Origin of the sequence: Shewanella sp. MEBiC00475, from assembly GCF_005234075.1 — a bacterium.
Taxonomy (GTDB): Bacteria; Pseudomonadota; Gammaproteobacteria; order Enterobacterales; family Shewanellaceae; genus Shewanella; species Shewanella polaris.
Genome location: NZ_CP039928.1, coordinates 2,768,227 through 2,883,569, shown reverse-complemented (window position 1 = coordinate 2,883,569; position 115,343 = coordinate 2,768,227). Strand labels below are relative to the sequence as shown.

Sequence of the window (115,343 nt, the reverse complement as noted above, 5' to 3'; positions counted from 1 at the left end):
GGCGAAACCTTTTTCAACCGCTTCGCGGCCAGTTAGCCATGTTTCAGCCGCCAAAAGCGTATGTAGCTCATCTTCTGGCAAACCTGTTTTTTGTTGATAAGCACCAACTAAGTTACCTTCGACTTTATCGAGTAAGTCGGCATATTTGCGCATATCCTCTGCGTCACCCAATGTGCCGCCCCATGGTTTATGCACCATCATCATGGCGTTTTCTGGCATGATGACTTCATCAAAAGCCATGGCAATCACACTGGCCATTGATGCGGCTAGTCCGTCGATATGACAAACCTTGTGCGCTGGATGGCCTTTAATCATGTTGTAAATAGCCATGCCTTCAAACACATCACCACCTGGTGAATGAATCCGCGCCGTTAAGGTGCCGATTTTTCCTAATGCTTGTAAGTCACTGGCGAACTGACGGGCACTAATGCCCCAGCCCCCAATTTCGTCATAAATCATTAATTCGGCATTACCGTTTTGCGCCTTTAAGCTATACCAGCTTTTATCGGGCTTATTGGTCGGCGTCAGGGTCAGGCTTGCTTGTGGTGCGAACAACATTGCTGCGGCCACGGCCGCCTGATGCATTAGCGTCTTTTTCACTTGGGGTTACTCCGTTTTGTGGCTCTGGGTCGTTACCCGTGACCATGTCGTTTTCGCGGTTAAACTTCACCTCACGTTGACGTTGTCGTTTAACTTCGCTTGGGTTACGGCCACGAGCTCGCGCCCAGTCAGCCTCGGTTGCGGCATTACCGGCTATCATCATTTCCCAACCTTGGGATTCTTTGCGGGGGTCAATCCATGGCATTGTTGGACCGTAATACACCGCATCAAACAAGGTGCGGGTGTCTAGGTCTGGCGGCAGGGTTATAGGGTCTTGCTTGTTCATTAACTCCATTTCCAACCAGTTACGAAACGCAGGTCGTGCCCAACCGGCACAAAACCATTGCTGCATAATGCGGTTCGACTCGTCTTGCTCAACCAGCTCTTGGCGTTGGCTTGAGTAGCTGCCTTGATAATCACGGGCAATACTTGAGTAACTGCCACGGGTACCCGCGGCACAGGCTTTTAACTGGCCATTACGAAAATCAACTAAATGCACGTTAGGGCGGTTTGACTCAATCATGCCGACATCTTCACCGACAGCGAGATCATCAAAGGTCATGCCTGGTGCAATGTTTATTTCGCGGTCAGCTTTGGCATCACCATCTAGGCCAAACATACTGGCGTCACCGCGTTTGATATAAAACGCTAACGCTGCAGCAATACGGGCTGCGACTCGTTCGGATTCTTCATAGTCTTTAATGTCGCCAAGGCGGGTTAAAATGCCGTGAAAAATACTGATACCGCGCAGCTGATGCAAACGCTTAAACATGCCAAGGTGCAGCATGTTACTTGCGGGTACCATTTTAGTTTTGTAGCGAAAGCCTATTTGGTCAGACGGGTGATCAAACAAAACATGGTAATTAACCACCTGCCCCCAACCATTAACCTCTAATCCTTGACGAACGCGGGTTGATACATCGTTAAGTTCAAACGGAATGAAATCAGGTTCTAACGCTTCAATGCTGTATTGGGTACCTTGCGGGTTGGGATGACCAAACTTAGCAACCTTGCCACGCACTTGCTGGCCGAATACTTCACCGTCACGCAATGCGGTACGTAACACTAAGCGTTCAAGCTCTGGCCGTGTGTAGCGCCCTGTTACGTCTGGCTTTAATGACCATGCTGCAAAACGTCGCTGAATGTCGTTGGCGAGTTCGTCGAGGATTTCACCACTGATACTGCGGGGTTGTGGCTCAACCACAATACCTTGGGCACCAATTACCCGTTCTTCCATGCGGTCTAAAATGCCAATGCTGAGGTCGTGATTTTCGTCTAACCAACGCGCTTGTTCACGCAGGCTTTTACCTGCTGCAAATACCGCTTGATTGGCACCTCGCCCCTCTTTGTTGGCTTTATGAGTTCGGCTTGGGCTGGCAGCTTCGTAACCTTTAAGGTTGCGATAACTCATTGCCGCCGCCTGTCGTTTTAGCGCCCATCCGGGGGATAAATACGATAGTGCATCGTTAATAATGCTCATATTGAGCCTCTTTTAAAATGAGTCAGGGCGAGCTATTGAATGTGTAACCCAATGGCAACCTGTTTGAAGGTTCGTCTTTGCAATCGTTACAGCACGTTTATCAGTATCGGAATCAGCCTCAAGCTTATTGATAAAAGCCCGCATCTCTTCAGCCAACTTTTTACCTTCATTCATCAAATCAATTTCTTGCTGACTTAAATCACGATAGCCTTTGATTTTTTTATGTTGGTTATCCATATTGATTCCTAATTAAATCGGGCGAGTGTGGTGCCCCGCGGGCGGGTGTACATGCTTAGGGTGCGCTGCCATTCAATGCGGCCTTTGCGAATTTGTTCTAGGTCTTCTGTACTCATCATTTTGCCGTTGATGCTAACGGACTTACCCGCTAGTACATCTTTTTCGGCTTCGATATACAGCGCGACCATGTCTGCCGCTTGTTGCTTTGACATTACAGCCAGCCTCCTGATTTAGCCGAACCACCATTTAACCAGTTATTGGCTTGGCTCTTTTTCGGTTTTTTGGGTTGTGGGGATGTTTCGGTTGATGCTTCGTTTTGGGTGTCGGTTGTTATCACTTCACTGAGTGATTCGAGATTAATTCCGAATCTATCAATGGCGATATACAGTGCAGCCAAGGCATACACAAAACAGTCGAGTGCTTCGTTACGTCTACCCCCTGCGTCCCATCGGTGAACAATGCGGCCGTCACGCCTTGTGGGCATTTTGCGTTCAGACGTTAACTGTTGCAGTTCGGTGTCATCACACACGTTGTCGTTCATAGGCAAATGAATTGCCCCAGCGGTGCGAGTATCAACACTGGGTTGAGTACGCATCATGGACATGATCAACTCTTTGGCGTTGTCGGTACCCACTTCTGTTAAATACACGCCTTTGTTGGTCCGCTTACGGGGGAAATTAGCGATTGGCTTGCCATACGTATTGGCACCTTTAACAGGTACCACGCGGAACAAACCAAGCTTTTTACTCATTGAGTAAACCGTATCTGTGTAATGGCCGCCCGAGTCCCATCCTGTGGTACCAATGCTCAACACAATGCCGTCGTTACGGGGGTAACTTTGGTTTAAGCGCAGCGCGACTTTATCGAGCAGCACTTGGCTGGCTGGGTCGCCATACACAATAAACCTATCGATTAAGGCGCACTCTTTACCTGCCCCCCATCCCCAAACGCGGCCTTCGTAGCGGTCGTCTTGGGTATCAACACCCGCGGTGACATACACAACCCAATCGGGCATTTTGCCGTTGGGGTACATTTCACGCCTGCGGCCTAAGTCTTCCCACTCAATGCGTTCGCCGTTGTCGTTGTCCCATGGCTGGCCCAATTTGGTGTTAACAAAGGTTTGTAACTTTTCTTTGTCGCCTTTGGCTTTGTAAAATTCGGTAACTAACTTGGCCCAACTGTTAAGGGTGTTATAGGCCGACCAGATGTAAATCGAGATATTTTCGGGTGTTAAAAAGTCGTCGCCGTCTTTGTCGAAAAACGAAATAAAGTCTGAGGTGTACACGCCCGTTTTATCGCATATCCATAAAGCGCTTGGGTGTTCTTCCATGTCGTGCAGTTGATTGTTTTCAATGCAGCAACCGCAGTGCTCGCACACGTAATAAGCTGTTTTTGGGTCGCTGCCTTGCCACTTAATACCAAAGGGTTCAGTTTTACCGCCCCACTTTAAATGCTGCCGTTCGTCGCAATGTGGGCATGGCAAGTTAAATCTAAATTGGTACTGGCTTTCGCTACAGGCCTTTTCAATTTGGCAGGTACCTAATACTTTAGGCGTTGAACCCCGTATCGATTTAGGAAACAACGACAGTTCAACACGGGTGTCACCTAACGATGTGGCATTACCTTCGTGTTCGATTGACTCATCAAAACCGGCTAACTCATCGTAAATAACATCATCGGTTGATATTTCACGGTAGTTAGCCGCGGCAGTACCACCCCGCACCATTAAGGTTTTACCATTGGTAAAAATTTTATCTTCTAAGGTACTGTCTTTATGTTTGCGACCAATCCACGGCGCTAAGGCTTTCCAAATCGGCATGTCACGTATTGCCGTTTCAACGTGTTTTTTCATAAACGTTTTGGCGGCACCGTCACGCGGCTGGTATATCAACACGTTACGTTTTTTGTGTTCTATCTTGTAACCCGCATTGGCCATCAGCATTTTGGTGTAACCCACACGCGCAGACTTCATAATGTTCAGCGTGGTGATTTGGTCGTTACCCATGGCATTTAATATACCGATTTGAAACGGTAGGCTTTCCCATTTACCTTCGGTGTACGATGATTCCGACGACATATAAAAATGTGTATCGGCGTATTCACTACAGGTTAATACAGGTGGGCGATAAAACGATTTAAGACCAGCAGATACAGCGGCTTTCAGATTATTAATCTGTGCTGCTGATATACTCATCTAATAAATCCTCAATGCCGTTGGCCAGTTCAGCGGCGGTGTTTTGGCTTTTAATTACTTCTGCACGAATAGCGTCTATGGTTCGTTCTGGCATGTCGGGGAATTTACGTTTTACACGAATGTGTATTTGGTCCAGCACTGGCGATATTTGCGCAGCTATGCGACTAAGTACGAACGAACAAAACATGACCTCGACCACTTCTTTGCGGTCTTTTTCGTTTTTAAGCTCTTGGCCGTCGGCTTGCGCTTTGGTCAAGCGGTAACGTTCAAAGTCGATGTTTGGTTTGTCGTTATCATCAGGCGTTGGATTGCTTACATGTTTTTTGCGCTCGTTGGCTACGCGATTGCCCACCACGTCGGCCATGGTGTATAAGCACTCACGGCCTTTTTTGCTGGTGATCGGCACATCCCACTTGTCGAACGCTTGGGTACTAATGCCCAAACTTTTACAAAGATCAGTTTTGTTCAGTAGCACTGGCTCGGCTTCGGGTGTAGGAATACGTGCCATTAGCTAGTCCTGTTGCATATCATCCAGCACATGGCTGCAGCGTTCTTCTTCAATGTGTTGCAATTGTTTGGTGAGCAATTGTGCTTGCAACGTTTGTATGTGGTTTTCACGCTGGCTCTTACGGGCCTGATAAAACCAGTTAACCAGTGCGGTAGCAATGGCACACAATACTCCAACTAAAACACCAATATCCATATCGTTCACATAACTGCCAGCTGCGGTGAAAAACGAGGCGATGTAAGACAATAACGATGTAAGTTTTGCACTTAGGTCAGTCGTTATGCTCATATTGCTGCCGCCATTTTTGTAGGCGCAGCATGTTTGCATTACAAGTTGCTAGCGCATTAGTTTGAGTAAGTGAGTGTTTAAGTAAATCAATATTGGTGGTACCAACAAAATCAGGGGTACTGCATTGCACTAACCAATCAGGGGATGGCAACACATACACCGTTTGGGTTTGGGTCACCACTTTGACAATCGGTTTGCTTGAGCAGCTGCAAAGCATCAGTAGGCAACAAAGCGTTAGCCCAATCTTTTGTCGGTCCATCTGGTGAGTCCTTAATGAGATTGGCTTGAGTGATTCGGCTTTCATGTGTTGCTTGCAAGTCTATAACCTGTTTTCGATGCGCGGCATTAAGCTCGGTAATTACTCGGTAATCACGTTCAAGCGTTTTGATGCGTGCAGCTTGGTTGTCGTGGCTGCTTAATAGTGCTTCGACACTCACTTGCGATTGCAGTAAGTCATGCGTTAACGATGCGTTCTTGGCTTTAAGTGAGTTCATACCCAATGCGCCAAAACCAATTAACGTGGCTAAAATGATGACAATGCATAACAGCACTGTGGTTTTTAAGTCGTTAAACATTACAAGTCCTTTAAACAATAACGCCGCTTTTATTGCGGCGTTCCAAGTGAGTTAACGCATTGCCTGTGCCGGTCTTGCGCTCGGGTCCACACGCCGTAACAACGTTTATTATTGGGTGTTGAGCAGTCATAACCCGCAACCGTTCGATATTGCAGCAATAACAACGCATCACACGCTTGGCGATATTCGCCATCGAGCAAGTGAGTTCGCATTGGTGACTTGAGCCATCGACCTATGCCATATTGATACAGCCAATCGATATATAAATCATATTCAGCTTGCGACAACTCAGCACCCGCTAAACTTTTACGAAATCGGGTTTCATCTTTAGAGATATGCGCTTTAGCAATTTTAAGGGCATTAACGGGAGTAACCGACTCGCCCAACGTGACGGGGCTACCATTGGCATGATAAGTAGAACCAAAACCGACTGTTGGCCGATCACCTTTTACGGGAATGGTAGCGGTTGGCGCAAAACCTTCGGAAATAACTAAACCGATAAAGGCTGCAGCTGAAAGGCTAAGCCCTGCCACTGTCATTCTTTTAGCCATAGTGATCTCCAAATATAAATGTATTGATAGCTATTGGTGCATTAACGGGGCGCAAACCCGAACTACGTCATGCCGTTATCACTTACGTGAAAGCGCGGCAACTTTTCGCTGACTATGTTGCAAAGCGAACTGCTCAAAATGATTAAGCGTGCGAGCATTCACGATGACGGCTAAAAGTGTTCTTCACCCGTCAAACCAATTAATGCTATTTCATGATCAATGCCCTGCTGGTAAACAATGTGTAATCCAAGCTTGTGCGCTAATGCATGTTCAGCCCTAGCCCCGTGAGATTGTTCCCAACCATCGAGCATGTAAATCATGTCGGCACACATCAACATGGTTAACCCAATCTGCATGTATTCTGGTTCAGACAAACCCGCTGGCAAAGTGGCTGGGTTAAGCACAATGTGCGTTAACGACTTTTGCACTTGTGCAGCCAAGTTAAATGCGTGCCGATTACAATCTGGCAAACCAGACATTGGCCCAGCGATATACACCTTTTTACGGATCATGTGTTCACCAAATAACATGCAAAAAAAATGGGCTCCAATACAGGAGCCCAACGGCGAGGATGTAAGCAAAGAGAAACGAGAGAGGAAGCAAAGCCAGTTACGCAGTGGTATCAAGCTTATATAAATATACCCCGTTTCAAGGACCACAAACACGCCATATGTGTCGTGTTTTACGCCACATATGGCGTTGGGCGAATTGAATTTGTGTGGTATGTAAAACCGATAATTTCTAGATTTAATTTAAAAGTTATCGGTTTAATGAGTTTCCGCATATAAGAGTTGGTGCAATAATCTACAGCCAACTTACTTATAGGCAAAAAGGGTTAGCCACTAGGCTTTAACACTCTGAAATCATATTGTGTTAACTATAGTGAATGAGATTAACACCTAAATCAGGTGCGCCGTAGGGCGTCACCTGGATTTTATTGCAAGCTCAAATTAGGATCCTTAATCAATGCAGAGGTTTCTTTCCTTGTGCCTCATTCCACTTAAAATCTTGGTGCATAGTGCTAAAAAAAACATAGCATTTTTGCTGAAATGATTGTTCTGCAACAGCTCGAATAATGCTTAAGAACTTTGAAACTGCACTCACTGGCACTAGGCCATCGTTAGGGAAATTAGATAAACAAATTCGTCCTCCTTTCCCCTCATCAAAAAACCATTTTTCAGCAAATTTAAATTCTTCTTGAGGAGATAAACCTTTTGGAAAATCAATGCCAATGACAATATCGACAGACCTAAGATTGAAGTTAGGTACTAAATCTAAGAATTCATTATATGAGTTTTTTTCATTTTCCTTATCAACAGCCTTGAATATGAGAGATGCATAATCTTGAATGTGTGGTTCAATTTCTTCACAGAAGATTTTGATGCATTTGTTTGAAGAAAGGTTATTCTTTAATTCAAATCTATGTGTTATTTCATATTCTTCTACGTTGACAACAGTCATATTATGCTTCTTATTCTGTTGTTCAGTAGCATCCAGAATTAACTCTCCGGAAAAGCAACCCATTCCATCAAAAGGATTATCTGATACTACATGGATATTTTTCTTATATTTTTCGAAGAATTCGTGATAACTATTATATCCAAAAGACTGTGCAACAATATTTTGTCTTGCTTGAAGTGAACCTAGGCTAGGATCAAGGCTTTTGGACTCTTTTTTAATCTTTTGGAGAGTAGTTTTTGTTGGTGAGTGTTTAATTGCAGTCATGTTTAATTTCCTTCAATCTGAATATTTTGTATTGCCTCGCTCAAAACAAATCAGTCTAAAGAAAAATTAGTCATTATTTACTTTTTAGCAGAATGATTTCGAAAAACCTTATCCATTGCGAGGGGAAGACTCTTCTGCAAAGTCTTCAGCAATTATGCATCTATAGTAAAAGATGTCAAGCATGTTAGATCGGAGAGAGAGGTAATACCTCGCTAATAGACAACCAATTATAGGCTAAAATAAGCGACGAAGAAGCATTGTTGTCCTTGTTTAATTTCTTGATAGGTGACTACAGAAACGTACATACACCAGTGATAACCTCACCAAAAGCACCTTTGTATAAAAATGGTTTTTGGGTGGATTCGTTGTAAGTGTTGATCTCGAGATAATCGACAGTATATTGGTAAATGGTTATTGCTTTGTAACTATTTTCCTTAGGTAATACATCATAAACTTTTGGCATAACCCCAGACATTGTATTTGTAATTTTTTTTCCTGTTATTTGCCCAGATTGTCGATTAACAATAAAGTTACTACCTACATCAGGAGTAACAAAGCCTGCTTTTGTTATCAGTTTTCCAGAGTCATCTAATTTATAGATCTCCTTAACTGTGCAATGAAAGTCATTAATTGCATAAGAAGCACTAGAAAAAATTGTAATAACCATTATGAGTAGAAACTTATACATAACTTTCCTTGTCACCTAACGTTTTAGTATTTATGCGTTGCGCAGTTTGCAAGGCATAAATCGCTTGTTGGACTTGGCCGATGCCTAGTTCAAATTAATTGGCATGCTTCATGCTGTAGGAATTTGCTTTTTTTGATGCTGGCTATGGGCTACAGAGCAGTTTTGAGTCAATTGGTATTGAGTAGTGGGTAAGTTTTTCATTGAAATTCCTTTTCATCGTATCTTTCTATCATACATCTTTAAGCTTTGCTGATTCAATAAGGGTTATAAACTCAATTGAAGCATCTGTTGGCTCCGCGCAGCGGCTTAGTTCAACGCCGCGTTAAGCGGACTAAAATTGTGGGTTAAAATGTGTAGCGAATCAAAACGTAACCCACTGTTTTAATTTCGTTTAAATGCTTTGTCAGTTTGACTTTTTAGACACTTTTTCATAAATAATGGATATCATTTCACACCAATCTAGCAATGCTTTTTCAAATATTACTAATGCCCTATGATTGAATTTTAAAATGTGTTTTTCTGCATCATAGTAAACAACTTTAGATCCTCTTATATTATGCCAACCGGATATACTTAGGTTCAACCTTATCTTATCGAGTGGTTGTTTGTAATTCACAGTAACTTTAAATGATTTTCCAGTGCTTTCTCCTACGAATCGTAATCCTTTTTTATTTATCTTTGTACATTCAGTAATTTCAGGGGTTTTTAGTTCGATATTTCTAAGATTATAAAATAAACCCGTCTTAATGTTTTCAAAAACATGTTTTTCAGCGATTGATTTATCATTATCTGATAAAGGAGTTTCTCCCATATCGCCGTTAAAACACCACTGCATCTCTGGTAACCAAATAGTATAAATCGAACCATTTATGTAAACTCTTAAGAATTCATGATCTCTATTTTCAGCACGATATTGATTCGTAAATAACGTAACTTCATCACAATTAAATACTTTATCAATATTTGCCATATTACAATCAGTGTTTGATTGAGCATGTTGCTTAATAACTGGTACAAAAGGTGTAAATTGAGGATGTATATTTTTAAATACACTTTCATTCTCACTGATTGCAAGTGTTATATGCGGGCACATCCACGAAAGCCATGCAACCGGTTGATTAGAGTAGGTAATGTCACAATAAGAACAACTTAGTGTTTTTAAATTAATACTAAACTCAGAAATACCTTTTACAACTTGGACAAGCATAATCTTCCTTGGCAAACTAACGAGGGTGTAGAATAACTCCAACAGCCAAATTCAATTAAATAACGAGCTCCTGTAATTAACTCTAAGCATTTTTAAAGCATTAGATAATGCATTTGGAACCCATAAAACAGGCTATTTTTCTTAAAAAAGAGTAATTCTACAGCCTCAACGCCGCACTAAGCGGACTAAAATAGTGGGTTAAAATGTGTAGCAAAGCGAAACGTAACCTACTGTTTTAGTTCCGTTTAAGTGCCTTTTTATACAAAATTAACGCTACTCTTCCAATAACGTATCCATTTTCTTTTTCAAGAAATGATTTAATAGCTTTTGACCGCCATCAAATATAGATTTAAAAGGCATGTCCTTAAACTCAGATTTAAGTTTCTCAAAAACTTCTTTATTATTAAGAGTTACTGCGAAATCATGCCCTTTTTGGCTGAGCCTCATAGGAACATCTATGATGTATCGATTATTTTTATTACTGCCAATACCAAGAGATTCGAGGTTATAACATTCTTGTTTTTCATTTGTTATAAGGTCATTATCAATACATAGTTGCATATGAAAAATAAACTTTTCAGTCAGATTATCCTCAACACCGACTTCCACACCTGATTCAATGAGATCTTCATATGTAATATGTGCACTTTCTGAATCCAGAAATGCCGAAAAAAGCGATTTGTAAAATTCAAGGTCAATCTTCATCGAAACTCTCCATGTTTGTATAACGCCCTAATAACAGGCAAAAAATTGTTTGCTAAAATGTTGAGGAACGAAAACAGCAAACTGTTTTTTGTCCTTGTTTATTAGCTTGTTAGTTACCATTTGCACGATACTCTAAGATTCTTTGTTTTGCTAGTTCAAGTGAATTACCTTCCCAGATGTCAACTTTACTACCTTCGGCAGTATAATTATCAAGAAAATTTTGAGCATAATGCCAAGGATGATATTCCCAGCCGTTATTTTCTGCATTAATAGAGTTACGAACCCAGAGATCCCAGATTGCTACTTCAATTGTATTTGATAAATGAAGCTGCTTTTTAACATAAGATTTCCAGTCACCATTAGTTGATTCAAAAAAGCTGGGATGTTTATCATTGAACTCTTTAAGTGCCACTTCCGATTTTTTAGGTAATTTATTCAGAGTGCTAATAACGTAGAGTTCAAAAAAGTAATCTAATGGGCGTTCTTCTTGGTAATAAGGTGCTAATGTCTTCATGACATCACCATATGATTCTGGATATTCAGGCATAATCGGGGGAATGTATTGTTCTTGATTCAATTGGTTTCCCTTATCTAAGGCTTCAGCACTAAAGCCTATAAATGCAAAGACTAAAAATAAAACTCGCAGATTTAGCATATGCTTCCTTTGGTAACTAACAGCTTATTCAACGGCTCGACCGATAAAGCCGCCCGTTTAAGTTATTGATTAATATCATCCTACGTTTTCTATGTCTTTGAAGTAAAGCAATTTAATGGCTATTACACTCAAATAAAAAAATTAAATTGCACGTTAAAAGTGTCAACATCAAATGTAAAAAAATAAACCAAATAATATCAATATATTAGAGCAGCCCTATTTTCTCAACATAATCCTTTAGACTGCTTTTTGTTCACATATTCTTATTATTCCCTCAAAACTCATTATAACTGTACATAAATACAGTGCAGGTCACGTAAAGGGGGAAGTAATGACTGACACAAAATATTTAGCAGCAAACTAAAGCTATGGACACAAAGATTTAAGCGATCAAAAGTTGCGGTTTGAGACGATCAAAAGTTGAGTGAAATTGTGCATCATCAAATGTAGGGTAAAACACCATTAATTCATTAACTTAATAGGTTTATTTTTTAGGTGAAATTGAATAGCAGTGATCAAGACTATAAAACAACAACACAACCCCCTAAATTTTTCATATGTAGTGAAGCACTGCGCTTGTCCCCCCCCGCAGTGCACCGAGCCAGAAGGACCCATAAAAAAGCACAAAGGAGAGCATATGCTCTCCTTTGTGCTATATCACATACTACGACAACTACAGTTGAAGGGTTAGCCGCTGCCTAACCTGCCAAATACTCGTTCTTTACAAACCGACCTTTAGCATGGGTGCCGACGCGGGTTTCGTCTGGATTTATAGAGCGGGGAAACTCAAGCACACTCTTAATTAACAAATCCATTATGACAATACCGTCAATAATGTCAACTGTTTTCAGTTATGAACACTATCTCTTAGCTTTACCGAAAGAACCAATAAGGCAGATCCCTTTGACGAGTTCAGGCCTGTTATTTCCCACAAGTAGATCTCTAGCACACTTTAGTGTAGTTCCTGTTGCGAGTAGATCATCAACTAACAAAACTTTCTTATCAGTGAACTTTCCTGCCATAGCTTTATCATAAACCAAAGGAGGAAATGCCTGTCTATATTTGGTTGGAATTGATTTCATTGGCAATGATCCAAAAAAACCAACCTCTTCCTTTGCCTTTTTTAATCGATACGAGAGACTCTTTTCATCTTCAACAGATAAATCGGCCCGATCTAATAGTTTATATGCATCTTCTATTGTAATTTTTTTAAAGTAATCATTACAAATTGGAGCTTTAAAAATTTTTGCTAGTCTAGTTGCGATAATTGTACTTAAGGGTGAAGATGATGGCATTGGGACAATGAAGTCATATTCGGTATGATAGAGTTTAGTAATATCCATAGTTATACTATTGAAGCTATTACTCAAAAGCTTAATGCTAGTGTAATTAGTTATTAACCCATCTTTCCCTTTCAATGCATAAATAATAGGACAATTATCACCTCGTATACTTTTGGTTTTACGCTTAAGCCTCCTGCTTTTTGCATCAGGAAGTGTTCTTTTAAACACAACGTGAACATTCAGTCCATCAAAGTTTTCTAAAGTGGGATTACCAACAACATCAGTCAACATCCAATCTACAATAGAATGATCGACTGTAACTAAATTACCAGTTATGACTAATCCCAATGTGAACATCCATATGTATGATTCAATAGATTATTATAACTACATTAACGGGATTAGGTCATTAAAATTAATCGATTAGTACAACATAACTATCTCAGACCTTCTCAACCAATAGACATAAGACTTCTTGCTATCGAATCCCATCAAGGCCCACTGCCCTTTGCAGATATAGTGGGCCCTAATGGCCCGTATACATTGTGGTGATAACCGCTCAATCATCACATCGAACTGCCTTACTTCACGTGGGGGCGTTATCTCAACCATTGCCGAACGGCCGTAAACAATCACCTCACCTAACTTGTCGCACTGGCTTCGGTTTGCGAACCCTTGCCCATATTCTTGATAGGCCCAATAGTTACCCCAGCGTGTTAACCCATGACGCAACGCCTTCATGTTCAGCGTCACTTGTTGATGCTGCAGCTGCTGCACATTAATCTTCGCCATCAATCATTGCCCTTATTTCATCAATCCCTAACTTAAACACCTGGGCGCATATTGCCGAAACATCATCAAATGGCACTCTCACATCACCCCGTTCCCAACGCTGATAAGTCCGTTCACTTACCCCATAAATCTCGGCCACTTCGGTCTGAGTTAGCCCGCGAATATTCCTGCCTGTTTTCAAAAAATCAAACCCGCGTAACGCCATTTCGCCCCCAAAAAACTCTAATTGCATATTCTACTAATAATGATGCAGTGATCATCACAGCCACCCACTCGCAGTCAGGGTTTGACCGTTCTCACTTTTCACTGACGATCTAGGCAATATCTCGGGCGCAACAGAAGAAAACCCACGATAAATTAAATATTGATGATATTGCTCTAACGCTTGGCTCATACCCTTATCCAACGTTGACTTAACGTACTTACGCAGCAACACAGGCAAGGCATGATTAAGCAAACGTTCACCAATCATCGTATCGACACCTAAGTCAGCAACAATGGTCCTGAACAATCGACGTAAATCATGACTAGTGAAATGTTTAAAGCGGATTTGAGTGTGCCAATCATGAGCACAACGAATTGAAATAGGGCCAACATTGCCAGGGAACAAAAACGAGCGCTTGCCAACATGCTTCAACTGCCACTTGCGATAATGGTGAATTAACGCCTTAGCCGACTCAGTCATAGGCACCCGATGTTCTTGATTGTTCTTGGCATTGCTTGCGGGGATCACCCAATAATCACCGGTAAACTGCTCCCACCGAGCCAAACGAGTTTCGTTAATGCGAGTGCCAAACATCATCATCAACAAAAACAACATCTGTACAGGCATAGGCACATCAGCTAACTGAGCAAACAACTTAGCCAAATCAGACTCAAACAAGCGAGTATCAACCACATCAGCAACCTTAATTGAATACGTCACTCGATAACCGGCTAACGGATTAGCACTAATCAAACGAAGCTTTGAAGCCGCAGCAAACACAGCCTTAAGCTTATTCACCGCCTCGCGAATGTACTTAGGTGAAAACCCATCAACCAACATCGGTTTAACCAAGCTGCCGTCAATCGTAATAAAACTCACATTAACCAAACGAACATCAGCCAAGCGCGGGTGCAAATGACACTTGATCATCGACTTAACATTGCTGCGCCAACTCTTGCTGTAAGTCGTGTTAGTCGCAATATGCTCCTGGTACCACTCGAGCAAACCACCAACCGAATCAAACTGGCCAGTCACCATGCCGCCAACATTGCGTTTAGCCAACATCACCGGCAAATCAGCACATAACGTTTTAATGCACATGCTTGGCCAAGTGCCTACCTTTTGCCAAACCGTCTTACCGTTTTCATTCAAAACCAAATGAACACTCGCTCGCGTTCGTCCAGCTGCAGCACGTAACCGAATTTCAGGAAACTGCGGATCACGATAATCACGCATCACACCAGCGAGTAACCAACGACGTAATGCCGCATCGTTAAGCTTGCCAACCTCAACACCAGATACCGCCTTTGCCATAATCAGGCCACCAACCTATATTCCCAAGCGGTGCACTTTTCACGGCGGCGCTTTTGCTTAACCGAACTCGGCAACTCGCGCCAACGGGCACTTAACGCGGTTTCGCTATCATGAACACCAAAGCGTTCAAAACATTGTTGCTGAATTTCATACAGGGTTAAAAAACGATTACCATTCAAAACACGACACAAGCGCTCTTTTTGGGTTAACGGTTTATTGCTCATTAGAACCTCCAACTCGCTTACCGCGATAACTTGGCCAACTAAAAAGAACGCCCACGCCAACAGACTCTAAAACACGCCCGTAAGCACGTTCACCTAGTAATTCCTGTAATTCAGACTTTTTAAGATTGGTGATAAACGAAGTCGGCTTCTTGGCATAAAGTCTTTTATCAATAATTCGAGTTAGCCATAACACCTCGTCAACACTGCCGCGCTGCAAACCAAGCTCGTCAATAATCAATAAATCAGGTCTTAGAAAATCGTTTATTAATTTATCTTCTGAAATCGACGGTTCCTTATAGCTTTGACGTACCTTGGCCAACAAATCCATCACGCTCAGCAACACAACAAAATGGTTTTTTGCAACCAGATCATTAACCATTGCACTAGCCAAATGATTCTTACCCGTTCCCGATGTGCCACTAAACAAAAAACCCTTAGCGACAGCCGAATACTCAGTAAACTTTTCGCAATAACGCTTAGCTTTCTCAACCGCCTCAAATTGGTCTTTACGTTCACAAATGTAATTATCAAAATGACAAGACAAAAAGTGAGTGTTCAAGCCTGTCAAATCCATAAGCCTCTTTGTTTTTCGGGCAATATGGTCTTTGTAAGCGGCAGCTTCCGACTTACGTTTTAATTCAGCAATATGTTCACGAGTTGCAGGCTGCACACCAACAGGGGCATTTAAACGGGTTAGCAGTTTCGATAACTCAGAGTTCATGGTTAGCATCATTAAATCTCCATATTAAAATCGTCGGCATAGTCGGAATACTCGTTTACCTGCTCGTTATGAACCGGAATCTGTAAACATTTACGCGGGTTGTTGGTCGCTGGAGCGGGTAACGGGGTTAACCATGTTTTATTACGGATAAATTTAGTGATGCCCAATACAAACTGGCCGTTCGCACTAACACCCCAGCTTGAGTCTCTTTGCGCAGCTTGAGTTAACCAACCAATTGCAGCTTCACAATCCTGCTCTGTTAGTTTTTCAGATTTCCATGCTGTCCAGGCTGATGAATCCGAACCGCCTTTTCTGTGATTTGGGTATTGCTTAAAAAACGCATTAAATGAAGATTTAGCACATATATCTTTTTGTCTTTCTTTTGTATTAATGTCTTTCTTTTGTGGGGGTCTAGATTGACAGGTTTTACTGTCTAAACTGACAGTATCAGAGTCTAAACTGACAGGTTTTACTGTCGGTTTAGACATTCCCTGTTTACTGTCTAGATTGACAGTTTTATTGCTTAGCGGTTTGTTTAACCAATCAGACACCACAGCGTTAACGCCTATTTTCTTGCCTTCTTTTAACAGAATGTTGCGCTTTATTAATGAACCAACAACACGAGAAACATTATTAGGGTCAATCGCAGTCATTTCCTCAATCTGGCTATACGAAATCCAATCAACATGCTTACCAAAGCCGTATGTACGACGCATGATTGAAAACAAAACACGGCTTTCTCTATCACTAAGCTTAGTTAAACAAAGGGTATCAACGAGCGTATTAGACAGCCTTAAATAACCATCATCTAAATCAGCCTTCACAATAGCCCCCTGTTTACTGCAGTTAACTAAACCAGCATCAACAACAGACCTAAACGGCACGATGTTGCTATTTTCGCCATCATTGACGTTATCTGTATATTTTTGTAACATCATCAAACCTCTACGGTATTAACCCCGACCAGTCGCCAAACTTAAGCGGGGTTTCTTATTTCCTAACTATCGGTGTTTCATTTAAAAGAACAGTGTTATCACTTAACTGAGTCATTGCCTGCCCCTTTAAACATAAAACAAAACCCAATAGCTAAAATCACTGCTAAAACCAACCAACCCAACATAAATGACCACATATCAACCCCGCTTACGCATTAACACACTACGCTGTAGGCGTTCATAATCATCACGACAATCTGCATCACAAAAGCGTTCAACCGTCGGTGACTCGCAATAAAAACAACGTCCAGTTAATGGCGGTAAAATCGGTTTCGCCTTGGTCAATTCACTGGTTAAATGCAGTTCAGCAATTTTGTTAGCATCATCAACGTTATCTGCCATAGCTAACCGACCGACTTAAGGTTTGAATCCGATAAGTACGGATAATGGCGTTCAAGCACATCAATAGACATTGACGTTACCCCGCGTGATTCACGTAGTTCACGGTATGCGGTTTCAACTTTATGACGGCTTGGGTTAATCCCTAAACGGATAACAGCCACCTGTGCATCGCAATTTTCTTTAGTTAACGTTGCCGCCATGTCATCTGCACTCAACGACATAGCATCACTCACATGGTCAACAACAACTGTCACGCCAACCATGCCGTAAACATCGTTTAAATACCCAATGCGTAGCTCAACTGGCATAGCTGCCAATATCGCCTGCTCAACATAAAACAAGCGCTCAGGTACCGCGTTTTGGTCAGCGTACTGCCCAAGCCAACGGAAAATCTTTTGCGCATTCACTCGAGCATCGTTGTAAATATCATCCGAATAGGTAAACGCAACGCCTTCTTTAGCCAAAACCGTTGCCAGCTTTAACTCATCAACCGCTTGCACCACCGCAGTTGCCAACGCCGAACGGCTGACTTTGGGTAACTCAAGCCACGTATTAATGGCTTTCATCAATAAATCTAAACGTGATCTTTGTTTCATGCTTTTATCCCTCTATTTTTATATTCTTACTTAAACGTTATTTCGGGTTTGGAAAAACATCACTGAAATTGCATTTAACGTTGTGTAAATTAAATGCGTTAATAATTTTCCAACCCGTATTCAAATCAACACTCCGTTGCCCCAACTCATAATTACCAACAGCGCCTTGCGAAACACCTATGCATTCACCAAGCGCTTTTTGAGTCAAGTTTGCAGCTTTTCTGTATCGTGCAATGTGGTTCATGAAATCCCTCAAGAGAAAATACAACAACACCATTAAACACAAATCGTGTTTAAAAGTAAACACAAAATGAAAAATAAATAATCACAGTTTGTGGTAATATCAACAAAGTACGTTTCGACTTAAACGAGTAGGTAAAATCATGAGTCTTAACCATCGCGTTGGGCAGCACATAAAGCATTTGCGGATAAAAGCCGGAATTAAAAGCCAAGCTAAACTGGCCGAGCTTTGTGGGTGGAAATCTCAATCAAGAGTAGGTAATTACGAAGCGGGAAGTCGAACTGTTAGTCCGGCAGACGCAGAAGTATTGGCTAAAGTGTTAGAAGTGGATCCAGCGGAGATTATTTTTGGGCTCCCAAATGGTAAAAGCCCAAGCATAAAATACCAAGATGAGGCGGCTTTCAGTATTTCAGGTTTTGAGTTCTGGGATAGTGGCACCCCACTCAATGATGATGAAGTAGAGATACCGTTTTATATGGAAGTAGAACTCTCAGCAGGACAAGGCATAGTAGAAATGCCTCATTTTAATGGGCCTAAATTGCGTTTTGCTAAATCTACATTACGCAAATCACATGTAGATCCAACCAACGCAGCATGTGTTCGCGTCAGTGGCAACAGCATGGAACCAGTATTACCTAACGGTTCAACGGTGGGTGTAGACACATCTCAAACCAACGTAATTGATGGCAAAATGTATGCAATCAACCACGATGGTATGTTACGCATTAAAACATTATACAAACTACCAGGTGGCGGTTTACGACTACGCAGCTTCAATTTAGACGAATGGCCAGACGAACGCTTTGAAGGTGATGACCTAAAGCAAATAAAAGTCATTGGCAAAGTATTTTGGTATTCAGTGCTTCTTTAAACTTGGAAGGAAAATAATCTAATCCTGCCAATTTACAACTATTCCATCTTTAATATAGGCGTATCGCATATAAGCACCATCCCCAAAAACCCATTGTTCAGGACCATATGCTGAACGATTTATTTTTTTAGGGTAGCCCCAGCTAAATCGTAACGCTCTAACACGCATACCAACAGCAACCTGCTTATTCTCTATAAGATTATTTTCCCATTCATTAAACTCGCTTGGATTATAAGGTTCAGGCTCATAACTATTATATTTTTTTGAGTTGTCATTTTGTATCACTACATCGACAGTATGTTGGTTTACGCCTTCAGGACATGGTACATCCTGCATCACAAGCTTCCCTTCTACATCACACTTGTAAATTTCAGCATTAGCATCCATAAGGAACGCTAAACACACTAGCAATACCCCCTTTAAAATATGATTCATAAACCCTCCTTAGTTCAGTCCTTATTTATACCAGTATCAAACCTTTAGATCACCTAAAACAAAAAGTACAAAATCAAACACAAAAATAAACACGAATTGTGTTGACACAATAAACACGATTTGTGATTATTAAGCCGTACCCAATAACCGAGGACGGCAAAATGATACTGACAAACACCCCAACAACAGACAAAGAACGCGCTGAACACTTCCACCTTGTCAGCATTCGTTTTGCCTGTTTGCTCACTACCAAACAAGACCCAATGGAATGCCCACGAGTGCAACAGCGCATCGCAAAACTTGAGTGCCAACTCATGGCATGCAACCCAAGCCTGCTATTCATTAAACAGTTTGAAGACCGAGCAGGTGAAATTGGTAGCGAATTAGCCATGCGATACAACCACAACACTGGTCGCATCACGCTATGGCGCAACACGCCTCTTCATCAAAGCGGCACAGTATCCCAACTAAGGACAAGTGTATGAGCGCAGCAACCGAATACTGCGATCGTGAAATAGCCAAGTGCGAAGACATTAAACGTAATTATCCGCAAGAGGCTTGCGTCATGGACCGGATAATCAAAGGCTGGCAACGCGCTAAGCAACAGTTACAACAGCGCATCCAACTCGATGCCAAGGACGCAAAATGAACACAGCATTTTTACTCATGGCGCAATTTAACAAAGCAGTAGTGCCACTAGATCTTATTTGCCAAGAGTATTTCGGCCTATTGCCCAGCACAGCCAAGCACCAAGCCAAAGTGGGTTCGTTACCGGTGCCAGCTTACCGCGCAACAGGCAGCAATAAGGCGCCTTGGCTGGTCAATCTAAGCGACTTAGGTCAGTACCTAGACGACTGCCGAGATAAGGCAAAAATAGACCATATCCACAGCCCTAAATCGGCTTAGACATATTAGTTGGGGGTATCTATGTTTTTTGTATTTGGAGTAAGTGAAACATTAGTGAAAAAAGCAGCAGATAAAAAGTGCAGCAAATTCGTGAATTCATATCCAAACAAACGTGAATTAACACCTGATGAATATCAACAAAAACTGATAATCACCCGTGAAGAACTCTTTAAAAAGATGAAGCCACAAAAGTTAAGTCACAGCTTATCGACCCCAAGCTTGGCTAAGCAGTATTCAGAGTTAACAAAAGCACAAGAAATGTGTCGCGATATAGAAATTAGATACCGAAAACCAACAGGAACCATTAACCCTAAAACTAAAAAAGAAGTTTTGGAATGGGCGACTTACATATGTTGAGAGGAATTAGCATGAAATACCTAATCCAAGGCGGCGAAAGCCTTGAACGCCTGCAGCTGCTATTGCAACTCACCAACATTGAATCACCCGACATAGTGGCCGCATTAAATGACCACTTCGTCACAGGCCACCAAGACACGGTCGCAGCTATTCGAAACAACGTTAAAAAAAGCAATTTATCACGGGCAATAGCGCGATTAGAGCAAGTGGCATTCACGGTTGAACAAATCAAAGAAATCGACTGGGCCAAGTTCAAACCAAGCAAGGTGGCATGATGGAAGTCGTCAGCGAAACAATGCCAGTAGCCAGAAAGCAACATGATTGTATGGCTAGCGAATGGGTAATGAATAGTTATGGTGATTTCAAGTTTACGTTTTCAGAGCTAAGAACTATCGCCAAAGCTAAAAAAAACGGCTTCAAAATTAAACCTGGTCAAAAGTATATCAGACAGTTTAATAGAGATTGCGGTGATGTATGGACTTATACCGCCATACCTAAAATGCATCAAATCTGTATTGACCATGGCATATACGATAACTGTTAAGGAATAGCATAAATGAAAACTAAAGCGGCATTTCAGCATCTTCTCGGACACTATCGCGCCCAAAAAATTGGATTGCCATTGAAGATAAAAAGCGGTGATCAAATTAAAGTAGCCATGTCACTTGGTGCACTTGATTGCCTTTACTGGCAAGCATTGGGCAATGGCCTAACAAACCTGGCAAAAGGTATTGGCAGAACGATTACGCACTCATATCAATATCATCAAGTGAGATTGCCATGTCACACAATAAAAAATACTAAAGAGGCTACATGAACACGTTCAGCACTAAACAAGGCGTAGTTAAGCTATCTGCACCGTTCTTCACACTTATGCACGACCAACAGCAAGGAAGTTTAATGGTCAACAATTATTGGCCACTACAGCACATATAATTTCGGCGTTGTATTTACACAAAATAAAAAAAGCCTAATTCTGTTGTGATCCCAACCTATTAACAATATCAGCAACACACTGATTTATCTCATCGGATTCAACCTCGTTACACACTTTAAAATGTTTCCCTACGTTAATATCCGAGAGAAAATTATAAGGAGGGTTCGCACAAGAATAAAACACAACTGAATTCAATAGTTCATCATTCCAACCCAACAAACCTACATTGGAAATAAATTGATTAACATTACTCGCAAAAGCATCACCCGAAGAGCTTCCAAGAGCCTGTATAATACCGTTATAAATTTCCGTGCCTTCTACTGTTTTCGCCAAAGAATTAACATAAGCTAAACTAAATAAAGCACCGAGTCGGGCACACCCAACATTGTTTGGTTCTGCTTCTGTTGCTGTTACTGTTTCTGTTACAGCGAATGACAAAAACAACATTATGGTTATTACTAAAATTAGTTTATTAAACATATCAATCCTAACTAAAAATTTAACATCTCAATATACTACCTATGTATCAGACACATACATTGATCAACTTCTTAAAAATAAAAGTATCTTCTATTTTTATTAACTCCATTTGCCTTTCTTAACTAATGCACGCAAGGCCTTTATAAGTGATTACACCCAACTTTAAGTTTTTATTGCAGAAAGAAAGCGTTTTTAAGTAAATGAAGCTGCGTCAACCGGCACACTAAAACACAGATTAATTAACCAGTACCACCCTTTCTAAGTAAATTATCAAGAGAATAGGCAAAACCAATTAAATACCCTTTATTATTCTCATGCCTTAAATCGATTGATAACAGTACATCGCTTAACTGAACGGCAAGATCTGGATATTGGCGAACAACCCAACAATAACGCATTCCCATATGCCCACCAATGGAAACCGCATTTTCATAATCGAGAGCATTGGGTAAACACCAAAAATTCATCCCATTATTGTCATAACGTAGAAATGGTAACATTCGATCTATTTGCTCTATGCCCGTCAACTGCTCTAAACTAATCATGAAAGATTTCCTCTACTCAAATTAAGGTGATTTTTCTGAGCCTCGGGTGTTAGTGCACTCGAGGCTTACTTTTAAGAATACATCTAAATTTTTTCGCAACAATCTGAAACTTGCTATTAGCAACAAATTAAGATTTTTTCGATTTTTTCGCATCAAATTATGTTTTCAGTGAAAATAATCTAACTTATTAAAATCATATCCGCAACCCACCACACAACAGCAAGGTAATGATAAATAAGTAAAAAATATACTAATCAGATATGTTTAAAATATTTGAATAACACTGTAATAGGTTTAAAGTTATTCAATAACTCTGGATAGGCTTTCAAAAATGTTCTACAACATTAAGTGGCCAAAAATCGCCTTTTATTGTTGTTCTAGATGAATAAACCACGCTCAGAAGTATTCAACAAAACTGGGGGGGAAAAGTAGAATTTGAGAAATATTCATCAACACTGAAAATAATTAATAAAACATGTTCAACCGCTCAAATAACAATCAATTAATTCTATTTTTTGAATTTTCAGTGAAAATATTTTTAGGAGGTCAAGTCGTTCTCAGGAGAATTTAAGGAGTTAAGAAAGAGGAGTTTTGCCAAAAAGAGATACAAACAGAACAAAAGCAATTGGGGGAACCTAAAGCAAAAAAATATACACGGGGAACCTATAGGGAACCACAACAATTACAGACTTATAAATATCAATAACTTAACTAAAAATCAAACCTATCCAGCATGGGCGCTATGGAAAAGGTGCGATCTACCGTATCTATTGGTGTAGCTAGCTTTGGCGTTGTATTCACTGAATTATTTATACTCATCATTTGCGGTATTGATGCACCGTATGAGGTGCATTTTGGGTATTCGTTGTTGCACAAGGAGCCAGTAAAGAAGTCATAAATCAGCTTAATACGACTGGACAGTCCTAAATAGTGAGTAATTATATCATTAACCCGTCATTGAGAAACAAGTGTCTACTGATTTAAGGAAAGATCAAACAATGGCGATTAAGCTCAATTACTCTCAATTTACTGTTATCCAAAACCACAGCCAAAAAGTGAAATTGTCAGCTAGAATCCTTATCTCAGTCATTTAATTTAAAATCAATAACTTAAATAAACTAAACGCCCCCTGCATCGGCACAATGAAAAAGTGCGTTCAAGTGTATCTATTCGTGAGTCTAGCTTTAGTATGCCTTTTGTTACATTGATCAGAGAACTTCTATTAAAAGGTTGATACTCATATAAAGCCAAACTATTGTAAATATGTTCACACAGGTGTTTTTTTTAGTATTGGTCAGAAATCCTCAGGCCAAAATAAGCGCACTCCAAATACATTTTTATATTGTAATGAGCTGATTTATGGATGATTTAAAGCGCTTTTTTTTGTTATTCAACCTACTATTATTTGGAGTATTAACTAACGTCCCCGCCGCTTACGCAAATGATCAATTTATTATTAATAACTCAGAATCCGAATTGGATAATCGGTATCAATACCCCTATGACCTTTTAGCATTAGTGATTGAAGCAACAAAAGTTGATTTTGGCGAAGCATCTTTAACAGTGTCCAGTATGATAATGAGCCGCAATCGTACATTCAGGGCATTAAAAGATGGCCACACTATCAATATTATCGCTGAAGCCTCAAAGTTAGAGTGGGATGAACAGCTTATACCAATAAAAATCCCCATTCGAAAAGGCATTCAGGGGTTTAGGATTTTTATTATTAAACAGGAAAATGCAGCGACATTAGCCAATATCACCACATTAGCGCAGTTAACCTCTCTTAATACCGGCTCTGGTAGCCAATGGTCTACTAAAGTTGCCATGCAAAAAGCGGGATTTAAGGTTGTAGAAAGTAATGAATATAATAGTTTATTTAATATGTTATCCAAGGAACGTTTTATCACCTTTGGACGTGGTGTTAATGAGGTTTTTCAAGAAATTGAACTATTTAAACAGCATTATCCCGAGTTAGTTGTTGATGAACATCTTATGCTCAATATTCCGTTGGCGACATATTATTATGTGTCACCGGACAAGCCTAGGTTAGCCCAGAGAATACAAGTTGGTCTTCAGAGAATTATCGAGAGTGGTCAGTTTGATCAGTTATTTTATCAATATCACTGTACTTATTTGATAAAAAGTAAGTTGAATCAAAGACTCATTTTTAAAATCGATAACCCATTTATTTCAGAATCAGACATGACGACGATCGTGGGCAATGATTTTCTTCTCAACCCAAGAGGTGACTTTTCAGACTTGTGTAGTCAGTATCTTTAAATCAACCATTAAAGCCTACCCCCCCCCCCACGGACTTAACTTTCCGTCGAGCCACAATTCAATATGCTATGTGTTGCATAAGAAAACGACAATCAATATCGACGACTTTATGGTGAGCTACTCGCAACTAAAGCAGCGAGCTTCCAATATAACAGCCTAAGCTGCTAACTTTTCTTTTTTGACGCTTCGCAGGGTGCTGCGAGTGGAGCTTTTGGCTCTGCTCGACTTACGGTTCCCTCCACGTCCACTATCTGATTTTAGGCGTAAAACACCTTCATCAGACAACACCGTTCCAGTGTCTAAAATCAGATTAATTGCCCTTTTCTTAATCACCAATGATGCATTGTGATCTGCATTGTCAGTATTGCCACATTTACCGCACACAAAGGATTCTTGTGATTTACGGTTGTCGGGGTGAGTGTAATCGCACTTGGCGCACTCCTGACGGGTATAAGCTGGGCTTACTTTACATACGACTTTGCCTGCCTGGTTAGCCTTGTATTTTGTATAGGTTTCGATAACGTGCCAGCCTACATTCAGGATGGCTTTATTTAATCCTGCTTTTTGCTTGGCTTTGTTAGAAATAAATTGACCGCTTTCATTCTGTTTGGCTTTGGGCTTTTTGGTCATGTTTGAGATGCGTAGCGCCTCAAACACAATAACCTTAGCGTTGCTATCGACTAACGAGCGACTTGTTTTATGAGCGAAATCGTTGCGGATATTGGCCTTTTTGGCGTGATGTGTAGCAATACGATGCTTGGTCTTGTTTCTGTGATTAGAGCCTTTTGTCTGCTTGGCTAATCGACGCTGTAATCGCTTAATGTAGCGTTCGGCTTTAGTCATGTGATTTTTCTGGTTATCAGAAAAATCGAACGTCATTAAGCCTGCGTGAACAGGAATAGCAACACCTCGGTCAACACCGATAGTGTGTTCTTCCAAATACTCTTTTGTTGAGCATTGCAGGAACGCCAAATGCTCTGCATTGCTCGATAGCTCAACCTCGCTCTTTCCATTCTCACAACAGAAAGACACCGTATATTGGCCGCGTTCTTTACGCACATAAAGTGAATTTGGGATTTTGAATTTACTGTGCGCTTTAAACGATAAATAGCCAATATTATTGGTCTTCGTGCCAATAAACAGCCTAATATTGCCATCTTCACAACGGTCAAATCGAAAGACTTCACAAGTAAGATAAATACTGCCTCGGTCTGTTTTGGGTTTGCGCTTAGGGCGACCGCACGCGCCTTTCATGAACTTCTGATAAGTCTGATACCAGTTGACGGCACTATTGCGGATAATCTGACTAGGACAGGCTGATAACCAAGGCGTTAGCTCTTTCGATTTAAACTGCGATGCTTTCTGATCAATAGGAGCATACGTGCCAATCGAATGATACTTTCTTGCAAAAGTGCGGAAATACCTTTCTTCATCAACCTTGGCATTCCAAATTAATCGAGCACAACCCATCCACTGACTTAATATCAGCTTTTGATTAGATGTTGGGTTAGCACGTAATTTGATGCCAGTTAGCATACTTGCCTTACACTGTAATTATGTACAGTATCATGATGATGAAATGAATAGTAAAGTCAACATCGCTCGACTTGACTCGCAGCTTAAGCAAGCGAGATTGCATCGAGCACTTGTTCAACTATGTTGATGTCCACTCACATCGAGTGCTTATTTGAAGGTGTAACCCAGTGGTTCAAGACAATATTTGGCACCATAAACTTCCAATGTAAGCGACTGATACTCATGTATTTAAGCTTAAATAGACTAAAGTAAACTGACGGTTAATTTTATATTATTTATACTAAACCACTGGATAAAAACATTTTTATCCTTGTTAGTAGTTTCAATTTCATTTTTGTGTTCTAAGCTTAAACCTCTATTTGACATTGCTGATATAGTAGCAATTTACACTTATTAGCTAGAATGATGGCAAGCTTATGCTCTAGTTGAATTATCGCCACTTTTTTGAATGTAAGAGGATCGCTTAACCTATGAAAGTTGAATTCATTAATCCATTCCTTGTTTCTTTAATCAATGTTATTTCGACCATGGCAACAATGGATTTAAAACCCGGTAAACCACAGTTGAAAAACCATGACCTTGCTAAAGGTGACGTATCCGGTTTAATTGGTATGGTTGGCCCAACAACCCGCGGATCGCTTTCAATTACCTTTGAAAAAAAATTGATTCTCGAAATTATGAATAAGATGCTGGGTGAAGAACCAGGATTTATCAACGATGAAGTGACGGATTTAGTTGGGGAAATAACCAACATGGTCACTGGCGGCGCTAAAAATTTATTAAGCGAAAAAGGTTATGATTTTGATATGGCGACACCAGCTGTGGTGTCGGGGAAAAATCATACTATTTCTCATAAGGCACAAGGTAAGAAAATCATGATGCCGTTTACTCATGAATACGGCAATGCCTTTATTGAAATTTGCTTTGAGGATATAAAATAGCCAAAACTAAAATGCCCAATAGGCATTAAGCACTAAAAATAGTGGGGTGGTTACTCAAGCAGCTCAACCACCACACGAGGGGTTAATTTAGTCACTAACTCATAAGCAATAGTGCCAATATATTCGGCTACTTCTTCTACTGCGAGAGCTTTACCCCATAACTGAACATTATCCCCTACTTTGTCTGCTGCATTGGCACCTAAGTCGACCGTTAACATATCCATCGATATTCGACCCACTATTGGCACACGGCGACCGTTAATCCACACGGGGGTGCCTTCTGGTGCATTGCGTGGATAACCATCACCATAACCAATGGCCACGACGCCTAACCGAGTGTCTTGTTTCGCGGTCCAGAAAGCGCCGTAGCCGACACTATCACCGGCTTTGTGCTCACGTACAGCAATTAAATTAGACACTAACTCCATTGCTGGAATTAATCGGTGATTAACACCTCTATCACCTACAACCGGAGATACACCATAAAGCGCAATACCGGGTCTTATCCAATCAGCTTGGCTTGATGGCCAAAATAATGTCCCGGCAGAATTAGCTAAGGTGCGATCCCCTTTTAAGCCTTTAATCCGTTGCTCAAAGGCATCCATTTGCGTTTGAGTGAGGGTGTTATCGGGTTCGTCAGCACAGGCAAAATGGGTCATTAAATGAATCGGCTTAGCCACTTGCGGACAAGCCAGCAAGCGCTGATAAATACTGTCAAACCGATCCAAGGTAAAGCCGATACGATGCATACCCGTATCGATTTTTATCCATACGGTTACTGGCTTCTCAAGCTTTATGGTTTCAAGCATCTGCAATTGCGACTCATGATGAACCACAGTATCAATATTATGGGTAACCAGTGTTGGTAAGTCCGACTGACGGAAGAAACCTTCTAATAGTAAAAGCTTACCTTTTACCCCGCCGTCTCTAAGTTGTAGCGCTTCTTCAAGCCTTGCTAAACCAAATCCATCCGCGCTGCCACTGTACATACCGACAGTTTCTGCTGCATTTAATAACCCAACACTTTCAGCAACATTCAATAATCCATGGCCATAACCATTAGCTTTTACAACGGCCATCACTTTGCTATTAGGAGCAATAAGGCGTAATTGCACTAGGTTACTTTGCAAAGCAGAACGACTAATTTCTGCGCGAGGAAAAGGTTTCAATGGATGACCTTAATTAAACAATATAATAAATTTTATTATCGGTTTGTTAATTTGACAAACACAATCAAATCAGCAAAAAATACGATTATCGTAAATGATTTTCATTAATAAATGCAGCCGAATCAATCGTTAATCTTCTTCAAACTGCGGTCCAGCATAATTGTCAAAGCGAGAAAATTGACCTTGGAATACCAGACGAATACGCCCAATAGGTCCGTTACGTTGCTTACCAATAATGATTTCAGCGGTGCCTTTATCTTCTGAGGTGTCGTTATACACTTCGTCACGATAAATAAACATGATCAAATCGGCATCTTGCTCAATCGCACCAGATTCACGCAAGTCAGAGTTAATTGGGCGTTTATCAGCACGTTGCTCTAGCGAGCGGTTAAGCTGTGACAACGCAATAACAGGCACTTCTAATTCTTTGGCTAAGGCTTTTAATGAGCGAGAGATTTCTGAAATTTCTAAAGTACGATTGTCTTTTAATGCTGGCACTTGCATTAATTGTAAGTAATCAATCATGATCATTGATAACCCGCCATGCTCGCGGGCAATACGTCTGGCTCGACTACGTACGTCTGTTGGGGTTAAACCTGAGCCATCATCAATATACATTTTACCTTGTTCAAGCATAATGCCCATGGTCGATGACACGCGCGCCCAATCTTCATCATCTAACTGACCAGTACGAATTCTGGTTTGGTCAACCCGACCCAGCGACGCCAACATACGCATCATGATCTGTTCAGAGGGCATCTCGAGGCTAAAAATAAGCACTGGCTTATCTTCATTCATCGCGGCTTGTTCACACAAGTTCATCGCGAAGGTGGTTTTACCCATAGAAGGACGAGCAGCAACAATAATTAAATCGCCAGACTGAAAACCGGCGGTCATTTTATCTAAATCATTAAAACCACTTGAGACACCAGTAACCCCGTTATGAGGATTATTGTAGAGCTGTTCAATCCTATCAACGGTTTTTTCAAGAATGCTTTTAATGTTTTCAGGGCCTTCATTGGCATTGGTGCGCATTTCTGCAATTTTAAATACTTTGGTTTCGGCTAAATCTAATAAAGAACTTGAATCTCGACCTTCAGGGTTATAACCCGCATCGGCAATTTCATGGGCAACGGCAATCATGTCACGCACTACGGCACGTTCACGTACAATATCTGCGTAAGATAAAATATTACCGGCACTTGGGGTGTTTTTAGCAATTTCGCCAAGGTAAGCAAAGCCGCCAGCATCGTCTAGTTGATCTTCAATTTCGAGTTGTTCAGATACCGTGATTAAATCCAGCGGTTGACCCGATTCCATTAAACGCTGCATTGCGGCGAAAATCATTCGATGAGAACGAGAATAAAAGTCTTCTGACACAACCGCTTCAGAAACACGATCCCACGCTTCAGCATCTAACATTAATCCACCTAACACGGATTGTTCTGCTTCAATAGAATGAGGTGGCAATTTTAATGCATTTACTTCTACATCTTTTTGCCTGTTTCTTGATTTAAAAGCACCTTGCTGTGACATTAACACTCCCAATTTCCAACGACTTTATAAAATATGGTATAACACCGTGGTCAAGCTTAATTTACTGTTATAACGAAAAGAGATAACGATTTCGTTAAACAGAAATAAAATAATAATTTAAGGAAAATACATGCGTATCGCACTTGTTGCAGCACTTGTGCTGACCTCTGGTTTCGCCTTTGCCGATGAAGGCCAATGGCAACCGTATCAAATGCCATCTATTGCCGACAAACTCACCCAACGAGGTATCGATATTCCCGCATCACAACTGGCAGATTTAGGACAATATCCAATGAATGCCGTTGTCAGTTTGGGCTATTGTACCGCCAGTTTTGTATCCCCCCAAGGCCTAGTTGTCACAAACCATCATTGTGCTTATCGCGGCATACAATATAACAGCAAAAAAGAGCATAATTACCTCGAAAATGGCTTTTTAGCAAACACCCAAGCAGAAGAACCTTCGGCAGGGCCAAACGAACGCTTATACATTACTGAAAAAGTTACTAATGTGACCAATCAAGTTATGGCAAACTTAAGCAATGACCCCTTGGCGCGCTTTGAAGGCATTGAAACCAACAGCAAAGCATTAATAAAAATCTGCGAAGCCGATGACAACTACCGTTGTTCGGTTAACAGTTTTCATCATGGCTTAGAATATTACCTCACTAAACAGCTCATTATTCGTGATGTTCGCTTAGTTTACGCACCACCTGAAAGTGTTGGTGGATTTGGTGGTGATATTGATAATTACGAATACCCACGTCATTCAGGTGATTTTACTTTTTTACGCGCTTATGTTGGTAAAGATGGTAAACCCGCCACCTATTCTGAAGACAACGTCCCTTATACCCCAAAAAGCTATCTAAAAATTAATGCCGATGGCGTTAAAGCTGGCGACGGTATTTTTGTAGCGGGTTTTCCTGGTTCAACCAGTCGTTATAACTTAACCAGTGAACTACAGTTTGCCAACGATTGGCTTTATCCAACTTATGCTAAACGGTATCAATTACAAATTGATACGATAACCTTAATGGGTGAAATGGATAAAGATATCGCGATTAAGTATGCCGGTACTATGGCATCAATGGCTAATCGGATGAAAAAGATCAATGGCTTACTCGATGGTTTTAAAGCAACTGATATCGTTGGGATTAAACAACAGCGAGAAAATGACTTTCTGGCTTGGTTAAAAAAAGATCCTAACGCCAATCTTAAATTAATTAATAACTTAGAGGCCTTATTAACAGAGCAGCACACTCAAGTGCAAACTAATTATTATTTTAAAAATGCACAATCGAGCGTGTTATTAACAGCTGCCAGTAAGTTATATCGCTTAGCTAAAGAAAAGCAAAAGCCTGATGAACAACGAGAAACAGGTTTTCAGCAACGCGACATGAAGATGTTTAAATCAGCATTAAAACGTATTGATAGAAGTTTTGATCCTGCAGTTGATAAAATCCTTTGGTTACAAGACCTACAAGCCTATGCTAGCCAGCCACTTAAAACAGAAGTGTTTGATAATGCATTAAGTAGCGCAAATAGTTTTGAAGAGTTAGAAGCTAAGGTGGAAGGTCTGTATGCGTTAACAGAGCTAACCGATCAAGCAAAACGCCTTGACTGGATGAACAAAACAGCGCAAGAGTTTGAAACCAGTGAAGACCCATTCATTCGTTTAGCTGTTGCTATTCATGACACCAACATGACACTAGAGAAAAGTGAAAAGTTACTCGAAGGCAAGTTGTCATCAGTTCGCCCTGAATACATGAAAGCCATTATTAACTATTACAAGTCTAACAATTGGCCAGTATACCCAGATGCAAACCGCACTCTGCGTATTACCTATGGCATGGTTGATGGCTATCAATCAAAAGATGCTCTATATAAGCAACCATTTACGCGCTTAGAAGGCATTTTAGCTAAAAATACTGGTGAAGAACCATACAATGCTCCAGCTAAGTTATTAGCCGCAATTAAAGCAAATGATTACGGAAAGCACAGAGTCGCGACGGTATATCAACAACCTAGCACTTGGGTGTGTAAGTTGATGTCATGCTTAGACAAGCCTGCCGACTTTAACTCTGTACCCGTTAACTTTCTATCAAGTGCGGATACAACGGGCGGTAACTCAGGTTCACCTGTGTTTAATGGCAAAGGCGAGTTAGTGGGTCTTAACTTCGACTCTACTTACGAAGCCATCACTAAAGATTGGTTCTTTAACCCAACCATTACCCGAGCAGTGCATGTTGATATTCGTTATATTTTGTGGATGATGGATCAAGTTGATCATGCCGACAACTTAATCAAAGAGTTAGATTTAGTTAGAAACTAATTAACACCTTAATGAATAATACCTAGCTCTGTTGGCTGGGTATTTTTTTATCTATTGACCACAAGTTGCATCACAATATAAGTGTGTTCAATATATCACTCTAGGCAAGGCTTCTTACCTCAAGCATGTATGATTTACTAAACAGCAGACATAAAAAAACACCGCTCGAGGGCGGTGTTTTCTATGGAGCTAAAGATAATTAAGCTTCTGCAACAACAGAAATTTTAACTATAGCTTTAACTTCAGTGTGTACTTGTACTTCAACTTCGAAGTCACCAGTAGTGCGTAAAGCACCTAAAGGTAAACGAACTTCAGATTTAGCAAGTGCTACGCCAGCTGCAGTAACTGCATCAGCGATATCACGGTTGCCAATTGATCCGAATAATTTACCTTCATCACCCGCTTTAGAAGCAATAACAACAGCTTCTAATGCAGTTAATGTATCAGCACGAGCTGTCGCAGTTGCTAATTCAGCAGCTAATTTAGCTTCTAATTCAGCACGACGAGCTTCAAATACTTCAGTGTTTGCTGCATTTGCTACAACTGCTTTACCATAAGGTAAAAGGAAGTTACGAGCATAACCAGCTTTAACAGAAACTTGGTCGCCTAAGCCACCTAAGTTTGCAACTTTATCTAGCAGAATAACGTTCATTATCAAATCCTCTATATTCGGTTAGGAATTAATACCGCAATATTACTGATGTAAATCAGTATATGGCAGTAGAGAAAGATAACGAGCACGCTTGATAGCGCGAGCTAGTTGGCGTTGGTATTTAGCACTAGTACCAGTGATACGGCTAGGAACAATCTTGCCGCTTTCAGTGATATAGTTTTTTAAAGTAACGATATCTTTGTAATCAATCTCTACAACACCTTCAGCGGTGAAGCGGCAGAACTTGCGACGACGGAAATAACGTGCCATTTTGACAGTCTCCTAAGTTTTCAATTCGACATTTTCAGCATGCAAGACTAAACGGTTTTGGCCATTTCGCCCTTGTTGTAATGAAAGAAACCCTTCCACATCAACTTGCACACCTGCTTGTAATTTATTTGCAACGCTATTAAAGCGCGGGCCACTTAATATCACTTGAATCAAACAGTAGACGTTTCTCAACATTTCTACTTCTTGTCGTTGCGATTTATGCTCTACCGTTATTACCACATGGGCAATACCGCTTGGGCTATCTAATCGTCTTGAACGAATTATCGTTCCTGACAACGTTAAGTGGTTATTCACAAAAAATTATTCAGCGTTTTCTTCAGCGCTTGCTTCAACAGTACGGTCATCAGAAGATGGACGACGTGTTTCACGTTCGTCTCTTGCTTTTGCCATAGGAGAAGCTTCAGTAACGGCAGCTTTAGTGCGCATTACCATATTACGCAGAACAGCGTCGTTGAAACGGAAAGCTGTTTCTAGTGCTTCAATAGACTCTGCAGTTGCTTCTACGTTCATAAGAACATAGTGAGCTTTATGTAGGTCTTGAATTGGATATGCCAATTGACGGCGGCCCCAATCTTCTAAACGGTGGACTGTACCATTAGCAGCAGTGATAACACCGGTGCAACGCTCAATCATACCTGGGACTTGTTCACTTTGATCTGGGTGAACCATAAATACGATTTCATAATGACGCATTTATTGCTCCTTACGGTTAGGTAGCCTCGTTTTGGCTCAGTCAGACCAATTAGAGGCAAGGAACGAATTAAAGTGACTGATTTGAGCGCGCGATGATACATAAAGCACGTCATAAACTCAAGCACTAACTCACTCTTTTCAGCAATCTTGATTACAGGTATGATGGCGGCAGTCAAAAATAGCGCGTTTACGCCGTCAAAGAATAAAAAACTCTAATGATAATCATGAAAAAAATAGTCTCCACATGCTTCCTCTTTATTCTATCTTCGCCAGCATGGGCTTTGGTTCCACCAGATTACCAAGAACCGTCAAATAATTTTAATGCCGAGGTTGAAGCAGGACTGCAACTTAATAGTGGTAATAATGAAACTAAAAACTTCAACGGCCGCACTTACATGACTTATGATTCAATTAAAACCAGACAAGAAGCCACACTAAAAGCTTATTATGCTGCTGACGGTACTGAATCAACTGCAGAAAAATATCAAGTATTTTTACAGTCGAACTATAAACTAGAGCGAGGCTATGTGTTTGGCCGTGGTGAATTTACTTGGGATGAATTTGGTTCATACACTCGAATTTATACCGTTTCAACAGGTTATGGTTTCGACTTAATAAAAAACAATAAAACTAAGTTAAGCCTTGAAGTCGGCCCGGGTTATCGTTATGACCTAGCCGAAGAGAGCACGTTAGAGCCTTATCCTGAAGCAAACCGTGATGTCATTCTTCGTACTGCCGCTAAATATACGGTTAAATTACAAGAATACACCAGTCTGAATGCTGATATTACTGCTGAAACGGGTCAAGATAACAACACGCTAACCCTAGACATGAGTTATAAAAATACTTTTATTCAAGATTGGGCATTTAAAATCGGGATGAACGTCAAGTATACCGAAGTCGTTCCTGATGGAAGCCAAAACACAGATACCATTACTACATTTAACTTGTTATACACGTTTCAATAATGATTAACCTAAAATGAAACGAAACACTTAATCAATAAGGCCAAATGGCTTTCTTGAACCAATACTGATTGAACCAATAAAGGCACAGTTATGGACAGCCCCCTACGCAGTTTTGCATCATTATACAGTACAACTTTTTTAATGGTGCTTGCAGCAGGTTTACTAACAACCTATTTAGGCTTAAGACTTACCACAATGGAAGTCCCGCAAATATGGATTGGCGGCATGATGTCAGCCTACTATATTGGCCTTGTATTTGGCTCTAAAGTGGGTCATAAACTCATTGCACAAGTGGGTCATATTCGAGCCTTTGTGGCTTGTGCTGGGGTTGTCACTGCGTCGGCTCTTGGCCATGCGCTTATAGACAACTTAACTGTGTGGATAGTACTACGTCTTGCGGTTGGTATGGGCATGATGTGCCAGTATATGGTATTAGAAAGCTGGCTGAATGAACAAGCTGAGACAAATCAACGTGGTACCGTGTTTGCCAGTTATATGATTGTATCTTACTTAGGGTTAATGGCGGGTCAAGGTGCAATTAGTTTATATCCTGATTTAGGTTTAGAACCATTACTGTTAATTGCCATCTGTTTTTCATTATGTATTGTGCCTATAGCAATCACTCGTAGAATTCACCCAGAGCCGTTAACGCCAGCACCATTACAAATGGGTCATTATTGGAAACGAGCACCTCAAGCACTGACGACGATCGCATTAGGCAGTATGATTGTAGGTTGTTTTTATGGTTTGGCGCCCTCTTACGCTACAGCCATAGGTATTGATCCTGAACACGTTGCACTCTATATGTCTTGTACCATTTTTGCAGGATTGTTGGCCCAATGGCCAATGGGTAAATTGTCAGATATTATCTCTCGTAGCTTATTGATTCGAATTAACTGCACGCTATTAGGCTTTATCGTGTTAATTATTTCTATCGTCCCCTTTCACTCAGTGTATTCGTTAATATTAACTGGCTTATTTGGTATTTTAGCGTTCACCTTGTACCCATTAGCAACCGCATTAGCTAATTCACGCGTTGATCAACATGAACGAGTGGGATTATCAGCCACCATATTAGTGACTTTCGGGATCGGTGCAAGTATTGGTCCTTTGGTCGCATCTGGCTTAATGCAAGTTATGGGTGACCAGATGCTGTATGGATTTATGGCTATTTGCTCGTTTACCTTATTGGCGAGGCTCATGTGGATAAATCTACGTCAAAAAGCTGAACAGACTATTACTGCAGATTACGTGATGGCAGGTGGTGATATGGTCAGTTCGCCGTTGGCAGCATCATTCGATCCACGTGTTGATGTTGACATGGTTAATGAGCAAATGATCCACCCCGCTGAAGATGCATTTGATATCACTCCAGATTCAGACAATGAAGAGTTAGATAGTAGCAATACACAAACAGATGATACTGCTGATGCTAGCCCAGCTAATGCTAACACGGTAAGTAATGAGCAGGTTGAGCATAAGATATTGGATGATGAGGATGTCGATAACGAAATTGGTGGACGCTAATATTATTTATTTAAATAAGCTCTACTATGAATAGAGTAGATTGCTAACCCATCCCTCCTCAATATTGAACATAAAAAAACGACGATAAATATCGCCGTTTTTTATTAATATTGATAGCAATTAGCCGACAGTTAAATGGTTAACTTAAACGCTGTCTGACCGCTTCAAATAAACAAACACCCGTCGCAACCGACACGTTAAGACTCGACACACTTCCGGCCATTGGGATTGACACCAATGAATCGCAGCCTTCTCGCGATAATCGGCGTAAACCTTTATCTTCGGCACCCATGGCAATCGCTAAAGGCCCTTTAAGATCTGCCTGATATACATTGCCATCAGCTTCACCAGCCGTGCCGACAATCCAAACACCTTTGTCTTGCAGGTGACGCATAGTACGAGCAAGGTTAGTAACTTGAAATAATGGAATCGTTTCTGCTGCGCCACAAGCGACTTTACTGACTGTTGAAGTAAGTCCGACAGAATTATCTTTTGGTACAATAACTCCGTGCACCCCTGCAGCATCAGCATTACGCAAACATGCGCCGAGGTTATGTGGATCTGTTACACCGTCTAGAATCAATAAAAAAGGCACAGCCGTTTTATCAAGTAATGCATCTAAATCACTTTCAATCAAAGGTTTAACCGCCTTCACACGCGCGACAATACCTTGATGTTGTGAACTACCCGCTTTGTCATCTAACACTTTACGAGCTGCACGTTGCAATGTTGTACCAAAGCTTGATGCTATATTAATCAGTGGCGTTAAGCGCTCGTCATCACGGCCTTGTAATAGCCAAAGTTCAATGACGCGTTCAGGGCTGTTATCTAACAAGGCTTGAACGGCATGAATGCCAAAAATGGTATCTTGTTTTTTCATTTAATTACTTTCTCTTGCTGCGCTTGGCAGGGGTTTTCTTAACGCTAGAATCCGGTTTTGCAGCATCAGTTTTTTGAGCTACAGCAGCAGGTTTGGCCGCTGGAGATGAAGCTTTCCCACTTGAACGACGTTTGCTGGGCTTAGGCTTATCTGACTTAGCTTTATCAGATTTAGGTTTATCAGACTTTGCAGACGATTTACCTCGAGCCGATTTAGCCCCTTCAGCATTCACTCGTTCACGAGCCGTTGAAGACTTGCTGCCTTTGCGTGCAGGTTTACCCGCACTTTTACTGTTGTCACCCACCATCAACAGGTCAATTTGACGATCATCAAGATTGACCGCGGCAACTTTAACCGTCACTGCATCACCTACTTGATATACTTGGCGAGTATTTTCACCAATTAATCGCTGACGCATAGGATCAAACTGATAGTAATCACTTGCTAGACTTGAAATGTGTACCAGTCCATCAATAAATAACTCATTTAGTCTGACAAACAATCCAAAGCTGGTGACGGAGGCAATAACCGCATCGAATGTATCGCCGACATGATCTTGCATATATTCACATTTAAGCCAGTCACTCACATCGCGAGTTGCTTCATCTGCGCGACGCTCGGTGGTTGAACACTCTTCACCTAATGCATCTAATTCTTCAATTTGATAGAGATAACCGCCATCTTGAGTCCACTTATCGTGAACATCACCTTGTTCTTTTGCGAGCAAATATTTAATTACTCGATGTAACACTAAATCAGGGTAACGACGAATTGGTGAGGTGAAATGCGAATAAGCTTCTAATGCCAAACCAAAGTGGCCTTCGTTATCTGGGCTATAGATTGCTTGGCGCATTGAGCGCAATAACATCACTTGAATCAGCTCAAAGTCTGGACGGTCGGCAATTTTCAACATCAAATTTTGATAATCAGTCGGTGTCGGTTCTAGTCCGCCATCCATGCTTAAGCCACGTTCGGCAAGAAACTCTTTAAAATTAGCCAGTTTCTGCTCTGATGGTGCTTCATGAACACGGTATAACACTTCGCCTTTGTGTTTTTTGACAAACTTTGCCGAAGCCACGTTAGCTAAAATCATGCATTCTTCGATGATTTTATGTGCTTGGTTACGGCCTCTTGGGACGATTTTGTCAATTTTACGCTGCTCATTAAATATAAACTGCGTTTCTAATGTTTCAAAAGCAATCGCACCACGCTCTGCACGTCGTTCATCTAAGATAAGATATAACGACTGCAAACATAATAAATGTGGGAATAACGCTTCATGCTCAGGAGCTATAGGTCCGCCTTCCAGCATCGCGGCTACTTGGGTATAAGTAAAACGGGCATGAGAGTGCATTACCGCAGGATAAAACTTAGTGCCAGAGAGCTTACCCGCAGCAGAAATGGTCATCTCGGCCACCATGCATAAACGATCAACATGCGGTTTTAAAGAACATAAACCGTTAGATATTTTCTCAGGCAACATTGGAATAACTTGCGACGGGAAATATACCGAGTTACCACGAGCGCGCGCTTCTGTATCTAATGCAGAATCAGTGCGAACATAATGGCTCACGTCAGCAATCGCTACCCATAAACGCCAGCCACCAGTTGGTTTTGCTTCGGCATAGACAGCATCATCAAAGTCACGGGCATCTTCGCCGTCAATAGTGACCAGCGGTAAATGACGCAAATCAACGCGACCTAGCTTATCTTCTTCAGGGACTTCATCAGGAATACGCTTGAGTTTTTTCTCTATAATTGCTGACCAAGTGTGCGGTAAATCGTAATTACGCAACGCAATTTCAATTTCCATACCCGGGGCCATCGTCTTACCCAAAACTTCAGTTACTTTGGCTGCTGCTTTAACAAAACGACCAGGACGACGGGTTAATTCAACCACGACAACATCACCGGCGCGAGCGCCTAGTGTATCTTCGCTGGCGATTAATATTTCTTGAGTAATACGCCTATCATCAGCAATCACAAAACCCATGCCGCCGTCGACATGGTAACGTCCGACTAAAGCTGCAGTGCGTTGTTGAACTAATCGCACGATGCGTGCTTCACGACGGCCACGACGATCGGTGCCCGCTTTTTGCGCTAAAACTTTATCGCCATGGAAATACATCAACATGTCGCGATTGTTAATAAATAAGTCGTCACCACCTTCATCTGGCTTAAAAAAGCCAAAGCCATCACGATGACCAATAACGGTGCCAGACAATAAATCCATGCGCTCAGGCAAGCCATAGCTTTGGCCACGAGTGAATACTAATTGGCCATCTCGCTCCATTGCGCGCAAGCGACGACGAAGCGCCTCTAATGGCTCTTCTTCAGTAATTTTTAATGCTTCGGCAATTTTATCGCGGCTAACTGGTGACTTTTGCGCTCGCAAGTATTCTAAAATATACTCACGACTAGGGATTGGATTGTCGTACTTGTCTTGTTCTCTATCAAAATGAGGATCGTTGATCATTCAATTTCCAAATAATTCGCTCCATATCGTGGAGCCTTTAACGGGTACAGTTACGGCCGCTGTGCTCTTGCCACTATGCTGGCAGGCATTTTTGCAGCAAGCATCTGCAATAAAGACGAAGCCTTTTTCTGTTGGGCGTCGTCGTTAAATATACTGTTATATAACCAATGATAGCCAAGTTCATAATCAGCAGGACTTCCATAGCCTTCACCAAATAAACGAACCAACATCATTTGTGCAGTTAAATCCCCATTAGCTGCCGCAGGCAATATATATTGCACTGCTCGGTTGGGGTCTTTAACCACTAGTTTACCGCGATAATAATAATCTGCCAATTTTACCATCGCTGCAGCACTACCTTGTTCTGCGGAGGTTTGCAATAGCGCCATACCGCGAGAAGGATGCGCTTTAACACACACGCCATGGTTGAGCATTTCTCCCCATAAAAACTGATACATGGGTTGCTGTAATACTTCAGCGCGGGCCTCAATGTCTTGAACCAACTGGCAATCGTCAGCCTTTACACGTTGTAGATATTGATTTGAGCGGATGAGCGAAATCAATTGTTGATCGCTATAAATATCGACAGCTTCTGTAACAGCAAACACATTGGCAGAAACAACACTCAACAACAATAAACTGATACGCAACATAAGGATTCTCTATGACACTTAGATGTCTTATCCATCGGCAGTATAGCGTATTTCTTGAGGATAAGCAGTTACAGCAGTTACAGCAGTTAATTACACTCATTAAAAAGGCCGCTTATTGCGGCCTTTTAATCTTACTTGAACGGATTAACCAAAATCATGGTTTCATTTCGGTCCGGACCGGTAGAGATAATATCAATAGGCGTTTCTAATAGCGCTTCGAGACGTTTGATATAGTTAATTGCGGCGGGAGGCAATTGATCGATGCTTGTAGCACCAAAGGTATTTTCACTCCAACCAGGCATGGTTTCATAAATTGGGGTAACTAAATCATAACCTTCTGCAGCCAAAGGAGTCACCTTTGAAACCGTTCCATCAGGAGATTGATAGCCAACACAAATCTTAACTTCTTTTAGACCGTCTAAAACATCTAATTTGGTTAAGCAAAAACCACTAACACTATTGATTTGAACTGCACGGCGCATTGCCACAGCATCTAACCAACCAGGACGACGTTTGCGACCTGTTGTAGCACCAAATTCTTGGCCTTTCTCACCCAGATAATCACCAATTTCATTGGCAAGTTCTGTTGGGAATGGACCCGCACCGACACGAGTTGTGTACGCTTTCATGATGCCTAGGACATAATCTAGATGACGAGGCCCAAAACCTGAACCCGTCGCAACACCACCAGCAGTAGTATTTGATGAAGTTACAAATGGATATGTACCGTGGTCGATATCCAATAATGTACCTTGAGCACCTTCAAATAGAATTGGCTCACCCGCTTTACGCGCAACATCAAGCAATTCGCTGACATCAGTACACATGCTCTTCAGATAATCAGCAATGGCTAATGCATCATCAAGTGTTTGTTGATAATCAACAGCTTCTACATGGTAGTACTCAGTTAGCATGAAGTTATGATATTTCATGACTTCTTTTAACTTAATTGCAAAAAGTTCTGCATTAAACAAATCACCAATGCGTAAACCGCGACGAGAGACTTTGTCTTCATATGCAGGACCAATACCACGTCCAGTTGTACCGATGGCTTGATTACCGCGAGCTTTCTCGCGAGCAACATCTAATGCACAATGGAACGGAAGGATAAGTGGACATGCTTCAGAAATGAGCAAACGCTCTTCTACAGGTACACCGCGTTCTTTAAGCATGTTGATTTCTTTCAACAACGCGTCAGGAGCGACGACCACACCATTACCGATAATACATTTTACGTTATCACGTAAAATGCCTGACGGAATAAGATGAAGAACGGTTTTGTCACCATCAATGACCAAAGTATGACCAGCATTATGGCCGCCTTGGTAACGAACTACGTATTTTGCCTGTTCTGTTAAAAGGTCGACAATTTTACCTTTACCTTCGTCACCCCATTGAGTGCCGAGTACGACTACATTTTTACCCATTATTAGCTGCAACATCTTGTGGTATAAAATGGAATTTTAACAGATTTTAGGGGGTTATAGGCAAGTTTTTTATTGAAAAATTATCAATAAAATCACTCCAGCAGTCACTAAGCTGCCACCTAAGCGTCTGAGAACATTTTGCTTTTGTGCAGAAAGCTCTAATAAATATTTTTGCCACTTGTTAGGGAAAAGTAATGGACCAAGCCCTTCAAGTATTAAAACCAAGCCAAATGCGGTCATTAATAGTTGTATATTCATGTTTTAGCTTCTCTTAAATTGTCACGTTAAGCCGATGTTTCACTACAATCTGTTGTTTTATAGAACACCATAGTTCTAGATATAGAACAATGTTGTCCATTTTTTTATTGCCTTGTTGTATTAAGGAACAACCATTCTTTCAACAATCCGCCTCAAACTGAAAAATCTCAGTGGCTTGGATTGATCACATCATTAATGAAATTGGTATAAACCATAAATTTTAGGCAATAAAAAACCCAGCATACGCTGGGTTTTTTGAATCCAAAAAACGAATTAACGCTTAGAGAATTGTGGCTTACGACGTGCTTTACGTAGACCAACTTTCTTACGTTCAACTTTACGTGCATCACGGGTAACAAAACCAGCGGTACGTAGAGCAGGACGTAAAGCTTCATCTAGTTGCAATAATGCACGGGTAATACCGTGACGAATTGCACCAGCTTGGCCAGTAGTACCACCGCCCTTAACAGTTACATAGATGTCTAACTTATCAGTCATTTCAACTAATTCTAATGGTTGACGAACAACCATACGAGCAGTTTCACGACCAAAATATACATCCAAAGGACGTTGGTTTACAACGATATTGCCACTACCTGCTTTAGCGAAAACGCGAGCTGTAGATGTTTTGCGACGGCCAGTGCCGTAGTACTGAGTTGCAGACATTTGCTTACTCCTCCCGTTTAGATATCAAGAACTTGTGGTTGTTGTGCAGCATGGTTATGTTCTGTGCCAGCGTAAACTTTAAGTTTACGGAACATGGCACGGCCCAAAGGACCTTTTGGTAACATACCCTTAACTGCTTTCTCGATGATCATTTCAGGCTTATGAGCTTGAAGCTTCTCAAAGCTGATTTGCTTAATGCCACCAATGAAGCCTGAATGAGAGTAGTAGATCTTACCGGCTGCTTTATTACCAGTTACAGTCACTTTTTCAGCATTGATAACGATGATATAATCACCAGTGTCAACGTGTGGAGTGTATTCTGGCTTATGCTTGCCACGTAAGCGAGTTGCGATTTCAGTTGCGATACGACCTAAAGTTTTGCCTTCAGCGTCAACAACAAACCAGTCACGAGTTACAGTTTCTGGTGTAGCAGTAAAAGTCTTCATTATTACAAAAACCCAAAGTTAATTTTCTGTCTCACATGCTGACTGCAGGTTGCAATCAACACAAAATTACCGATTCTTGCCCCTTCGAACACGAATATTGGCTTACAACTTCCGCCCAAATTGGCGGATTAACGCGGGCAGGTCGCAGATTATACGCAAAGCCACAGCAAAGATCACCTGATTTTTAATAATATTTGAAATAAACTACTCTTTATCTGTTTAACAAAATCTGCCTAACTTTTTAAAAAAAATACAGTTAAAAAATACCACTAACAGTCTATGCTAAATGCTCTAGCACAAGATATTCTTTCGATTGCATTTCAATTAGCCTTGAACGACAGCGTCTGAATTCAAAACTTAGCAGACCATCGGTATAAATTTGTTCCAATTCCACTTGGGCTGAAATAATTAGTTTGACATTTCTTTCATAGAATTCATCGACCATGGCCAAAAAGCGCCTGGCGATATCATCACCTGTTTGCTGTGATCCCATTTGCTCTAAACCACTCACCAGTACAGTATGATAAAGACAGGCCAGCTCCATATAATCTCGTTGTGAACGAGGCCCATCACACAAGTCTCTAAAGTTTATTAGCAATATACCTTGTGATTGTTGGCGAATGGTAATTGCACGGCCATCGACCTCTATCGGCGCTACCAGCCTTTCAGATTCTGTCGCGAGTTGGTCAAAGTAATGCAATAAATTGATGTCAGCTTGTTTATCGAGTGGGTAATGATAAATTTCAGCCTGCTCTAGGGTGCGTAGGCGATAATCAATCCCTGAATCGACATTTAAGATTTCACAATGTTGATTAATTAATGCAATTGCAGGTAAAAAACGTACTCGTTGTAAGCCATTTTTATACAATTCATCAGGAATGATGTTTGAGGTCGCGACCAGTGTCACCCCTTCTTTGAATAATGCTTGGAATAAGGTACCCAACAACATGGCATCGGTAATGTCAGAAACAAAGAACTCATCAAAGCAGATCACTTGATATTGTGATGCCATTTTTTTTGCCATCGTCAAAAGTGGATCTTGCACGCCTTTAAGCTCACCTAAGTCATGATGAATTTGATGCATAAAACGGTGAAAGTGAGCCCGTAACTTACGATCACCAGGTAGAGCATCAAAAAAAATATCCATCAGGTAGGTTTTCCCGCGCCCGACCCCACCCCATAAATACAAACCTTTTACAGGTTCTGATGTTGACTTCACGCCAAAGGAAGCAAACAATTTACTCATACCTGATACAGGTTTCGCGGCGATAATTAATTCATCATAGACACGCTGTAGTGACTTAACAGCCTGTTCTTGTGCGGCATCATGTGAAAAATCATCTCGGGTAAGGTCTTGCTGATAATGCTGCCAAGGGGTTAACTGCGACACGATTACGACTCTCTTACATAAAATAATTGCTGTTAATAATAACATTAAACAACTAATACGAGTAATGGCTTCAAAGGAGCAAATTAACCTTTGTTAATAAAAATGGAACTAACATAAGCCCCATTACTCTGATTGGTTAACGTTAACTTGCTTATTATTTACTTATATTTGTATCGACTTGCTTGCCAATAGAGAACGACATTAAAGAACTCTCGACAGTGCATTCGTAAAATTGATTAACGATATTTAACTTTGAAATCATGCCATCAAGCCACATATTTTATGTTAACTCGCTTGAATGTATACAGGAGCTATCCATAGATGAAAACCAAATTAAACTTACTTTCTGCTGCACTATTAACGGCATCATTAGTCATGACCCCCACCATCTCGCTGGCGGCAATCCCTCAAGCAGTTGACGGTCAAGCAATTCCGAGTTTAGCCCCCATGTTAGAACAGACAACACCAGCGGTAGTGTCTGTAGCAGTATCAGGCACTCAAGTATCAAAGCAACGAGTACCTGATGTATTTCGTTATTTCTTTGGCCCCAATGCACCGCAAGAACAAGTTCAAGAACGCCCTTTTAGAGGTTTAGGCTCAGGCGTTATTATTGATGCAGATAAAGGCTACATCATTACGAATAACCATGTCATTAATGGTGCCGACGATATTCAAATTGGTTTACATGACGGCCGCGAAGTAAAAGCTAAGCTGATTGGGACGGATAAAGAATCTGATATCGCATTACTGCAAATAGAAGCCAAAAATTTAGTCGCTATTAAACAAACCGATTCAGATGAAATACGTGTTGGTGATTTTGCAGTAGCCATTGGTAACCCATTTGGACTTGGTCAAACAGTGACCTCGGGGATTGTTAGTGCATTAGGCCGCAGCGGCTTAGGCATTGAAATGCTGGAAAACTTTATCCAAACAGATGCTGCTATAAATAGCGGCAACTCAGGTGGTGCATTAGTCAATTTAAAAGGTGAGCTAATCGGAATAAACACCGCAATTGTCGCCCCTAATGGTGGTAACGTTGGTATTGGTTTCGCTATCCCAGCCAATATGGTGCATAACCTTGTTGAGCAAATTATTGAACATGGTGAAGTGAGACGAGGAGTACTAGGAGTATCTGGACGCGATCTTGATAATGAACTAGCCAAAGCCTTTGGTTTAGATACTCAACATGGTGGCTTTGTAAATGAAGTTATGCCGAAAAGTGCAGCCGACAAAGCTGGACTCAAAGCAGGTGATATTATTGTCAGTCTTAACGGCCGTAATATTAAAACCTTCCAAGAATTACGTGCCAAAGTTGCCACTATGGGTGCTGGAGCAGAAGTGGAGTTTGGTATTATTCGTGACGGTGATAAAAAGACCATTAAAGCGACCTTAGGGGAAGCTGATAAAGTCGAAGCTGAAGCGGGTAGCGTGCATCCTATGTTACAAGGTGCCACATTAGAAGACAGCAAAAAAGGGATTGAGATTACTGAAATTGCTCAAGGTTCACCAGCTGCAATGAGCGGCTTAGAAAAAGGTGATTTAATTGTGGGACTAAACCGTACCAAGGTCTCGAGCCTTAAAGCATTAAAAGAATTACTGAAAGAAAATAAAAACTCAGTAGCACTTAAGATATTGCGTGACAACAATTTGCTCTACCTTGTTTTACGCTAATATTGTCAATCTACTAGGGTATGCATTACGATAATCATCATATTATTGAATGTGATATCAGTTATAGAATCAAGCATCGATCAACCTTTGGTCGGTGCTTATTTATTTGAGCTATGTTAATATAGCGTCCATTTTTTTTAACAATTATTCAAGCCATGAACCTAAAAGACACGTCCATCTATATAATTAAAGCTGTGGTATTTGGTCTCATCATGGCTGCTGTTTTTCTCGTCATCACCACTCTGACACAAAACTCGTCGTTCAATCATAACCTAGCAAATGTGGGCAATAGTGGCTCAGAATTATCTTTTGCAAAGGCGGTTCGCCGCGCAGCCCCAGCTGTAGCAAACATTTATAGCCTTAGTATTGATCAGCGTAACCCACTTAATACCAGTTCACTCCAAGGTCTAGGCTCTGGAGTACTTATGAGTAAAGAAGGCTATGTGCTGACGAATTACCATGTGATCAAAAAAGCCGATGAAATTGTTATTGCGCTGCAAGATGGACGTAAATTTACTGCTGAAGTCGTTGGTTCCGATCCTGAAACTGATTTAGCCGTATTAAAAATTGAAGGTGACAATTTACCTATCGTACCCGTTAACCTAGATAAACCAGCTCAAGTAGGTGATGTCGTATTAGCAATTGGTAATCCGTATAATATTGGCCAAACTATTACCCAAGGAATTATCAGTGCAACAGGACGTAGCGGCTTAAGTTCAGGCTATTTAGACTTCTTACAGACAGATGCTGCCATTAATGCAGGCAATTCAGGTGGTGCATTAATCGATACCGGTGGTGAATTAATTGGTATCAACACTGCGGCATTTCAGGTAGGTGGAGATAATGGCGGTAATGGAATTAGCTTTGCGATCCCAATAAAGCTAGCCCACAGTATTATGGATAAATTGATTAAGCATGGCCGGGTTATCCGTGGTGCGTTAGGTATTTCAGGCGAGCCATTAAATCCTGTAATGGCGCAGATACTCAACCTTCCGGATTTGAAAGGGGTATTAGTAACAGGTATTGATCCTGACGGACCGGCTGCTCGCGCACGTTTGATGCCTAGAGATGTTATAACTCAATATAATGATGAAGATGTTCCTGGTGTTGAAATGTTAATGGACAGAATTGCAGAAACAACACCTGGCACCAAGGTGAATATGACCATTATACGTGAAGGTAAACAACAAATACTGCCAGTGATTATTACTGAAAAAGTCACTATGCCAGAGTAGATACCTCCTCAAAAATAGCAAAAAAGCCATTCATTTGAATGGCTTTTTTTAGTCATAATCAATAGTGATGATTATTTCACTCGAACAATTTAATACAACTATTTGACTCGAACGACTTCAGCACCCAAGCCTTGGAACTTAGCTTCTATATGCTCGTAACCACGATCAAGATGATAAATACGATCAACAGTTGTAATACCATCCGCTACTAAGCCAGCAATAACTAAGCTGGCAGAAGCACGTAAATCTGTCGCCATCACTTGTGCGCCATTTAAGCGTTCAATCCCATGAATAATGCAAGTATTCCCTTCCAGTTCTATGTTAGCTCCCATACGGCTTAACTCAGGTACATGCATAAAACGATTCTCAAAAATCGTTTCAGTAACACGACCCGTACCTTCAGCAAGTGCATTTAACACACAAAATTGCGCTTGCATATCTGTCGGAAATGCTGGGTAAGGGGCAGTTTTAATGTTAACGGATTTTGGACGTTGACCTTTCATATCAAGTTCAATCCAATCGTCACCCGTTGTTATCTCCGCGCCGGCATCTTCAAGCTTAGATAAAACCGCTTCTAATGCACTTGGATCTGCAGATACACAGCGAATTTTGCCACGAGTGACTGCAGCAGCAACAAGAAATGAACCCGTTTCGATGCGATCAGGCATCACACGATATTCACACCCCGTTAAACGCTCTACACCTTCAATCTTTAATGTTGCTGTACCTACACCAGTGATTTTTGCCCCCATAGCAATTAGGCAGTGGACTAAATCTGTGACTTCTGGCTCGCGAGCAGCATTTTCAATAACCGTAGTGCCGTCTGCTAATGCTGCTGCCATAAGCAAGTTTTCAGTGGCACCTACGCTAACCATATCCATAAAGATATGTGCGCCTTTTAGGCGGCCATCAACACGGGCTTTAATGTAGCCTTCTTTGACTTCAATCTTAGCGCCCATTAACTCTAAACCGTGCAAATGTAGATTAACGGGACGTGCACCAATAGCACAACCGCCAGGTAATGAAACATCTGCCGTGCCATAACGAGCAAGCAAAGGCCCTAAGATAAGAATAGAAGCACGCATTGTTTTAACTAAATCATAAGGTGCACAGTATTCATTTAAATTAGTGGTTGAAATGCGAATACGGCTCCCACCTAAATCTTCAACCTCAGCACCTAAACAACGTAGTAATTCGCAACTGGTGATCACGTCACGAAGGTTAGGTACATTTGATACAATAAAATCTGTTTCCGCGAGTACGCCAGCCATTAAAATAGGCAATGCTGCGTTTTTTGCACCAGAGATCACGACTTCACCAGTTAAAGGCTTACTGGCTTTTATAGTTAATTTATCCACAGTGAGTCTCTGTTGTTACATATTGAAAAGTTTTTCACGCTTCCACTGAGTCGGCGTAAAAGTTTTAATCGTTAATGCGTGCAATTCGCCGTTGGCAATTTGTTCAGCTAAAGGGGCATAAATCACCTGTTGCTGCTTTACGCGGCTCATGCCGTCAAAACATTCGCCAACGGCAACCACTTTATAATGGCTGCCATCTGTGGTCACATGCGCTTCAGTAAGCGATAATGCTTCTGTTAAAATTTGTTCAATAACGTTACATTCCATGAAATCAATTACCTTTACTATTCGATACAAAATTTAGTTAAAAAAAGCGCTTAAATCATAAAGCTCAATTATTTTTTTGAGCTGATCACTTGGGTTTACCAATTGACGTAACACACTTGTTTCATGACCATCTGAAACATGTAGTGTGATAAACGCGACTAACAATGCAACACCTGCACTGTCAGCATATTCTAAGGATGATAAGTCTATCACTTGAGTTGATGCAGTAAACAATTCATGACGTTTAGGCCACAATTGTTTCACCTCATCTTGCGTTAAACGGCCGCTGACGATGCAACGTTGCTCTTGTTGATTAAAGGTAATCACGCCGCCACAGCTTCTTTTTTTGGTTCGCGATCAATTTTCTGCTGGGTTTTATCATTCAGCATGGTAATCACAGCTTCAATACCTTGTTGGCGAATTAAATTAGATATCTCAGATTGTTTAGTGGCTAATAAGCTCACACCTTCTGCGATTAAATCAAATGCTTTCCAAGAATCGTCTTTCAAACGACGCGTTTTAAATTGAATTTTAATCGGTGGACGCCCTTGCTCAATAACCTGAACGTTAACCTCCACAATTTTTTCATTACTAAAGTCACTTGACGGATCAAAGGCGACAGTTTGATTTGTGTATTCTGTTAATGCCTGCGCATAGGTTGCTACTAAATATCCTTCAAATGCATCAACAAAACGATTACGCTGATCAACAGTAGTATCTTTTAAATACTGCCCCATCACTTTATAAGCAGCATATTTATAATCAACGTAAGGCATAAGCTCTTCACGAACAATGACTTTTAGGTAACCTAAATCATTATTGATTAATTCTTTATCTGTTTTAAATCGATCAAAAGTCATATTCGCGACTTGCTGGATCATGACATAAGGATCATGAGTGTTCACCTCATCATTAGCCGCTACCGCAGCTTGACTGATAACAGCACTGCCAAATAGACCTAAAGCAATAACACGACAAAAAAACGTTTTCATAATAGCGTTCCTATTTACCTTTAGACGACATACTAAATAAAAGCTGACCAATTAAATCTTCTAAAACCAATGCTCCGTGTGTGTCTTCTACTTTATCCCCATCGGCAAGCATCGAAATGTCATCGTCCATAAACCCAGGTGTTAAGCCAATAAATTGTTCCCCAAGCAACCCAGAAGTCAAAATAGCTAAACTGCTTGTTTCGGGGAATTGATTGTAACGTTTGTCTATTGTTAAGGTTACAATCGGCTCTAGTTTCTTACTATCAAGGGTAATATCAGTCACACGACCAATCACTACACCACCGACTTTGACGGGTGAACGTACTTTTAAGCCGCCAATATTATTAAACTCAGCCACTAATGCATAAGTCTGGTCATTAGATTTCACTTCAATATTAGCTACGTTGAATACTAATACGCAAAATGCCAATAAACCTGACAATAAAAACACGCCCACCAATAATTCTACTTTCCGTGTCAACATACTCTTAAACCACTTTAGTTAATCTAAACAATGAAAAAATCTTAATTTCCGAACATGATTGCCGTAAGCAAAAAGTCCAACGCTAAAACAGCTAAGCTTGCCTGCACAACCGTTGAGGTTGTCGCACGACTAATGCCTTCTGGGTTTGGTTGAACTTCATAACCTCTATACAAGGCTATCCATGTCACCACCACACCAAAAACAACACTTTTTATCAAACTGTTAACAATATCTTTTCGCCACTCAACAGATGCTTCCAGAATAGACCAAAACGCACCACTATCAATACCTTTCCATTCAACACCCACTAAGTAGCCGCCCCAAATACCCACTAAACTAAACATTATCGCCAGTAATGGCATGCTGATAACACCAGCCCAAAAACGCGGTGCAATAATTTGTCTTAACGGATCTATCGCCATCATTTCTAGACTCGACAATTGCTCTGTTGATTTCATTAAACCAATTTCGGCCGTTAATGCAGAGCCCGCTCGACCAGCAAATAATAATGCAGCAACAACAGGACCAAGTTCACGTAATAAACTTAAGGCCACCATTGGGCCTAAACTTTCTTCAGTACCAAAATCGACTAAAATATTATATCCCTGTAGGGCTAATACCATGCCAATAAACAAACCCGATACTAAAATGATAACCATAGAACGCACACCAAGCACATAAACCTGCTTAATAATTAATGGTGTACCTTTTTTGATGTTTGGAACACGAACAATTGCACGCCATAACATAATGCCAGCTCGACCATAACCCGACACTAATTTCAGCACATAACTCCCAATATCGGCAACATAATCAATTACACCCACGAAGTAGCTCCTCTTGATAATCCTCAGCAGGATAATGAAATGGCACAGGGCCATCTGGTGCGCCTTGAATAAACTGGATCAGTTGTGGATTGTCAGACTGGCGTAATTGATCTGGTGTTCCATGCGCAATGACCTGTTTATCTGCTATCACATAAACATAATCTGCAATACCCAATACTTCATCTACATCGTGAGAAACCACTACAGAAGTGAGCTTTAGCGAATCGGACAATTTACGAATGAGTTTTACCAACATTCCCATAGAAATAGGATCTTGTCCCGCAAATGGCTCATCATACATCACCATTTCAGGCTCTAACGCAATCGCTCTTGCCAATGCAGCTCTGCGCTGCATTCCACCAGATAACTCACTCGGCATCATATACGCCGCACCTCGAAGTCCTACGGCTTGTAACTTCATCAATACAATGGTGCGGATTATCTCTTCTGGTAATCCAGAATGTTCTCTCAACGCAAATGCGACATTGTCGAATACATTAAGGTCGGTAAACATTGCACCACTTTGAAATAACATACTCATACGTTTACGCAATTGAAAAAGGTCTTTGCGCTTAAGCTTATGCACATCATGACCATCAAACAATACTTGTCCACTGCTAGGCGTTAACTGTCCGCCAATCAATTTTAATAGCGTAGTTTTGCCTATACCGCTTGGCCCCATGATTGCTGTTACTTTGCCTTTAGGGATCGATAAAGAAATATCTTTAAATATCACACGGGAACCATGGCTAAAGGCCATATGGTTAACCTCTACCAAAGGTTTTTCATTTGATTTACTCATATCAGACATTGGCGTTGAGGAGATAACAGCCTTCCTTGAATTAAGTTGAAGCGCAAATTGTACTGTAATTGTCGATTAAGCGACAACTATATCCATGTAACGACATATCATTACAAGAACAATTACTGCTCAATGCTTTCAATTTGATAAAAATCCAGCGAAAATACTCAGCAATTAATGACCACAATCGGAATCACATGCTAGTTAATATCCTAATGTTAATTGTTGGCCTTGCTATTTTAGTTTGGAGTGCAGATAGATTTGTTTACGGCGCAGCCGCTTTTGCACGCAATTTAGGCTTGCCGCCTATGTTAATTGGACTGACTATTGTTGCAATGGGCAGCTCTGCCCCCGAAATGTTTGTCGCCGCAACCGCATCAATGGATGGCATGCGTGATACCGCTATTGGTAACGTGTTGGGCTCCAACATTGCAAACATTACTTTAATTCTAGGATTAACGGCCTTATTTGGGGCTATTGGCGTAGGATCAAAAACCTTAAAACGTGAAATACCACTTATGCTAGCGGCCACAGTTTTCGCTGGTTACACCTTACATGATGGCGTGCTCACGCGTACAGAAGGTAGCATGCTCATCGTGTTACTTTTTCTGCTAATGGGATATTTCATATGGCAAGCGATTAAAGATAAAACACCCGATAACTTAGATACAGAACTTGAATCTGAGATCCCTAAAAATGTTCCAACCTTTCATGCTATCATTTGGCTAACTGTCGGTATTATATTACTCCCGGTTTCAGCCAGTTGGATGGTAGATGGCGCTGTGGGTATTGCAACGTTTTATGGGTTATCTGATCTGGTCATCGGCCTAACCATTATTGCAGTGGGAACAAGCCTTCCAGAATTAGCAGCCTGTATTGCTGGGGTGCTAAAAAAAGAAGACGACCTCGTCATTGGTAATATTGTTGGATCCAACTTATTTAATATTCTTGCAGTGTTGGCACTGCCAGGGTTAATTTCCCCTGGTGAAATAGATGCCTCAGCCAGTGGAAGAGACTTCTATATGGTCTTAGGTACCAGTACTGCATTAGCCGTTTTAGTATTATCTAGTGGTGCCAAACAACAACTAACCCGTTGGCATGGTGCACTATTATTAATCACCTTTATTGCGTACCAAATTGTTGTATTTCAATCTCATTAGATTGGAGCATTAAGGTAAAGTATTAAGTTAAAAGAGAGATTCACATGGTAAATCAAACTCAATTTCGTCAATGGGGCCGTAAAGTCATTGATATTGAAAAAGCTGCTTTAGATAATTTATATCAATACGTGGACTCAGTTGAGTTTGGCCAAGCGTGTGAACTCATCCTACAGTGCAATGGCAAAATCATTGTTATGGGGATGGGGAAATCGGGTCATATCGGTAATAAAATATCAGCAACTTTTGCCAGTACTGGTACACCGGCATTTTTTGTACACCCAGGAGAAGCCAGTCATGGTGATTTGGGCGCATTAGCAAAAAATGACATTGTGCTCGCCATTTCCAATTCTGGTGAATCAAGTGAAATACTCACCTTGATGCCTGTGATACAGCGCATGGGGGTTCCGGTTATTGCGGTAACGGGCAAGCCAGACTCCAACATGGCGCGTTTATCCAAAATCCATTTATGTATTCAGGTTCAAGAAGAAGCTTGTCCACTTGGATTAGCACCAACCTCAAGTACCACTGCAACGTTAGCAATGGGTGATGCATTAGCCATTGCATTATTGCAAGCAAAAGGATTTACTCGTGATGATTTTGCCTTGTCACATCCAGGCGGTTCTTTGGGAAGAAAATTATTGTTGAAAGTAGATGATGTCATGCATAAAGGTGATGATTTACCCATAGTCCATAATGATATTTGTATTACTGAAGCACTTTACGAAATATCCAAAAAAGGTCTTGGCATGACCGCAGTCGTCGATAATGATAATAAGCTAGTGGGTATATTTACCGATGGAGATTTACGTCGTGTCATCGATGCAGAAGTGAACCTGAGAACCACTCCGATAGCACACGTAATGACCAAAAACTGTGTGACCAGTCCTGCTGGTATTTTAGCTGCACAAGCACTGCAAATTATGGATGAAAAAAGCATCAACGGATTGATTGTCGTCAATGAAAAACACCAACCGATCGGGGCATTAAATATGCTCGATATGGTTAAAGCTGGAGTCATTTAATCATGTCAGAATCAACCTCGTTTCGCCAAGGATTATACGGTCCCATCAGTAATGATGTGTGGTTACGCGCTCAAAAAATTAAACTATTAATCTGTGACGTCGACGGTGTATTTTCCGATGGCCGTATTTACCTCAGTAATGCTGGCGAAGAACTGAAAGCCTTTCATACTCGCGATGGCTACGGAGTGCGTTCTATCATCACAAGTGGATTTCATGTAGCTGTGATCACTGGGCGTAAATCCAAAATAGTAGAAAACCGCATGACGGCATTAGGTATTACGCATATTTACCAGGGGATTGACAATAAATCCGAACCTTTTGAGCAACTTATGTCTTTGTATAATGTGAGCGCCGACGAAGTCGCTTACATTGGTGATGACATGGTTGATCTTCCCGTGATGAAAGCCGTAGGACTAGCAGTATGTGTCGGTGATGGCCATCCGTTTGTAAAACAACAATGCCATATGACAACGACCCTAAATGGCGGACACGGTGCACTACGTGAACTGACCGACTTATTACTATTAAGCCAAGATAAATTTGCCACTGCTCATGGTATGAGTATATGAATAGAGTCACGCTAGGTATTGTAGTTTTTTTTGGCCTTGCTTTAATACTATACTGGCAAGCACAAATAAAGCGCAGTGAAATGGAGGCCGTGAAAGTTCGCGGAATTGAGCGTCCAGATTTTATTGCAAATAACCTTCAAACCACTGAATTTAATCAACTCGGTTTTGTAGAAAGTCGAGTCAGTGCCGAGCACATGGAACATTATGCTTCTACTGACGTCACTCACTTTACCAAACCTATCTACCTCATTTATCCTGAAAATGGTAAAGCACAGTGGCAATTAAGTGCAGACCGAGGACGATTAAATAAAAATACCAGCAAAGTCATATTAGAAAATAATGTTATTATTGATGCTATTGATATAGAAGAACCCCTACAATCACTGAGCACCCAAGCCATTACTGTGGATTTAACCACTATGATAGGTACCTCGCAGGAGATGGTGTATATCAAAGGAAAAGGGTTTATTATTCAAGGCTTAGGCCTACATGCAGACTTGAATTCGCAAAAATTATCGCTACTCAGCCAGGTAGAAGGGAAATATGAGCCACATTAATCGTCTCCACACTCGCGCCAATGTTATGTTATTAAGTAGCATACTTTGCCTACTGAGTTTGCCTGCCATGGCTAAACAAGGTGATCTTATGCAGGAGTTAAAAATTGCCGCAGTAAGCCAGTCTGCCGACATTAAAAACAATCAAATTGTCTTTAATGGCCCGGTTACCATTGTTCAAGGCTCGATTAATATCAATGCTGATCAGCTGCGGGCATTTACCCCCGAAAACAGCACCAGTAAAAGACTTATCGCCACTGGTTCGCCGGCAACGTTTTCACAAGAATTAGATGACGGCCAAATAGGTACCGCCAGTGCCGACGAAATTACTTATGATCTTGCCAGCACCACGCTCACATTAATAGGCAATGCCAAGCTTGAGCAATCAGGAAGCCAAGTTACTGGTAACAAAATTAAGTACAATATCAATGCACAAGAGTTGATAGCTGAAAGTACAGGTAAGGGACAAGATCGGGTCATCACGATTATTCAACCTGAAAACTTCCAAGATGAAACCGCGCCGAAGCAAAAACTCCCTGAAATCCCTGTTAACAAGCAGAACAAACAATGACCCAAATAACCTTAACCGCTGAAAATTTAGCTAAAAGCTATAAAGCTCGTCAAGTTGTTAAAGATGTTAGTTTAACGGTTAAAACTGGCCAGATAGTGGGTCTTTTAGGCCCTAATGGGGCGGGTAAAACAACCACATTTTATATGGTTGTCGGCTTAGTAAAAAGCGATAAAGGTCGGATCTTAATTGATAATGACGATCTCACCGCCGATCCAATGCATCTTCGAGCCCGTAAAGGTATTGGTTATTTACCGCAAGAAGCCAGCATTTTTCGTAAGCTCACTGTACACGACAATATTATGGCCGTGTTGCAAACTCGCAAAGAGCTCAACAACGACCAACGAATTGAACAACTTGAGCATTTGCTAGAAGAATTCCACATTACCCACATTCGCGATAATCAAGGCATGTCGTTGTCGGGTGGAGAACGTCGTCGCGTTGAGATTGCACGCGCATTAGCTGCTAATCCAAAATTTATTTTACTCGATGAACCCTTTGCTGGTGTTGATCCTATTTCAGTTATTGATATTAAAAAAATTATCCAACAACTGAAAAGTCGCGGTTTAGGGGTATTAATTACCGACCATAATGTTCGTGAAACGTTAGATGTTTGCGAGCGGGCCTATATTGTTAGCCAAGGTAATTTAATTGCTGAAGGTACACCTGATGAAGTATTGAGCAATCAACAAGTTCGAGCTGTGTACTTAGGTGAACAATTCAAGCTATAGTTAAGTTACGGGTCTTTTAAACTATCTAACTCGTTTTGTTGAACGTTAACTAAATAACGTTAAATGTCATTGATGTATGTAACAATCAATACAGTATTTTAGATTGTCATTTTTATGGAAATCATCTAGGGATAAGCGGTAAATGAAAGCGTCACTCCAACTCAAAATGGGTCAACACTTAACCATGACCCCACAATTGCAGCAGGCTATTCGCTTACTGCAATTATCGTCATTGGAGCTACAGCAAGAAATCCAACAAGCATTGGATTCAAACCCATTGCTTGAAATAGAAGATGAGTTTTCAGAAGCAAAAAACTCCGCAAAAGAAAATCGAGACCAAGCTGATACCGACTTTAGTGACAACAGCAGCGTTAATAAAGAAAAAGACACCTCTACAGTTGACACTGCAGAGTCTATAACCAAAGAAACCATGGATGATCTAGCCATGGATACGACATGGGACGAAGTGTATACCGCCTCCCCAATGTCAGGTTCAGGCAGTGCGAGCATGCGCGACGATGACATGCCATTCCAAGGTGAAACCACCGAAGGTCTGTATGAGCATTTAGAATGGCAAAAAAATCTTACTCCCTTTTCTGAGACCGATTTAGCAATTGCCACCGCTATCATTGATGCTGTTGATGAACAAGGTTATTTAACCCAAAGTACCGAAGATATTCTCGAAGCAATGGGCGATGAAACCGTTGAACTAGATGAAGTTGAAGCCGTATTAAAGCGCATTCAACACTTTGATCCTGTTGGTGTAGCGGCTAGAGATTTAAGCGAGTGCTTATTCATCCAATTAGCGCAATATGCCAACACAACCCCCCATATTGATAATGCTCGTCTGCTGATTAAAGACTATTTAGATTTAATTGCCGGGCGTGATTTTAGATTGTTAATGCGTAAAACAAAGCTAAAAGAAAACGAGTTGCGTGACGCTATCACCCTAATCCAGTCACTTAATCCTCGTCCAGGTTTATTAATTACTGCCGTAGATGACGAATACGTCATACCCGATGTTACGGTACTAAAGAAAAATGGCCGATGGGTTGTAGAGTTAAATCCTGACAACATGCCAAAAATTGGCGTTAATCAACAATACGCCGCCATGGCGCGAAGCAGTAAAAATCCGTCGGATAGTCAATTTATTCGAGGCCACTTGCAAGAAGCTAAATGGTTTATTAAAAGTATTGAAAGCCGTAACGACACATTACTCAAAGTGGCCAATTGCATTGTACAATTTCAACAAGGTTTCTTTGAATATGGCGAAGAAGCCATGAAACCAATGGTATTAAATGATATCGCTGAAGCTGTAGAAATGCATGAATCAACCATTTCACGGGTGACTACCCAAAAATACATGCACACCCCACGAGGACTGTTTGAACTAAAATACTTCTTCTCTAGCCATGTCAGCACTGACGATGGCGGTGAATGTTCATCTACTGCAATTCGTGCTTTTATCAAAAAATTAGTTGCTGCAGAAAACCAGCAAAAACCGCTGAGTGACAGTAAAATGGCCCAACTTCTGGCTGAACAGGGCATAAACGTTGCTCGTCGTACCATTGCAAAATATCGTGAAGCAATGATGATTCCACCGTCTAACCAACGTAAGAGTTTATAACCTACAAGGCAACGGAATATATTCATGATAAATTTTCAAAGCTTGAACGACACTCCGATCAGAGCCATAATGCAAACGTTGCGCTCAATGTATAAAAGTTACAACAAAGATCAAAAGCCAGTAAAATCACAGATGGCATAGTGATGTTTGCCATGTCAGAATGTACTGATATGTATACTGCAATAGACGCCCTGATCGATAAGCTCAACCGTCAGGTAATTAAACACCAACAGAAGTATACACAACACTAACGATGGAACTTTGTACCATTCTGCGACCGGAGTGCACTACCTGTGCCACCCCGGGCAGTAAGAAAAAAGTACTGGAACTCATCAGCAACTTAGTCGCTGCCCAGTACCCACCCCTATCTTCGCAAGAGGTTTTTGAAAGCCTTTTAGCGAGAGAGAAAGTGGGTAGCACAGGTATAGGAAATGGCATCGCGATACCTCATGGTCGATTGACGTCTATCGATCAGCCCATTGCCATATTTATTAAGTGTGAAGAACCCATTGCCTTTGATGCAATCGATAACCAACCAGTTGATCTGTTATTTGCTTTATTAGTGCCGGCAGATCAGTGCCAAGAACACTTAAGCACGTTATCGAACATGGCCCAAAAACTAAGTGACAAGCAAATATTGAAACAGCTTCGTAAAACTCACGACTCAACAGAACTTTATCAGGTTATCACTGCATGAAACTTGTCATAGTATCAGGACGTTCAGGCTCAGGAAAATCAGTAGCCTTAAGAGTATTGGAAGACCTAGGATATTATTGTGTTGATAATTTGCCTTTAGCTCTTATTGGCACATTATTAGCCCAGCTCAAAGGTAGTAATGATTTAGTGGCAATCAGTGTTGATGTACGCAACATTGATGAACAAAGTAAAGTGCTTCAAAATCAATTAGCCCTGCTTGAGCACGACACTGAAATTATCAGCTTCTTTTTAAACTCCAATGATAAAGTTCTACTCAAACGCTATAGTGAAACTCGTCGATTACATCCGCTATCTAAAAATCATATTTCACTGCAAGAAGCGATCAAACTAGAAGGACGCTTACTTGAACCAATCGCAAAAATTGTTGACCATTATATTGATACATCAGCACTGAATATTTACGAATTAAGTGACCAGGTTAGGCAAATATTACTAGGCAGTGTTGATAAAGAGTTAGTGATTAACTTTGAATCTTTTGGCTTTAAACACGGAATGCCGACAGAAGCGGACTTTATGTTTGATGTACGCTTTTTGCCCAACCCACACTGGGAAATAGAGCTGCGTCCATTTACTGGTTTAGACGAACCTGTACAAGAGTTTTTAGGGCGCCAGCCATTAGTTAATAAGTTTATCTGGCAAATTGAAAACCTATTCGAAACTTGGATGCCTCACTTAGAACGTAACAATCGCAGCTACCTTACTATCGCCATTGGCTGTACTGGTGGTCAACATCGCTCAGTGTATATTGTCGATCAATTGGCAAAACGATTTAGACAAGGCAGTAAACATACAGTGAATGTTCGCCACAGAGAATTAGATTTAAATGGCAGTAACAGCTAAGTGAACATAGGATCGAATCAATGATCAAACTTGAACGCCAAGTTAGTATTTCAAACAAATTAGGTTTACACGCCCGCGCAGCGACAAAGTTAGCCATTCTAGTAGCTGATTTTGATGCCAATATAACCTTAATTCAAGATGAAAAAAGTGCCAGTGCAGCAAGTGTCCTAGGGTTGTTAATGCTCGAAAGTGGAATTGGAAAAATGATCACAGTGACAGCTGAAGGACCAGATGCAGAAGCGGCCCTAAGCGCAGTGTGCGATCTCATTAATGCCAAATTTGATGAATGTTGCTAAATTTGTACGCTTAGAAGCTCGGCAATAGAGAGTCGCAAAATGTAAGATTAGCGCTAAATATGTCAGTAACACTAGCTTCTATTCTATAATGCTCACAAACCATATGCCTATATTAGATGTTGCGCCCTGAACTCCTCAGCCTCATACTAACGCAGTAGCCACAACAATATTATTTACATATTCACCTCACAAGAATAGCCTTTATGTTTACCTCAGGTAGTCAATACCATCACATTAAGTATTGTTTTACTCTGTGAATGTTTAGCGCTTAAGATGACGAAAATATACCCGTTTTAGTAACCTCCGGTGTTGCTTGATATCCGGAAAGCACACCTCTATTGTTTAATTAAATAATACGGCGATATAGAAACCCGCCCAACAGAAACCTTCAGGCATTCCATTTTTCGTTGCATAGGTTTCAACTTTGTAACTAATAAACTTGAGCCAGAAAAATCAGAGAAATAAATGATTGCTGTGTGATGAATAGGAAGTAGATATATGGGTAAAGAGTACCTAGACAATGAAATTACCGAACAACGCCTCAATCAACTTGCCCAAGCACTCGACAGCGGTATGTTTGTCCACGCTCGCAACATGTTACATACCATGTCGCCTAATGATGTCGCCCTTATTCTTGAATCATCTCCGCCAAAAAATAGACAAGTGCTATGGCAATTAATTGACCAGCAACATACAGGCGAAATTCTTGACGAATTAGGTGAAGAGCTAAAAGATTCACTTATTAGCAACATGACTCCAGAAAAGCTTGCTCAAGCCACAATCGGCATGGACACCGACGATCTCGCCTATATTCTTCGTAGCTTACCTGACACGGTTTACAAAAAAGTACTCAAGTCGATGAAAAGCCAAGACCGAGATCGAGTTGAACAAGCACTGCGTTACCCTGAAGATACCGCTGGCAGTATCATGAATACCGATACAGTCACGTTACGACCAGATGTCAATATCGAAGTGGTATTACGCTATTTACGTCAACGAGGAAATCTCCCCGACTCTACCGATACTTTATATGTGGTCGACCGCCAAGATCATGTATTAGGCGGAGTAAGGTTGGTCGATTTATTAACATGTAACCCCAGTGTAACTGTCCGCAGTATTATGGACACCGAACTAGAAAGCATTCCCGTTGAAATGTCTGATAAAGACGTAGCGCAGAAATTTGAACGACTCGATTGGATATCTGCTCCTGTGGTCGACAAACAAGCAAAATTGCTTGGACGGATCACTATCGATGACATTATTGATGTAATCCGTGAAGATGCCGAACATTCAATGATGGGCATGGCGGGGATGGATGATGATGAAGATACCTTTGGCCCAGTGCTTAAAAGTACCCTGAGACGCTCTCTATGGTTAATGATTAACTTATTCGCTGCACTGCTTGCCTCATCAGTTAGCAACATGTTTGAAGGTACCTTAGAGCAATTTGCCACCATTGCGATTTTAATGACCATAGTACCAAGTATGGGTGGGGTTGCCGGTAATCAAACCTTAGCACTGGTGATCCGTGGTATTGCACTGGGACATATTGGTCAAAGTAACTCCCGTTGGTTGATAGGTAAAGAATTAAGTATTGGATTATTAAACGGCTTAATGTGGTCTATATTGGTATTTATTGCGGTATGGTTGTGGAAAGATGACATAGTGTTAGGCGGGTTAATCGGCAGTGCAATGCTGATTAATATGACGGTAGCCGGCTTTGCTGGTGCCACGATCCCAATAATGTTGAAAAAGTTAAACATCGATCCTGCACTGGCGGGTGGCATGGTACTCACCACGGTGACAGATGTAGTTGGCTTATTTGCATTTTTAGGTCTAGCCACACTGTTTTTAATACACTAGAGCTTATAGTCCAATATATGAAATGCTCTGTCGCGGTATTTCAGACTTCAATCGCTGCTATTGAAGTCTGAATCAAGCTCAATTAGAGGTAAGAGATAGGATAAATAAATACAAAACCTTGAAAGTAAGCAGGGTAAAGATTGTCATTTATTTTGCTAACAATGCTACTTCAGCGATTAAAAGCCGCATTAATAACGAGACTATTGTCAGCCGATACTAGGATCTGTTGATCTTAGCCGGTTATATTTTGTTCGAGATAAAAGTGTTTTAGTCGAGGCTAGTGCATTGCACCCTAGTAATTTAAGCACCACTCGCTTAACAAATACTCGCTCAACAAAGAGTAAAACACTTTTAGTTGAGGCTATCGGGCAGTATTTTCTGACTATTTCGACAGTGTTATCGACTTTTTATGTAGAATAACCACACAACAAAGCCTCTGCCTTGTCATTCACAGTTTCAGTCATGGTCCAACAATTCTCTGCAAAAACAACCTTGAAAGAACAACAGCCCCTGAACTGTTAGCAAAGTAAACAGCTATTGAACTCATTTTTATTAGGCTGAGTTGAGCTTAAACACTTAATGTCATGCATAAACCAGTGTAAATCTTGTTTTTGAACCGTTAATAATTGGTACCCTATTAACCTAATAACCCTTGTCCCCATATTGTCATTAACATGACCTATTTTTGCCATATTTCTCATCCATACTCCAAGCCAATAATTGTGTTGACATCGTAATGCTTAAAATAATATTTTTCACCAAATTAGTGCAATTGCACCAAACAAGATAAACAAAATAAAATCATGAATTCATAGGATTTTATAAAGCACTGATAAACAACAAGTAAAATTAATTCATAAAGTTGGCACAAGCTTTCCATATAAGAATATATACCCACTAAGTAGTAGTTTAATTTTTGAGCAATCAGAGTAGTTGTAGGAGATGGCGATGAATAAGATAAACTTAAATAGTAACATTAAGTCGATACATTTCATGGCGAAAAATGTCATTAAACAGTGTCGTCAAAATATTTTTTTCTTAGCACATCTTGGTTGTAGTCAATGGGATGAAGTAGAAACTCGTTCAGGTAAGCATCAATAACCAATAGGGAGTGTTTCTAATGAATATATCAAATGCGAAACAGTATCCAATAGACTTACAAAAACAAGTGATTAATGAAGTCAAAAATCATAATAGACTGTTGTCTGACGTAGCAAAGCAATACGGTGTATCAGCTAAAACCGTTTACAAATGGGTAAGACATAATGATGCTCACAAAACCGAAAGTAAAAGCGCTATCGTGTCAGAAATAGAGCATTTACAACAAAAAATCACCCAACTCAGCCAACAGTTACACACAATGGCAAGTTAGGGAATCAAACCGTTTTGGCAAGGATGTTTGACCGTGTTAACAACTCGTCCCCCAGCAAGTTGATAATACACAGCAACAAACATTCTAATAATAAGCGCAAAATATCTTGCATCCTTGCCGCTTTATTGCTCCACCGTTAGCTGTTAAGAAGACCGCTAACATTAAAGTTAAGGCGTTATTGGATCCCCAGGATCTATTATCCAATACCGTCATTTTTATTAAGGTATTTTAACTTCGCAATGACGGCGCTATTGTCGTCCTTAACAGAGCTAAATATCAAAACCGTTTTGGCAAGGATGTTTGATCGTTTTATTAATTCATTCCCCAGTGATGAGATAAACACCAGCAAACAACAAAACATACTAATAATAAGCGCAAAATATCTTCATCCTTGCCACTTTATTGCTCCACCGTTAGCCGTAAGGAAGACAGCTAACATTACAGTTAAGGCGTTATTGGATCCCCAGGATCTATTATCCAATACCGTCATTTTTATTAAGGTATTTTAGCTTCACAATGACGGCGCGATTGTCGCCCTTAGCAGAGCTAAATATCAAAACCGTTTTGGCAAGGATGTTTGATCGTTTTATTAATTCATTCCCCAGTGATGAGATAAACACCAGCAAACAACAAAACATACTAATAATAAGCGCAAAATATCTTCATCCTTGCCACTTTATTGCTCCACCGTTAGCCGTAAGGAAGACAGCTAACATTACAGTTAAGGCGTTATTGGATCCCCAGGATCTATTATCCAATACCGTCATTTTTATTAAGGTATTTTAACTTCGCAATGACGGCGCGATTGTCGCCCTTAGCAGAGCTAAGTATCAAAACCGTTTTGGCAAGGATGTTTGATCGTTTTATTAATTCATTCCCCAGTGATGAGATAAATACCAGCAAACAACAAAACATACTAATAATAAGCGCAAAATATCTTCATCCTTGCCACTTTATTGCTCCACCGTTAGCCGTTAAGAAGGCCGCTAACATTACAGTTAAGGCGTTATTGGATCCCCAGGATCTATTATCCAATACCGTCATTTTTATTAAGGTATTATAGTTTTTGCCATTGACGGCGCTACTGTCACCATTTACAGAGCTAAATATCAAAACCGTTTTGGCAAGGATGTTTGACCGTGTTATCGACTCGTTCCCCAGCAAATTGATAACACACAGCAACAAACATTCTAATAATAAGCGCAAAATATCTTGCATCCTTGCTGCTTTATTGCTCCACCGTTAGCAATTAGGAAGGCCGCTAACATCAAAGTTAAGGCGTTATTGGATCCCCAAATCTATTATCTAATAACGTCATTTTTATTAAAGCCTTTGGCTGAAAAACTCAAAATAACAATAAATAATATAAACAAAAAGCCCCAACGCAAAGGATGCAATGGGGCTTTTTTATCAAGATGAATTGGTAAAAATATAATTCAATAAACTATTGTTGCTCGACAGCCCTTAGCCTTGTAATTTTTTTTGTATGACAAATGTTTCAAAATCACTAGTACTTAAAGGACGACTAAATAAATAACCTTGGCCCATAAAACATTCCAGTTCGATTAATGCGTGGCGTTGCGCTTCCGTTTCAACACCCTCAGCAATTAATACTAATCCCATCGATTTACCCAATGAAATTATAGTTTTAACTATTTCATAATCGTGTTTATTATTGAGCATATCTTTTACAAAAGACATATCAATCTTCATTACATCAACATTAAATTTCTTTAAATAGGCCAAACTGGAATAGCCAGTACCAAAATCGTCAATCGCGATCTTAATACCTAATGAGGTTAATTCGCTCAATTTGTTTTGCATATCAGCAGCATCAATCATTAATGCTGTTTCAGTAATTTCGAGTTCAAGTAAATGAGCAGGAAAGTCGTTATTCAATAATGCTTCTTTGATCACACAGGCTAAATCAGGGTCAGCAAACTGTGCCGCGGCGACATTTACAGAAATAGGAATAATATGTCCTTTATCCAACCAACGTTTAGCTTCTGCGCAGGCTTTGTTTAGCACTTGCTTACCCAACATAATAATCAAACCGGACTCTTCCGATAATGGGATAAATTCTGCTGGAGAAATAAACTCGCCCTCATCATTAACGAGTCTAACAAGTGCTTCAGCACCCACAATCTCGTTAGTCCGTAAATCAAATTTAGGCTGGTAATGAACAAATAGCTCATCATTGATTAACGCTTTTCTTAAGCGTGTTTCTAAATGATGGCGCTCCATAATAGAATGTTCTAAATCATGCGAAAAAAAGCAAAAACGATTACGACCTTCCTGCTTGGCACGATACATAGCTACATCGGCATGTCTCATTAACTCTTCAGCATCTGTGGCATCGTTGGGGAACACACTAATGCCAATGCTAACGGATACATTATACTTTTGACCATCTAGAGCAAAAGGTTCGTGCATTGCATCAACTAATTTAGAGGCTAATTTTGACGAAGCTTCAACAGAGCGAGTCTCGCTCATTAAAATGACAAATTCATCACCGCCTAGTCGGGCTAATGTATACGATGTGGGTATTAATGAACGTATTCGTTTCGCCATCAAACAAATCAATTCATCACCATATTGATGGCCTAATGAATCATTAAGGTATTTAAAGTGGTCAATATCAATTAACAACGCCGCCGCTTTAGTGTCATAGGCCTTGGCTGCCGAACACGCTACGGTAAGTCTATCTTGAAGTAAAATTCGATTAGGTAAATCAGTCAACTGATCATGGTTGGCTAAATGACTCATTTTCATCGCCATTGCCATCGCTTCACTCACATCATGAAACACCATAATGGCACCAATGACTTCACCATTTTCATTACGGATCGGGGCAGCAGAATCTTCAACAAAAAAAACATGGCCGCCACGTGATGTTAACTGACTATTAAGTGCCATCGCGACGATTCGATGCTCTCGTAATGCTAAATATAACGGATTTAATAATTTCTGCTGGGTATTTGAATCTGTCAAAAACATCACATTTTCAATTTTCTGATGTAATGCCTCTTTCAAACGCCAGCCAGTCATACGCTCAGCAATCGGATTCATAAAGGTAATCATTCCTTTAGTATCGGTTGCAATAACAGCATCACCAATTGAATTAAGCGTCACCCGCAAACGTTCTTTCTCGGAGTACAACGCTTGTCTTGCATGTTTTACCTCAGAAACGTCAACGACAGTAACCAAGTACCCATCGACTCCAGCGCTTGATTTCATTTTAGATTGAAAGACTTCATAGAAGCTCGCACCAATACCTTGAGGTACGGTGACAATATATTTCAATGCATCAGAAGTAATATGACGGTGATGATTTAAAATTGCATTACTGAGTTCATTGGGGAAAATAGTAGAAATATGTTTGCCTTTAACATCCCCGAGTAAACTATCAAACCACAAACCAGAGTTATCATTACTGAATAAGTTTTGACCTTGATCATCCCAATAAGTCACTAGCATAGGAACTTGATTGACTAATTGTTGTAGCTCTTCCTTGGCTTTAATAATTAATTGATTTTGCTGTCTAAATTTTAGCTGCGTATGAACTCGTAAGCAGCAAATAGAGGCATTAAAAGGCTTGGTAATAAAATCAACCCCGCCACTTTCGAGAGCAAGCTTTTCAAATTCTGGGTCAGTGTGACCAGTAATAAAAATAATAGGAATATCACTAAATAACGGATTAGCCTTAAGTGTACGACACACCTCCCAACCATCCATATCAGGCATTTCAATATCGAGTAAAATCACGTCCGGCTTAATTTTATCGATTAACGCTAATGCATTACTGCCAGACTCGGAAAAATAAACATTGCCAAGAGGAGACAAAATATCTTCTAGTACAAAAATATTTTGGATATTATCATCAATAATGAGAATTTTATAAACGGTATTGGTTAAGCCTGATAACAACATAGCAAAATAACTCCTTTACTTTTAAATACATAACATCCATTTAATTTGAGCTTATGTAACTGATATCCGTTTTATAATCGCTTTGTTAATATTTACATGTCTGGATAACGAGGCGCATCATCAACATTCGCGATGCTATTAAATAAAATAATACCTAATATAAAGACTTTATACCAAATTAGTTGCTATAAATATGAATAATTATGTTAATAGATCAACGAAATTACTCTTAAAAAAATAACAATCCAGACAACTAACTCACTATGATAATTATTCATCGCCATAGTCATTTAGCAATATCTCTATAGAAGAAAGAGAACTCTCTAGATAATAGGTGATGCCCTAGCTGCAGCGAGGATCCCCAAAACATCACAATGTATCAGAATATGGGCCACGATGATCCGCTAGTATTATCTGGGTACGGGTATAACTAACAAACACACTCTGCGTAGTAATAAATCCAATAAAAACAATATGAATGCCACAAAACCTTTATGAAAACAGCCAAAAATATCGACCTCATTGCCCCACTTCATATAACGTTATTATCACTTTAATTAAACCAATGAAAACTCCCATAAGAAGAAAAATTATTGACAGAGATTGCCCTTATTAATTCAGTTACAATCGCTAGAGTCAGAAAACCATCTAAATCAATAAGAGCCTATTAAATCACGTTTGGTTTCGGTTAACGTTCATCACTTTAATAGGTTAATTACACTCTAATGTCATACCTTAGTACTGATTTCATTAATTAATACGATTAAAACATGCGTTTTTTTCTAAATTTTTATCCAAAAAAATATACATTCACTACAATTGATATTACTAAATATCTTTATTGAAGTATTTTATGATCAAAGTGTTGAACATTTTTCTCTTGGCTTTTATGTTAATTGGGGTTACCAGTTGTGATCTTGGCGCAAGCCAATCATTTACCACTTCCGCTCAAAAGGATCTCATAAAAATAGCGGTATCTGGCACCCCGCTTTCATCACCCTTTTTTATTGCTCAGCAGCAAGGTTACTTTGAAAAAAATGGTTTAAATGTTGAACTAGTGAGATTTGACAGCGGGGTAAAATGCTTTGACGCTCTTAAGAATAAACAAGTCGATTTGGCTACTGCATCAGAAACAGTTGTGATGTTTAATAGCTTTAAACAAGCAAATTTTACCGTATTAGCCAGTTTTGTCGAATCAGATAATGATCTCAAATTACTAAGCTTAACCCCGCAAAAATATCATCAACTGGATAATCTAGCCCACGCCCGCGTAGGTATAGTCAAAAGTAGCGCCAGTGAGTTCTTTTTTGATAGTTTATTGATTATGTATAATAAAACTCAGCAACCTATTGAACGAGTATATTTACCTGCAGAACAACTCATTCCAGCACTATTAAATCATCAAGTGGATATGATTTCGGCATGGGAACCTTTCGGTTATTTATTAACACAACAAATATCCTCAAATCCACAAGTGATTAATAGCCGAGGCTTACATCATTTATCCTTTAATTTACTCGAACTAAAAGACACATCTTTAACAACAACTGAAAAATTAGCGATACTAAAAGCCATTAACGATGCGACAGATTATATTCACAGCCACTCAAAACTTGCTCAAGGGATCATCAGTAACACTTTACTTATCGAGCCTTCTCAGCTGCATTATTCTTGGGATGATTATACTTTTCGGTTATCACTCAGTAATGCACTCTTTTCTAACATTCAAACCCAGAGTCAGTGGGCTATCGACAACCAATTAGTTGCTGAACAAAACAGCTTAGATTTTCGACAGGTTTTCGATAGACAATTACTTGAAAAATTCATGAATTTAGAGGCTGGATGGTAATTTATGATGTTATCAAAGCGCCTTAAACTCACTGCTACACTTTGTTCACTGCTTACGCTCATTGTTGGTTTCTCCTTAATACAAGCTCACTATTATCAACAAAAAATATATCACCAACTTAATTATTCAATGAAATTGCAAATTAGCATCGATAGCTTACGAAGTCAGCTGTGGCTCTATCAGGAATATACCGACGACCAAGGGTTATCTGAACTCAATAATCGCCAAGCAGAACTGGCCAAAGATCTTTCTCAACAAATCAACTGGGACGCACAGCAAAATTTGGTCATTGAAAACCTAAATAGGCTTAATACTAATGTTAGAACATTAATTAATACCCAAAATAATTTCCACAATAAGCAAGTCAATATTTCATCAACACTCACTGCAGAACGATTATTTAAAGCCAAATATAGTATGATTATTGAAGAAATGACCGAAGAAATGTTTCATCTTCATCAATTATCAATTAAGCAAGCAAACCAAACACAACAACGATTATTAGCCATGATAGGCTTGGTGTTACTACTGTTAGCAACTCTGGTAACAGTTTGGTCTTTTATGACACTCATTCGCTTTAAGAAAGGACTTACCTCACTGAATCAGGGGATGAAGGCTTTGGCTGCAGGAGATTTAATCAGTCAAATTAATATCCAAGACACTGATGAATTATCGGCACTGGCTGAAAATTTTAATAAGATGAAACAGTCACTAGCTCAAATAACCATTAAAAAAGAACAACTAAAACAAGAAGTCGATAGCCAAACCCGTAAGCTATTTGAACAACAAGACAAGCTTATCTTCCTAGCCGAACATGACGATCTAACAGGTATTTACAATCGTCGAGCATTTATAAAAAAAATTGATTCTGCCATTGCCAGGGATTTACGCGGAACCAATCAAGCCGCATTATTATTCATTGACCTTAATAAATTTAAAGATATTAACGATACCTTAGGTCACAGCATTGGTGATGAAGTGATAATTGTCATAGCGAAGCGTTTGGTGAAAAATTTACGATCGACCGATATTGTAGGTCGATTGGGTGGAGATGAGTTTATTATTTGGCTTGATATGCTCAGTGAGCCAATCGATATTGAACAAAAAATACATCAACTATTAGCAACAATTAAACACCCCATTATTATCGATCAACACACCTTGCACGTTGGAGCGAGTATCGGCATTAGTATATTACCTAAAAATGGTCTAACTAGCCGGGAGCTTATCAGCGCTGCAGATACAGCAATGTATCAAGCTAAAGCCGATAATAGTATTGAGTTTTGCTATTATCATGGCTAATCTGCTTTAACCACTTTATAGGTTTGAGTGTTCCAATCAAAATAATATTCGACACCTTGCCATTCATAAACAGTACCGTTGTCGCGTTGAATAACTTTGGCATTTTCAGGTAAATGACGTAAACCAGAAGCATATTGAATACTGGTTGTAGTACGCTGTGGCGGTGTAACTACAACAGTGTCAACACGCTCAACTTGTCGTGACCGGTATTCTGTACTCAACTGATTTTGATAAGGATAAAAACCATAACGACTTCTATTATAATCATTATTTCCCCATGCCAAGCCATATCGCCAGTTGTTACTATTGCTCCAACTAAACCCAATGCTTGACCCCCAACGCTGATTAACTCCCCAACCTTGATCCCAGCCAAAACCCCAACGCCAAGGATCTATATTTCGATAATGAGTATTATGTTGATGATGAGTATTATGTTGAGAGCCAACAGAGTGTGAGACACGATGTGAATACTCATTAGATAATGGCGGCTGAGCATTGACAAAACTCGCCATTGTTAAACCCACAACCCCGCTAAGCCCTAGAATTGGCAATAAAGCACAGTGTTTATTTATTCGCATAAGTTACCTCCACAACATGGTATTCAACCATCAGTTTACGCTAAGCAAGGTCAAAGTCGATATCAACAATATAGGTCTATCAAATGGCTTAACCCTATATTAGAAAAATGCTATAGTGCGCCTCATAAGGGTTTGGATTTGATTTACAGGCGGTAAGCATGAGTTTTAAAGATTTACGCAGCTTCATCGATCATTTAGAAGTAAATGGCGAATTAAAGCGCATTAAGCACCCTGTTGATCCTCACTTAGAAATGACGGAGATCGCTGATCGTGTTTTACGATCGGGTGGCCCTGCTCTGCTATTTGAAAATCCTACTAATAATACTATGCCAGTACTGGTTAACCTATTTGGCACACCTAAGCGTGTGGCAATGGCCTTGGGTAAAGACGACCCACTAGCGCTGCGTGAGGTTGGTGAGTTGTTGGCATTCTTGAAAGAACCTGAGCCGCCGAGTGGCTTTAAAGATGCCATTGCTAAAATCCCCATGTTTAAGCAGGCATTAAATATGCCACCAAAGACAGTGCGTAATCCACCTTGTCAGCAAGTGGTTAAAACGGGCGATGAAGTTGACTTAACATCATTGCCTATCCAACATTGTTGGCCTGGAGATATTGCTCCTTTAGTCACTTGGGGACTCACCATCACCAAAGGACCTCGCCAGAAAAGACAAAACTTAGGCATTTATCGCCAACAATTATTAGGCAAAAATAAGCTTATTATGCGCTGGCTTGATCATCGCGGTGGTGCCTTAGATTTTAAAGATTTTAAACAGCTTCACCCAGGTGAGCGTTATCCGGTCGTGGTAGCATTAGGTAGCGATCCAGTGACCATTTTAGGTGCTGTGACCCCCGTACCTGATTCAATGAGTGAATACGCTTTTGCTGGTTTATTGCGTGGTGAGCGCACTGAAGTCTGCAAAGCGATTAGCTGCGATCTTGAAGTACCAGCTACCAGCGAAATTATTCTTGAAGGCTATATAGACCCTGATGAAACCGCAGTAGAAGGCCCATACGGCGATCATACTGGTTACTATAACGAAACCGACTCATTTCCAGTTTTCACTGTGACTCATATTACTCACCGTAAAGATGCCATTTATCATAGCACCTACACAGGCCGTCCACCCGATGAGCCAGCTATGTTAGGCGTGGCGTTAAACGAAGTATTTGTTCCCATTTTACGTAAGCAGTATCCAGAAATTATTGATTTTTATCTGCCGCCTGAAGGTTGTTCTTATCGCATGGCAGTGATTTCAATTCGTAAGCAATATCCCGGTCATGCTAAGCGCGTAATGATGGGAGCGTGGTCATTCTTACGCCAATTTATGTATACCAAATTTATCATTGTTGTTGATGACGATGTTAATTGCCGTGATTGGCAAGATGTTATTTGGGCAATTACCACCCGCATGGATCCTATTCGCGATACCATGATGGTAGATAATACTCCGATTGATTATCTTGATTTTGCCTCACCTGTTGCCGGTTTAGGCTCTAAGATGGGTTTAGATGCCACTAACAAATGGCCAGGCGAAACCACTCGCGAATGGGGAACACCTATTGTGATGGATCCCGAAGTTAAACAAAAAATTGATCAAATTTGGGATGATCTCGGCATAGACGATATTCCAACATTATAACCACGATGATCAAATTAGGACGCAAGTCACTATAATTAACTCATTGATAAAAATAAAAAGGCCTTAAAGGACGTTAGATGAAAACCATTCGTTGTCAGATTGAAAAAATCACCCCGTTTAATGACGCTGTGTATCAAGTGTTTCTTAAACCCGAAGCAGCTTTCGATTTTAAAGCCGGCCAATACTTATCTGTGGTCATGGGTGAAAAAGACAAACGTCCTTTCTCTATCGCTTCAGCTCCTAATGCAGCATTGATTGAGTTACACATTGGTGCAGCGGTCAGCGAAAGCTACCCTATGCAGGTTGTGGAACGTCTACAAACCTCAAAGCATATCGATATAGAAGCGCCCGCAGGTGATGCCTTTTTGCGTAGCGATAGCCACAGGCCCCGTATTTTGATTGCGGGTGGCACAGGTTTCTCATACATAAAAAGTATCGTTGAAGCACAAATTGCTAATGGCGAAACCATCCACACTAAACTGTATTGGGGTTGTCGCAATGAAGACGCAATGTACTACCAAGACATCGCCAAGCAATGGCATAGCGATCATTCGTGGTTAGAGTTTATTCCTGTCGTTGAACTTGCAGATAGCACTTGGAAAGGTAAACAAGCTAATTTACTAGAGCAAATTAAGCAGGATTTTGTCAGCTTAAATGGTTACGACATCTATATAGCTGGTCGTTTTGACATGGTTGGAGCTGCACGAGAGTTGTTCCGTGAACTTGGAGTAGAAGAGGACCACCTATATGGTGATGCCTTCGCATTTATTAAATAAGCTCTCTCAATAAAAACGATTAAAACCGGCTATCTTGCCGGTTTTTTTATAGGTAAATCGATTGATTGCTTTGTATTCCATGGCTCATTTCTTTAAAATTAACCCACATTTATTATTAAGGTATTCCAATGAAACTCAGTCAATTAACCCAATCCATTTACGATCATTTATACCGCGACATTTTTGAGTTTCGCAACACCTTTGACCTGCCCGTTAACGATAGTGCTAGCCTAGACGATAAAGCAGACACTTTGCATACATCATTAATTATTGAAGAAATGACCGAGCTTGCAGAAGCCGACTCGCGTATTGAACAAGCTGATGCCATTGTTGACTCAGTTTATGTGTTAATGGGCCGCTTAGTGCACTTAGGTGCAGCCCAGATAAGTGATAGTCTAGAGATCAGCTACCTTATCGATTTATTGCTAAACGTGGCTAAAAACCGCGAAATAGACTTTATCCAATGCTGGGATGAGGTGCACTCAAGCAACATGAGTAAAGTGTGCCGAAATCAACAAGAGTTAGATGAAACCATCGCCTTTTACGCTAAACAAGGTGTTGAAATAGTCGGTAGCACTAAAGGTGAGTTTATTATTGCCAAGTGCGCTAAAGATGTTGATATGGCAGGTAAAGTGGTACGCCAAGGCAAAGTCTTAAAATCCGTTTACTATCGCCCTGCAGACTTAACCACGTTAGTGCGAGATTAATCAGTAAATCAGCTACTCGATTTTTACTTAGTAGTACTGGTTTACTCATAAAAAAATGCGCTTTCATTAGCGCATTTTTTTATGACTGCTTTCAGTTATTCAACCACCGAAATTTTGCTATTGTTCAGCGCCTGAATTAACCGCTGCGGCTCATCCACACTCAAATGAATCACTTTCATGGGTTCCGGTAACTGGCCCATACCACCATGATAAATGACCGGACGATTTAGCGTAATAGTGACATTACTCTGCCCACGACCAATAATAATGGTTTCTGGTTCATCTTTATTTAATTCAGCTGATTCTTGATTATCAACACTGGCAATATCCGCAATGTTCACGACCATAAATCCCCACAATGAATTATTGATCACTAAGTTATCTCTGATTAAATACAAAGAGTAATAACGTGATAGCCGATGATTAGCCACGATAGACATCAAGGTATAGGCAATAATGCTCGAGACAATAATTGCCAACCACTCGCTCCATGAGACCAATAATAAATAACTGCTACAAGATGCGGTGATACAACCCATTAGCATTAGCCATACATGCCAGCGCGTTGCACTATTGAGATTGATATTAGCGATGGCCGCAGGATGATGACGTGAAAACCAAGGGATTGAATAAAACCAGTTGGTCGCTTCACTGGCCAGAATAAGTGCGATAGTTAAACTTTTTTCATCACCATCCCGATACGTTTCTACCGCACCAACTCTAGGATCGCCCTTAAGCTTTCGCACCTTAATCAAGCCACGAACAACACTCACCACCAAGTACAATTCAATAACCAGTAACACTGCAATAATCGGATAGCGTAACCATGCAACAAACTCAAAATAGTGCGCGACTTCGGCAGGGAAACTTAACCGAGCAACCAGGCTGCTTAAACTGAAAACGATAATCAATTTCCACAGTTTCTGAGCGCCCATTTTGATAATGCAATACCAGTAGCTCAGAGGCAGTAACAAAAAATACACTACACAAATAAGGTATAACGACCACTTATCAGCATCGCTCGTTAACGACTCAGGCGTACACTGAACACCGATAACAAAACTGAATATCATTAAGACTAAAAAGACTAACCGATATTTAACTGTTGCTCTCATTCAATACTCTTCCTTGGGTAATCTCTATTCAATTATTGACGCACTGTAGAAATGGATGTGGGGCAGATAAAAATAAAACAAGTTATTAACATATCAGCAAAAATACGTCTTATGGAAATTGATTAGCTCAAAAGTTGTTACAGGAAATGATTGATATAGCTTTATCACGCAACACGACAAAGAGTTGCACTATAATTAAGCGGCTTTACAGGGCTAATAGGTGATTTGAGTTAAATACTGCGTTTAAACAACCAAGTTAAACCATGAATTGCAGTAGTTGGGAAAGCCATCGAATGATCGGCCTCTGGGATCACCAGCAGCTTGAGTTGTAAAGCGCCGGTTTTAGCAGATGGATGAGATTGAAGTATTTGATAAAAAGCCTGAGCGTCTGCCACCATATGATGATTACCATTAGTATGAGGTGGCTTTTCTAATTCGCCAATACCAATAAAAACCTTGGCAGATATTGCTGGTGTGTGACTAAAACGCTGAGAAAACTGCTGCAACAATTGCTTATTATCGAACCACAGAGATGGGCTACCCAATACATAATAATCAAATAGCCTTGGTCGTTCTAACAATATATATGCACCCAGCAAGCCACCTAACGAATTTCCCATAAAAGTATCATATTGCTTATTTACCCGAAAATTCGTTTCAACAAAGGGCATAACAATATTACTTATAAAGCTAACATGTCGTTTAGCCTCACCCGTCGGTAATTTCCAACTCGGATCGTGACTTGGAGTGAAATCTCTAATCCTACTCGCAGAGCCTTTACTTGGCTTTTGATAGCCAATAGCGACTAAAATAGCTTGTTGCATTATGTTGCTGTTCATCGGAAATCGCGTTGCACCAGACACCACTTGCAAACTGTACATGCTATCAGTCATGTATATCACTGGATATTGATGTGAACTACTTTGCTGGTATTTTTTGGGGAGCTTGATCATCACTTTATAGTCACGATCGCCATCTTTGAGTATAAATTGACGGGTACGAGGAATGTTGACAACCGCAGCTGTAGAATACACATCTACAGTGCTGCTTGGTAAACTAGCTATTACAGCATCATGGTTAGCTGACACATTGGTTATGGGGAACCAACAACATATTATCGCGCAGCACAACCAATAAGTTGTTTTCATGCATCCCTGCCCTATGGTAATAAACCACAAACGTTAAATCATATAATCCAGTGCAAGTGCGATAAACAGTATCATCCCTGCCCAGTTATTATTTAAAAAGGCTTTAAAGCATGAGGCACGTTCATGATGGAAAATTAATCGTTGCTGATACATCGCAAACCCGATAAAGCTGATAATACCCAAGCCATAAATAACCCCTCGATCGGCCACCAGCCCAGCCATCACAAAACACCCTAACGCAGCAAGTTGAAATAGGCCGATAATCTGTCGGTCAAAGCGGCCAAATAAGATAGCGGTTGATTTAATGCCAACTTTTAAGTCATCGTCACGATCGACTATGGCATACATGGTGTCGTACGCTACCGTCCAACACCAATTAGCCATAAATAACCACCAAGCTTCAACTGGTACTTCACCAAGTTGAGCAGCATAGGCCATCGGAATTGACCAACTCCACACAATACCCAAAAACATTTGTGGCATGTTGGTCACCCGTTTCATAAACGGGTACATCACAGTTAATACTATCCCGACTACAGATAACTGCACCACGAGAGGATTAAGCCATAACACTAAACTAAAAGCAGCCAACCCTAAAAGAGTAAATAGAGTCAGTGCCTCTTTAACAGACACTTCACCCGACACCAACGGTCGCATACTCGTACGCTCGACATGAGCATCTAATTTACGGTCAGCAAAGTCATTAATTATGCAGCCATTAGCCCGCATAATAATCACTCCCACGATGAAAATGAGTAACACCTTGATATCAGGCATACCATGAGCGGCTAACACCAATGCCATTAAACAAGGCCATAACAGAAGTAAGGTGCCAATGGGTCTGTCAATCCGCATTAATCGTGCATATGCACGCAACTTATCTTGCAATGACATTGGTGTCGTATCTCCATGATTTAGCAAGTTATACAGATTAACAGTGCTCTAATTTTGCTAACGACACCAACAACCATTTGCAGCCGAAATCGACAAAATCAACCTGCACACGGCCTTTTTCACCAGAGCCTTCAAAGTTAATCACCTTGCCTTCACCAAACTTAAAATGCTTCACTTTAGAGCCAACTCTATAACCAGTATCATTAAAACCATTCGGCTTGGTAGTGACCGTCGCAGGGCGAGCAGCGAAGCGTTTGCTGATGGATGGCTTCACCTGAGCACGTATGCGAATTTGTTCAACGAATTTTTCAGGAATTTCGTTAATAAATCGTGATGGGCTAGCATAATCTTCACGGCCATAAATACGACGGGACTCAGCATAACTGATGTACAGTTTCTGCATTGCACGGGTCATTCCGACATAACATAAACGACGCTCTTCATCTAAACGATCGCCTTCATCTAGTGCCATCTTGCTCGGGAATAATCCTTCCTCAACACCCGCCATAAACACCATTGGAAACTCAAGTCCTTTGGCCGAATGTAACGTCATCAATTGCACAGCATCGGTAAAGGCATCAGCCTGACCTTCGCCAGCTTCTAATGCTGCATGAGATAAAAAGGCATTAAGCTCGCCCATGTCTTCAAGTTCTTCAGGCATTTCGAAACTGCGCGCTGCAGTGACTAACTCATTTAAGTTTTCAATTCGCGCTTGGGCTTTTTCGCCCTTTTCAGCCTCGTACATGGTACGCAAACCTGAACGGTCAATCACATCATCAGCCATCCGATACAACAACATATCTGCAGTATCAGTACGCATCGAGATAATCAGTTCCATAAAGCCATTGATGGCATTAGCTGCACGCCCAGCTAGTACTTTTTCTTCAACTAAATGCACACAGGCTTGCCAAAGTGTTAGCTGTTGCTGTCTGGCTGTTGAGCGCACAATATCTAAAGTGCGATCACCAATACCACGAGCTGGGGTATTCACCACACGTTCGAATGCGGCATCATCATCTTTATTATTGATAAGACGCATATAGCCCATTGCATCTTTAATTTCTTGACGCTCGAAGAAGCGCAGACCACCGTAAATACGGTAAGCTAACCCTTTGTGTAAAAAGGCTTCTTCTAATACTCGCGATTGCGCATTTGAACGATATAAAATCGCGCACTCGCTCAAACTACCGCCTTTTTCCTGCCAATCGCTAATGCGACCCACAATGAACTTGGCTTCGTCCGTCTCATTAAAGGCGCAATAAACAGAAATGGGCTCGCCATCTTTGTCTTCAGTCCATAACTCTTTGCCCAAGCGATCTGGGTTATTAGAAATCACAGCGTTAGAGGCATTCAAAATATTAGCCGTTGAACGGTAATTTTGTTCTAAACGAATCGTTGTTGCACCGTCAAAATCTTTTAAGAAACGATGGAGGTTTTCAATTTGCGCACCACGCCAGCCATAAATGGATTGATCGTCATCACCGACAATCATCACATTAGCCGTTTTGCCCGCTAACACACGGATCCACGCATATTGTATCGCGTTAGTATCTTGAAACTCGTCTACTAAAATATGACGAAAACGCTCTTGATAATGTGCCAATAAATGCGGTTTATTCAACCATAACTCATGCGCACGTAATAGGATTTCAGCAAAATCGACCAAACCTGCACGATCACAAGATTCTTGGTAGATTTTATAAATATTCAGTAAGTTTTGCTCAATCGGAAACCCGCCTGCATCGATATGCTTAGGGCGAAGACCTTGATCTTTCTTACCATTGATATAACCCTGAGCTTGACGCGGAGGATACTGCTTCTCATCTAAATTAAGGCTTTTTAGAATACGTTTTAACAAACGCAACTGATCGTCAGAATCGATAATCTGGAAGCTTTGCGGTAAATTGGCATCTTGATAATGAGTGCGTAATAACCGATGGGCTAAACCGTGGAAGGTACCTATCCACATGCGTCCCATGTTAGTACCCACGACCTTTTCCACCCGTTCACGCATTTCTGCCGCGGCTTTATTGGTAAAGGTGACTGCCAAAATAGAATATGGACTTTGTTGTTCAACTTGCATTAACCACGCTATACGGTGGGTTAATACTCGGGTTTTACCACTGCCGGCACCCGCTAACACCAACATATTTGAAAGTGGTGCGCCAACTGCCTCACGCTGCTTATCGTTTAGGCCGTCTAATAATGATGATACGTCCATTTTTCCTCCCAGAAATCTGCATTGCATTATATATCAAATAGCGAGGGTCTGTTTACCTTTCGTGGGCCGATATGGTTCTAAATAAACACTTATTAATCATGGTGCAATATGTGACACCTGGTATTTTAAGAATATATCATGCAACTTTTAGCCATATTCCATACAATAAAGAGCAAAACAAGTTTAATTGAGATCCTTGCTAGGTTTACCGTATACGTTTGCAGAGAGGTAGCAGGGTTCGCTAGAATAACAACAGCATATTTTGAATGTCTTAGTGGCCCTATCAGCCTAAATTGACAAAGATACGCATGAAAATTACTATACAAATTAAGATAGTTACTTAGGTTGTCATATTGAATATCAAAGATTTAGAGCTGTTTATTGCCGTAGCAAAACTAGGCAGCTTCTCCAAAGCGGCTAAATCACTTGATACCCGCCGAGCACTAGTAAGTCGCCGCATTGCAGATTTAGAAAAACAGCTCGGCGCACCGCTGTTTACCCGTACGACCCGAGTAATGAAATTAACCACTTCTGGCCAACGTTACCTTAGCCAAATAACACCGTTAGTTAACCAACTCAAACATGCTGGAGACGTATTTAAACATCGTCACGACGATGTACAAGGTAAGTTAAGAATAGGCTTACAACCCTTTGTTGATAAGCTGATGGATAAACACATTGCCAATTTTATTCATGCTTACCCACAAGTACAGTTAGAAGTGTTTATTGTGCCGGGGCAAATTCAAGATCTAAAACGTTTAGATCTAGATTTCATGCTCAATGTCGGTGAGGTCAGTAAAGGGAATATCCATAGCCAAAAGCTGATGACCTTTGAACGAAAATTGTATGCTAGTACACTTTATCTTGAAAATTCATCGGTTATTGAAACCATTGATGATTTACATTATCACTCACTTTTGGGCTATCGGTCTGCAGAAGGTATATTAGAAGATAACTGGATATTTCAACATACAGAAATCAGCGCAAATCATAAAGTCATTTGCAGTGATTACAACTCTTTGTACCACTTTTGTTTAGGCGGTGCTGGGATTACGTTATTGCCTCAAGTCATTGCAATCGCGGCTGTTGAAAACCAACAATTAATCAATGTATTACCCGAACTAAGTGCCGGATTCAAAGATATTAATATCCTTTATCCTAAAGACCACATCATATCGGCGGCGACTAAAGCATTTATTGAACACTTAACCCAAATGGTTAAGTAACCTGAACTCGGGATAAGTAAGTAACATTTAGGCCAGCAATGCTGGCCTATTTAATGATTAACCTCAACCCAGAAAAACAGGTTGGATAAAAGTCGATTTATTTCTTATCGTCTTTTAAACCAATGCTGTCCATCCAATATTCAAAATTAACTAAATTACCAGGTAACACAATACGACTATCAGGTTTGCTTAAACCATCTAACTGCTTCATGTATTGTTCACCAAGTTGCATCCGCAGAGCACTTTGTCCACCTTCTGACGAAATAACCACAGCCAATCGTTCTATTGATTCAGATGTCGCTTTAGCTATCGTTAGAATTTCCTGAGCCTTACCTTCAGCCTCATTAATACGACGCTGCATTTCACCTTCAGAACGATTGATGGTTTCCGCCATGACACCTTCTGAACGGTTAATTTTACTTTGTTTATCACCTTCACTTTTGGCTAATAATGCCCGACGTTCACGTTCGGCATTAACCTGCATTTCCATGGCGTTTTTAACCGTTTCAGGAGGGGTGATGTTTTTAATTTCGTAGCGGTGAACCCTAATACCCCACATTGAACCCGCTTCATCAAGCACCTCAACCACTTTGGCCGAAATTAAATCACGCTCTTCAAAAGTACGGTCAAGGTCTAACGTGCCAATCACTGAACGAGTGGTAGTTTGCGCCAATTGAATGGCTGCATAACGGTAATCCGTTATGCCATAACTGGCTTTTACTGGATCGGTTACCGAAATATAAATCACGCCATCAACTTCGACATTCACTTCATCACTTGAAAAACACTCTTGCGGTGGCACATCGATAGTTTCTTCTTTTAAGTCATGAATATAAGCGACTTTATCAACAAAAGGGATCAGCGCATGAAAGCCAGCATCTAAGGTATTGTGATATTTGCCTAACCGTTCAACGATATAAGCAGACTTAGTTGGAACGAGGCGAATAGACTGAAATAATTTGAGCACAAAAATGGCAAAAATAGCGCCCCAAATAACCATAACAATAAAATCAGTATCAATTCCGTTAATCAACATTAGCGTGCTCCTTTTACTGATGAATTGGTTACGGCATGAGTCACTTGTTCCATTCCTTCAAAAAAACCTTCCAGTTTAGCCATTTCAGCTGGCACCACAGACACTTGAGATTCGGATAGAATTTTGCCCACTTGCCCAATAAACTGCTCTTTGAGCAACATGTTCATCGCATCATTACCACCATTGATGGTCAATGCCTTACAAATCATTGCCATGCCTTCTGCTTTGGCATTAGCAACTATTGAAATTTGTTGTCCGGTACCGATTGCTTCGTTAATTCGTTTTTGCTTTTGGCCTTCAGATAGATTAATCGCCTCTTGACGCTCACCTTGCGACATATTAATCATCGCGGCTTTTTCTGCATTAGCTAAGGTAATTTCCGCACGTTTACGACGCTCAGCTTCCATTTGTTTTTCTAAGGTGTGAATAACATTACGCGATGGCGTAATGTTTTTAATTTCATAACGTAACACCTTAATTCCCCATGGATCGGAGGCTTTATCAATCTCACGGACTATCGACTCATTCAAACTGTCACGTTCTGAAAATGTTTGTGATAAGGTCAATTTACCAATTTCAGAGCGCATTGTTGTTTGAGCCAGATTTACTGCCGCACGACGATAATTTTCGATACCATAACTGGCCAATTTACCATCCATCACTTTAAGGTAGACCAAACCGTCAACTTCTAATTGGGTGTTATCCTTTGAAATACAACTCTGTGGCGGAACATCAAGCACTTCTTCACGAGTGTCGTGTCGATAAGAAACACGATCAACAAAAGGAACCAGAAAATGAAAACCTGGCTGTAACACAACACGAAACTTACCCAGACGCTCAATCACATGCACTTCACGCATTGGCACAATTAACATGAGTTTGTACAAAATAAACATTACAAATAAAAAAACGATTGTTAACACAAACATATCTACTCCCTTTTAAACTGACTTTCCTAAATAACATTGGACGGTAATCACTACCTAATATCCTAACAAAACTATTTTAAAGCATTGATAATAAATTGTTTTTATAATAATACCAGATTATCACTATACCGAATCAATAATGGGTTCAACAACAAAAGCAATATTATCCCGACAAATAATTCTCACTTTAGTGCCCTCTTTTATTACTGATCCATCACCCAAAGCGGTCCAATCTGAACCTAAACAGCTAATTCGCCCCGTTTGTTGTCCAGGACCAATGGTTTGCTTAACGATGGCGACTTGGTTATACAAATCGGTTTCTTCGTCGGTATTATCAACATGGGAGTCGCCGCCCACTAACCGTTGGGTTATATGACGAAAACTCAGTAATAGTACCATTGAGGCCATAAACCATAATGTCAGGCTTTGTACCAATCCATCGATAATGCCAACAGCCAGTGCAGATGCGACAAGAAGGCATGCTGCACCTAATAAAATCACAATGCCACCCGGAATAATTATTTCCGCTAACATCAACAACAGTCCTAGCACTAACCAAACAGTGAGCGGGTTTGAAAGCTCCATATACTCCCCCATAATATGAGAATGTCCTTTAATTCACTATAACATCTTTATTTATTAATGCGACATATTATGTCAAACATGCACATTATGTTCTGCGTTATAAACGCTTGATCGACTTACATGATCTAAACAGTGCGTCATTATTAATGACGCCGACATTTTCGTTAAGTGATAGAGGATATTTACCCACATTTATAACATAACAGAGCCCACATTAGCCGTTATGCTTTGCATCACATTGACAATTTATATACTCGCGTTGGCGATTATATCGACCATGAAAACAATGAAATCGTCACATTCTTAACAGTTTTAATTGTGATCTGGCAAAATATTGAATATATTTCGCCCATTGTGCATGATCCAGAATAATAGATCTCAAAGTTGTACTCGATCGATTTAAAATTTACGCTTAAACTGTCACTACTGATCAACCTGAATACTTAATTAACCGGAAGAAACATGAAAAGAATCTACCTTTTAGCGACACTTATCCTCTCACCAAATGTTTTTGCTGACGATTTAGTTCAATGGTGGGATGTTAGCGCGACTGTCTTGCATGGTGAAAACTATGACTTAGCACCATCAGAAAGACAAACAACGATTACCCTAGAAACGGCTGGTGCCTGGAAGTATGGCGATTGGTTTGTATTTCAAGATTTTATTAATTTTAATGGTAATAATAACGGTGTTGATAGCACAAATTATGGTGAAATTTCACCTCGGTTTAGTGCGAGTAAAATATTGGGTCAGCCTGTTAGCTTTGGTGCGGTAAAAGATGTCTCTTTAGCACTCACTTACGAAGAAGGTGAAGGCCCTGTTAACAGTATGCTTTATGGTATCGGTTTAGACTTTGACGTGCCATTTTTTAGCTACTTACAACTGAACACATACCGTCGTGACGCTATTAGTAGTGGCAACAACAGCGATGGTTGGCAGTTTACTCCAGTATTTAGAATCGACGTGCCAGTGGGCAATGCCAATATTATTATCGATGGCTATATTGATTGGGTATTTTCTGCAGACAACAACGGCTATGACGAAAACCTACACTTTAATCCGCAAATAAAATATGACTTAGGCAAATCATTATTTGGCGATCACAAACAAAACAAGCTGTTAGTGGGTATTGAATATGATTATTGGCAAAGTAAATATGGTGTTGCGGGCATTGACCAAAGTACCTACTCAATCATTGCGAAATATCATTTCTAATCTAGGCTGCCCCTTATAAAAATTAGATAACAAAAAAGGTGCCTAGGCACCTTTTTTAATGTTTACGTGTTAACTCAATCTGTTATAACAAAATCGCTTGTTAAAATATGATGGCCAACAGCATGAGTTTACGCTAGCAATTTTTTCGCTGCTGCGACAACAATAGACACTGCACTAACTTCAGTTTTCTTCATTGTAGCTTCATCAGGAATTTCTTGCTCGGTACGGTTTACAATAACACCCGCTACACACGCTGCACGCCAACCTTGAGTTGCACACATAGTAAATAGTGTTGATGATTCCATTTCATAGTTCAGCACGCCCATTGCTTGCCATTCTTTCATTGAACCAACAAAGCGCTGAGTTACGCGACCAGAAACAGTATCGTAACGTTCTTGGCCTGGATAGAAGGTGTCAGAAGAGGCAGTAATACCGACATGTGGCTCTATGCCTGCATCTCTACACGCTGCAACCATTGCTGTAGTACAAACAAAATCAGCAGCAGCAGGAAACTCTAACGGAGCAAAGTGCAAACTGGCACCGTCTAAACGCACTGATGCGTGAGTGACAATGACATCACCCACATTCACATGTGGTTGAATTGAACCCGTTGTACCGACACGCAAAAAAGTTCGCACACCCAGTTGTGCTAACTCTTCTACTGCAATAGATGTTGATGGTCCGCCGATCCCCGTTGAACAAACAACAACAGGTTTGCCATCGATATAAGCTAAATAGCTGGTGTATTCACGATGGCTGGCTAAGAACGTTGCGTTGTCCATTAGCTCGGCAATACGCTTAACACGTTCTGGATCACCAGGTACGATTGCTAAGGTAGCGCCATCTAACATTTTTTTAGTTAATCCTAAGTGAAATACATCGGACATTATGAAAACCCCTTTCAGTTTTGAATATTAAATTCTTATAATCCAGACTTTAACTGAGTCTTTAGGCGCATAAGGTTAACTTGATCACATATAAATTCATAATAGTTAATATGCTTTCGTTAAATTATTACTAATATATGTCAAAATCCCACCAAATACACAGCTTTCAGCATAGTTGAGAGGGAGTAAAAACAACAAGCTATTTATCTAAATCAAAAACGATTAACGTGATTTACATCAAATTAACCTTAACAAATTTGGGTGGGGTATTAGTCATGCCGTTAATAACAAAAAAGGACGCTAAGCGTCCTTTTTTACTCAATACTGATGGATTACAAGTAATAATCTTTTAACGGTGGGAAACCATTAAAACATACTGCTGAGTATGTAGTGGTATAAGCACCAGCAGTTAACCAGTACAAACGATCGCCAATGGCTAAATCGACCGGCAAACCATAGCTGTAATGTTCATACATAATATCAGCGCTGTCGCAGGTTGGGCCGGCAATAACACACTTATCTAACTCGCCTTTACGCTCAGTGTAGATAGGAAACTTAATCGCTTCATCCATGGTTTCAATCAAACCTGAGAACTTACCTACATCAGTAAATACCCAGCGCTCTAACGCTGTGTGTGATTTACGCGAAATTAATACCACTTCAGATACAAGTACACCGGCATTTGAAAGTAATGAACGACCAGGTTCTAGAATGATTTCAGGTAATTCATCACCAAAATCTTCTTCCAAGAAATGTTTAATCTGCTGCGCATAAACACCCAGTTCATTGGTTTTGTCTATATAGTTGGCAGGAAAACCACCACCTAGATTGATCATCTTTAACACAATGCCATGTTCTTCTTTTAAACGGTCGTAAATACTTTTCACTTTACCGATGGCAGAATCCCACGCACCGATATCACGTTGCTGTGAACCGACATGGAATGAAATACCATGTGGTTGTAAGCCTAACTCTTTAGCCAATACTAATAAGTCGTATGCCATTTCATTTTGACAGCCAAACTTACGTGATAAAGGCCAATCAGCGGTATGTGTGCCTTCAGTTAAAATACGTAAGTACACTTTTGAACCTGGAGCTTCTTCAGCAATCATGCGTAAATCAGCTTCAGAATCTGAAGCATACATACGCACACCTTGTTGATAGAACGAACGCACATCTACGCGTTTCTTGATGGTGTTACCATAGCTAACACGATCAGTTGAAACACCTATAGACGTTACCATTTCAAGTTCGTAAATAGAGGCTATGTCAAAGTTTGAACCTTTATCTCGCAATAAGGTTAAAATCTCTTTGGCCGGATTTGCCTTAACCGCATAATAGATATTGGCGAAAGGAAAATTGTTAACCATATCATCGTATTGTTTCGCAACGATTTGGGTGTCAATAACTACAAATGGTGTTGGCTTATCTTTAGCAAATGCTTCAATGCGGTCAAACGTGTCCTTGTCATAATAATCTGCAACATCAATCGATTGAAATTGGCTCATTAGGCCGGTGCCTCCAGTTAGTGGGGTGATAAAAGTGTTATTACGAATCTGTAAGAACACGCGCAGTAAACGATATTTTTAAACAATACGCAATGAGTTTTTATGCAAAAAGTTTACTTTTTTATTCTTCAATAAAATTCTGTGACGTTCTGCATATTATCCACTTAATTACCCGTATCAATAATTCGCCTATCCGCAATAAAGTATAGACATCAACAATAAAAATGCGTGTTAAGTTGATAAAAAATATTTTCAGCTTAATGACTCTTAACTGCAGGCTAAGATTTTCCCCTATGTGTAAAAAGTTGTTATCATCCAAATTGATAACAACTAAAAATGCTTCAACAAGGAATATAGATGAACGAACCCAGTTTAGATCAAGAGCTCCAACAACTACAAAATGTCTATAGCGTCATCACTGAGTTTGTTGTTGAGTACAGCTTTCAAATTGCTGGTGCACTTATTATTTTCTTATTGGGGCTTTGGGTTGCTAACAAAGCCGCCAACATTGTCGCCGCACAACTAAAAAAGCATAACATTGATATCACCCTCAGTAACTTTGCCTCCAACTTAATTAAAATCATTATTATTGTGATGGTCGTAGTGATCTGTTTAGGTAAACTTGGTATTAGCGTGACACCTATGGTTGCCGCTATTGGCGCCGCTTCACTCGGTGCAGGCTTAGCATTACAAGGTATGTTATCTAACTATGCAGCTGGTATAACGATTATTGTGACTCGTCCGTTTGTGGTTGGAAACACCATTGAAGTAAAGGATGTCAGCGGCGTAGTGGAAGTCATTAAACTAGGGCAAACCATTTTAACCAATGAAGAAGGCGAACAAATCAGTATCCCCAATAAGCACATTGTCGGGGAGATTTTACATAACTCATTTGCTTATAAACTGGTTGAAAACAAATTTAATATTGATTATCAAACTGATGCTGATCATGTTATCCAATTAGTTAATGACGTACTTGCTGCAGCTCCTGCAATTTATAAAGACAAGAAACCATTGGTAGGAATCAATGGGTTTAATTCTATCGGCATGGAAATAGGCGTGCGTTATTGGGTGCCTACAACAAGTTATTTTGAAGAAAAGTATCAAACCAACCTAGCTATTATTAAAGCGCTAACGGCAGCAAACATAACTATTCCTTGTCCAGTAAAGGAAATTCATTTACAACACTAATCTTCACGAGTGTAATATTTCTAGTGTTAATAGTCCTGCCCTCATAACGTTAGCTTATATGGGGGCAGTAAAATCTATCACGGTCCTTTAACGGCAGCTACCTTAAGCATAAAACCATCATCAAACATACTGTTATGAGTAAATTTGTCGTTATTCTGCCTAATTTTGACTATTTTAAACTAGCAGCATAATCAATAATACTGCTTCGATATAATGCCAATAACTCAGTATCGTTCACCGCAACGCCAACTTTTTGTGGTGTTTTATCCTTCCATGCATCATGCGGATAAATACGGCTACCACATTTCTGAATAGTCATTCCTTCAGCTACGCCATCGGTAACAACCCTTATTGGTCCTTCTCTAAGAGTGAACAATGCAGGATTAATCACATAAGCAATAGCCGATGGGTCATGCACATGGCAAGCTTCTAAGCCCACTTTCTCACTATAAAACCTCAAATAATAACGACTGATATTCCAGATAAATTGGCCTACTTCGCCTGCATCATCACGCAATTGGTCAAGGTACTCGCGAGTAAAAAAGCTTTGCTCGGTCACATCCAAACCAATTACCACCACAGGCCAAGAGGCAGTGAGCACAATGTCTGCAGCATGAGGGTCATCATGAATATTTGCTTCTGCAAACGGAGTCACATTACCGTGGTGATTATTCTCACCAAAGGCGCCGCCCATAATAACGACGTCTTTAACCAAATCGACAATGCTGGGATCGGCCTGAAGCGCTAGAGCAAGGTTAGTTAACGGACCAATAGCCACCAAAGTGATTTCCCCAGGCTCAGCCTTCACAGCATCGATGATGTATTGATATGCAGGACGAAGGTCTGCTTTGCCCTCAACATTTGCAGGTACAATCACATCACCAAGACCCCCTTCACCATGAACCACCACTGTGGGTCCAACTGGAGGTCGAATAATGGGCTTACTCGCACCAGTAACAACATCGGCTTTTAATTGATATTTCTGCTTAATATAGAGGGCATTACGGGTCGCATTTTCGATGGTTGCATTGCCATAAACAGTTGTGATGGCTTTTAGCTCAATGTCTGGATGCGCTTCGGCAAACAAAATGGCAAATACGTCATCAATTCCGGGATCGGTATCTAATATAATTTTAGTTTTCATGGGGTTCACTGTCCTACTTAATTTAGTGAATCGGTACACTATAAGGTTTTCCTAAATATCCTGCGGCGATACTCACAGACCCTTCGAAGTAAATCTACAAGATTTTCAAAGATGATTAGCAACTGCTACAAACAAACTGAGACTCATTAAAGCCCTTGGCACTATACAAAAATAGCACCGACAGAAGTGTGATTGCTCATCAAACTTTTATCTGTAAGTGAACATAATGGTTCACTTACACGTGTGCAACTGACTATGGCGAATACATCAGCGATAACGGGGCATTATTAAACAACCAAAGATGCTCATTTCAGCATTAAATGAATGAATTCACTCTACAGCTTAGTCTTGCCATCATTTACATTCACTCACCTAAACTAGCTCAATAAGTTAGTTTATTAACAGCAAAGCAATGCACCAATACAATCATTTTGTCTCAGTCATTAATTTATCCTCAGTTCGGGATAATAAACGGTTATACAATAGACCGAATATTGTCATTTTTCCTTACATATCCCACCTCCTAAACCGAGTTGAGGTTAATTTACAATATCTCGAAAAAGTAAAGCTTACCTGACAAGTGTTAATGGATTGTTATAACTTAAAGTCAAGCTTAGCTGACATAATGACAACTAAGCCTGACTAATCACGACTAAGGGAATATTGATAATGTCGCCACTAACACGCAATCAAAACTGGAAAAATACCAACAAACACAATACTGCTCGTTTAGCAAAATGGACCTTAGCTTGGTTGATAAGTATGGCTATCGCTAACTTTGGTCCCCTATTTATTTGGCAACAAGATGCACTCACCATAGTGGCAATTGGTATTAATTTTATTCTTGGTATAGGGATGATTTTAGCTAACCGACGTCAACTACTTGGTTTAGATGAACTGCAGCAAAAAATTCAATTAAACGCGATGGGATTAAGCTTAGGGGTAGGATTAATTGTAGGCTTGAGTTATTCAAATTTAGACACCACAAACCTAATAACAGGTCGCGCTGAAATTTCACACTTGGTCATCATCATGGGACTGACTTACCTAGTTGGCATTATTTTAGGTCATAGGAAGTACCAATGAAGAATCGTCTAAAAGTACTCAGAGCAGAACAAGGTCTAACCCAAGCGCAGCTTGCTGATTTACTAAATGTCTCTAGGCAGACGATTAATGCGATCGAAACGGGTAAATTCGATCCCAGCCTGCCATTGGCTTTTAAAGCCGCACGTTTATTTAAGTTACCGATTGAAAGTATCTTTGAAGATGAGCAATAAAACACAGTCTGTCATTATTCAACATTAACCCAGGCCTGTTAATTTACCCATTAGAGTAACGTGTCAGATGTATATTTTAAAGGTAACTATAAGCCGCGTTGCCATTCTTGCCTTAGTGGGATAATACCTTGTAATGCATGTTCTACTTGAGCGACTAATGCTGGTTTATCTTTACCTAACACACCTTTTAACACTAGGTAATTTGATGCGTGATCAGAACGAAAGATCGTTTTATCGAGTTCAAGGTGGCTCAATAAAGTGTGCATCTCTGTCAGTAAACCGGTTTGATCAGGCAATACAAACTTACCATCAAAAACATTGTCCATTCGCTCAGTTCCCAATGGTAACGTTACCACCAGTGTTGATAGATAATCCGGTTTAGCAGCATTCATTAATTCAGCCGACGCTATAGCATGTTGATGAGATAGCTGCACACCACCTAATCCCATTAAAATCATCACTGATGATTTTATGCCTGCTTGGCTAATCTTCTGTAGCGCAGCTAAAGATGAGACGAACGTTTCGCCTTTTTTAATTCGTCCAAGCACTTCATCATCACCGCTTTCACAGCCAATATACAAAATGGATAAACCCATTTTTTGTAATTCAGAAAGTTGCTCAACGGTTTTATTATTAAGATTGCGCGGCAAACAATAACTGCTGATCCGAGTGACATGAGGCAGATGAGTATTAATCAATTCGCAAATAGCTTTCAAACGATTAAAGGGTAATGTCATTGCATCACCGTCAGCTAAAAAAACACGACGAAACGGATAACCAGAAGCTGCACCAGTAATAATATCATGTTCTATTTTATCAAGTTTCTGTGCTCTAAACTGCTTTTGCGGTTGGGTGTACATATCGCAAAAACTACACTGATTCCAGCTGCAGCCATTGCTAACCTGTAAAATTAATGACTTCCCCTCTGAAGGAGGGCGAAATACTGGTTCAATGTAATTAAGCATCCGAGTGTCCAAATTGATGATAATGTGAGTTAGTTAACGAAATTCGATTTTTTTTACTACAAAAAATGTTCAAAAAACTATCATTCAAAAGTATTATTGTTATAGTCATGTAGTTAACAATAAATATACAATTCAAAAGATTTAGGTGAAAAGACTTATGACTCAAGTTGCATACCAAATAAATAATCGACGTAACAAGGATGTACTTCATCATGATGAGTATTGGGATTTAACCACAGCAGATCAAAAACTCGCATTATATGACTTGCATCGCTATGGGTATCGATTATTGTTTGTTCGCCATATGCTTAAAGGGCCAGTGTCCGTCATTTGCCAGCAAGATGATATTGCTGCTATTTATGCCGACGGAGAAGTCGATTTACGCCCCAAAATAACCCTTAGAGAATCTCATTAGAAGTCTAAAAAATCCATTCAACCTTATGATATTTTATAAAAATCTACTTATTTCCTCAGTAAGCTTTAGATTCAATTTATGACTTTCGAGTTAATTTATAAACAGCTTCATTAAGCCAAGGAACTTGTTTATTCACAAACCTTGGGTTATCAGCCAACACATCGACACATTCAAGTAATTCGACGTTAAAATATGGCGTTAGATAGGTTTCAATCCAAGTTGGGCTGACAGCAAATGGTGGGCCTTTTAGGGTTTCTTGTGGGTAATCAAGGGTAATTAATAATCCGCTCACGTTAGCAGGAACCAGCGCAGCTAGCGCGTGAACATACTGTTGACGCATTTCTTCAGGCCACGCAATCAACGCCGCACGATCGTAAAAACCACTAATAGAGGATGTTAAACTGGAAGGTAAAGTAAAGATATCACCTTGATATAAGGCAACTTGATCGGCAGAAAATACCGCGTGATCATCAATATGAGTCACTTGATAAGCAAGTTCATTATCTGTAAAAAAATCTTCAACAGCAATAGCGCTTAATTCACAGCCCAACACAGTATGACGTTGTTCGGCCAAATAAAACATGTCTAACGATTTACCACATAGAGGAACGAACACCTCGCTATTTTCAGTTAAGCCTAACTGCGGCCAATATTTTACTAAAAAAGGGTTCACTTGGTTTAAATGAAAACCGATTTGTTGTAATTTCCATTTTTCATGCCAAAAGCTGGGTTCCATAATGCTATTCTTCAGTCTAATTGCTATTGAGATACAAGCTACTTTAAAGACTAAAAAAAATGGATGCAACCTCCGATAAAGATTTGCTGTTTAGCCGACTAGGCTTTACCGTCCAAGGTCATTTGTACCAGCCTTAACCAACGACAATTTTCACATTGACACTGTCGACGTGACATATGATGCGGACTTAAATTAGAATCGATATAATCTACAGCAATTAATAATTGCTGTTTTAACTCATCAACAGATTTCATCTCAAGAGCAACCATTTCATCATTACGATTAATCCATAAACATTCTTCCCCTTGATGACAAGTAATGCATTCTTCATCACTACTGTTAAAAAACACCGCATGTGGGCAATGGGTCACTTCCATTGATTGTAAAATTCGCTGCCGCGGGAACCTAAATAGCGGAATTAAATCAGCTTTATTGACATTGGGCATAATAACCTCTGGTTAAACCATTAAATAACTCTTACTGTCATAGTACCGAATGTTGATTCATTTTGATTTGATATAGGTCAAGGTTTACATATCAGATTTTTTTCGATAGGAAGCTATCATTTGCTTATAATATGTGCTGATTAGAAAGAGATATTAGGGTGATTTTTAGCGAAACAGATATCAAATTTAAATAAATCACGTTGATGCATGAATAAAATGGTTTATTTTAAATAAGAAGCACTTGCCGCAGTAAGGTTAATCAAGGTTTAATGAACTTAACAAACGGAGACTTACCTTTGCAAACACCGCAGCTGCAACACTTTTATATCAATCAAGAGCAGTCTATCTACTTGCTAAGTGCCAATGATGCACGTAAGCATAAAGCTTGGATCCGCTTGTGTAAGCAGCAGTTAAGTAAGCTGGGATATCAACAAATAGAATTTATTGGTAAAGGAGCCTATGGTTTTGTATTTGCGGGTATCAATGAATTTAACCAATCACATGTGTTTAAATTTTCCAGAATTAATTTACCCCAAAGTGTCCAGGATAGGCTTGAAGAAGAAGCCTACATGCTTAGTCAAGTGAAGCACCCTAACATCCCAGAAGCAATTAAATTTGAGCGCGTTGGTAAGCAAGGTATTTTAGTGATGGAGCGAGCTCAAGGTGAAGATCTCGACAAAATTTGCCAACGATTAGGCGCTTTACCACCAGTAATGATAGTGAGTATAGCGAGGCAATTGGCGAATATTCTATATTATCTTCGCAAGGGTAAACCTTTAGTACATGGCGATATTAAGCCCTCCAACTTAGTTTATGATATTGATGCCGACAAGTTATCATTGATCGATTGGGGGTCGGCAGTATTTGCTCAACGAGATGAACACAACCGCGCAGTTGATGACAATGTCATGTCTTTATTATCAAGCGATCAACAACACACTAATGCGCGTATGGGCGATGTGTATTTTATTGGTGATGAACAACTGAGCGGTGCGTTATCAAGCCCAAGATTTGACGAGCAAGGTGCTGCAGCTACCTTATATGCACTTGCATCTGGACAAATCAGTCGTTTCGGCACAAAAGTCATTCCAGCCACCAGCATCGGCTTACCCATTGAGTTGGCAAGAACACTCGACGCAATGCTCAGTGATGATGTTGAAAAACGTAACCTTGCTGGTGATTATTTTCTTAAAAGCTTTCGGCACAGCCATAGGATGCATTTACCTATTCTGCATACCTCACCATTGAAACCCGACATTCCAGTGTGGGCGCAACCGCGATCTAAAACCGTCGAAACCGTGAGTTACAGCTCGCGTAAATCATTTTTAAAAGAGCACAACACTCAAGATCCCATCGCCAAAATGGATGATGTGCAACTAGAAAAATATTACCGTAATTTTATGGTGGGTATGGCTGACACGGAAAAAGGCTTTATTGCCGCAGTAGGTCGTTTGGCACAATACCCTATCGTCGGCGGACTGGTGATCCATTGGCGAGAGTCAGGGGTGTTTATTGACTCAAACTTAGCGATTTACGATCCAGACAGTAAAGCACCATTAATATTAGCGGTAAATAATATGGTCACTATGGCGCGGGGCATTAAACGAATTGGGGTATTTAAAGCTTGCTTCTTTAATGCCAAAGACACCTTACATCTTGAACGAAAAAGTACTGAACACCAATATGAAATAACTGGAGAATTACAACTGCCATTTGAAGTCGGTGATGTGCCGAATTTAGAAGATAAATCCCGCTTACATTCATATTTTGAAGATGGTAAAGATCCTGAAGAAAACCTAGAACTCCCAGCAGAAATAATGACTGAACTGGCTTCGTTAAATCAAATCCATCACACTGGTTGTATTATTTTTGAAGCCCTACCTAATCACTTAAAAATTCACAGTTACTTACGTTTATTAAACCCACGTAAACAGGCTTCATTTAGAGCGAGTTTGGATCGCATTATTGCTCACGCGAATAAAATTCAAGGTTATGGTATTTCAGGATTTATGAAATTGCCTTACAAAAACACTCGCCAATTTAATCATATCGATCGCAAAGCAGATCATTTTTATCCAAAAAATCCTAAAATCATGAGTAGTGAACCAAGATAAACCAAGATAGAAATACAGTCCTTCCAATGCTCAAATGATAACGATGCCCGCTGTTCGATACAAAGTAATACGCGACCTATTAAGGTCGCGTATTTTCAATCTAATGAGCTGAACATAAGTTGCATTTATATTGGTGAACCGGGTGGCATTTCAATCGGTTTGGTGATTAATCGATAAGTTGCATCATCCATGCCTTTGGTAATGCCTTGGAACAACCAATCATAATGTGCTGATTGATAATCACTACCACGATTACTGCGGCGTTTAAGTTGCTTAATAATATAATCAACTCTTGCAGCCAACTGTGCTTTTACTTCAGGAGCCGTTGTAGGATTATGATAAGCCGCTAATAAGCTATCAACAACCACAGTGTTGACTCGCATTTGCAATGCTAGACCTTGGCCACTGGGTAAATCTTGATATAAGGTGGCAGCAGCAAGTTTATCGATTAATTTAACCACCGACAGCTGCTGACTGTCTTCCATATATTCCTGACTGACTCTGTTTAAACGCTCTGGAGCTAATAACTGTGACACAATATGACGACTCATCACTTCACCCATCGCGACAGGATCAGTAATTACCCCTAAATTAGAGCCAAAGCTTTCGCGAGTTTTACGATAATTTCCTGCTTTAGGCACTAACGCTTGTAACACGTTATTGGGCACTAACAAGCTTTCAGTTTGCAAACTTGCCAGAAGGGCATCAACAGCAGCAAGTTGCATTTTAGGACGAACATAATTCCAACGAACGCCTGCGCCAACTTGTTGGTAGCTATAATCCGTGCCACCAATCCATTTAGCTGCCGCGGTTATTTGAAAACGTGTAAGCAAGTAAATAGGCACAAACACATCGGCTAGTTCACCATTAGGTTCACCTGCCAATAAAGCATCTGAATTGAAATCGTCAATGGCTTTACGGCGCACCGTTTCTAAGCGCACTAATTCTGCGACAGCGTCATTACCGCGATCCCATAAACTGGCGTACGCATTACTGGCGCTTGCACTACGTGAGTCGGATTCACCAATATAACGAAAGCCCTTGCTTATGGTCGATGTTAACAATGCATCAGCCTGCTTAGCATCACCATAACCATACGCTATGGTGTATTTGTCCCACTCGCCAATGCCTTCACGATATGGATGACTGATATCAATATAATTACCTTCAATACTGGCATATGGATGTGGATAATCCATCACTGAAGCGTTGTCGTTTGTTGAGGCGGCAAAATTATGATCTAGCCCTAACGTATGGCCAACCTCATGCGCCGCCAGTTGGCGAATACGTGCAAGTGATAACGCCATCGCGGCATCATCTGCGGCTTTTCTGTCTGGCCAACCAGCAGTCAGTCCGCGAGCGATGAGATGATCTTGACGAACTCTTAAGCTACCAAGCGTGACATTGCCTTTAATTATTTCACCAGTACGAGGATCGGTAACTGCAGCGCCATATGACCAGCCTCTCGTGGCACGATGTACCCATTGAATCATGTTGTAACGCATATCTTGAGGGTCTGCACCCTCAGGTAATAATTCAACTTTAAAGCCATCAATAAAGCCCGCATCGGTAAATGCACTTTCCCACCAGCGAGCCCCTGCTAATAATGCACTTCGAATAGGTTCTGGCACCCCTGGGTCAAGATAATACACAATAGGGTTAACCACTTTACTGGGGGCGTCACCTGGAGTCACTTTTTCTAATCGGTGGCGCAATAAATGACGCTGAGTAAGTGGTTGATCAACCGCGGTAGAGTAATCGGCATACTGATCTGAAAGATAACCGCTCATGGGATGATAACTGCGAGGCTCATAGCCGTCGTCGGGAAGTTGTACAAACGAATAACGCACACGAACAGACATAACTGTACCGTCAGGGGTGACCTCTGCAACTTGCTTGCCCGCTTTGTCAGCGTTAAATGTTAAATTAACATCTATGTCGGCATTACGTTCAAAGGATTTAATTCCAAGCGGTAAAATAACCGAACGATGACTATCTAAACTGTACTGACCTTGCTTAGTTGCCGCTAATACCGCAGAAACCCCATGTAAATCATTAATCACTAAATCGTTAATTGCGACTATTGCCGTTTTACCTTCGACCAATTTACCCTGCCATAAAATCGACTCGGCAAAGGCCTGTGTTACCGCTTGACGCTCTGCAACATTATTGCTGGTCGCTCGATACTGAGTATTAAGCTGCTTCAACATTAAGTAGGGACCGTGTTGCTCAAACTGTACCATTCGAGTTTGGCCTAACTGGCCACGATCCAAGCCTATATCATTTGAACCGACACCATGAGGTAAACTTGTAAGTAATAAAAAGGGTTGGTTAAGCTTATTGGCTTGCAGGTATAAGTTTGCGGATTTTGTGTCATAAAACAGATTAATAAAGCCTTTGGCTGCTTCAGCATTGTTAATTATTTTTTGGGCTGGATCGCTTGCGGCTAATGCTGCATTAGAAAGTAATGTTGCGGGCGTAATTACCAGCAACAATGCCAATGAAATACTACGGCGGATCATAATTAATCTCCCTGTTGTTAATATCCTATTATCGATAAATACTATAACCAAATCGCCTAAAAATTCAGGATTCAGCTATCTGGAGTATTACTGTCTTTATGATTATTTTTATAGGTAATCCAATAAGACAACGTTTCAAATAATTCAGTAAGCACAATTGGCTTAGTAATGTGTGCATTCATGCCTGCGGCTAAGCTTTTTTCTTTATCACCCGACATGGCATGCGCAGTCATGGCTATAATTGGCATCTGTTCAGTATTGTAACGTTTGCGTAGTTCAGCGGTGGCGGTTAAGCCATCCATTACCGGCATTTGAATGTCCATTAACACCGCATCAAACGGTTTAGTATCAATCAAATCTAATGCGATTTGGCCATTATCGGCTATCACCACTTCATATCCTGCACTTTTCAGTAATTCAGCTGCCACTTGTTGATTAATAAAATTATCTTCAACCAGTAGGACCAAACCAGATGCCTTTGTGGGTTCTGCTTCAACAACAACTGGCATAACATTTAGTTTAGGTGCTTTGGCAAAGGCACTAATAATTTCATCAAATAATGCCGACGCTTTAAATGGCTTTTGTAACACAGCGTGAACGGATGTTCGCTCTAGTTCATTATCTAACGGCCCTGCGGCATAAGCGGTCATTAAGATAATGATAGGACGTTTGGCTAAACTGCCATCTTTAACCATCTCATCAATAGCTTTAATCACTTCGCAGCCATTCATTTCTGGCATCATCCAATCTAACAACAATAGATCTACTGGTTTGTTACGTAACATCGCCAGTGCTTTTGGACCACTGTCAGCGGTGTTCACACCAAAGCTAAAGTCTTTCATCAATGTAGAATAAATTTGTAATGCGCTTGGATTGTCATCAACCACTAGTGTGGTGAGATTATTTAATTGATCTGGCACCACTAACGGCTCGACCACTTGTTCTTCTGCAATTTCAAAACTAATCGTAAAACTAAAGGTACTCCCAGCATCCGGCTGTGACTGAACATGCATGGTGCCGCCCATCATTGACACCAAATGCTTACTAATTGACAGGCCTAAACCTGTGCCGCCATATTTACGCGTAGTTGAACCATCGGCTTGGGAAAATGCATCAAACAACATGGCTTGATGATCTTTATTAATACCAATACCAGTATCACGTACCCAGAATTTCAGGGTAATGCGGTCATCGCGCTCACCCACATCTTCGCAGCCAAGTTCAACTTCACCAATTTGGGTAAACTTGACAGCGTTAGACAATAAATTAACCAATACTTGGCCTAAACGCAGTGGATCACCATTTAAGATCAACCCTGCTGTTACTGGGGCATAAAGCAGTAGCTCAACGCCTTTTTCTTGCGCTTTAATAGCATTAATATCAATAACATGATCAAGCACTTTGTCGAGTGGAAATGCAACACGCTCTAACTCTAACTTGCCAGCTTCAATTTTAGAAAAATCCAAAATATCATTGATAATTCGCAGCAAGGATTGTGCTGAAAACCCAGCTTTACTAAGATAATCCTGTTGTTGTGCGGTTAAGTTAGTCCGCTGAGCCAATTGCACCATACCAATAATAGCGTTCATTGGAGTGCGAATTTCATGGCTCATATTGGCCAAAAATTCGCTTTTATACATGTTGGCTAATTCAGCTTCTTGCTTAGCTTCAAGTAAGGCCACTTCGTTACTTTTCTGGCGGGTAATATCTTTATGAGTACCGAGCATCCGCTTACTGCTACCGTCATCAGAAAATTCGACCGCTCGGCCACGAGATAGTACCCAATAATACTCGCCATTTTTCCCGCGCATTCTAAATTCTATCTCATATGTTCCTACTGGATCGTGAACATATTGAGAACGATATTCTTGCATCCGATCACGATCATCTGGATGACACAATTCATCAAATGATTCTATTAACGGTGGAAACTCATTGGCTTGATAACCCAACATGGAATAAAAAGCGGGATTACAAATAATTTGCTCTGAATCGATATACCAATCCCATAAACCATCTTCTACTGCATCCATAGCAAGGTGGTAACGCTGCTCAGATAAACGTAATTGTTCTGCGGCATCGAATTCTCGAGTGATATCTCGCCATACAGAAATTAAGCCTAATAGTTCACCACGGCGATTATAAAAAGGCAGTTTAAAGGTATCAAGCAATACCACTTTACCTTCAACATTCACCCGTTCTTGATAGCGTAACGAATGCTGTTGGGTCAGTACTTTCTTGTCTTCTTCACCAATGCGTTCACCTTTTTCTGGACTCACGACTTCTGATGAAGTTAAGCCAATAATCTCATTTTCGTTATAACCCAGCATTCTTTCTGCTGACTTATTGCAGCCCAAGTATTTACCTTCTTTATCTTTAAACACAATGGCTTCTGGGATCGAATCGATCAATGAACGTAATAGCGCAAATTCTCGTTCGCGACGCTCAGTGGTTTCACGCAATCGTTGAGTACGCCGGGCAACTAAGTTGTCGAGGCGTTTATTCTGCTCAGCAAGATGATGTGTATATTGGAGGTTCTCTTCAAAAATACGGCTAACTAACGCAAACCAAGGCTCCCAACCATGGGTAATTTTTTCTGGTGGTCGAATAGGTGTTTGTGAACACGCCTCTAGATGCGTTAACAAGCGTGAAGCAGGGCTGACGAACGCACGGCGAGTCTGCCAATGCACAATGGTCACTAGCAGTGATAAGGCCAAAACCACTAATACAAAGCTCAGTTGTAGCTTGTCCCACGAATCCTTAAATAAATCATCTTCATCTTGTAGATACAGTAACCGCCAGGGCGCGTTATGTAGTGCAACACTATGAATATAATAACCGTTACGTAACATGCCGTCGTGGGCATCGAACAATTCAGATTCAGATAATGAATGTAACTCAGCCGGAATACGCTGGCTAATGTGATACACCTTATTCATTTCGCTGGAATCAAAATCGCTGTGGGATAAGATATTATTTTGCTGATCAAGCAAAATCACTGTACCCGGCATTTTAAAATAGGTACGAATTTGTTTATCCAATGACGACAAGGTCATGTCTAAATTAATCGCACCAATAAACTCGTCCTCTAAATAGACAGGTAAGCCAAGCGTGGTAATCAAGCCTTGATGAGCCGAATCAATATATGCTTCGCTCCAAAATACGCTACGTTGCGGGTTCATTGAAGGCGTTGCTAACTGAAACTGTTTTTTATTAAGCAGTTCATCTCTAAAACGCAGATCGTTATCTTCCCAAGGATAAAACGACATCATTCGACGCTTAGAAATATAATAAATCGACGAGGCTTTGGGCGCTGCTTCTTTAGCGACAGGAAAAGACAATGACAGCTCAAACAACATTTCTAGCTCTTGATAGAAACTCTCGCTGCGGTTATCTAATGAGCCAGCTCCAGTAATCCGCCCCATGTTGGTAAACGGAATGCCACTTTTGGCGTAGTTGGGCTCAAGGGTAAAATATTGACCATCTTCATTAAATTTTTCATACTCAGGCAATCTGTCTTTACGAACAAATTCACCTAAACGTAAATGGTCAACCGCCACATCACGCAAACTTTTCACCGCACGAATACTTGACTCAAGCAATAAATCGATTTGCATCACATGACGTGCCACTTGCTCTTCACGCTGTTGAATTTGCTGTTCTTTTTGGCGTTCGAACATTATGCCCGCCGACAACAGAGCCATCACAATTACCCCAATATAGGTGTAAAACACCGCACGGTTATAATTGCGTTGAATAGGAGATTTTAGTTGTAAATCTGGCTCAGTCGGTTTCATTAACACCCTTGATACAGCGTAAAACAAACTCGCTGTCGAACAATTAACACCAAAAAAAATCGGCAGTAAAAACAGTAATGATTATGATATCAGGAAGATAAGCTCAAGCACATGTATTAATAGAATCAAAGGCACTTGTCCAACCTGCCTAATATGTAAAAGCAAGATACATAAAACCAAGATACAAACTTATTCTAGTCAATGAATAATAAATAAGGTTACGCAATGTAACCTTATTTATGTAACGGGATATATATGCCCTTGTGCGTACTCGCTTAAGCAGTGAACATACTACAAATGTTCCTCAGCAAATTCTGCTAACCGAGAACGCACCACCCCATTAAGATAAATGTTGGCACTGCCTTCAAAGTCTTTAAAACGCTCTACTATATAGGTTAATCCAGAAGTTACAGCCGTTAGGTAGGTTGAATCAATTTGGGCTAAGTTACCGCTACAAATCAACTTAGTGCCCTCACCCATACGAGTGATCATGGTTTTAATTTGTGATGCGGTTAAGTTTTGGCATTCATCTAAAATGACCACGGAATTTTGAATAGAACGGCCACGCATAAAGTTTATCGACTTAAACTGAATGTTAGCTTTTTCCATAATGTAATTAACACTGCCAGTAGGGTTAACATCATTTTTATGCAACACTTCTAACGTATCAGTAATCGCAGCGAGCCAAGGGGTCATTTTTTCCTCTTCGCTACCCGGTAAAAAACCTATCGATTCTGCAATTTCGGGTGTGTTACGAGTAACAATGATTTTGTCATACAACTTACGTTCAACTACCAACTCTAATGCTGCAGCCATGGCTAATAGTGTTTTACCACACCCAGCAGGACCGGTCAGAATAATCAGTTCAATATCAGGGTCTAGCAAAGCATCGAGCGCCATACCTTGATAAATATTCTTAGGGGTAACGCCCCATGCGTCATGATGTAATAAACGATCACGTCCGCGATCGATCATCTCTAAATGTTGATCCGTTGTACTCATAACACGACCACAAAAGTCAGAACTATCATCAATCAAATACTGGTTAAGATAGAATTTTTCATTACCAAGATGCTCCAGTGGCACTTGATGAACGGTATGCAAACCTTTGCGGTCAGTTGATACCTTGTCAACATTTTGCCAAAAATCACCGGGGAATTGATAAAAGCCTTTGGCAAGAAAACGCACATCATCAATCAGTTGATCGGTACGATAATCTTCTACTCGCTCAATACCTGCACCTTTGGCTTTTAAGCGCATATTAATGTCTTTAGTGACTAACACGACGGTACGAGGAAAATGGATTTTTTGTAAATGTAGGGCGGTGTTGATGATGCGGTTATCGTTATTATCGCCAGGCAGGGAGCCGATAATAAAGTCAATTTGGTGATCTGGGAAAATCGACAAATGGCCAGAGACTTCAGAATGTTCTTGGTGTATCGGTAGTGCAACGCCTTTTAAGATTTGCTCTGGTGTTGTGGGGCCACCAAGAATATCTTCTAATCCTCGTATGGCTACTCGTGCATCGCGACTCACATCCCGTTTACGATCCTTAATACTGTCGAGTTCTTCTAACACAGTCATGGGAATAATTACGTCATGCTCTTTAAACGAATATATCGCTAAAGGTTCATGTAGTAACACGTTGGTATCCAGTACAAACAACTTTTTGTCGTTTTGTTGCATGGCGCCTCCAGAGTGCTCTCAATGATTAGATGTCAGTATCTCTTAGCTACACGTATAACATTAAAGGGATAAACAAAGTCTCTATTGATAACAAGCCATTGCATTTAGCAATGCTTTGCTCAATAAAATATGGCACAAGTCGAACAAAATTCAATGCCATCTTCATCGCCTTTGTTCCACACTATGGGGTCAATGTGACATTCACATGTCAATATGGTCTAAAAACGACCATGTGAACGATAAATCAATGCTAGAATTTCAATCTGGATGGGTTTGGTTTAACATACGCCCCCTTTTTTTGTTTCACGAAATAAATGAGAGTAGAAAATGCCGTTTGCCTTAGGTCAACGCTGGATTAGTGATACCGAGTCAGAACTCGGATTAGGGACAGTCGTTCAAGTTGAAGGCCGCATGGTTACGCTGCTATTTCCTGCCACTGGAGAAAACCGGATGTTTTCCCGCAGTGAAGCTCCCTTAACTCGGGTTATCTTTAACCCAGGTGACACTGTCGAAAGCGGTGAAGGTTGGAGTATTACCATTGAAGAGCTTGAAGAAAAAAATCAATTGGTGATTTATCATGGTATCCATAGCGAAACTCAAGAAAAAGTCAGTCTTCGTGAGACAATGCTGAGCCACAACATTCGCTTTAACAAGCCACAAGATCGTTTATTTGCTGGACAAATTGACCGCTTAGAACGCTTTGGTGTGCGTTATCAATGTCAGTTATTGCGCCACAAATTAGCCACCTCAGATTTACTCGGCCAACAAGGCCCGCGCGTCGGTTTGATTGCCCATCAACAATGGATTGCTCACGAAGTTGGTCGTCGTTATGCGCCACGAGTATTACTTGCTGATGAAGTTGGTCTAGGTAAAACTATTGAAGCAGGCTTAATTATTCATCAACAGTTACTGACTGGTCGTGCAGAACGGATTTTAGTGATAGTGCCTGACACCTTACGTCACCAGTGGTTAGTTGAAATGTTGCGCCGCTTTAACCTGCGTTTCTCCGTGTTTGATGAAGATCGTTGTGTAGAAGCCTATGCCGACAATGACAACCCGTTTTACACCGAACAATTGATCATTTGCTCACTTGATTTATTGCGAAAGAAAAAACGTCTTGAACAAGCTTTAGATGCTGATTGGGACTTAATGGTTGTCGACGAAGCACATCATTTAGAATGGTCTGAAGATGCACCAAGTCGAGCTTATCAAATCGTTGATGCCTTAAGTAAAGTGGTCCCTGGTGTATTGCTATTAACAGCTACACCAGATCAACTCGGTCATCAAAGTCACTTTGCCCGTTTACGTTTACTCGATCCGGATCGTTTTTATGATTACGATGCCTTTTTAGCTGAAGAAGCAAGCTACAAAGATGTGGCAGAAGCAGCTGAAGCATTGAGTCAGGATAAAAAGTTACCCGACAGTGCCATTAACAGTTTAACCGAGTTGCTTAGTGAAAAAGACATAGAACCAAGCATTCGCTTGATCCAGTCAAAAGATGTAGATGCCGAAGCACAGCAGGCTGCACGCCAAGAATTACTTCAAGAACTACTCGATCGTCACGGTACAGGCCGAGTGCTATATCGTAATAGTCGCGCATCAGTAAAAGGCTTTCCGAAGCGTTTCTTTAATACATACCCACAAGAAATGCCTGATCAATATATTACCGCAGATCGTGTTAACAGCATGATGGGTGGATCTAAACCACCGTTGGCAAAAGCTGCACAGGCATTAAGCCCTGAAAAACTGTATCAAGCCTTTGAAAGCGACAGTGCTAGTTGGTGGAAATTTGATCCACGAGTGGATTGGTTAATTGAGTTTTTAAAGTCTCATCGCAGTAAAAAAGTACTGATTATTGCCAGCCAAGCAGAAACAGCGTTAAGCCTTGAAGAAGCACTACGTACCCGCGAAGGTATTCAAGCAACGGTATTCCATGAAGATATGTCAATTATTGAGCGCGATAAAGCGGGTGCTTATTTTGCTCAAGAAGAAGGTGGAGCCCAGGCATTAATTTGTTCTGAAATTGGCTCTGAAGGGCGTAACTTCCAGTTTGCGAGCCACTTAGTATTATTCGATTTACCACTGAACCCTGACTTATTAGAACAGCGGATAGGGCGTTTAGATCGCATTGGCCAACAAAACGACATTCAAATTCATTTACCTTATCTGCGCGATACCGCTCAAGAAAGATTAATGCGTTGGTATCATCAAGGACTCAATGCGTTCGAACTCACCTGCCCAATTGGCCATGTGTTGTTCAACGAATTTGCTGACGAACTGATTAACGTACTGTGTAATGCTGATGAAGATCTGATGACTCAACTATTGAATCATACCCAGCATCGCTACAAAGAACTCAAACAGGCAATGGAGCAAGGCCGAGATAAACTGTTAGAGATAAACTCTCACGGCGGCGAACGTGCCGATGCCTTAATTAAGCGTTTGTCAGAAAGCGATAACGATACTCATCTCATCGGTTCAGTCATTCGTTTATGGGACATTATTGGTGTAGATCAAGAAGATCGTGGTGAAAATTCGATTATCCTGCGCCCTAGTGAACACATGATGTTTCCTACTTATCCTGGGTTAAATGAAGACGGTATTACTGTGACGTTTGATCGTGAAACGGCTTTGTCTCGTGATGACATTGCATTTATCACCCAAGAACATCCTTTGGTACAAACCGGTTTAGATTTAATCACGGGTTCAGAAACAGGCACCACTAGTGTGGCGATTCTAAAAAATAAGGCGCTACCTGCTGGTACTTTGTTTTTAGAGTTGATTTACATGGCCGATGCCTCTGCACCAAAATCGACTCAGTTATACCGTTATTTACCACCAACGCCTATTCGAGTGTTGCTGGATAAAAACGGGTTAAATATGGCTGATAAAGTCGATTATGCCAGTTTTGATAAACAGCTCAGTGCAGTTAACCGTCATATCGCCAGCAAGCTTGTAAACGCCTCTCAACCTATTTTGCACCCGTTATTGGCTAAAGGTGAAGAATATGCAAAACAATCGCTAACGCAGTTAGTCGTGGATGCTCGCGCCAAAATGACTCAACAATTAACTAGCGAATTGGAACGACTAGAAGCCTTAAAAGCGGTCAATCCAAACATTCGTGAAGATGAGATAGAGCATATTCGTAATCAAATGGCTGAGTTAACAGGCTACATGGACAACAGTCAATTGCAGCTTGATGCAATACGTATGGTGCTTGTCAGTCACGTATAACGGCTAATAAGTAATGTGAATAATGTTGAATAAATAATGCCCTGTATATCAGGGCATTGTTTTTAGTCATCGTTATACATTAAGCTAATCACATTATGATGTATTTCACTTAGGGGTTAGAGTGCAATTAGGACGACTTAGTCAGTTATTAATCGTAACGATAAGCATATTGCTGGCAGCGCCTAGCGTAAAAGCGCAGCAACCCTATGCTTACCTGCCTGCTGATGAAATCAAATTTATCACTATTGATGGTAAACAAACCGAAGTTCTCGTTAGGTCTTGGGAGAGCAAAAAACACTTTGGTTCCGCCGTTATTATTGCCGCTTCTGACACCGATGCAGATGCTGCAGGCTTAGCCAGTTACCTCAGAACCAATATTAATCAACGTGGCTGGGCGAGTATTAGCTTAACGCCGGCAAAAGGACTATACCGCCCTAACTATGCAACAAAGCCTGAAGAAATCACTAAAGCAGGTACCGAACAACTGCAATTAAGTAGCAATAAAAGTACGCCAAAATATGATTCACCTCAGTTACTTGAACTGAGAAATTTTCAACAAAGTAATCTAAGTGAAGCGCTGAATCAATTAACCTCAACCATCAGTTTATTCCCTGGTGGAAACATCCTGATTGTTATTGATGATAGTGCTGGTATGGTCACTAATCTTCTTTATGACAAAAAAATTCCGACGCCTGATGTGTTGGTCATCGTCAACCCTTATCGTGAGTTTGAGTATTTAATTGATCCACAAAGTCAGCGTAAATCAATTGCCGAACAATTAGTCACTATGTCTATTCCCATTCTTGATATTCAATCTGCTGATGCGAATCCAAATTCTATTGAACAAGCATCAACTCGGCTTAATTACAATCAAGTTAAACCCGCTCGATATTACCGCCAATACCAAATGAGCTTAGATTTAAGCAGTCCAAGCGGATGGGAAGAAGCCCTCAATCAAATCGAAGGCTTTTCCAGAACGGTTATCGGTAGATAATGGGATGCGTCTATACCATTGCAGTAAGCCGTTTGTTTACCACCAAGATTGACGAGAACGATAGGCTTTATCTGGATTTTTGGTTTGTCTTATCGCCGCTATTACACGGTTTTTTCCTAATAACAACCTAACTTGGCTCAGCGACTCACGGGCCAATAAACTGCGCACGGAAGCGGTCCAATTCTGATTAATACTGCGTTTAATTGCTGCATTGGCATCCGGTGAAGTTCGAATTATTTTTTGCGCCAGCACGGTGGCACTCTCATAGGCAGTCTCACTTATTTCAGTCACTAACCCCAACTCAAGTGCATGTTCAGCCGTTAAAATATCCGCGGTATAAGTCAGCATCAATGCTTTGTCTTTTGACATAACCTGCCTTAATGCAACAAGTCCCGCCATATCGGGTACTAATCCCCATTTGGCTTCCATTATCGATAACTTACAACTAGGCGTTGCAATACGAATATCGGCGCCCAGGGCGATTTGAGTTCCACCGCCGTAACAACATCCCTCTAACACTGCAATGACCGGAATAGGTAAACGCTGCCACCCCAAAGACACTCGTTGAGCTAGGTTTGCATTGCCAGGCAACCACTTGAATAACAGTTTTAGTGCATTAACGGGTGAATTAGCCACACTCTTTACATCTAAACCTGAACAAAAATTTCCATCGGCACCGGATAAAATAACTGCATTAATGTCCTTATTCGCACGGATTTGCTTAATCACCCGATCTATCGCGTTAAACATCTCAACATTAAGCGCATTTATTTTACTCGGTCGATTTAAGCAAACATGGGCAATGCCATTGTCTACAGTGAACTTGATTAATTCTGTTTCCATGAAATATCCGTTACTGGTCTGTCCAGATTGTAGACTAACATATCTACACTCTCTGTCTAACAGACATAACACGACAAAAAATCGTTATAGGTCAAAATTTTGTCATGTGCTTTTTGAACAAAATATCATTGATATGCTAACATTACTCATTATCGATATAAGCATTCCTATCTAGTCTTAATGCACCTCTGCAAAGGGAAATATCGGCTTTATGTAATACTGATGACTTTGAAATAAACGCAATAACACTTTGAATGTTAAAATTAAGTTAACAATATTATTAGCAAATATATATAATATACTAACAAACAGAAATCGCTGTAAAAAGTCTTATCATTACTATCCGCCTAGTACCACTCGCGGTTGCATGAATGAGTGTGTGTTCTTAAAGGCGAAACAAGGCAGACTGGCAATAATGACCATTCCAATACTAATATGCGACGATTCAGCACTCGCCAGAAAACAAATGGCAAGAACACTTCCCAAAGATTGGGATGTTGAAATCAGCTACGCCACCAATGGTGCTGAAGGCCTTGATGTCATTCGTGCAGGTAAAGGAGAGATTGTTTTCCTTGACCTCAATATGCCCGTTATGGATGGTTATGAGGTCCTCCAAGCGGTACAGCAACAAGATTTGCCCGCATTAATTATTGTCGTGTCTGGCGATATTCAAATTAAAGCCCACGAACGAGTCAAAGCTTTAGGTGCTCTGGATTTTATACAAAAACCAGTGAGTGCAGATGCTATCAGTCATATTTTGCAAGAGTACGGCATTTTAACCCTTACCCAGGGTAATAAAGTAAACGACACTCCAATGATGAGAGTTGATATGCGTGACGCATGTCAAGAAATCGCCAACGTCGCAATGGGCAGAGCAGCTGATTTACTCGCTAAACTCCTTGATGTATTTGTACTATTACCTATTCCAAACGTTAATGTGCTTGAAGTCAGTGAATTAACCATGGCCCTAAAAGCCACTGAACGAAATTCAACAGTTTCAGGTCTTTGCCAAGGATTTATTGGTGCTGGTATCGCTGGTGAAGCGTTATTATTGTTCCATGACTCTAGCTTTGAAGATATGGCAAAGCTAATGGGATTAGAAAACCCAGAAGACAATAATACCGAAATAGAAGTGATGATGGACACAGGTAATGTGCTCATCGGTGCATTTTTAAATGGTATTTCTGAGCAACTCGATATGAAATTCAGTCAATCTCATCCGGTCGTGCTAGGCAGGCATTGCAGTGTCAATGAACTCATTCACGACAACTCGGCAAAATGGCAACGAACGCTTGCGATGGAAATTAACTATCGAATAGAGGATTACAATATTCAATGTGATCTTCTGCTGCTGTTTACTGAAGAATCTATTGCAACGCTGAATTACAAGCTTGGCTACTTACTCGACTAACGTTGGATAACCCTTTATGTCAAATGACCAAAGTGCGATGAACGAACTACACTGGCTAATCGATATGGTACAAACCATAGAGGTGGGCTTAGTCGTGATTGATAGCGACTATAATATCCAACTTTGGAATGGTTTTATGGAAAACCACAGTGGTGTGTCACCTAATTCAATTAAAGGTGATAATCTGTTTGAAAAGTTTCCAGACTTACCTGCTAAATGGTTAAAACAAAAAATGGAATCGGTTTTTTTACTTAAAAACCGTACTTTTATTAGTTGGGAACAACGTCCATACGTGTTCCAGTTTAAAAATTATCGACCAGTAACGGGTCGAGCCGATTATATGTATCAAAATATCACCTTATTACCATTAGCCTCGCTAACGGGTAAAATCACTCATATTAGTATTATTGTGTACGATGTGACTGATATAGCCGTTAACAAACTGCAACTAAAAGCCGCTAATGAACAACTAGAGCTACTTAGCCAAACAGATGGATTAACCCAGTTATATAATCGTCGCCATTGGCAACATTGCATGGAAAAAGAGTTTGATCGCTATGCTCGTTATGGTGATACTGCATCATTGGTGATGATTGATATTGATAACTTTAAAGTTATTAACGATAAATATGGTCACCCTGCTGGCGATAAAGTCATTCAACATACGACCTATTTATTAAAGCAAGCATTGCGCGACACTGACTTTGCTGGCCGTTATGGCGGTGAAGAATTTGGCGTAGTGTTATCAAAAACGACAGCAGAAGATGCGCTTAACTTTACTGAGCGGTTGAGAAAACGTATTGAAGCATCTGAAGTCTCGTTCGAAAATCGCCTTATAAAAGTCACTGTAAGCATTGGAATTAACGATTTAGACTCCCAAATAGACAATAGCTCAACTTGGTTATCTGGTGCAGATAAAGCACTATATATCGCTAAGCAAGAAGGCCGTAACAAAAGCGTTATTCATCAATAACCGGCGACCAACCACATTCTATCGACCATAAAAAAACGCTCATCATTGATGCGCGTTTTTTTATGGTATTAGACTGCCTATGAATTAGTGAAATGTATCATCTTCATCTTCATCATCATCATCATCATCATCATCTTCACCTTCTTCGCCTTCAACATCGTCACCGACAAAATAAGTTCCCCAACCGTCATAATCGACTTTTTGCTTGGAGGCTAATAAAATCAACTGTTCACAGGCTTTATCCAATAAAGGAGCTTCTAACTTATGCTGAGCAATGGCATCAAAGCAGAAAATAATCGAGCCATCTTCAAGCTCCATTTCTTCAGCATCGTTCACTTCAAAACCGAGCTTAAATGCATCAACAGCTGCTTTTTCTAAGCGATCAAAATTAGTCGCCGAAAAATGATGTTCAAAAGTATATTCCGCATCAGGCTCTGAACCATCAGCAAGTAAGGCATCAACAATTTCGAGATTCTCAGCAAATTGCTCTTTTAACTGACGCTCAACAGACATGGATAACTCCGTAAATAGGACTCATAAAAATTTAATCAATTATACCCAAACTGACACAAGTTGCGAGCTTGCTAGGATGTTTAGTGATTAGTGGTTATGTTCGAGCTTTCAGGGTTAACGCTTCAGCTTCTTTATTTAACTCAACCAAACGGGCCGACATCAATTGATGTACCTTATTGTTTAAAGCTTTCACATCATTTTTATCTAAGCCAGCTGTTGGGATCGGTTCCATCATCTCCACAATCACTACACCGTTGTTCCAACGATTAAGATTAATGTGGCTCTGACACGAAGCTAATACAGGTACTATCGGAGCTTGAGCGGCTATTGCAGTATGAAATGCCCCCACTTTAAACGGTAACAATCCGCGACCGCGAGAACGAGTTCCTTCAGGAAATATCCAGACCGACAGTCCTTTATTCTTCATTTTCTCTACGGTTTTAGCCATAGTATCGAAGGCACTGTGACGATTTTTACGATCAATAAGAATGTTGCCAGATAACCAATAAATTTGACCAAATAACGGCATCCACGCGAGGCTCTTTTTACCTAAACTAACCGTCGCTTTTGGTACCACTGACGTATGAGTAAATAAATCAAAATTATTCTGATGATTCGCAAGATAAATGCAAGGCTCCGACGAAGTACTTACCGGATGAACACGTTTAATGACCTTAATGCCTAATATTGGTGCAACAGAACCAAAGATATTGGCAATCACGTGTACATTGTTACGATGCATTGGGCGTATAAGGCAAAAAACAATTGAAAATACAAAGAGTAAAAACAAAAGCACGGCGAGAATGATTGAACGAGCGATAAGCAGCACAGCATACTCCTGCAATAAAATTGGCGATAGTATAACGATGCAGGTCTATGGACTCAACGTTTTGTTTACATATGTACGCTGAAATATTCTGCCCCTATGATATGGGGCAGAATAACATAGTTTATGTGACAGCTTAGTGATTAGTAGATTGATAAGCTGAAGCAGATGAGCGCAGTTTAAGTAACACTCTGAATAACAAAGCACTTAGCGCTAATGTTGCTACGATGGCAGCACCACTGGGCAAATCAAAGCTAGCAGATAACACTAACCCAGCGATATAACCAACCACTCCTACCCCATAACCCCAAGCAAGCTTAGCTTTTCCTTGATATTTGTTTAATGCCAAAGCCGGTAAAATTAGGGTGCTAAACACTAAATACACTCCAACAAGCTCTACCGACAAAGTAATGACTAATGCAAATAAGAAGTAAAAACCTCCGCCATCTAACACACTTGGTCTAAAGACAATGATCCCAATAATTGCAGCAGAAACGACTGCAGGTAATACCAATTGAGACCAACTTACCCATAATATTTGACCAGACATTAATTGCTTTAATAACTCAGCACCATGAGGATCATTGGCTAACAATAGCATTGCAGCTACTGCACTGAGTACATAAAAACAACCAATAAAGGCTTCAAGTTCACCCACTAATCGCTTTGCCATCCAAGCAATAACGCCTGCACCGGCCAATGCAAATAATGCTGGCATCCACACGTGGGCATACGGTAAATTGTCTACCCTATGATCAATGTGCGAAACTATCGCTCCTAACGCAGCAACTTGAGCGATGGCTAAATCAATAAAGATAATTCCACGTTTAAGGACTTGTCGGCCTAACAACACATGGGTTGATAACACCAATAACCCTGCCGCTAATGCTGGCAGCAAAATCGACAATAGCTCGACATCAAACATAGGATTATTTCACTCCATTCAACAAGCTAAGCAAGCTATCGTATAGACTAAATAAGTCTTTACTCTGTTCGTTGCCACCCACTGACATAGGTAAAACTAATACTGGTAAATTTGCACGTTCGCCAAGCCATTTAGCACCGCGTTCATCTTGATATGACGCCACTATCACCGCCATCACATCACCTTTTTCAGCGCGTGTAAGTAATGATGCTAAATGACTACTGGTTGGTGCTAAACCTGGTTTTGGCTCAAGATCTGCCACTTGTTCAATTCCAATCCAATTAAATAAATAACGGAAACTAGAATGATAAGCGATGACCTTTTTACCCGCTAAGCCTTTCGCCTCTGCTTGCCACTGAGGAATTTTAGCTTCCCAGCGTTGGCTAAAATCAGCTAAAGCCTGTTGATACTCACCATTATTATTTGGATCAATCTCGGTCAGTTTCAATGTCAGGGCTTTGGCCACTTTTAACATACGTTGTGGGTCTAAATGAATATGAGGGTTACCTTTTGCATGCACATCACCCATGGAACGATCGACATGGCTTAGCTTGTCTAGCGTATCGATTTGGTCGGCCGCAAAAAACAGTCCTTTATCGGTCGAATTAACCTTAGGGTTAGACGACTTCATTTGTAGCATAGGTAACCAACCGATTTCTAAATCAGCCCCAGCACAGACAACCAAATCTGCTTGACGCATTTTAGCAATCAAACTAGGTCGTGCTTGCACTTGATGTGGATCTTGCATCGCTGTAGTTGCCGAATACACTCTCGCATCAGGTGCTAAGGTTTGCGCTAATGCGGCATATTCAGGTTCACAGGCAAATACATTCAGTTCCGCTTTGGCTGTCGCGGTAAACAGCAACGACATTGAAGTCACTGCTAAAAGCAATTTAGAATTGATGCGCACCGTGAGCTCCTAATGACATAACATATTGTAAAGTGAAAATATTATCATCTTCAAAACCATCAAAATTGGTTCCGGTTTGATGAGTGTATTGCAAGCGCACTGTCGAGAAATGGCTGCTGTGCCAAGCAAGGCTGAATTCGGTTTCTTTTAACTTTTGAGGATCAAGATGATCTTCATGGATCTCAAACGTATCTATTTGGCCATAACGCAACCCTGCAGACCAGCTAGGAGAGAATTGATAAACACTGCTTAAGTACCAACCTTCATGATAATCATCACTAATTTCATGATCATCCATGTCATCGACTTCATCAACGTGCCCAGGTTCTTCGCCAAAAATATCTGTCACTCTAAAGTATTCACCACTTAAGGTAAGGTTTTGATATTTGTAGTTACCATTAGGGGCCCACTTATAAACAAAGTCAGCAATGTAAGTATTTTCGCCTGTGTATGATGCGCTGTGACTGTGTTCAGCATGTTCATCAGCCGTTTCTTCTTCATCTTCGTGCTCTTCGGCATATGCTAAACCATTTTCATTACGTAAATAACTGAACCCGAGTTGCCAAGAACTCTCAATACCAATATCACCACCAATCTTGGTTAACGCGGTATACACGCCAACATCATCAAAATCACGCTCACCGTGCTCATCTGCAGCACGTAAGCTATCCCCACCAAACGCTTCAACACCCATAGTCCAATAAAGATCTGTTGGTGCAACATAGCTTAAGCGGATACCATCATCAAAATAGTGATTACCTAAAAATGCACGGTATACCGCAGGTCGCTCAGTAAACGAATCAGTATGTTTATGTTGATTATTTAAATAACCAATATCAGATAAAAACCGGCCAGCACGAACAGAAAGCCCATTTGGTAACGCCAGGGTTTGGATAAAGGCTTCTTCCAAATTCAATTCTGTCTCACCATCCTCCAACTCAATAACTGCAGTGACTTTACCGTAAAACATTTCATCAATATTGGCACTTAATGCCAATTCTGTTTCGCCTAAGCCAAAACCCTCTTCTCTTTCAGCCATAGGGCGATCGCCTGTTTGATAATAACCATCGAGTACCGCACTAATGCTGGGATTAGTTAAACTAGAATCTTCCGCCATTGCAGAATACGAACTTACAGCACAA

Annotated in this window: 120 protein-coding genes and 1 pseudogene (2 of these 121 only partly in view); 46 read left to right on the top strand and 75 right to left on the bottom strand. The window is 40.6% G+C overall.

Going from position 1 to position 115,343, the window contains the following annotated elements:
- The 26 genes from FCN25_RS21170 to FCN25_RS12725 form a co-directional block, all read right to left on the bottom strand.
- Positions 1–600, bottom strand: the 5' portion of a protein-coding gene (locus FCN25_RS21170) for a head maturation protease, ClpP-related (protein WP_254693640.1). It extends 276 nt beyond the left edge of the window; only the first 600 of its 876 coding nucleotides appear in the window; it begins with the start codon at positions 598–600; its stop codon lies off the left edge, out of view.
- Positions 512–2,080, bottom strand: coding sequence for a phage portal protein (locus FCN25_RS12840; RefSeq protein WP_137225379.1), 1,569 nt, complete (start codon positions 2,078–2,080; stop codon positions 512–514). The genes FCN25_RS21170 and FCN25_RS12840 overlap by 89 nt, the downstream gene beginning before the upstream one ends.
- 12 nt (positions 2,081–2,092) lie before the next feature.
- On the bottom strand, positions 2,093–2,317 hold the full coding sequence (locus tag FCN25_RS12835) for a hypothetical protein (protein WP_137225377.1): 225 nt from the start codon (positions 2,315–2,317) through the stop codon (positions 2,093–2,095).
- 8 nt (positions 2,318–2,325) lie between these two features.
- Positions 2,326–2,529: a hypothetical protein gene (locus tag FCN25_RS12830; protein ID WP_137225375.1), complete on the bottom strand. Its 204-nt coding sequence runs from the start codon at positions 2,527–2,529 to the stop codon at positions 2,326–2,328.
- Complete coding sequence (locus tag FCN25_RS12825) at positions 2,529–4,511, bottom strand: phage terminase large subunit family protein (RefSeq protein ID WP_137225373.1); 1,983 nt, start codon at positions 4,509–4,511, stop codon at positions 2,529–2,531. The genes FCN25_RS12830 and FCN25_RS12825 overlap by 1 nt, the downstream gene beginning before the upstream one ends.
- Complete coding sequence (locus FCN25_RS12820) at positions 4,486–5,019, bottom strand: terminase small subunit (protein ID WP_137225371.1); 534 nt, start codon at positions 5,017–5,019, stop codon at positions 4,486–4,488. Before FCN25_RS12820 ends, FCN25_RS12825 begins: the two co-directional genes overlap by 26 nt.
- A gap of 3 nt (positions 5,020–5,022) precedes the next feature.
- On the bottom strand, positions 5,023–5,307 hold the full coding sequence (locus FCN25_RS12815; protein WP_254693639.1) for an HP1 family phage holin: 285 nt from the start codon (positions 5,305–5,307) through the stop codon (positions 5,023–5,025).
- A complete protein-coding gene (locus tag FCN25_RS20945; protein ID WP_217495310.1) occupies positions 5,291–5,524 on the bottom strand; it encodes a hypothetical protein in 234 nt (77 codons plus the stop codon). The genes FCN25_RS12815 and FCN25_RS20945 overlap by 17 nt, the downstream gene beginning before the upstream one ends.
- Complete coding sequence (locus FCN25_RS12810) at positions 5,445–5,882, bottom strand: hypothetical protein (protein WP_137225367.1); 438 nt, start codon at positions 5,880–5,882, stop codon at positions 5,445–5,447. The genes FCN25_RS20945 and FCN25_RS12810 overlap by 80 nt, the downstream gene beginning before the upstream one ends.
- A gap of 29 nt (positions 5,883–5,911) precedes the next feature.
- Positions 5,912–6,433 (bottom strand): lysozyme, encoded by a 522-nt coding sequence (locus tag FCN25_RS12805; protein ID WP_137225365.1) that lies wholly within the window; start codon positions 6,431–6,433, stop codon positions 5,912–5,914.
- 170 nt (positions 6,434–6,603) lie between these two features.
- A complete protein-coding gene (locus FCN25_RS12800) occupies positions 6,604–6,945 on the bottom strand; it encodes a DUF4406 domain-containing protein (RefSeq protein WP_137225363.1) in 342 nt (113 codons plus the stop codon).
- A 451-nt stretch (positions 6,946–7,396) separates the two neighbouring features.
- Positions 7,397–8,158 (bottom strand): hypothetical protein, encoded by a 762-nt coding sequence (locus tag FCN25_RS12795; protein ID WP_137225361.1) that lies wholly within the window; start codon positions 8,156–8,158, stop codon positions 7,397–7,399.
- Positions 8,159–8,447: 289 nt separating this feature from the next.
- The gene (locus FCN25_RS12790; RefSeq protein WP_137225359.1) at positions 8,448–8,846 is read right to left on the bottom strand and encodes a hypothetical protein; all 399 of its coding nucleotides are present in this window, start codon (positions 8,844–8,846) and stop codon (positions 8,448–8,450) included.
- A 403-nt stretch (positions 8,847–9,249) separates the two neighbouring features.
- The gene (locus tag FCN25_RS12785) at positions 9,250–10,053 is read right to left on the bottom strand and encodes a hypothetical protein (protein WP_137225357.1); all 804 of its coding nucleotides are present in this window, start codon (positions 10,051–10,053) and stop codon (positions 9,250–9,252) included.
- 273 nt (positions 10,054–10,326) lie between these two features.
- Positions 10,327–10,758, bottom strand: coding sequence for a DUF2513 domain-containing protein (locus FCN25_RS12780; protein WP_137225355.1), 432 nt, complete (start codon positions 10,756–10,758; stop codon positions 10,327–10,329).
- Between the two features lie 109 nt (positions 10,759–10,867).
- Positions 10,868–11,413 (bottom strand): hypothetical protein, encoded by a 546-nt coding sequence (locus FCN25_RS21010; RefSeq protein WP_217495309.1) that lies wholly within the window; start codon positions 11,411–11,413, stop codon positions 10,868–10,870.
- A gap of 860 nt (positions 11,414–12,273) precedes the next feature.
- Entirely contained in the window at positions 12,274–13,044 is a 771-nt protein-coding gene (locus FCN25_RS12770) for a phosphoribosyltransferase family protein (RefSeq protein ID WP_175405868.1), read from the bottom strand.
- 75 nt (positions 13,045–13,119) lie between these two features.
- Entirely contained in the window at positions 13,120–13,488 is a 369-nt protein-coding gene (locus FCN25_RS12765) for a hypothetical protein (RefSeq protein WP_137225351.1), read from the bottom strand.
- Positions 13,475–13,720 (bottom strand): helix-turn-helix transcriptional regulator, encoded by a 246-nt coding sequence (locus tag FCN25_RS12760; protein ID WP_254693638.1) that lies wholly within the window; start codon positions 13,718–13,720, stop codon positions 13,475–13,477. The genes FCN25_RS12765 and FCN25_RS12760 overlap by 14 nt, the downstream gene beginning before the upstream one ends.
- 27 nt (positions 13,721–13,747) lie before the next feature.
- Positions 13,748–15,007, bottom strand: coding sequence for a tyrosine-type recombinase/integrase (locus FCN25_RS12755; protein ID WP_137225349.1), 1,260 nt, complete (start codon positions 15,005–15,007; stop codon positions 13,748–13,750).
- A 2-nt stretch (positions 15,008–15,009) separates the two neighbouring features.
- Positions 15,010–15,231, bottom strand: coding sequence for a hypothetical protein (locus FCN25_RS12750; RefSeq protein ID WP_137225347.1), 222 nt, complete (start codon positions 15,229–15,231; stop codon positions 15,010–15,012).
- Complete coding sequence (locus FCN25_RS12745; RefSeq protein WP_137225345.1) at positions 15,221–15,964, bottom strand: ATP-binding protein; 744 nt, start codon at positions 15,962–15,964, stop codon at positions 15,221–15,223. Before FCN25_RS12745 ends, FCN25_RS12750 begins: the two co-directional genes overlap by 11 nt.
- Positions 15,964–16,890 carry a replication protein gene (locus FCN25_RS12740; protein WP_137225343.1) on the bottom strand — a complete coding sequence of 309 codons (927 nt, stop codon included), beginning with the start codon at positions 16,888–16,890 and terminating at the stop codon, positions 15,964–15,966. The genes FCN25_RS12745 and FCN25_RS12740 overlap by 1 nt, the downstream gene beginning before the upstream one ends.
- Positions 16,891–17,085: 195 nt before the next feature.
- Positions 17,086–17,289, bottom strand: a complete 204-nt coding sequence (locus FCN25_RS12735; protein WP_137225341.1) for a hypothetical protein — start codon at positions 17,287–17,289, stop codon at positions 17,086–17,088.
- A gap of 2 nt (positions 17,290–17,291) precedes the next feature.
- Complete coding sequence (locus tag FCN25_RS12730; protein ID WP_137225339.1) at positions 17,292–17,885, bottom strand: toxin YdaT family protein; 594 nt, start codon at positions 17,883–17,885, stop codon at positions 17,292–17,294.
- Positions 17,886–17,922: 37 nt separating this feature from the next.
- On the bottom strand, positions 17,923–18,129 hold the full coding sequence (locus tag FCN25_RS12725; RefSeq protein WP_137225337.1) for a helix-turn-helix transcriptional regulator: 207 nt from the start codon (positions 18,127–18,129) through the stop codon (positions 17,923–17,925).
- 139 nt (positions 18,130–18,268) lie between these two features.
- On the opposite strand from FCN25_RS12725, the gene FCN25_RS12720 reads away from it, so the two are divergent.
- Entirely contained in the window at positions 18,269–18,997 is a 729-nt protein-coding gene (locus FCN25_RS12720) for a helix-turn-helix transcriptional regulator (protein WP_137225335.1), read from the top strand.
- 18 nt (positions 18,998–19,015) lie between these two features.
- Here FCN25_RS12720 and FCN25_RS12715 read toward each other — a convergent pair whose 3' ends face one another.
- Complete coding sequence (locus FCN25_RS12715; RefSeq protein ID WP_137225333.1) at positions 19,016–19,432, bottom strand: DUF4124 domain-containing protein; 417 nt, start codon at positions 19,430–19,432, stop codon at positions 19,016–19,018.
- A gap of 161 nt (positions 19,433–19,593) precedes the next feature.
- Here FCN25_RS12715 and FCN25_RS12710 point away from each other — a divergent pair, with 161 nt between their 5' ends.
- From FCN25_RS12710 to FCN25_RS21265, 8 genes are read left to right on the top strand one after another with little or no spacing between them, the layout of a single operon-like run.
- On the top strand, positions 19,594–19,917 hold the full coding sequence (locus tag FCN25_RS12710) for a hypothetical protein (RefSeq protein ID WP_137225331.1): 324 nt from the start codon (positions 19,594–19,596) through the stop codon (positions 19,915–19,917).
- Positions 19,914–20,081 carry a hypothetical protein gene (locus FCN25_RS20940; RefSeq protein WP_175405867.1) on the top strand — a complete coding sequence of 56 codons (168 nt, stop codon included), beginning with the start codon at positions 19,914–19,916 and terminating at the stop codon, positions 20,079–20,081. The genes FCN25_RS12710 and FCN25_RS20940 overlap by 4 nt, the downstream gene beginning before the upstream one ends.
- Entirely contained in the window at positions 20,078–20,338 is a 261-nt protein-coding gene (locus FCN25_RS12705) for a pyocin activator PrtN family protein (RefSeq protein WP_137225329.1), read from the top strand. The genes FCN25_RS20940 and FCN25_RS12705 overlap by 4 nt, the downstream gene beginning before the upstream one ends.
- A gap of 21 nt (positions 20,339–20,359) precedes the next feature.
- Complete coding sequence (locus tag FCN25_RS12700; RefSeq protein WP_137225326.1) at positions 20,360–20,695, top strand: hypothetical protein; 336 nt, start codon at positions 20,360–20,362, stop codon at positions 20,693–20,695.
- Positions 20,696–20,706: 11 nt separating this feature from the next.
- On the top strand, positions 20,707–20,970 hold the full coding sequence (locus FCN25_RS12695; protein WP_137225324.1) for a PapB/FocB family fimbrial expression transcriptional regulator: 264 nt from the start codon (positions 20,707–20,709) through the stop codon (positions 20,968–20,970).
- A complete protein-coding gene (locus FCN25_RS12690) occupies positions 20,967–21,239 on the top strand; it encodes a hypothetical protein (protein WP_137225322.1) in 273 nt (90 codons plus the stop codon). The genes FCN25_RS12695 and FCN25_RS12690 overlap by 4 nt, the downstream gene beginning before the upstream one ends.
- A gap of 12 nt (positions 21,240–21,251) precedes the next feature.
- Positions 21,252–21,512 carry a hypothetical protein gene (locus tag FCN25_RS12685; RefSeq protein WP_137225320.1) on the top strand — a complete coding sequence of 87 codons (261 nt, stop codon included), beginning with the start codon at positions 21,252–21,254 and terminating at the stop codon, positions 21,510–21,512.
- Positions 21,509–21,631, top strand: a complete 123-nt coding sequence (locus tag FCN25_RS21265) for a hypothetical protein (RefSeq protein WP_302628585.1) — start codon at positions 21,509–21,511, stop codon at positions 21,629–21,631. The genes FCN25_RS12685 and FCN25_RS21265 overlap by 4 nt, the downstream gene beginning before the upstream one ends.
- Before the next feature lie 34 nt (positions 21,632–21,665).
- On the opposite strand, the gene FCN25_RS12680 is transcribed toward FCN25_RS21265, so the two are convergent.
- Positions 21,666–22,112 (bottom strand): hypothetical protein, encoded by a 447-nt coding sequence (locus FCN25_RS12680; RefSeq protein ID WP_137225318.1) that lies wholly within the window; start codon positions 22,110–22,112, stop codon positions 21,666–21,668.
- A 239-nt stretch (positions 22,113–22,351) separates the two neighbouring features.
- Positions 22,352–22,657 (bottom strand): hypothetical protein, encoded by a 306-nt coding sequence (locus FCN25_RS12675; protein ID WP_137225316.1) that lies wholly within the window; start codon positions 22,655–22,657, stop codon positions 22,352–22,354.
- Positions 22,658–24,016: 1,359 nt separating this feature from the next.
- Between FCN25_RS12675 and FCN25_RS12670 the strand changes: the two genes are divergently transcribed.
- Positions 24,017–24,940, top strand: a complete 924-nt coding sequence (locus FCN25_RS12670) for a hypothetical protein (RefSeq protein ID WP_137225314.1) — start codon at positions 24,017–24,019, stop codon at positions 24,938–24,940.
- A 156-nt stretch (positions 24,941–25,096) separates the two neighbouring features.
- Here FCN25_RS12670 and FCN25_RS12665 read toward each other — a convergent pair whose 3' ends face one another.
- Positions 25,097–26,476, bottom strand: a complete 1,380-nt coding sequence (locus FCN25_RS12665) for an RNA-guided endonuclease TnpB family protein (protein WP_137225312.1) — start codon at positions 26,474–26,476, stop codon at positions 25,097–25,099.
- Positions 26,477–26,946: 470 nt separating this feature from the next.
- On the opposite strand from FCN25_RS12665, the gene FCN25_RS12660 reads away from it, so the two are divergent.
- On the top strand, positions 26,947–27,417 hold the full coding sequence (locus FCN25_RS12660; protein ID WP_137225310.1) for a chemotaxis protein CheX: 471 nt from the start codon (positions 26,947–26,949) through the stop codon (positions 27,415–27,417).
- A 50-nt stretch (positions 27,418–27,467) separates the two neighbouring features.
- Here FCN25_RS12660 and alr read toward each other — a convergent pair whose 3' ends face one another.
- Positions 27,468–28,586, bottom strand: a complete 1,119-nt coding sequence (gene alr, locus FCN25_RS12655; RefSeq protein ID WP_137225308.1) for an alanine racemase — start codon at positions 28,584–28,586, stop codon at positions 27,468–27,470.
- Positions 28,587–28,715: 129 nt separating this feature from the next.
- Positions 28,716–30,122: a replicative DNA helicase gene (gene dnaB / locus FCN25_RS12650; RefSeq protein ID WP_137225306.1), complete on the bottom strand. Its 1,407-nt coding sequence runs from the start codon at positions 30,120–30,122 to the stop codon at positions 28,716–28,718.
- A 130-nt stretch (positions 30,123–30,252) separates the two neighbouring features.
- On the opposite strand from dnaB, the gene FCN25_RS12645 reads away from it, so the two are divergent.
- Positions 30,253–32,451 carry a S46 family peptidase gene (locus tag FCN25_RS12645; protein WP_137225304.1) on the top strand — a complete coding sequence of 733 codons (2,199 nt, stop codon included), beginning with the start codon at positions 30,253–30,255 and terminating at the stop codon, positions 32,449–32,451.
- 199 nt (positions 32,452–32,650) lie between these two features.
- Here FCN25_RS12645 and rplI read toward each other — a convergent pair whose 3' ends face one another.
- Genes rplI through rpsF form a run of 4 tightly spaced genes read right to left on the bottom strand, consistent with a single transcriptional unit; the run spans position 32,651 to position 34,087 of the window.
- The gene (rplI, locus tag FCN25_RS12640) at positions 32,651–33,103 is read right to left on the bottom strand and encodes a 50S ribosomal protein L9 (RefSeq protein WP_137225302.1); all 453 of its coding nucleotides are present in this window, start codon (positions 33,101–33,103) and stop codon (positions 32,651–32,653) included.
- Positions 33,104–33,145: 42 nt separating this feature from the next.
- Positions 33,146–33,373 carry a 30S ribosomal protein S18 gene (gene rpsR / locus FCN25_RS12635; protein ID WP_137225300.1) on the bottom strand — a complete coding sequence of 76 codons (228 nt, stop codon included), beginning with the start codon at positions 33,371–33,373 and terminating at the stop codon, positions 33,146–33,148.
- Between the two features lie 12 nt (positions 33,374–33,385).
- Complete coding sequence (gene priB, locus FCN25_RS12630; protein WP_137225298.1) at positions 33,386–33,688, bottom strand: primosomal replication protein N; 303 nt, start codon at positions 33,686–33,688, stop codon at positions 33,386–33,388.
- Between the two features lie 6 nt (positions 33,689–33,694).
- Positions 33,695–34,087, bottom strand: a complete 393-nt coding sequence (rpsF, locus tag FCN25_RS12625) for a 30S ribosomal protein S6 (protein ID WP_137225296.1) — start codon at positions 34,085–34,087, stop codon at positions 33,695–33,697.
- A 224-nt stretch (positions 34,088–34,311) separates the two neighbouring features.
- Here rpsF and FCN25_RS12620 point away from each other — a divergent pair, with 224 nt between their 5' ends.
- A complete protein-coding gene (locus tag FCN25_RS12620) occupies positions 34,312–35,055 on the top strand; it encodes a DUF481 domain-containing protein (protein WP_167496050.1) in 744 nt (247 codons plus the stop codon).
- Positions 35,056–35,145: 90 nt separating this feature from the next.
- Positions 35,146–36,582, top strand: a complete 1,437-nt coding sequence (locus FCN25_RS12615; RefSeq protein WP_137225292.1) for an MFS transporter — start codon at positions 35,146–35,148, stop codon at positions 36,580–36,582.
- A gap of 139 nt (positions 36,583–36,721) precedes the next feature.
- Here the strand turns inward: FCN25_RS12615 and rlmB are convergent, their stop codons facing one another.
- From rlmB to zapE, 8 genes are all read right to left on the bottom strand, one after another.
- A complete protein-coding gene (gene rlmB / locus FCN25_RS12610; protein ID WP_137225290.1) occupies positions 36,722–37,462 on the bottom strand; it encodes a 23S rRNA (guanosine(2251)-2'-O)-methyltransferase RlmB in 741 nt (246 codons plus the stop codon).
- Positions 37,463–37,466: 4 nt separating this feature from the next.
- Positions 37,467–39,938, bottom strand: coding sequence for a ribonuclease R (gene rnr, locus FCN25_RS12605; RefSeq protein WP_137225288.1), 2,472 nt, complete (start codon positions 39,936–39,938; stop codon positions 37,467–37,469).
- A gap of 50 nt (positions 39,939–39,988) precedes the next feature.
- The gene (locus tag FCN25_RS12600; RefSeq protein ID WP_137225286.1) at positions 39,989–40,591 is read right to left on the bottom strand and encodes a tetratricopeptide repeat protein; all 603 of its coding nucleotides are present in this window, start codon (positions 40,589–40,591) and stop codon (positions 39,989–39,991) included.
- A gap of 131 nt (positions 40,592–40,722) precedes the next feature.
- On the bottom strand, positions 40,723–42,018 hold the full coding sequence (locus tag FCN25_RS12595) for an adenylosuccinate synthase (protein WP_137225283.1): 1,296 nt from the start codon (positions 42,016–42,018) through the stop codon (positions 40,723–40,725).
- A gap of 69 nt (positions 42,019–42,087) precedes the next feature.
- Positions 42,088–42,276, bottom strand: a complete 189-nt coding sequence (locus tag FCN25_RS12590) for a DUF2065 domain-containing protein (RefSeq protein WP_137225281.1) — start codon at positions 42,274–42,276, stop codon at positions 42,088–42,090.
- Positions 42,277–42,549: 273 nt separating this feature from the next.
- Positions 42,550–42,942 (bottom strand): 30S ribosomal protein S9, encoded by a 393-nt coding sequence (gene rpsI, locus FCN25_RS12585; RefSeq protein WP_137225279.1) that lies wholly within the window; start codon positions 42,940–42,942, stop codon positions 42,550–42,552.
- Positions 42,943–42,959: 17 nt separating this feature from the next.
- Positions 42,960–43,388: a 50S ribosomal protein L13 gene (gene rplM, locus FCN25_RS12580; RefSeq protein ID WP_011638797.1), complete on the bottom strand. Its 429-nt coding sequence runs from the start codon at positions 43,386–43,388 to the stop codon at positions 42,960–42,962.
- A gap of 277 nt (positions 43,389–43,665) precedes the next feature.
- Positions 43,666–44,778 (bottom strand): cell division protein ZapE, encoded by a 1,113-nt coding sequence (gene zapE / locus FCN25_RS12575; protein WP_137225277.1) that lies wholly within the window; start codon positions 44,776–44,778, stop codon positions 43,666–43,668.
- Positions 44,779–45,099: 321 nt separating this feature from the next.
- On the opposite strand from zapE, the gene degQ reads away from it, so the two are divergent.
- Positions 45,100–46,449 carry a Do family serine endopeptidase DegQ gene (degQ, locus tag FCN25_RS12570; RefSeq protein WP_137225275.1) on the top strand — a complete coding sequence of 450 codons (1,350 nt, stop codon included), beginning with the start codon at positions 45,100–45,102 and terminating at the stop codon, positions 46,447–46,449.
- A 155-nt stretch (positions 46,450–46,604) separates the two neighbouring features.
- Entirely contained in the window at positions 46,605–47,684 is a 1,080-nt protein-coding gene (degS, locus tag FCN25_RS12565; protein WP_137225273.1) for an outer membrane-stress sensor serine endopeptidase DegS, read from the top strand.
- 98 nt (positions 47,685–47,782) lie between these two features.
- On the opposite strand, the gene murA is transcribed toward degS, so the two are convergent.
- Genes murA through FCN25_RS12530 form a run of 7 tightly spaced genes read right to left on the bottom strand, consistent with a single transcriptional unit; the run spans position 47,783 to position 52,423 of the window.
- Complete coding sequence (murA, locus tag FCN25_RS12560; protein ID WP_137225271.1) at positions 47,783–49,042, bottom strand: UDP-N-acetylglucosamine 1-carboxyvinyltransferase; 1,260 nt, start codon at positions 49,040–49,042, stop codon at positions 47,783–47,785.
- A 15-nt stretch (positions 49,043–49,057) separates the two neighbouring features.
- Entirely contained in the window at positions 49,058–49,309 is a 252-nt protein-coding gene (locus FCN25_RS12555; RefSeq protein ID WP_137225269.1) for a BolA family protein, read from the bottom strand.
- Positions 49,310–49,342: 33 nt separating this feature from the next.
- Positions 49,343–49,636 carry a lipid asymmetry maintenance protein MlaB gene (locus FCN25_RS12550; protein ID WP_137225267.1) on the bottom strand — a complete coding sequence of 98 codons (294 nt, stop codon included), beginning with the start codon at positions 49,634–49,636 and terminating at the stop codon, positions 49,343–49,345.
- Positions 49,633–50,301 carry a phospholipid-binding protein MlaC gene (locus FCN25_RS12545; RefSeq protein ID WP_137225265.1) on the bottom strand — a complete coding sequence of 223 codons (669 nt, stop codon included), beginning with the start codon at positions 50,299–50,301 and terminating at the stop codon, positions 49,633–49,635. The genes FCN25_RS12550 and FCN25_RS12545 overlap by 4 nt, the downstream gene beginning before the upstream one ends.
- A 10-nt stretch (positions 50,302–50,311) precedes the next feature.
- Positions 50,312–50,785, bottom strand: coding sequence for an outer membrane lipid asymmetry maintenance protein MlaD (gene mlaD / locus FCN25_RS12540; protein WP_137225263.1), 474 nt, complete (start codon positions 50,783–50,785; stop codon positions 50,312–50,314).
- A gap of 41 nt (positions 50,786–50,826) precedes the next feature.
- Positions 50,827–51,612 (bottom strand): lipid asymmetry maintenance ABC transporter permease subunit MlaE, encoded by a 786-nt coding sequence (gene mlaE / locus FCN25_RS12535; RefSeq protein WP_137225261.1) that lies wholly within the window; start codon positions 51,610–51,612, stop codon positions 50,827–50,829.
- Entirely contained in the window at positions 51,599–52,423 is an 825-nt protein-coding gene (locus FCN25_RS12530; RefSeq protein WP_137225259.1) for an ATP-binding cassette domain-containing protein, read from the bottom strand. Before FCN25_RS12530 ends, mlaE begins: the two co-directional genes overlap by 14 nt.
- Before the next feature lie 188 nt (positions 52,424–52,611).
- On the opposite strand from FCN25_RS12530, the gene FCN25_RS12525 reads away from it, so the two are divergent.
- From FCN25_RS12525 to FCN25_RS12460, 14 genes and pseudogenes are all read left to right on the top strand, one after another.
- Entirely contained in the window at positions 52,612–53,574 is a 963-nt protein-coding gene (locus tag FCN25_RS12525) for a calcium/sodium antiporter (protein ID WP_137225257.1), read from the top strand.
- Between the two features lie 44 nt (positions 53,575–53,618).
- Positions 53,619–54,596: a KpsF/GutQ family sugar-phosphate isomerase gene (locus tag FCN25_RS12520; protein ID WP_137225255.1), complete on the top strand. Its 978-nt coding sequence runs from the start codon at positions 53,619–53,621 to the stop codon at positions 54,594–54,596.
- Positions 54,597–54,598: 2 nt separating this feature from the next.
- A complete protein-coding gene (gene kdsC, locus FCN25_RS12515) occupies positions 54,599–55,165 on the top strand; it encodes a 3-deoxy-manno-octulosonate-8-phosphatase KdsC (RefSeq protein WP_137225253.1) in 567 nt (188 codons plus the stop codon).
- The gene (gene lptC, locus FCN25_RS12510) at positions 55,162–55,722 is read left to right on the top strand and encodes an LPS export ABC transporter periplasmic protein LptC (protein WP_137225251.1); all 561 of its coding nucleotides are present in this window, start codon (positions 55,162–55,164) and stop codon (positions 55,720–55,722) included. Before kdsC ends, lptC begins: the two co-directional genes overlap by 4 nt.
- Complete coding sequence (gene lptA, locus FCN25_RS12505) at positions 55,709–56,290, top strand: lipopolysaccharide transport periplasmic protein LptA (RefSeq protein ID WP_137225249.1); 582 nt, start codon at positions 55,709–55,711, stop codon at positions 56,288–56,290. The genes lptC and lptA overlap by 14 nt, the downstream gene beginning before the upstream one ends.
- The gene (gene lptB / locus FCN25_RS12500) at positions 56,287–57,018 is read left to right on the top strand and encodes an LPS export ABC transporter ATP-binding protein (protein WP_137225247.1); all 732 of its coding nucleotides are present in this window, start codon (positions 56,287–56,289) and stop codon (positions 57,016–57,018) included. The genes lptA and lptB overlap by 4 nt, the downstream gene beginning before the upstream one ends.
- A 142-nt stretch (positions 57,019–57,160) precedes the next feature.
- Entirely contained in the window at positions 57,161–58,645 is a 1,485-nt protein-coding gene (locus tag FCN25_RS12495; protein WP_137225245.1) for an RNA polymerase factor sigma-54, read from the top strand.
- Positions 58,642–58,896 (top strand): annotated as a pseudogene (raiA, locus tag FCN25_RS12490) (ribosome-associated translation inhibitor RaiA). Before FCN25_RS12495 ends, raiA begins: the two are co-directional and overlap by 4 nt.
- 2 nt (positions 58,897–58,898) lie before the next feature.
- Positions 58,899–59,342 carry a PTS IIA-like nitrogen regulatory protein PtsN gene (gene ptsN, locus FCN25_RS12485; RefSeq protein WP_137225243.1) on the top strand — a complete coding sequence of 148 codons (444 nt, stop codon included), beginning with the start codon at positions 58,899–58,901 and terminating at the stop codon, positions 59,340–59,342.
- Positions 59,339–60,202, top strand: coding sequence for an RNase adapter RapZ (gene rapZ / locus FCN25_RS12480; protein ID WP_137225241.1), 864 nt, complete (start codon positions 59,339–59,341; stop codon positions 60,200–60,202). Before ptsN ends, rapZ begins: the two co-directional genes overlap by 4 nt.
- A gap of 20 nt (positions 60,203–60,222) precedes the next feature.
- Complete coding sequence (locus FCN25_RS12475; RefSeq protein WP_137225238.1) at positions 60,223–60,498, top strand: HPr family phosphocarrier protein; 276 nt, start codon at positions 60,223–60,225, stop codon at positions 60,496–60,498.
- A gap of 498 nt (positions 60,499–60,996) precedes the next feature.
- Positions 60,997–62,361: a magnesium transporter gene (gene mgtE / locus FCN25_RS12470; RefSeq protein ID WP_137225236.1), complete on the top strand. Its 1,365-nt coding sequence runs from the start codon at positions 60,997–60,999 to the stop codon at positions 62,359–62,361.
- 948 nt (positions 62,362–63,309) lie between these two features.
- Entirely contained in the window at positions 63,310–63,462 is a 153-nt protein-coding gene (locus FCN25_RS20935) for a hypothetical protein (protein ID WP_167496051.1), read from the top strand.
- A 19-nt stretch (positions 63,463–63,481) separates the two neighbouring features.
- Positions 63,482–63,733 carry a transposase gene (locus FCN25_RS12460; protein ID WP_137225234.1) on the top strand — a complete coding sequence of 84 codons (252 nt, stop codon included), beginning with the start codon at positions 63,482–63,484 and terminating at the stop codon, positions 63,731–63,733.
- Between the two features lie 1,464 nt (positions 63,734–65,197).
- Here FCN25_RS12460 and FCN25_RS12455 read toward each other — a convergent pair.
- Positions 65,198–67,663, bottom strand: a complete 2,466-nt coding sequence (locus FCN25_RS12455; protein WP_137225232.1) for an EAL domain-containing protein — start codon at positions 67,661–67,663, stop codon at positions 65,198–65,200.
- Positions 67,664–68,528: 865 nt separating this feature from the next.
- On the opposite strand from FCN25_RS12455, the gene FCN25_RS12450 reads away from it, so the two are divergent.
- Positions 68,529–69,512, top strand: a complete 984-nt coding sequence (locus FCN25_RS12450) for an ABC transporter substrate-binding protein (protein WP_175405866.1) — start codon at positions 68,529–68,531, stop codon at positions 69,510–69,512.
- Between the two features lie 3 nt (positions 69,513–69,515).
- A complete protein-coding gene (locus FCN25_RS12445) occupies positions 69,516–70,814 on the top strand; it encodes a diguanylate cyclase (protein WP_137225228.1) in 1,299 nt (432 codons plus the stop codon).
- Here the strand turns inward: FCN25_RS12445 and FCN25_RS12440 are convergent.
- Positions 70,811–71,392: a hypothetical protein gene (locus tag FCN25_RS12440; protein ID WP_137225226.1), complete on the bottom strand. Its 582-nt coding sequence runs from the start codon at positions 71,390–71,392 to the stop codon at positions 70,811–70,813. The genes FCN25_RS12445 and FCN25_RS12440 overlap by 4 nt on opposite strands.
- 158 nt (positions 71,393–71,550) lie before the next feature.
- Here FCN25_RS12440 and ubiD point away from each other — a divergent pair, with 158 nt between their 5' ends.
- The 3 genes from ubiD (at position 71,551) to FCN25_RS12425 (ending at position 74,515) form a co-directional block, all read left to right on the top strand.
- Positions 71,551–73,032 carry a 4-hydroxy-3-polyprenylbenzoate decarboxylase gene (ubiD, locus tag FCN25_RS12435; protein ID WP_137225224.1) on the top strand — a complete coding sequence of 494 codons (1,482 nt, stop codon included), beginning with the start codon at positions 71,551–71,553 and terminating at the stop codon, positions 73,030–73,032.
- A 77-nt stretch (positions 73,033–73,109) separates the two neighbouring features.
- Complete coding sequence (gene fre, locus FCN25_RS12430) at positions 73,110–73,808, top strand: NAD(P)H-flavin reductase (protein ID WP_137225222.1); 699 nt, start codon at positions 73,110–73,112, stop codon at positions 73,806–73,808.
- Positions 73,809–73,936: 128 nt separating this feature from the next.
- The gene (locus FCN25_RS12425; protein ID WP_137225220.1) at positions 73,937–74,515 is read left to right on the top strand and encodes a nucleoside triphosphate pyrophosphohydrolase family protein; all 579 of its coding nucleotides are present in this window, start codon (positions 73,937–73,939) and stop codon (positions 74,513–74,515) included.
- 95 nt (positions 74,516–74,610) lie between these two features.
- On the opposite strand, the gene FCN25_RS12420 is transcribed toward FCN25_RS12425, so the two are convergent.
- The 4 genes from FCN25_RS12420 to uvrD all read right to left on the bottom strand — a co-directional run bounded on the left by FCN25_RS12420 (position 74,611) and on the right by uvrD (position 79,893).
- Complete coding sequence (locus FCN25_RS12420) at positions 74,611–75,630, bottom strand: hypothetical protein (protein WP_137225218.1); 1,020 nt, start codon at positions 75,628–75,630, stop codon at positions 74,611–74,613.
- A gap of 230 nt (positions 75,631–75,860) precedes the next feature.
- The gene (locus FCN25_RS12415) at positions 75,861–76,778 is read right to left on the bottom strand and encodes an alpha/beta hydrolase (RefSeq protein WP_137225216.1); all 918 of its coding nucleotides are present in this window, start codon (positions 76,776–76,778) and stop codon (positions 75,861–75,863) included.
- Between the two features lie 33 nt (positions 76,779–76,811).
- A complete protein-coding gene (gene ubiA, locus FCN25_RS12410) occupies positions 76,812–77,672 on the bottom strand; it encodes a 4-hydroxybenzoate octaprenyltransferase (protein WP_137225214.1) in 861 nt (286 codons plus the stop codon).
- Between the two features lie 37 nt (positions 77,673–77,709).
- On the bottom strand, positions 77,710–79,893 hold the full coding sequence (uvrD, locus tag FCN25_RS12405; protein ID WP_137225212.1) for a DNA helicase II: 2,184 nt from the start codon (positions 79,891–79,893) through the stop codon (positions 77,710–77,712).
- 353 nt (positions 79,894–80,246) lie between these two features.
- Here uvrD and FCN25_RS12400 point away from each other — a divergent pair, with 353 nt between their 5' ends.
- Positions 80,247–81,119 carry a LysR family transcriptional regulator gene (locus FCN25_RS12400; protein ID WP_137225210.1) on the top strand — a complete coding sequence of 291 codons (873 nt, stop codon included), beginning with the start codon at positions 80,247–80,249 and terminating at the stop codon, positions 81,117–81,119.
- Between the two features lie 97 nt (positions 81,120–81,216).
- Here FCN25_RS12400 and FCN25_RS12395 read toward each other — a convergent pair whose 3' ends face one another.
- The 3 genes from FCN25_RS12395 to FCN25_RS12385 all read right to left on the bottom strand — a co-directional run bounded on the left by FCN25_RS12395 (position 81,217) and on the right by FCN25_RS12385 (position 83,669).
- Positions 81,217–82,152, bottom strand: coding sequence for an SPFH domain-containing protein (locus tag FCN25_RS12395; RefSeq protein ID WP_167496120.1), 936 nt, complete (start codon positions 82,150–82,152; stop codon positions 81,217–81,219).
- Between the two features lie 2 nt (positions 82,153–82,154).
- A complete protein-coding gene (locus FCN25_RS12390) occupies positions 82,155–83,084 on the bottom strand; it encodes a slipin family protein (RefSeq protein WP_137225206.1) in 930 nt (309 codons plus the stop codon).
- Between the two features lie 123 nt (positions 83,085–83,207).
- Entirely contained in the window at positions 83,208–83,669 is a 462-nt protein-coding gene (locus FCN25_RS12385; RefSeq protein ID WP_137225204.1) for an NfeD family protein, read from the bottom strand.
- Between the two features lie 462 nt (positions 83,670–84,131).
- Between FCN25_RS12385 and FCN25_RS12380 the strand changes: the two genes are divergently transcribed.
- A complete protein-coding gene (locus tag FCN25_RS12380; RefSeq protein ID WP_137225202.1) occupies positions 84,132–84,884 on the top strand; it encodes an outer membrane protein OmpK in 753 nt (250 codons plus the stop codon).
- Positions 84,885–85,012: 128 nt separating this feature from the next.
- Here the strand turns inward: FCN25_RS12380 and udp are convergent, their stop codons facing one another.
- Both udp and FCN25_RS12370 read right to left on the bottom strand, forming a co-directional pair.
- Positions 85,013–85,771, bottom strand: a complete 759-nt coding sequence (udp, locus tag FCN25_RS12375; protein ID WP_137225200.1) for a uridine phosphorylase — start codon at positions 85,769–85,771, stop codon at positions 85,013–85,015.
- Between the two features lie 332 nt (positions 85,772–86,103).
- Positions 86,104–87,279: a type III PLP-dependent enzyme gene (locus tag FCN25_RS12370; protein ID WP_137225198.1), complete on the bottom strand. Its 1,176-nt coding sequence runs from the start codon at positions 87,277–87,279 to the stop codon at positions 86,104–86,106.
- Between the two features lie 357 nt (positions 87,280–87,636).
- Here FCN25_RS12370 and FCN25_RS12365 point away from each other — a divergent pair, with 357 nt between their 5' ends.
- On the top strand, positions 87,637–88,470 hold the full coding sequence (locus FCN25_RS12365) for a mechanosensitive ion channel family protein (RefSeq protein ID WP_137225196.1): 834 nt from the start codon (positions 87,637–87,639) through the stop codon (positions 88,468–88,470).
- 169 nt (positions 88,471–88,639) lie between these two features.
- On the opposite strand, the gene FCN25_RS12360 is transcribed toward FCN25_RS12365, so the two are convergent.
- Positions 88,640–89,614, bottom strand: a complete 975-nt coding sequence (locus FCN25_RS12360) for a nucleoside hydrolase (RefSeq protein ID WP_137225194.1) — start codon at positions 89,612–89,614, stop codon at positions 88,640–88,642.
- A 669-nt stretch (positions 89,615–90,283) separates the two neighbouring features.
- On the opposite strand from FCN25_RS12360, the gene FCN25_RS12355 reads away from it, so the two are divergent.
- Together FCN25_RS12355 and FCN25_RS12350 are read left to right on the top strand one after the other, a co-directional pair.
- On the top strand, positions 90,284–90,700 hold the full coding sequence (locus FCN25_RS12355; protein WP_137225192.1) for a hypothetical protein: 417 nt from the start codon (positions 90,284–90,286) through the stop codon (positions 90,698–90,700).
- On the top strand, positions 90,697–90,891 hold the full coding sequence (locus FCN25_RS12350; protein WP_137225190.1) for a helix-turn-helix transcriptional regulator: 195 nt from the start codon (positions 90,697–90,699) through the stop codon (positions 90,889–90,891). Before FCN25_RS12355 ends, FCN25_RS12350 begins: the two co-directional genes overlap by 4 nt.
- A gap of 86 nt (positions 90,892–90,977) precedes the next feature.
- Here FCN25_RS12350 and FCN25_RS12345 read toward each other — a convergent pair whose 3' ends face one another.
- Positions 90,978–91,856, bottom strand: a complete 879-nt coding sequence (locus FCN25_RS12345; RefSeq protein ID WP_137225188.1) for a radical SAM protein — start codon at positions 91,854–91,856, stop codon at positions 90,978–90,980.
- Between the two features lie 157 nt (positions 91,857–92,013).
- On the opposite strand from FCN25_RS12345, the gene FCN25_RS12340 reads away from it, so the two are divergent.
- The gene (locus tag FCN25_RS12340) at positions 92,014–92,271 is read left to right on the top strand and encodes a hypothetical protein (protein WP_137225186.1); all 258 of its coding nucleotides are present in this window, start codon (positions 92,014–92,016) and stop codon (positions 92,269–92,271) included.
- Positions 92,272–92,347: 76 nt separating this feature from the next.
- Here FCN25_RS12340 and FCN25_RS12335 read toward each other — a convergent pair whose 3' ends face one another.
- Together FCN25_RS12335 and FCN25_RS12330 are read right to left on the bottom strand one after the other, a co-directional pair.
- Positions 92,348–93,007 (bottom strand): thiopurine S-methyltransferase, encoded by a 660-nt coding sequence (locus FCN25_RS12335; RefSeq protein WP_137225184.1) that lies wholly within the window; start codon positions 93,005–93,007, stop codon positions 92,348–92,350.
- Between the two features lie 98 nt (positions 93,008–93,105).
- A complete protein-coding gene (locus FCN25_RS12330) occupies positions 93,106–93,453 on the bottom strand; it encodes a hypothetical protein (RefSeq protein ID WP_137225182.1) in 348 nt (115 codons plus the stop codon).
- 296 nt (positions 93,454–93,749) lie between these two features.
- Here FCN25_RS12330 and FCN25_RS12325 point away from each other — a divergent pair, with 296 nt between their 5' ends.
- Positions 93,750–95,567: a protein kinase gene (locus tag FCN25_RS12325; RefSeq protein WP_137227401.1), complete on the top strand. Its 1,818-nt coding sequence runs from the start codon at positions 93,750–93,752 to the stop codon at positions 95,565–95,567.
- A 125-nt stretch (positions 95,568–95,692) separates the two neighbouring features.
- On the opposite strand, the gene FCN25_RS12320 is transcribed toward FCN25_RS12325, so the two are convergent.
- The 3 genes from FCN25_RS12320 to FCN25_RS12310 form a co-directional block, all read right to left on the bottom strand.
- A complete protein-coding gene (locus tag FCN25_RS12320; protein WP_137225180.1) occupies positions 95,693–98,089 on the bottom strand; it encodes a zinc-dependent metalloprotease in 2,397 nt (798 codons plus the stop codon).
- Between the two features lie 71 nt (positions 98,090–98,160).
- On the bottom strand, positions 98,161–101,886 hold the full coding sequence (locus FCN25_RS12315) for a response regulator (RefSeq protein WP_137225178.1): 3,726 nt from the start codon (positions 101,884–101,886) through the stop codon (positions 98,161–98,163).
- Between the two features lie 291 nt (positions 101,887–102,177).
- Entirely contained in the window at positions 102,178–103,572 is a 1,395-nt protein-coding gene (locus FCN25_RS12310; protein WP_137225175.1) for a PhoH family protein, read from the bottom strand.
- A gap of 327 nt (positions 103,573–103,899) precedes the next feature.
- Here FCN25_RS12310 and rapA point away from each other — a divergent pair, with 327 nt between their 5' ends.
- A complete protein-coding gene (gene rapA, locus FCN25_RS12305) occupies positions 103,900–106,806 on the top strand; it encodes an RNA polymerase-associated protein RapA (protein ID WP_137225172.1) in 2,907 nt (968 codons plus the stop codon).
- A 121-nt stretch (positions 106,807–106,927) separates the two neighbouring features.
- A complete protein-coding gene (locus tag FCN25_RS12300) occupies positions 106,928–107,800 on the top strand; it encodes a DUF3530 family protein (protein ID WP_137225170.1) in 873 nt (290 codons plus the stop codon).
- 36 nt (positions 107,801–107,836) lie between these two features.
- Here the strand turns inward: FCN25_RS12300 and FCN25_RS12295 are convergent, their stop codons facing one another.
- Positions 107,837–108,643, bottom strand: coding sequence for a crotonase/enoyl-CoA hydratase family protein (locus FCN25_RS12295; protein WP_137225168.1), 807 nt, complete (start codon positions 108,641–108,643; stop codon positions 107,837–107,839).
- A 415-nt stretch (positions 108,644–109,058) separates the two neighbouring features.
- On the opposite strand from FCN25_RS12295, the gene FCN25_RS12290 reads away from it, so the two are divergent.
- Positions 109,059–110,054 carry a response regulator gene (locus tag FCN25_RS12290; RefSeq protein ID WP_137225166.1) on the top strand — a complete coding sequence of 332 codons (996 nt, stop codon included), beginning with the start codon at positions 109,059–109,061 and terminating at the stop codon, positions 110,052–110,054.
- A 16-nt stretch (positions 110,055–110,070) separates the two neighbouring features.
- Positions 110,071–111,027 carry a sensor domain-containing diguanylate cyclase gene (locus FCN25_RS12285; protein WP_137225164.1) on the top strand — a complete coding sequence of 319 codons (957 nt, stop codon included), beginning with the start codon at positions 110,071–110,073 and terminating at the stop codon, positions 111,025–111,027.
- 84 nt (positions 111,028–111,111) lie between these two features.
- Here the strand turns inward: FCN25_RS12285 and rraB are convergent, their stop codons facing one another.
- From rraB to FCN25_RS12260, 5 genes are all read right to left on the bottom strand, one after another.
- Positions 111,112–111,540 (bottom strand): ribonuclease E inhibitor RraB, encoded by a 429-nt coding sequence (gene rraB, locus FCN25_RS12280; protein WP_137225162.1) that lies wholly within the window; start codon positions 111,538–111,540, stop codon positions 111,112–111,114.
- 94 nt (positions 111,541–111,634) lie between these two features.
- Positions 111,635–112,369, bottom strand: a complete 735-nt coding sequence (locus tag FCN25_RS12275; RefSeq protein ID WP_137225160.1) for a 1-acylglycerol-3-phosphate O-acyltransferase — start codon at positions 112,367–112,369, stop codon at positions 111,635–111,637.
- A gap of 133 nt (positions 112,370–112,502) precedes the next feature.
- A complete protein-coding gene (locus FCN25_RS12270) occupies positions 112,503–113,291 on the bottom strand; it encodes a metal ABC transporter permease (RefSeq protein ID WP_137225159.1) in 789 nt (262 codons plus the stop codon).
- Between the two features lie 4 nt (positions 113,292–113,295).
- Positions 113,296–114,201, bottom strand: a complete 906-nt coding sequence (locus tag FCN25_RS12265; protein WP_175405865.1) for a metal ABC transporter solute-binding protein, Zn/Mn family — start codon at positions 114,199–114,201, stop codon at positions 113,296–113,298.
- Positions 114,185–115,343, bottom strand: partial view of a hypothetical protein gene (locus tag FCN25_RS12260; protein ID WP_137225157.1) — the 3' portion only. 41 nt of this gene lie beyond the right edge of the window; 1,159 of the gene's 1,200 nt are visible here — the last part of the coding sequence; its start codon lies beyond the right edge, outside the window — the gene reads right to left on this strand; its stop codon occupies positions 114,185–114,187. Before FCN25_RS12260 ends, FCN25_RS12265 begins: the two co-directional genes overlap by 17 nt.

What these genes read in the sequence shown, in the direction of transcription:
- FCN25_RS12840 (WP_137225379.1), bottom strand. Translation starts at nt 2,080, where the DNA reads ATGAGCATTATTAACGATGCACTATCGTATTTATCCCCCGGATGGGCG.
- FCN25_RS12835 (WP_137225377.1), bottom strand. Translation starts at nt 2,317, where the DNA reads ATGGATAACCAACATAAAAAAATCAAAGGCTATCGTGATTTAAGTCAG.
- FCN25_RS12830 (WP_137225375.1), bottom strand. Translation starts at nt 2,529, where the DNA reads ATGTCAAAGCAACAAGCGGCAGACATGGTCGCGCTGTATATCGAAGCC.
- FCN25_RS12825 (WP_137225373.1), bottom strand. Translation starts at nt 4,511, where the DNA reads ATGAGTATATCAGCAGCACAGATTAATAATCTGAAAGCCGCTGTATCT.
- FCN25_RS12820 (WP_137225371.1), bottom strand. Translation starts at nt 5,019, where the DNA reads ATGGCACGTATTCCTACACCCGAAGCCGAGCCAGTGCTACTGAACAAA.
- FCN25_RS12815 (WP_254693639.1), bottom strand. Translation starts at nt 5,307, where the DNA reads ATGAGCATAACGACTGACCTAAGTGCAAAACTTACATCGTTATTGTCT.
- FCN25_RS20945 (WP_217495310.1), bottom strand. Translation starts at nt 5,524, where the DNA reads ATGCTTTGCAGCTGCTCAAGCAAACCGATTGTCAAAGTGGTGACCCAA.
- FCN25_RS12810 (WP_137225367.1), bottom strand. Translation starts at nt 5,882, where the DNA reads ATGTTTAACGACTTAAAAACCACAGTGCTGTTATGCATTGTCATCATT.
- FCN25_RS12805 (WP_137225365.1), bottom strand. Translation starts at nt 6,433, where the DNA reads ATGGCTAAAAGAATGACAGTGGCAGGGCTTAGCCTTTCAGCTGCAGCC.
- FCN25_RS12800 (WP_137225363.1), bottom strand. Translation starts at nt 6,945, where the DNA reads ATGATCCGTAAAAAGGTGTATATCGCTGGGCCAATGTCTGGTTTGCCA.
- FCN25_RS12795 (WP_137225361.1), bottom strand. Translation starts at nt 8,158, where the DNA reads ATGACTGCAATTAAACACTCACCAACAAAAACTACTCTCCAAAAGATT.
- FCN25_RS12790 (WP_137225359.1), bottom strand. Translation starts at nt 8,846, where the DNA reads ATGTATAAGTTTCTACTCATAATGGTTATTACAATTTTTTCTAGTGCT.
- FCN25_RS12785 (WP_137225357.1), bottom strand. Translation starts at nt 10,053, where the DNA reads ATGCTTGTCCAAGTTGTAAAAGGTATTTCTGAGTTTAGTATTAATTTA.
- FCN25_RS12780 (WP_137225355.1), bottom strand. Translation starts at nt 10,758, where the DNA reads ATGAAGATTGACCTTGAATTTTACAAATCGCTTTTTTCGGCATTTCTG.
- FCN25_RS21010 (WP_217495309.1), bottom strand. Translation starts at nt 11,413, where the DNA reads ATGCTAAATCTGCGAGTTTTATTTTTAGTCTTTGCATTTATAGGCTTT.
- FCN25_RS12765 (WP_137225351.1), bottom strand. Translation starts at nt 13,488, where the DNA reads ATGGCGAAGATTAATGTGCAGCAGCTGCAGCATCAACAAGTGACGCTG.
- FCN25_RS12760 (WP_254693638.1), bottom strand. Translation starts at nt 13,720, where the DNA reads ATGCAATTAGAGTTTTTTGGGGGCGAAATGGCGTTACGCGGGTTTGAT.
- FCN25_RS12755 (WP_137225349.1), bottom strand. Translation starts at nt 15,007, where the DNA reads ATGGCAAAGGCGGTATCTGGTGTTGAGGTTGGCAAGCTTAACGATGCG.
- FCN25_RS12750 (WP_137225347.1), bottom strand. Translation starts at nt 15,231, where the DNA reads ATGAGCAATAAACCGTTAACCCAAAAAGAGCGCTTGTGTCGTGTTTTG.
- FCN25_RS12745 (WP_137225345.1), bottom strand. Translation starts at nt 15,964, where the DNA reads ATGATGCTAACCATGAACTCTGAGTTATCGAAACTGCTAACCCGTTTA.
- FCN25_RS12740 (WP_137225343.1), bottom strand. Translation starts at nt 16,890, where the DNA reads ATGATGTTACAAAAATATACAGATAACGTCAATGATGGCGAAAATAGC.
- FCN25_RS12735 (WP_137225341.1), bottom strand. Translation starts at nt 17,289, where the DNA reads ATGGCAGATAACGTTGATGATGCTAACAAAATTGCTGAACTGCATTTA.
- FCN25_RS12730 (WP_137225339.1), bottom strand. Translation starts at nt 17,885, where the DNA reads ATGAAACAAAGATCACGTTTAGATTTATTGATGAAAGCCATTAATACG.
- FCN25_RS12725 (WP_137225337.1), bottom strand. Translation starts at nt 18,129, where the DNA reads ATGAACCACATTGCACGATACAGAAAAGCTGCAAACTTGACTCAAAAA.
- FCN25_RS12720 (WP_137225335.1), top strand. Translation starts at nt 18,269, where the DNA reads ATGAGTCTTAACCATCGCGTTGGGCAGCACATAAAGCATTTGCGGATA.
- FCN25_RS12715 (WP_137225333.1), bottom strand. Translation starts at nt 19,432, where the DNA reads ATGAATCATATTTTAAAGGGGGTATTGCTAGTGTGTTTAGCGTTCCTT.
- FCN25_RS12710 (WP_137225331.1), top strand. Translation starts at nt 19,594, where the DNA reads ATGATACTGACAAACACCCCAACAACAGACAAAGAACGCGCTGAACAC.
- FCN25_RS20940 (WP_175405867.1), top strand. Translation starts at nt 19,914, where the DNA reads ATGAGCGCAGCAACCGAATACTGCGATCGTGAAATAGCCAAGTGCGAA.
- FCN25_RS12705 (WP_137225329.1), top strand. Translation starts at nt 20,078, where the DNA reads ATGAACACAGCATTTTTACTCATGGCGCAATTTAACAAAGCAGTAGTG.
- FCN25_RS12700 (WP_137225326.1), top strand. Translation starts at nt 20,360, where the DNA reads ATGTTTTTTGTATTTGGAGTAAGTGAAACATTAGTGAAAAAAGCAGCA.
- FCN25_RS12695 (WP_137225324.1), top strand. Translation starts at nt 20,707, where the DNA reads ATGAAATACCTAATCCAAGGCGGCGAAAGCCTTGAACGCCTGCAGCTG.
- FCN25_RS12690 (WP_137225322.1), top strand. Translation starts at nt 20,967, where the DNA reads ATGATGGAAGTCGTCAGCGAAACAATGCCAGTAGCCAGAAAGCAACAT.
- FCN25_RS12685 (WP_137225320.1), top strand. Translation starts at nt 21,252, where the DNA reads ATGAAAACTAAAGCGGCATTTCAGCATCTTCTCGGACACTATCGCGCC.
- FCN25_RS21265 (WP_302628585.1), top strand. Translation starts at nt 21,509, where the DNA reads ATGAACACGTTCAGCACTAAACAAGGCGTAGTTAAGCTATCTGCACCG.
- FCN25_RS12680 (WP_137225318.1), bottom strand. Translation starts at nt 22,112, where the DNA reads ATGTTTAATAAACTAATTTTAGTAATAACCATAATGTTGTTTTTGTCA.
- FCN25_RS12675 (WP_137225316.1), bottom strand. Translation starts at nt 22,657, where the DNA reads ATGATTAGTTTAGAGCAGTTGACGGGCATAGAGCAAATAGATCGAATG.
- FCN25_RS12670 (WP_137225314.1), top strand. Translation starts at nt 24,017, where the DNA reads ATGGATGATTTAAAGCGCTTTTTTTTGTTATTCAACCTACTATTATTT.
- FCN25_RS12665 (WP_137225312.1), bottom strand. Translation starts at nt 26,476, where the DNA reads ATGCTAACTGGCATCAAATTACGTGCTAACCCAACATCTAATCAAAAG.
- FCN25_RS12660 (WP_137225310.1), top strand. Translation starts at nt 26,947, where the DNA reads ATGAAAGTTGAATTCATTAATCCATTCCTTGTTTCTTTAATCAATGTT.
- dnaB (WP_137225306.1), bottom strand. Translation starts at nt 30,122, where the DNA reads ATGTCACAGCAAGGTGCTTTTAAATCAAGAAACAGGCAAAAAGATGTA.
- FCN25_RS12645 (WP_137225304.1), top strand. Translation starts at nt 30,253, where the DNA reads ATGCGTATCGCACTTGTTGCAGCACTTGTGCTGACCTCTGGTTTCGCC.
- rplI (WP_137225302.1), bottom strand. Translation starts at nt 33,103, where the DNA reads ATGAACGTTATTCTGCTAGATAAAGTTGCAAACTTAGGTGGCTTAGGC.
- rpsR (WP_137225300.1), bottom strand. Translation starts at nt 33,373, where the DNA reads ATGGCACGTTATTTCCGTCGTCGCAAGTTCTGCCGCTTCACCGCTGAA.
- rpsF (WP_137225296.1), bottom strand. Translation starts at nt 34,087, where the DNA reads ATGCGTCATTATGAAATCGTATTTATGGTTCACCCAGATCAAAGTGAA.
- FCN25_RS12620 (WP_167496050.1), top strand. Translation starts at nt 34,312, where the DNA reads ATGAAAAAAATAGTCTCCACATGCTTCCTCTTTATTCTATCTTCGCCA.
- FCN25_RS12615 (WP_137225292.1), top strand. Translation starts at nt 35,146, where the DNA reads ATGGACAGCCCCCTACGCAGTTTTGCATCATTATACAGTACAACTTTT.
- rlmB (WP_137225290.1), bottom strand. Translation starts at nt 37,462, where the DNA reads ATGAAAAAACAAGATACCATTTTTGGCATTCATGCCGTTCAAGCCTTG.
- rnr (WP_137225288.1), bottom strand. Translation starts at nt 39,938, where the DNA reads ATGATCAACGATCCTCATTTTGATAGAGAACAAGACAAGTACGACAAT.
- FCN25_RS12600 (WP_137225286.1), bottom strand. Translation starts at nt 40,591, where the DNA reads ATGTTGCGTATCAGTTTATTGTTGTTGAGTGTTGTTTCTGCCAATGTG.
- FCN25_RS12595 (WP_137225283.1), bottom strand. Translation starts at nt 42,018, where the DNA reads ATGGGTAAAAATGTAGTCGTACTCGGCACTCAATGGGGTGACGAAGGT.
- FCN25_RS12590 (WP_137225281.1), bottom strand. Translation starts at nt 42,276, where the DNA reads ATGAATATACAACTATTAATGACCGCATTTGGCTTGGTTTTAATACTT.
- rpsI (WP_137225279.1), bottom strand. Translation starts at nt 42,942, where the DNA reads ATGTCTGCAACTCAGTACTACGGCACTGGCCGTCGCAAAACATCTACA.
- rplM (WP_011638797.1), bottom strand. Translation starts at nt 43,388, where the DNA reads ATGAAGACTTTTACTGCTACACCAGAAACTGTAACTCGTGACTGGTTT.
- degQ (WP_137225275.1), top strand. Translation starts at nt 45,100, where the DNA reads ATGAAAACCAAATTAAACTTACTTTCTGCTGCACTATTAACGGCATCA.
- degS (WP_137225273.1), top strand. Translation starts at nt 46,605, where the DNA reads ATGAACCTAAAAGACACGTCCATCTATATAATTAAAGCTGTGGTATTT.
- FCN25_RS12555 (WP_137225269.1), bottom strand. Translation starts at nt 49,309, where the DNA reads ATGGAATGTAACGTTATTGAACAAATTTTAACAGAAGCATTATCGCTT.
- FCN25_RS12545 (WP_137225265.1), bottom strand. Translation starts at nt 50,301, where the DNA reads ATGAAAACGTTTTTTTGTCGTGTTATTGCTTTAGGTCTATTTGGCAGT.
- mlaD (WP_137225263.1), bottom strand. Translation starts at nt 50,785, where the DNA reads ATGTTGACACGGAAAGTAGAATTATTGGTGGGCGTGTTTTTATTGTCA.
- FCN25_RS12530 (WP_137225259.1), bottom strand. Translation starts at nt 52,423, where the DNA reads ATGTCTGATATGAGTAAATCAAATGAAAAACCTTTGGTAGAGGTTAAC.
- FCN25_RS12525 (WP_137225257.1), top strand. Translation starts at nt 52,612, where the DNA reads ATGCTAGTTAATATCCTAATGTTAATTGTTGGCCTTGCTATTTTAGTT.
- FCN25_RS12520 (WP_137225255.1), top strand. Translation starts at nt 53,619, where the DNA reads ATGGTAAATCAAACTCAATTTCGTCAATGGGGCCGTAAAGTCATTGAT.
- kdsC (WP_137225253.1), top strand. Translation starts at nt 54,599, where the DNA reads ATGTCAGAATCAACCTCGTTTCGCCAAGGATTATACGGTCCCATCAGT.
- lptC (WP_137225251.1), top strand. Translation starts at nt 55,162, where the DNA reads ATGAATAGAGTCACGCTAGGTATTGTAGTTTTTTTTGGCCTTGCTTTA.
- lptA (WP_137225249.1), top strand. Translation starts at nt 55,709, where the DNA reads ATGAGCCACATTAATCGTCTCCACACTCGCGCCAATGTTATGTTATTA.
- lptB (WP_137225247.1), top strand. Translation starts at nt 56,287, where the DNA reads ATGACCCAAATAACCTTAACCGCTGAAAATTTAGCTAAAAGCTATAAA.
- FCN25_RS12495 (WP_137225245.1), top strand. Translation starts at nt 57,161, where the DNA reads ATGAAAGCGTCACTCCAACTCAAAATGGGTCAACACTTAACCATGACC.
- ptsN (WP_137225243.1), top strand. Translation starts at nt 58,899, where the DNA reads ATGGAACTTTGTACCATTCTGCGACCGGAGTGCACTACCTGTGCCACC.
- rapZ (WP_137225241.1), top strand. Translation starts at nt 59,339, where the DNA reads ATGAAACTTGTCATAGTATCAGGACGTTCAGGCTCAGGAAAATCAGTA.
- FCN25_RS12475 (WP_137225238.1), top strand. Translation starts at nt 60,223, where the DNA reads ATGATCAAACTTGAACGCCAAGTTAGTATTTCAAACAAATTAGGTTTA.
- mgtE (WP_137225236.1), top strand. Translation starts at nt 60,997, where the DNA reads ATGGGTAAAGAGTACCTAGACAATGAAATTACCGAACAACGCCTCAAT.
- FCN25_RS20935 (WP_167496051.1), top strand. Translation starts at nt 63,310, where the DNA reads ATGAATAAGATAAACTTAAATAGTAACATTAAGTCGATACATTTCATG.
- FCN25_RS12460 (WP_137225234.1), top strand. Translation starts at nt 63,482, where the DNA reads ATGAATATATCAAATGCGAAACAGTATCCAATAGACTTACAAAAACAA.
- FCN25_RS12455 (WP_137225232.1), bottom strand. Translation starts at nt 67,663, where the DNA reads ATGTTGTTATCAGGCTTAACCAATACCGTTTATAAAATTCTCATTATT.
- FCN25_RS12445 (WP_137225228.1), top strand. Translation starts at nt 69,516, where the DNA reads ATGATGTTATCAAAGCGCCTTAAACTCACTGCTACACTTTGTTCACTG.
- FCN25_RS12440 (WP_137225226.1), bottom strand. Translation starts at nt 71,392, where the DNA reads ATGCGAATAAATAAACACTGTGCTTTATTGCCAATTCTAGGGCTTAGC.
- ubiD (WP_137225224.1), top strand. Translation starts at nt 71,551, where the DNA reads ATGAGTTTTAAAGATTTACGCAGCTTCATCGATCATTTAGAAGTAAAT.
- fre (WP_137225222.1), top strand. Translation starts at nt 73,110, where the DNA reads ATGAAAACCATTCGTTGTCAGATTGAAAAAATCACCCCGTTTAATGAC.
- FCN25_RS12425 (WP_137225220.1), top strand. Translation starts at nt 73,937, where the DNA reads ATGAAACTCAGTCAATTAACCCAATCCATTTACGATCATTTATACCGC.
- FCN25_RS12420 (WP_137225218.1), bottom strand. Translation starts at nt 75,630, where the DNA reads ATGAGAGCAACAGTTAAATATCGGTTAGTCTTTTTAGTCTTAATGATA.
- FCN25_RS12415 (WP_137225216.1), bottom strand. Translation starts at nt 76,778, where the DNA reads ATGAAAACAACTTATTGGTTGTGCTGCGCGATAATATGTTGTTGGTTC.
- ubiA (WP_137225214.1), bottom strand. Translation starts at nt 77,672, where the DNA reads ATGTCATTGCAAGATAAGTTGCGTGCATATGCACGATTAATGCGGATT.
- uvrD (WP_137225212.1), bottom strand. Translation starts at nt 79,893, where the DNA reads ATGGACGTATCATCATTATTAGACGGCCTAAACGATAAGCAGCGTGAG.
- FCN25_RS12390 (WP_137225206.1), bottom strand. Translation starts at nt 83,084, where the DNA reads ATGTTTGTGTTAACAATCGTTTTTTTATTTGTAATGTTTATTTTGTAC.
- FCN25_RS12385 (WP_137225204.1), bottom strand. Translation starts at nt 83,669, where the DNA reads ATGGAGCTTTCAAACCCGCTCACTGTTTGGTTAGTGCTAGGACTGTTG.
- FCN25_RS12380 (WP_137225202.1), top strand. Translation starts at nt 84,132, where the DNA reads ATGAAAAGAATCTACCTTTTAGCGACACTTATCCTCTCACCAAATGTT.
- udp (WP_137225200.1), bottom strand. Translation starts at nt 85,771, where the DNA reads ATGTCCGATGTATTTCACTTAGGATTAACTAAAAAAATGTTAGATGGC.
- FCN25_RS12370 (WP_137225198.1), bottom strand. Translation starts at nt 87,279, where the DNA reads ATGAGCCAATTTCAATCGATTGATGTTGCAGATTATTATGACAAGGAC.
- FCN25_RS12365 (WP_137225196.1), top strand. Translation starts at nt 87,637, where the DNA reads ATGAACGAACCCAGTTTAGATCAAGAGCTCCAACAACTACAAAATGTC.
- FCN25_RS12360 (WP_137225194.1), bottom strand. Translation starts at nt 89,614, where the DNA reads ATGAAAACTAAAATTATATTAGATACCGATCCCGGAATTGATGACGTA.
- FCN25_RS12355 (WP_137225192.1), top strand. Translation starts at nt 90,284, where the DNA reads ATGTCGCCACTAACACGCAATCAAAACTGGAAAAATACCAACAAACAC.
- FCN25_RS12350 (WP_137225190.1), top strand. Translation starts at nt 90,697, where the DNA reads ATGAAGAATCGTCTAAAAGTACTCAGAGCAGAACAAGGTCTAACCCAA.
- FCN25_RS12345 (WP_137225188.1), bottom strand. Translation starts at nt 91,856, where the DNA reads ATGCTTAATTACATTGAACCAGTATTTCGCCCTCCTTCAGAGGGGAAG.
- FCN25_RS12340 (WP_137225186.1), top strand. Translation starts at nt 92,014, where the DNA reads ATGACTCAAGTTGCATACCAAATAAATAATCGACGTAACAAGGATGTA.
- FCN25_RS12335 (WP_137225184.1), bottom strand. Translation starts at nt 93,007, where the DNA reads ATGGAACCCAGCTTTTGGCATGAAAAATGGAAATTACAACAAATCGGT.
- FCN25_RS12330 (WP_137225182.1), bottom strand. Translation starts at nt 93,453, where the DNA reads ATGCCCAATGTCAATAAAGCTGATTTAATTCCGCTATTTAGGTTCCCG.
- FCN25_RS12320 (WP_137225180.1), bottom strand. Translation starts at nt 98,089, where the DNA reads ATGATCCGCCGTAGTATTTCATTGGCATTGTTGCTGGTAATTACGCCC.
- FCN25_RS12315 (WP_137225178.1), bottom strand. Translation starts at nt 101,886, where the DNA reads ATGAAACCGACTGAGCCAGATTTACAACTAAAATCTCCTATTCAACGC.
- FCN25_RS12310 (WP_137225175.1), bottom strand. Translation starts at nt 103,572, where the DNA reads ATGCAACAAAACGACAAAAAGTTGTTTGTACTGGATACCAACGTGTTA.
- rapA (WP_137225172.1), top strand. Translation starts at nt 103,900, where the DNA reads ATGCCGTTTGCCTTAGGTCAACGCTGGATTAGTGATACCGAGTCAGAA.
- FCN25_RS12295 (WP_137225168.1), bottom strand. Translation starts at nt 108,643, where the DNA reads ATGGAAACAGAATTAATCAAGTTCACTGTAGACAATGGCATTGCCCAT.
- FCN25_RS12290 (WP_137225166.1), top strand. Translation starts at nt 109,059, where the DNA reads ATGACCATTCCAATACTAATATGCGACGATTCAGCACTCGCCAGAAAA.
- FCN25_RS12285 (WP_137225164.1), top strand. Translation starts at nt 110,071, where the DNA reads ATGTCAAATGACCAAAGTGCGATGAACGAACTACACTGGCTAATCGAT.
- rraB (WP_137225162.1), bottom strand. Translation starts at nt 111,540, where the DNA reads ATGTCTGTTGAGCGTCAGTTAAAAGAGCAATTTGCTGAGAATCTCGAA.
- FCN25_RS12270 (WP_137225159.1), bottom strand. Translation starts at nt 113,291, where the DNA reads ATGTTTGATGTCGAGCTATTGTCGATTTTGCTGCCAGCATTAGCGGCA.